97 protein-coding genes (2 of these 97 running past the window's edge) are annotated in these 112,455 nt (G+C 75.2%); 35 read left to right on the plus strand and 62 right to left on the minus strand.

The window, feature by feature from the left end; all coding sequences use genetic code 11:
- Both ABT014_RS14280 and ABT014_RS14285 read right to left on the minus strand, forming a co-directional pair.
- On the minus strand, nt 1–1,318 hold the 5' portion of the coding sequence (locus ABT014_RS14280; protein WP_350639014.1) for an AMP-binding protein. 299 nt of this gene lie to the left of the window's left edge; only the first 1,318 of its 1,617 coding nucleotides appear in the window; the start codon lies at nt 1,316–1,318; its stop codon lies beyond the left edge, outside the window.
- 75 nt (nt 1,319–1,393) lie between these two features.
- On the minus strand, nt 1,394–2,878 hold the full coding sequence (locus ABT014_RS14285; protein WP_350639015.1) for an MFS transporter: 1,485 nt from the start codon (nt 2,876–2,878) through the stop codon (nt 1,394–1,396).
- Nucleotides 2,879–2,979: 101 nt separating this feature from the next.
- On the opposite strand from ABT014_RS14285, the gene ABT014_RS14290 reads away from it, so the two are divergent.
- Nucleotides 2,980–3,663: a TetR/AcrR family transcriptional regulator gene (locus tag ABT014_RS14290; protein WP_350639016.1), complete on the plus strand. Its 684-nt coding sequence runs from the start codon at nt 2,980–2,982 to the stop codon at nt 3,661–3,663.
- A gap of 61 nt (nt 3,664–3,724) precedes the next feature.
- Here ABT014_RS14290 and ABT014_RS14295 read toward each other — a convergent pair whose 3' ends face one another.
- Nucleotides 3,725–4,273: a DinB family protein gene (locus tag ABT014_RS14295; protein ID WP_350639017.1), complete on the minus strand. Its 549-nt coding sequence runs from the start codon at nt 4,271–4,273 to the stop codon at nt 3,725–3,727.
- Nucleotides 4,274–4,356: 83 nt separating this feature from the next.
- Nucleotides 4,357–4,944, minus strand: a complete 588-nt coding sequence (locus tag ABT014_RS14300; protein ID WP_350639018.1) for a hypothetical protein — start codon at nt 4,942–4,944, stop codon at nt 4,357–4,359.
- Nucleotides 4,945–5,105: 161 nt separating this feature from the next.
- Between ABT014_RS14300 and ABT014_RS14305 the strand changes: the two genes are divergently transcribed.
- Nucleotides 5,106–6,515: a M1 family metallopeptidase gene (locus ABT014_RS14305; protein ID WP_350639019.1), complete on the plus strand. Its 1,410-nt coding sequence runs from the start codon at nt 5,106–5,108 to the stop codon at nt 6,513–6,515.
- 34 nt (nt 6,516–6,549) lie between these two features.
- On the opposite strand, the gene ABT014_RS14310 is transcribed toward ABT014_RS14305, so the two are convergent.
- The 3 genes from ABT014_RS14310 to imuA' all read right to left on the minus strand — a co-directional run bounded on the left by ABT014_RS14310 (nt 6,550) and on the right by imuA' (nt 12,175).
- Entirely contained in the window at nt 6,550–9,813 is a 3,264-nt protein-coding gene (locus ABT014_RS14310) for an error-prone DNA polymerase (RefSeq protein WP_350639020.1), read from the minus strand.
- A gap of 66 nt (nt 9,814–9,879) precedes the next feature.
- Nucleotides 9,880–11,442, minus strand: coding sequence for a DNA polymerase Y family protein (locus tag ABT014_RS14315; protein WP_350639021.1), 1,563 nt, complete (start codon nt 11,440–11,442; stop codon nt 9,880–9,882).
- 1 nt (nt 11,443) lies between these two features.
- Nucleotides 11,444–12,175 (minus strand): DnaE2-dependent mutagenesis accessory factor ImuA', encoded by a 732-nt coding sequence (imuA', locus tag ABT014_RS14320; protein ID WP_350639022.1) that lies wholly within the window; start codon nt 12,173–12,175, stop codon nt 11,444–11,446.
- A gap of 264 nt (nt 12,176–12,439) precedes the next feature.
- On the opposite strand from imuA', the gene ABT014_RS14325 reads away from it, so the two are divergent.
- Complete coding sequence (locus ABT014_RS14325; RefSeq protein ID WP_350639023.1) at nt 12,440–12,775, plus strand: hypothetical protein; 336 nt, start codon at nt 12,440–12,442, stop codon at nt 12,773–12,775.
- A 28-nt stretch (nt 12,776–12,803) separates the two neighbouring features.
- On the opposite strand, the gene ABT014_RS14330 is transcribed toward ABT014_RS14325, so the two are convergent.
- From ABT014_RS14330 to ABT014_RS14350, 5 genes are all read right to left on the minus strand, one after another.
- Nucleotides 12,804–12,998 (minus strand): hypothetical protein, encoded by a 195-nt coding sequence (locus ABT014_RS14330; protein WP_350639024.1) that lies wholly within the window; start codon nt 12,996–12,998, stop codon nt 12,804–12,806.
- 201 nt (nt 12,999–13,199) lie between these two features.
- Nucleotides 13,200–13,892, minus strand: coding sequence for an aspartate/glutamate racemase family protein (locus ABT014_RS14335; RefSeq protein WP_350639025.1), 693 nt, complete (start codon nt 13,890–13,892; stop codon nt 13,200–13,202).
- A 77-nt stretch (nt 13,893–13,969) separates the two neighbouring features.
- Nucleotides 13,970–14,728 carry a hypothetical protein gene (locus ABT014_RS14340; protein ID WP_350639026.1) on the minus strand — a complete coding sequence of 253 codons (759 nt, stop codon included), beginning with the start codon at nt 14,726–14,728 and terminating at the stop codon, nt 13,970–13,972.
- Nucleotides 14,664–15,980 (minus strand): hydroxymethylglutaryl-CoA lyase-like TIM-barrel protein, encoded by a 1,317-nt coding sequence (locus ABT014_RS14345; RefSeq protein WP_350639027.1) that lies wholly within the window; start codon nt 15,978–15,980, stop codon nt 14,664–14,666. The genes ABT014_RS14340 and ABT014_RS14345 overlap by 65 nt, the downstream gene beginning before the upstream one ends.
- 118 nt (nt 15,981–16,098) lie before the next feature.
- On the minus strand, nt 16,099–16,881 hold the full coding sequence (locus tag ABT014_RS14350) for a TIGR03084 family metal-binding protein (protein WP_350639028.1): 783 nt from the start codon (nt 16,879–16,881) through the stop codon (nt 16,099–16,101).
- A gap of 72 nt (nt 16,882–16,953) precedes the next feature.
- Between ABT014_RS14350 and ABT014_RS14355 the strand changes: the two genes are divergently transcribed.
- Complete coding sequence (locus tag ABT014_RS14355; RefSeq protein ID WP_350639029.1) at nt 16,954–17,739, plus strand: helix-turn-helix transcriptional regulator; 786 nt, start codon at nt 16,954–16,956, stop codon at nt 17,737–17,739.
- Between the two features lie 44 nt (nt 17,740–17,783).
- Here ABT014_RS14355 and ABT014_RS14360 read toward each other — a convergent pair whose 3' ends face one another.
- The 4 genes from ABT014_RS14360 to ABT014_RS14375 form a co-directional block, all read right to left on the minus strand.
- On the minus strand, nt 17,784–19,316 hold the full coding sequence (locus ABT014_RS14360; protein WP_350639030.1) for an AMP-binding protein: 1,533 nt from the start codon (nt 19,314–19,316) through the stop codon (nt 17,784–17,786).
- A gap of 148 nt (nt 19,317–19,464) precedes the next feature.
- The gene (locus ABT014_RS14365; protein WP_350639031.1) at nt 19,465–20,304 is read right to left on the minus strand and encodes an isocitrate lyase/PEP mutase family protein; all 840 of its coding nucleotides are present in this window, start codon (nt 20,302–20,304) and stop codon (nt 19,465–19,467) included.
- Between the two features lie 37 nt (nt 20,305–20,341).
- Nucleotides 20,342–20,908, minus strand: a complete 567-nt coding sequence (locus ABT014_RS14370) for a Uma2 family endonuclease (protein WP_350639032.1) — start codon at nt 20,906–20,908, stop codon at nt 20,342–20,344.
- A gap of 135 nt (nt 20,909–21,043) precedes the next feature.
- Entirely contained in the window at nt 21,044–21,673 is a 630-nt protein-coding gene (locus ABT014_RS14375; RefSeq protein WP_350639033.1) for a TetR/AcrR family transcriptional regulator, read from the minus strand.
- Between the two features lie 104 nt (nt 21,674–21,777).
- On the opposite strand from ABT014_RS14375, the gene ABT014_RS14380 reads away from it, so the two are divergent.
- Nucleotides 21,778–22,206, plus strand: a complete 429-nt coding sequence (locus ABT014_RS14380; protein ID WP_350639034.1) for a DUF4267 domain-containing protein — start codon at nt 21,778–21,780, stop codon at nt 22,204–22,206.
- Nucleotides 22,207–22,224: 18 nt separating this feature from the next.
- On the opposite strand, the gene ABT014_RS14385 is transcribed toward ABT014_RS14380, so the two are convergent.
- Nucleotides 22,225–23,007: a dioxygenase family protein gene (locus ABT014_RS14385; protein ID WP_350639035.1), complete on the minus strand. Its 783-nt coding sequence runs from the start codon at nt 23,005–23,007 to the stop codon at nt 22,225–22,227.
- Between the two features lie 126 nt (nt 23,008–23,133).
- On the opposite strand from ABT014_RS14385, the gene ABT014_RS14390 reads away from it, so the two are divergent.
- Both ABT014_RS14390 and ABT014_RS14395 read left to right on the plus strand, forming a co-directional pair.
- Entirely contained in the window at nt 23,134–23,598 is a 465-nt protein-coding gene (locus tag ABT014_RS14390) for a MarR family winged helix-turn-helix transcriptional regulator (RefSeq protein WP_350639036.1), read from the plus strand.
- A gap of 89 nt (nt 23,599–23,687) precedes the next feature.
- The gene (locus ABT014_RS14395; RefSeq protein ID WP_350639037.1) at nt 23,688–24,200 is read left to right on the plus strand and encodes a protein phosphatase; all 513 of its coding nucleotides are present in this window, start codon (nt 23,688–23,690) and stop codon (nt 24,198–24,200) included.
- 68 nt (nt 24,201–24,268) lie between these two features.
- On the opposite strand, the gene ABT014_RS14400 is transcribed toward ABT014_RS14395, so the two are convergent.
- A complete protein-coding gene (locus ABT014_RS14400; RefSeq protein ID WP_350639038.1) occupies nt 24,269–25,798 on the minus strand; it encodes a PucR family transcriptional regulator in 1,530 nt (509 codons plus the stop codon).
- 351 nt (nt 25,799–26,149) lie between these two features.
- Between ABT014_RS14400 and ABT014_RS14405 the strand changes: the two genes are divergently transcribed.
- The 4 genes from ABT014_RS14405 to ABT014_RS14420 all read left to right on the plus strand — a co-directional run bounded on the left by ABT014_RS14405 (nt 26,150) and on the right by ABT014_RS14420 (nt 28,128).
- Nucleotides 26,150–26,608 carry a molybdopterin-dependent oxidoreductase gene (locus ABT014_RS14405; protein ID WP_350639039.1) on the plus strand — a complete coding sequence of 153 codons (459 nt, stop codon included), beginning with the start codon at nt 26,150–26,152 and terminating at the stop codon, nt 26,606–26,608.
- Between the two features lie 94 nt (nt 26,609–26,702).
- Nucleotides 26,703–27,149, plus strand: coding sequence for an SRPBCC domain-containing protein (locus tag ABT014_RS14410; protein ID WP_350639040.1), 447 nt, complete (start codon nt 26,703–26,705; stop codon nt 27,147–27,149).
- Complete coding sequence (locus ABT014_RS14415) at nt 27,146–27,511, plus strand: ArsR/SmtB family transcription factor (protein WP_350639041.1); 366 nt, start codon at nt 27,146–27,148, stop codon at nt 27,509–27,511. Before ABT014_RS14410 ends, ABT014_RS14415 begins: the two co-directional genes overlap by 4 nt.
- Before the next feature lie 86 nt (nt 27,512–27,597).
- Complete coding sequence (locus ABT014_RS14420; protein WP_350639042.1) at nt 27,598–28,128, plus strand: GNAT family N-acetyltransferase; 531 nt, start codon at nt 27,598–27,600, stop codon at nt 28,126–28,128.
- 7 nt (nt 28,129–28,135) lie between these two features.
- On the opposite strand, the gene ABT014_RS14425 is transcribed toward ABT014_RS14420, so the two are convergent.
- Nucleotides 28,136–28,348 carry a DUF397 domain-containing protein gene (locus tag ABT014_RS14425; RefSeq protein WP_350639043.1) on the minus strand — a complete coding sequence of 71 codons (213 nt, stop codon included), beginning with the start codon at nt 28,346–28,348 and terminating at the stop codon, nt 28,136–28,138.
- Nucleotides 28,349–28,395: 47 nt separating this feature from the next.
- Nucleotides 28,396–29,433: a helix-turn-helix domain-containing protein gene (locus ABT014_RS14430; protein ID WP_350639044.1), complete on the minus strand. Its 1,038-nt coding sequence runs from the start codon at nt 29,431–29,433 to the stop codon at nt 28,396–28,398.
- A 106-nt stretch (nt 29,434–29,539) separates the two neighbouring features.
- Between ABT014_RS14430 and ABT014_RS14435 the strand changes: the two genes are divergently transcribed.
- The 3 genes from ABT014_RS14435 to ABT014_RS14445 all read left to right on the plus strand — a co-directional run bounded on the left by ABT014_RS14435 (nt 29,540) and on the right by ABT014_RS14445 (nt 30,903).
- Nucleotides 29,540–29,749 carry a hypothetical protein gene (locus ABT014_RS14435; RefSeq protein ID WP_350639045.1) on the plus strand — a complete coding sequence of 70 codons (210 nt, stop codon included), beginning with the start codon at nt 29,540–29,542 and terminating at the stop codon, nt 29,747–29,749.
- Nucleotides 29,746–30,066 (plus strand): hypothetical protein, encoded by a 321-nt coding sequence (locus ABT014_RS14440; RefSeq protein ID WP_350639046.1) that lies wholly within the window; start codon nt 29,746–29,748, stop codon nt 30,064–30,066. The genes ABT014_RS14435 and ABT014_RS14440 overlap by 4 nt, the downstream gene beginning before the upstream one ends.
- A 75-nt stretch (nt 30,067–30,141) precedes the next feature.
- A complete protein-coding gene (locus tag ABT014_RS14445; RefSeq protein ID WP_350639047.1) occupies nt 30,142–30,903 on the plus strand; it encodes a pirin family protein in 762 nt (253 codons plus the stop codon).
- Nucleotides 30,904–30,953: 50 nt separating this feature from the next.
- On the opposite strand, the gene ABT014_RS14450 is transcribed toward ABT014_RS14445, so the two are convergent.
- Together ABT014_RS14450 and ABT014_RS14455 are read right to left on the minus strand one after the other, a co-directional pair.
- Entirely contained in the window at nt 30,954–32,372 is a 1,419-nt protein-coding gene (locus ABT014_RS14450; RefSeq protein WP_350639048.1) for a dihydrolipoyl dehydrogenase family protein, read from the minus strand.
- Nucleotides 32,373–32,495: 123 nt separating this feature from the next.
- Nucleotides 32,496–34,016: an APC family permease gene (locus ABT014_RS14455; protein WP_350639049.1), complete on the minus strand. Its 1,521-nt coding sequence runs from the start codon at nt 34,014–34,016 to the stop codon at nt 32,496–32,498.
- Between the two features lie 148 nt (nt 34,017–34,164).
- Between ABT014_RS14455 and ABT014_RS14460 the strand changes: the two genes are divergently transcribed.
- Nucleotides 34,165–34,785 carry a TetR/AcrR family transcriptional regulator C-terminal domain-containing protein gene (locus ABT014_RS14460; protein WP_350639050.1) on the plus strand — a complete coding sequence of 207 codons (621 nt, stop codon included), beginning with the start codon at nt 34,165–34,167 and terminating at the stop codon, nt 34,783–34,785.
- Nucleotides 34,786–34,866: 81 nt separating this feature from the next.
- Here ABT014_RS14460 and trxA read toward each other — a convergent pair whose 3' ends face one another.
- Nucleotides 34,867–35,256, minus strand: coding sequence for a thioredoxin (gene trxA, locus ABT014_RS14465; RefSeq protein ID WP_350639051.1), 390 nt, complete (start codon nt 35,254–35,256; stop codon nt 34,867–34,869).
- A gap of 203 nt (nt 35,257–35,459) precedes the next feature.
- Between trxA and ABT014_RS14470 the strand changes: the two genes are divergently transcribed.
- From ABT014_RS14470 to ABT014_RS14480, 3 genes are all read left to right on the plus strand, one after another.
- A complete protein-coding gene (locus tag ABT014_RS14470; RefSeq protein WP_350639052.1) occupies nt 35,460–36,062 on the plus strand; it encodes a hypothetical protein in 603 nt (200 codons plus the stop codon).
- Nucleotides 36,063–36,203: 141 nt separating this feature from the next.
- Nucleotides 36,204–36,788 (plus strand): sigma-70 family RNA polymerase sigma factor, encoded by a 585-nt coding sequence (locus ABT014_RS14475; RefSeq protein WP_502894971.1) that lies wholly within the window; start codon nt 36,204–36,206, stop codon nt 36,786–36,788.
- Nucleotides 36,785–37,459, plus strand: a complete 675-nt coding sequence (locus ABT014_RS14480; RefSeq protein WP_350639054.1) for a zf-HC2 domain-containing protein — start codon at nt 36,785–36,787, stop codon at nt 37,457–37,459. The genes ABT014_RS14475 and ABT014_RS14480 overlap by 4 nt, the downstream gene beginning before the upstream one ends.
- Nucleotides 37,460–37,510: 51 nt before the next feature.
- Here the strand turns inward: ABT014_RS14480 and ABT014_RS14485 are convergent, their stop codons facing one another.
- Nucleotides 37,511–38,128 carry a class I SAM-dependent methyltransferase gene (locus ABT014_RS14485; protein WP_350639055.1) on the minus strand — a complete coding sequence of 206 codons (618 nt, stop codon included), beginning with the start codon at nt 38,126–38,128 and terminating at the stop codon, nt 37,511–37,513.
- A 158-nt stretch (nt 38,129–38,286) separates the two neighbouring features.
- On the opposite strand from ABT014_RS14485, the gene ABT014_RS14490 reads away from it, so the two are divergent.
- Together ABT014_RS14490 and ABT014_RS14495 are read left to right on the plus strand one after the other, a co-directional pair.
- Nucleotides 38,287–38,433 carry a hypothetical protein gene (locus ABT014_RS14490; RefSeq protein ID WP_350639056.1) on the plus strand — a complete coding sequence of 49 codons (147 nt, stop codon included), beginning with the start codon at nt 38,287–38,289 and terminating at the stop codon, nt 38,431–38,433.
- Between the two features lie 31 nt (nt 38,434–38,464).
- A complete protein-coding gene (locus ABT014_RS14495; protein WP_350639057.1) occupies nt 38,465–38,734 on the plus strand; it encodes a DUF1876 domain-containing protein in 270 nt (89 codons plus the stop codon).
- On the opposite strand, the gene ABT014_RS14500 is transcribed toward ABT014_RS14495, so the two are convergent.
- Both ABT014_RS14500 and ABT014_RS14505 read right to left on the minus strand, forming a co-directional pair.
- The gene (locus ABT014_RS14500) at nt 38,719–39,996 is read right to left on the minus strand and encodes an MFS transporter (protein ID WP_350639058.1); all 1,278 of its coding nucleotides are present in this window, start codon (nt 39,994–39,996) and stop codon (nt 38,719–38,721) included. The two genes, ABT014_RS14495 and ABT014_RS14500, sit on opposite strands and share 16 nt — an antisense overlap.
- 79 nt (nt 39,997–40,075) lie before the next feature.
- On the minus strand, nt 40,076–41,284 hold the full coding sequence (locus ABT014_RS14505; protein WP_350639059.1) for an NAD(P)/FAD-dependent oxidoreductase: 1,209 nt from the start codon (nt 41,282–41,284) through the stop codon (nt 40,076–40,078).
- 167 nt (nt 41,285–41,451) lie between these two features.
- Between ABT014_RS14505 and ABT014_RS14510 the strand changes: the two genes are divergently transcribed.
- Nucleotides 41,452–42,249: a VOC family protein gene (locus tag ABT014_RS14510; protein ID WP_350639060.1), complete on the plus strand. Its 798-nt coding sequence runs from the start codon at nt 41,452–41,454 to the stop codon at nt 42,247–42,249.
- Nucleotides 42,250–42,324: 75 nt separating this feature from the next.
- On the opposite strand, the gene ABT014_RS14515 is transcribed toward ABT014_RS14510, so the two are convergent.
- The 3 genes from ABT014_RS14515 to ABT014_RS14525 form a co-directional block, all read right to left on the minus strand.
- Nucleotides 42,325–43,146, minus strand: coding sequence for a hypothetical protein (locus ABT014_RS14515; protein ID WP_350639061.1), 822 nt, complete (start codon nt 43,144–43,146; stop codon nt 42,325–42,327).
- An 81-nt stretch (nt 43,147–43,227) separates the two neighbouring features.
- Complete coding sequence (locus ABT014_RS14520) at nt 43,228–43,785, minus strand: GNAT family N-acetyltransferase (protein ID WP_350639062.1); 558 nt, start codon at nt 43,783–43,785, stop codon at nt 43,228–43,230.
- A gap of 47 nt (nt 43,786–43,832) precedes the next feature.
- Complete coding sequence (locus ABT014_RS14525; RefSeq protein WP_350639063.1) at nt 43,833–44,450, minus strand: TetR/AcrR family transcriptional regulator; 618 nt, start codon at nt 44,448–44,450, stop codon at nt 43,833–43,835.
- Nucleotides 44,451–44,560: 110 nt separating this feature from the next.
- Between ABT014_RS14525 and ABT014_RS14530 the strand changes: the two genes are divergently transcribed.
- Genes ABT014_RS14530 through ABT014_RS14540 form a run of 3 tightly spaced genes read left to right on the plus strand, consistent with a single transcriptional unit; the run spans nt 44,561 to nt 47,051 of the window.
- Complete coding sequence (locus ABT014_RS14530; protein ID WP_350639064.1) at nt 44,561–45,316, plus strand: SDR family oxidoreductase; 756 nt, start codon at nt 44,561–44,563, stop codon at nt 45,314–45,316.
- Nucleotides 45,313–46,086 carry an SDR family oxidoreductase gene (locus tag ABT014_RS14535; protein ID WP_350639065.1) on the plus strand — a complete coding sequence of 258 codons (774 nt, stop codon included), beginning with the start codon at nt 45,313–45,315 and terminating at the stop codon, nt 46,084–46,086. Before ABT014_RS14530 ends, ABT014_RS14535 begins: the two co-directional genes overlap by 4 nt.
- On the plus strand, nt 46,083–47,051 hold the full coding sequence (locus ABT014_RS14540) for an NADPH:quinone oxidoreductase family protein (RefSeq protein ID WP_350639066.1): 969 nt from the start codon (nt 46,083–46,085) through the stop codon (nt 47,049–47,051). The genes ABT014_RS14535 and ABT014_RS14540 overlap by 4 nt, the downstream gene beginning before the upstream one ends.
- A 105-nt stretch (nt 47,052–47,156) precedes the next feature.
- Here the strand turns inward: ABT014_RS14540 and ABT014_RS14545 are convergent, their stop codons facing one another.
- From ABT014_RS14545 to ABT014_RS14600, 12 genes are all read right to left on the minus strand, one after another.
- Nucleotides 47,157–48,287 (minus strand): acyl-CoA dehydrogenase family protein, encoded by a 1,131-nt coding sequence (locus tag ABT014_RS14545; protein ID WP_350639067.1) that lies wholly within the window; start codon nt 48,285–48,287, stop codon nt 47,157–47,159.
- Nucleotides 48,284–49,471 (minus strand): acyl-CoA dehydrogenase family protein, encoded by a 1,188-nt coding sequence (locus tag ABT014_RS14550; protein WP_350639068.1) that lies wholly within the window; start codon nt 49,469–49,471, stop codon nt 48,284–48,286. Before ABT014_RS14550 ends, ABT014_RS14545 begins: the two co-directional genes overlap by 4 nt.
- 1 nt (nt 49,472) lies before the next feature.
- Nucleotides 49,473–50,696 (minus strand): acyl-CoA dehydrogenase family protein, encoded by a 1,224-nt coding sequence (locus ABT014_RS14555; protein ID WP_350639069.1) that lies wholly within the window; start codon nt 50,694–50,696, stop codon nt 49,473–49,475.
- 2 nt (nt 50,697–50,698) lie between these two features.
- A complete protein-coding gene (locus ABT014_RS14560; RefSeq protein ID WP_350639070.1) occupies nt 50,699–51,811 on the minus strand; it encodes a phosphotransferase family protein in 1,113 nt (370 codons plus the stop codon).
- A gap of 208 nt (nt 51,812–52,019) precedes the next feature.
- Complete coding sequence (locus ABT014_RS14565) at nt 52,020–53,477, minus strand: catalase (RefSeq protein ID WP_350639071.1); 1,458 nt, start codon at nt 53,475–53,477, stop codon at nt 52,020–52,022.
- 169 nt (nt 53,478–53,646) lie between these two features.
- Entirely contained in the window at nt 53,647–55,305 is a 1,659-nt protein-coding gene (locus ABT014_RS14570) for an APC family permease (protein WP_350639072.1), read from the minus strand.
- Nucleotides 55,306–55,799: 494 nt separating this feature from the next.
- On the minus strand, nt 55,800–56,555 hold the full coding sequence (locus ABT014_RS14575; RefSeq protein ID WP_350639073.1) for a COG4315 family predicted lipoprotein: 756 nt from the start codon (nt 56,553–56,555) through the stop codon (nt 55,800–55,802).
- 237 nt (nt 56,556–56,792) lie between these two features.
- The gene (locus tag ABT014_RS14580; RefSeq protein ID WP_350639074.1) at nt 56,793–57,152 is read right to left on the minus strand and encodes a hypothetical protein; all 360 of its coding nucleotides are present in this window, start codon (nt 57,150–57,152) and stop codon (nt 56,793–56,795) included.
- Nucleotides 57,153–57,305: 153 nt separating this feature from the next.
- On the minus strand, nt 57,306–57,944 hold the full coding sequence (locus ABT014_RS14585) for a DJ-1/PfpI family protein (protein ID WP_350639075.1): 639 nt from the start codon (nt 57,942–57,944) through the stop codon (nt 57,306–57,308).
- 302 nt (nt 57,945–58,246) lie between these two features.
- Complete coding sequence (locus ABT014_RS14590; RefSeq protein WP_350639076.1) at nt 58,247–59,227, minus strand: GlxA family transcriptional regulator; 981 nt, start codon at nt 59,225–59,227, stop codon at nt 58,247–58,249.
- A 208-nt stretch (nt 59,228–59,435) separates the two neighbouring features.
- Nucleotides 59,436–60,872, minus strand: a complete 1,437-nt coding sequence (locus ABT014_RS14595; protein ID WP_350639077.1) for a family 16 glycosylhydrolase — start codon at nt 60,870–60,872, stop codon at nt 59,436–59,438.
- 405 nt (nt 60,873–61,277) lie between these two features.
- Nucleotides 61,278–62,654 carry a cation:dicarboxylate symporter family transporter gene (locus tag ABT014_RS14600; RefSeq protein WP_350639078.1) on the minus strand — a complete coding sequence of 459 codons (1,377 nt, stop codon included), beginning with the start codon at nt 62,652–62,654 and terminating at the stop codon, nt 61,278–61,280.
- 222 nt (nt 62,655–62,876) lie between these two features.
- Between ABT014_RS14600 and ABT014_RS14605 the strand changes: the two genes are divergently transcribed.
- The 6 genes from ABT014_RS14605 to ABT014_RS14630 all read left to right on the plus strand — a co-directional run bounded on the left by ABT014_RS14605 (nt 62,877) and on the right by ABT014_RS14630 (nt 69,417).
- The gene (locus ABT014_RS14605; RefSeq protein ID WP_350639079.1) at nt 62,877–64,598 is read left to right on the plus strand and encodes a sensor histidine kinase; all 1,722 of its coding nucleotides are present in this window, start codon (nt 62,877–62,879) and stop codon (nt 64,596–64,598) included.
- A complete protein-coding gene (locus ABT014_RS14610; protein WP_350639080.1) occupies nt 64,595–65,290 on the plus strand; it encodes a response regulator in 696 nt (231 codons plus the stop codon). Before ABT014_RS14605 ends, ABT014_RS14610 begins: the two co-directional genes overlap by 4 nt.
- A 112-nt stretch (nt 65,291–65,402) precedes the next feature.
- On the plus strand, nt 65,403–67,247 hold the full coding sequence (locus tag ABT014_RS14615; protein ID WP_350639081.1) for an MFS transporter: 1,845 nt from the start codon (nt 65,403–65,405) through the stop codon (nt 67,245–67,247).
- A 16-nt stretch (nt 67,248–67,263) separates the two neighbouring features.
- The gene (locus tag ABT014_RS14620) at nt 67,264–67,731 is read left to right on the plus strand and encodes a MarR family winged helix-turn-helix transcriptional regulator (protein ID WP_350639082.1); all 468 of its coding nucleotides are present in this window, start codon (nt 67,264–67,266) and stop codon (nt 67,729–67,731) included.
- Between the two features lie 178 nt (nt 67,732–67,909).
- On the plus strand, nt 67,910–68,113 hold the full coding sequence (locus ABT014_RS14625) for a ferredoxin (protein ID WP_350639083.1): 204 nt from the start codon (nt 67,910–67,912) through the stop codon (nt 68,111–68,113).
- 47 nt (nt 68,114–68,160) lie between these two features.
- Nucleotides 68,161–69,417, plus strand: coding sequence for a cytochrome P450 (locus ABT014_RS14630; protein WP_350639084.1), 1,257 nt, complete (start codon nt 68,161–68,163; stop codon nt 69,415–69,417).
- 274 nt (nt 69,418–69,691) lie between these two features.
- Here the strand turns inward: ABT014_RS14630 and ABT014_RS14635 are convergent, their stop codons facing one another.
- Genes ABT014_RS14635 through ABT014_RS14645 form a run of 3 tightly spaced genes read right to left on the minus strand, consistent with a single transcriptional unit; the run spans nt 69,692 to nt 72,322 of the window.
- Nucleotides 69,692–70,720: an NAD(P)/FAD-dependent oxidoreductase gene (locus ABT014_RS14635; protein ID WP_350639085.1), complete on the minus strand. Its 1,029-nt coding sequence runs from the start codon at nt 70,718–70,720 to the stop codon at nt 69,692–69,694.
- Nucleotides 70,717–71,247, minus strand: a complete 531-nt coding sequence (locus ABT014_RS14640) for an isoprenylcysteine carboxyl methyltransferase family protein (protein ID WP_350639086.1) — start codon at nt 71,245–71,247, stop codon at nt 70,717–70,719. Before ABT014_RS14640 ends, ABT014_RS14635 begins: the two co-directional genes overlap by 4 nt.
- A gap of 7 nt (nt 71,248–71,254) precedes the next feature.
- The gene (locus ABT014_RS14645) at nt 71,255–72,322 is read right to left on the minus strand and encodes a type III polyketide synthase (RefSeq protein ID WP_350639087.1); all 1,068 of its coding nucleotides are present in this window, start codon (nt 72,320–72,322) and stop codon (nt 71,255–71,257) included.
- Nucleotides 72,323–72,422: 100 nt separating this feature from the next.
- Between ABT014_RS14645 and ABT014_RS14650 the strand changes: the two genes are divergently transcribed.
- Complete coding sequence (locus ABT014_RS14650; protein WP_350639088.1) at nt 72,423–73,352, plus strand: UbiA family prenyltransferase; 930 nt, start codon at nt 72,423–72,425, stop codon at nt 73,350–73,352.
- A gap of 64 nt (nt 73,353–73,416) precedes the next feature.
- On the opposite strand, the gene ABT014_RS14655 is transcribed toward ABT014_RS14650, so the two are convergent.
- The 4 genes from ABT014_RS14655 to ABT014_RS14670 all read right to left on the minus strand — a co-directional run bounded on the left by ABT014_RS14655 (nt 73,417) and on the right by ABT014_RS14670 (nt 77,943).
- Nucleotides 73,417–74,076 (minus strand): fasciclin domain-containing protein, encoded by a 660-nt coding sequence (locus tag ABT014_RS14655; RefSeq protein WP_350639089.1) that lies wholly within the window; start codon nt 74,074–74,076, stop codon nt 73,417–73,419.
- Nucleotides 74,077–74,194: 118 nt separating this feature from the next.
- Nucleotides 74,195–75,787: a molybdopterin-dependent oxidoreductase gene (locus ABT014_RS14660; protein WP_502894972.1), complete on the minus strand. Its 1,593-nt coding sequence runs from the start codon at nt 75,785–75,787 to the stop codon at nt 74,195–74,197.
- Between the two features lie 141 nt (nt 75,788–75,928).
- Nucleotides 75,929–77,422, minus strand: coding sequence for an SDR family oxidoreductase (locus tag ABT014_RS14665; protein ID WP_350639090.1), 1,494 nt, complete (start codon nt 77,420–77,422; stop codon nt 75,929–75,931).
- A gap of 194 nt (nt 77,423–77,616) precedes the next feature.
- Nucleotides 77,617–77,943 (minus strand): rhodanese-like domain-containing protein, encoded by a 327-nt coding sequence (locus ABT014_RS14670; protein WP_350639091.1) that lies wholly within the window; start codon nt 77,941–77,943, stop codon nt 77,617–77,619.
- A 76-nt stretch (nt 77,944–78,019) separates the two neighbouring features.
- Between ABT014_RS14670 and ABT014_RS14675 the strand changes: the two genes are divergently transcribed.
- Nucleotides 78,020–78,595, plus strand: coding sequence for a TetR/AcrR family transcriptional regulator (locus ABT014_RS14675; RefSeq protein WP_350639092.1), 576 nt, complete (start codon nt 78,020–78,022; stop codon nt 78,593–78,595).
- Between the two features lie 27 nt (nt 78,596–78,622).
- Here ABT014_RS14675 and ABT014_RS14680 read toward each other — a convergent pair whose 3' ends face one another.
- The 10 genes from ABT014_RS14680 to ABT014_RS14725 all read right to left on the minus strand — a co-directional run bounded on the left by ABT014_RS14680 (nt 78,623) and on the right by ABT014_RS14725 (nt 94,025).
- Nucleotides 78,623–80,614, minus strand: a complete 1,992-nt coding sequence (locus tag ABT014_RS14680) for a hypothetical protein (protein WP_350639093.1) — start codon at nt 80,612–80,614, stop codon at nt 78,623–78,625.
- A gap of 117 nt (nt 80,615–80,731) precedes the next feature.
- A complete protein-coding gene (locus ABT014_RS14685) occupies nt 80,732–82,306 on the minus strand; it encodes an alpha-amylase family glycosyl hydrolase (RefSeq protein WP_350639094.1) in 1,575 nt (524 codons plus the stop codon).
- Nucleotides 82,307–82,414: 108 nt separating this feature from the next.
- A complete protein-coding gene (meaB, locus tag ABT014_RS14690; protein ID WP_350639095.1) occupies nt 82,415–83,431 on the minus strand; it encodes a methylmalonyl Co-A mutase-associated GTPase MeaB in 1,017 nt (338 codons plus the stop codon).
- 12 nt (nt 83,432–83,443) lie between these two features.
- On the minus strand, nt 83,444–85,648 hold the full coding sequence (gene scpA / locus ABT014_RS14695) for a methylmalonyl-CoA mutase (protein WP_350639096.1): 2,205 nt from the start codon (nt 85,646–85,648) through the stop codon (nt 83,444–83,446).
- The gene (locus tag ABT014_RS14700; RefSeq protein ID WP_350639097.1) at nt 85,645–87,531 is read right to left on the minus strand and encodes a methylmalonyl-CoA mutase family protein; all 1,887 of its coding nucleotides are present in this window, start codon (nt 87,529–87,531) and stop codon (nt 85,645–85,647) included. The genes scpA and ABT014_RS14700 overlap by 4 nt, the downstream gene beginning before the upstream one ends.
- Before the next feature lie 100 nt (nt 87,532–87,631).
- Nucleotides 87,632–88,534, minus strand: coding sequence for an SGNH/GDSL hydrolase family protein (locus ABT014_RS14705; RefSeq protein WP_350639098.1), 903 nt, complete (start codon nt 88,532–88,534; stop codon nt 87,632–87,634).
- Nucleotides 88,531–89,697 (minus strand): glycosyltransferase, encoded by a 1,167-nt coding sequence (locus tag ABT014_RS14710; protein WP_350639099.1) that lies wholly within the window; start codon nt 89,695–89,697, stop codon nt 88,531–88,533. Before ABT014_RS14710 ends, ABT014_RS14705 begins: the two co-directional genes overlap by 4 nt.
- Entirely contained in the window at nt 89,694–91,052 is a 1,359-nt protein-coding gene (locus tag ABT014_RS14715; RefSeq protein ID WP_502894973.1) for a glycosyltransferase family 4 protein, read from the minus strand. Before ABT014_RS14715 ends, ABT014_RS14710 begins: the two co-directional genes overlap by 4 nt.
- A 134-nt stretch (nt 91,053–91,186) precedes the next feature.
- Entirely contained in the window at nt 91,187–92,428 is a 1,242-nt protein-coding gene (locus ABT014_RS14720) for a saccharopine dehydrogenase family protein (protein ID WP_350639100.1), read from the minus strand.
- Nucleotides 92,429–92,435: 7 nt separating this feature from the next.
- On the minus strand, nt 92,436–94,025 hold the full coding sequence (locus ABT014_RS14725) for an APC family permease (RefSeq protein ID WP_350639101.1): 1,590 nt from the start codon (nt 94,023–94,025) through the stop codon (nt 92,436–92,438).
- 462 nt (nt 94,026–94,487) lie between these two features.
- Between ABT014_RS14725 and ABT014_RS14730 the strand changes: the two genes are divergently transcribed.
- The 3 genes from ABT014_RS14730 to ABT014_RS14740 are packed head-to-tail and all read left to right on the plus strand — an operon-like array spanning nt 94,488 to nt 108,351.
- Nucleotides 94,488–99,407 carry a non-ribosomal peptide synthetase gene (locus ABT014_RS14730; protein ID WP_350639102.1) on the plus strand — a complete coding sequence of 1,640 codons (4,920 nt, stop codon included), beginning with the start codon at nt 94,488–94,490 and terminating at the stop codon, nt 99,405–99,407.
- A complete protein-coding gene (locus ABT014_RS14735) occupies nt 99,404–107,698 on the plus strand; it encodes a non-ribosomal peptide synthetase/MFS transporter (protein WP_350639103.1) in 8,295 nt (2,764 codons plus the stop codon). The genes ABT014_RS14730 and ABT014_RS14735 overlap by 4 nt, the downstream gene beginning before the upstream one ends.
- A complete protein-coding gene (locus ABT014_RS14740) occupies nt 107,698–108,351 on the plus strand; it encodes a DUF6875 domain-containing protein (protein WP_350639104.1) in 654 nt (217 codons plus the stop codon). The genes ABT014_RS14735 and ABT014_RS14740 overlap by 1 nt, the downstream gene beginning before the upstream one ends.
- A 28-nt stretch (nt 108,352–108,379) precedes the next feature.
- Here ABT014_RS14740 and ABT014_RS14745 read toward each other — a convergent pair whose 3' ends face one another.
- The 4 genes from ABT014_RS14745 to ABT014_RS14760 form a co-directional block, all read right to left on the minus strand.
- Nucleotides 108,380–109,732: a M14 family metallopeptidase gene (locus ABT014_RS14745; RefSeq protein WP_350639105.1), complete on the minus strand. Its 1,353-nt coding sequence runs from the start codon at nt 109,730–109,732 to the stop codon at nt 108,380–108,382.
- 166 nt (nt 109,733–109,898) lie between these two features.
- Complete coding sequence (locus tag ABT014_RS14750; RefSeq protein WP_350639133.1) at nt 109,899–110,477, minus strand: XRE family transcriptional regulator; 579 nt, start codon at nt 110,475–110,477, stop codon at nt 109,899–109,901.
- 138 nt (nt 110,478–110,615) lie between these two features.
- Complete coding sequence (locus tag ABT014_RS14755; RefSeq protein WP_350639106.1) at nt 110,616–111,554, minus strand: AEC family transporter; 939 nt, start codon at nt 111,552–111,554, stop codon at nt 110,616–110,618.
- A 112-nt stretch (nt 111,555–111,666) separates the two neighbouring features.
- Nucleotides 111,667–112,455 carry the 3' portion of a transglycosylase family protein gene (locus ABT014_RS14760; RefSeq protein WP_350639107.1) on the minus strand. The gene runs 246 nt beyond the window's last position, so 789 of the gene's 1,035 nt are visible here — the last part of the coding sequence; the start codon falls outside the window, past its right edge — the gene reads right to left on this strand; its stop codon occupies nt 111,667–111,669.

Consider the following 112,455-nt stretch of genomic DNA (forward strand, 5'->3'; position numbering starts at 1 on the left):
CCCCACCCCGGATGATCATGTCCTTGATCCGGCCGACCACCTCCAGGTAGCCGTCCGGGCGCATCAGGGCGAGGTCGCCGGTGTGCATCCAGCCGTCCCGGTCGACCGCCTCGGCGGTGCGCTCCGGCTCCTCCCAGTAGCCCAGCATCACCGCGTAGCCGCGCGTGCACAGCTCGCCGACCGCGCCGCGCGGCAGGGTGCGCCCGCTCGCCGGGTCGGCCACCTTGACCTCCAGGTGCGGCAGCACCCGGCCGACCGTCCCGGTGCGGTGGTCGAGGTCGTCGTCGCCGCGGGTCAGCGTGGACACCGGCGAGGTCTCGGTCATCCCGTACGCGATGGCGACCCCGGCCATCCCGAGGTCGCTGCGCACCCGCTTCATCAGCTCGACCGGGCAGGGCGTCGCGCCCGTCAGCCCGGTGCGCAGCGAGGAGAGGTCGTACGCGGCGAAGTCCGGCAGGCCGAGTTCGGCGATGAACATGGTCGGCACCCCGTAGAGCGAGGTGGCGCGCTCGGTGGCGACCGCGCGCAGGGTGGCCGCCGGGTCGAAGGTGCGGGCCGGGATCACCACGCAGGCGCCGTGGCTGAGCGCCGCCAGGTTGCCGAGGACCATGCCGAAGCAGTGGTAGAAGGGCACCGGGACGCAGATCCGGTCCTGCTCGGTGTAGCCGAGCAGCGCGCCGACGCAGTGCCCGTTGTTCAGGATGCTGCGGTGCGAGAGGGTGGCGCCCTTGGGGGAGCCGGTGGTGCCCGAGGTGTACTGGACGGTGATCGGCTCGTCCGGGTGCAGGGCCGGGAAGTCCTGCTCGGGGCCGTCCAGCCGGTGCCACGCGGGCCCGCCGATCCACAGCACCTCGCGCAGCGCCGGGCAGCCGGCGCCGGCCTCGGCGGCGGTCGTCCGCCGGTCGCCGCCCGCGGGGACGCTGCTCGCAGGGTCGTCGTCGGGCAGTGCGATCAGCAGCGAGACGCCGGCCCGCGCCAGCGCGTGGGCGAGTTCGTGGGTGCGGTAGGCCGGGTTGACGGTCACCAGCACCGCGCCGAGCCGGGCGGTGGCGTACTGGACCAGCACCCACTCGGGGCAGTTGGTCGCCCAGATGCCGACCCGGTCGCCCTTGCGCACGCCCCGGGCCCGCAGCCCGCGGGCCACCCGGTCGACGTCGGCGGCGAGTTCGGCGTACGTCCAGCGCCGGCCGGTGACCGCGTCGACCAGCGCCTCCCGTCCGGGGAAGGCGGCCACGCTGCGGTCGAACCGCTCACCGATGGTCTCGGTGAGCAGCTCGACCTCGGGCTCGCCGCGGGTGTGGGACGCCTGCTCGGTCACCGTCGACCTCCTGGTCCAGGGGGGCACCTGACCAGGCTTGGTCAACGCTGACGGTTCGTCAAGACACCGCGCAGGTCAGGACGGGGACCCCGGGGCGTCCGCGCGACGGGACGGCAGGGCCAGCGCGCCGAGCAGCGCGCAGCCGGTGAACAGCGCCCCGACCATCAGCGCGCGCCCGAAGCCGGCGGTGAGCGCCTCCGGGACGCTCGCGCCGCCCGCCGCGAGCCGGGTGGCGGTGGTGTGCGAGGCGACGGTGGCCAGCACGGCCAGCCCGACCGCGCCGCCCACCTGGCGGAAGGTGTTGGCCAGGCCGGAGGCGAGACCGGCCTCCTCGCGCGGCACGCCGCTGGTCGCGGTCACCGTCGCGGGCATCATCGACAGGCCCATGCCGAGCGTGCAGAGCACGAACGGGCCGAGCACGTCGGTGAGGTAGCCGCCGTGGGCGTCGAACCGCGACAGCCACAGGAACCCGACCGTGCTGGTCAGGGTGCCGGCCACCAGGAGTGGGCGGGGGCCGGTCCGGGTGATCGTCCGGGTGGCGATCTGCGAGCCGGCGATGATCGCCACCGAGCCGGCGACGAAGGCCAGCCCGGCCCGGACGGCGCTGTAGCCCAGCACCTGCTGGAAGTAGAGCGAGAGCACGAACCACATCGCGAACATCGCCGCACCGGCCAGCATGGTCACCACGTTGGCCGTCACCAGGGTGCGGCGGCGCAGGATCCGCAGCGGCACCAGCGGGTGCGCGACCTTGGACTCGATCAGGGTGAAGAGCGCCAGCAGCGCGGCGGCGGCCACCAGCGGGCCCCAGACGGTGGGGGAGCCCCAGCCGTGCGACTCGGTGGAGATGATCCCGTAGACCAGCGCGGTGAGCCCGGCGGTGACGGTGACCGCGCCCGGCAGGTCCATCCGGCGCAGCCCGCCCCGGCCGCCCGAGCCCGCCGGGACGTACCGCAGCGAGGCCACGAACAGCGCCAAGCCCACCGGCACGTTGACGAACAGCACCCAGCGCCAGCCGGCGTACTCGGTCAGCACCCCGCCGACCACGGCGCCCGCGGCGCCGCCGGCCGCCATCACGGCGCTCCAGGCGCCCATCGCCCTGGTACGGGCCCGGGGCTCGGTGAAGGTGGTCATGATCAGGGTGAGGGTGGCCGGGGCCAGCACCGCGCCGCCGACGCCCTGGGCGGCGCGGGCGGCGATCAGCGGGCCGGCGCCGTCGGCCAGGCCGCCGACCAGCGAGGCCAGGGTGAACACGCCGAGCCCGGTGAGGAACGCGCGCCGCGCGCCGACCAGGTCGGCGACCCGGCCGCCGAGCAGCAGCAGGCCGGCGAAGCCGAGCGTGTAGGCGTTGACGATCCACTGCTGGCCGGCCGGGGTGAGGTGCAGGTCGGCCCGCATCGCGGGCAGCGCCACGTTCACGATCGAGACGTCCAGCACCACCATGAACTGGGCGGCGCAGGCGATCACCAGGACGGCGGTGGTGGACAGCCGGCGGCCGGCGGTGGGGGAGGACGGGTGGCCGGGGCCGGCGCTGGGCCGGAGGGCGGAGGGACTGGTGCCCATGCGGGCTCCTTCGGGAAGCAGGCGGACTGCAAGATTTTCTGGAGAGACTACAAAAATGTAGCATCTCTATTTTTGTCGCGCGGTGGACTATCCTGAGCCCCATGACCACGACCTCCGCCGCCCCGGCGCCCGCCGCCGGGCTCCGCGGGCGCAAACGCGAGCGGACCCGCAGGTCGATCGCCGACGCGGCCTTCCGGCTGTTCGCCGAGCACGGGTTCGACGGCGTCACGCTGGCCCGGATCGCCGCCGAGGCGGACGTGGCCCCGGCCACCGTCTTCACCCACTACGGGTCCAAGGAGGAGATCTTCTTCAGCCGGCGGCAGGAGTTCGAGGAAGCCCTGCCCGGCGCCGTGGTGACCGCCCGCACCGGCGAGGAGCTGATCGAGGGGCTGCGCGCCTACTACGCGCACAACGCCACCCAGGTGCTCGCGCCCGCGGCGGAGGACTCCTCCCGGACCTTCGCCCGGATCCTGCTCGCCAGCCCCGCGCTGCACCGCTGCCACACGGCGGTGGTGGACGCCCGCCGGGCGATGCTGCTGGACCTGCTGCTGGAGCGGGCCGGCGCCCGCGCCGCCGAGCCGGTCGTCCGGGCCGAACTGGCCCTGTTCGCCGGGTTCGCCGGCTCGGTCGGGGCCGCCGCCTTCGAAGCGATGCGCGCGCACCTGGTGGCCGGCGTGTCACTGGGCGGCACCGAGACCGCCGTGCAGGACCTGCTGACCGCCGGTTTCACCCGGCTCGCCCGCAGCTACGCGGACTGCGGCCTGCTCGACGCCCCGGGCCACTGAACCGTCCCGGGGCGGCTGACCGGACCGGGGTGGCTGGCCCACCCCGGTCCGCCCCGGCGGGTCAGTAGCCGGTCGCGCCGTCGATCCGCTCGCGCAGCAGGTCGGCGTGGCCGTTGTGCCGGGCGTACTCGGCGATCATGTGGACCAGGATCCGGCGCAGCGCGATCGGCTCGCCGCTCGCCCGGTGCACCCCGGTCGCGTCCAGCGAGGGCGTGGCGGCGACGATCTCCCGGCTGCGCGCGCACTCCGCCCGCCAGAGCGCGACGGCCTCCTCGGTGCTGCCGTCCAGTCGCTCGAAGTCCTGGTCCGGGTCCTCGTCGGAGTAGTGCAGCATCGGCACGTCCTCACCCGCGAACTGCTGCCGGAACCACCACCGTTCCGCCCCCGCGAGGTGCCGCACCAGCCCGTGCAGGCTCAACGTCGAGGGCGGCAGCCCCTGCTCCGACAGCCGCTCGGGTGCCACCCCGGCGCACTTGAGCGCGAAGGTCTCGCGGTGGAACTCCAGGAACGAGGTCAGGATCTCGCGCTCGTCGCCCACCAGCGGTGGCGTCCGGCGGTCGTCGGCGGCGGCCCAGCCCTGGGCGTAGTGCTGCGGGGGGAGGTCGGTCATCCCGTCAGCCTGCCACCCGCCACCGACAACCCGGCGGATCCGGGCCGAAGGCGGGGTCGGGGGCGGGCGCCGCGGAGCGGGTGTCAGTGCCCGACGGCCGCGACGCAGCCGCCGTCGGCGATGAAGCCGGTGACCGTGGCCCGGCCCCCGGCGACGGTGCCCCGCACGTAGCCCCCGCCCGCCTCCACCACGACCTTGGCGCTGTTGCCACCGGGGGTCAGCTCGACGTGGACGGTCTCCGGCCGGGCACCGGTCGCCCCGGCGGTCGCGCGGCGCAGCGACTCCTCGTCCAGCGGTGCGCCGGCGAGCTGCTGCAACGCGGCCTCCAGCGCCTGGACCCGCGGCTGGGCGTCCGCCCGGGCGGATGCGGAGAGCGGCATCTCATGCTGGTAGGCGTGGTTCTCGGCGTACCGCTGCGCCTCGCTGTAGGTGATGCACGGGGTCGGCGCGGGGCCCGCCTCCAGCGGCGGGCAGAAGCCGACGGGCGAGCCGGCGGCGGTGGGCGAGGGGGTGCCCGTGGGTGCGGCCGTGCCGGTGGGCACCGGGCGCGGGCTGCTGCCGAGCCCGGTGCCGGCCCCCTGCTCCGTCGCGGTGCTGCCGCACCCCGTCACCACGACCAGCAGTGCCGACCCGGCCACTGCCACCCGCCATCCACCCCCGAAGATCTTCATGCGGCCATCCTGCGTGGGCGAACGGGCCCTGCGGCGGCAGTCCGGCGGATCGTGATCCGACCGTTGCGCGCCGCCGGACCGGTGGCCCGTCCGGTGGGTCCCGGCCGGGGGCCGGAGTGTTGCCCCGGGCGGCCCGGCGGCGGCACCCGATCATGCGCGGTATGACCGGACCACGAAAGTCCCTCGCGGTGGCCCTGAGCACCGCCTGCGCGCTCGCCCTGTTCGCCGCCGCCCCCGCGCCCGCCGTGACGGCCGATCCAGCTGAGGCTGCCACCGACCCTTACTTCCCGGCCTCGGGCAACCAGGGGTACGACGTCGGGCACTACGACCTCGCCCTCGACCTGACCCCGCGGACCCACGAGCTGGTGGCCGTGGCGACCGTCACCGCCGAGGCGCGGCGGCGCCTCGACCGTTTCGCCCTGGACTACTCCGGCCCGCCGGTCGAGCGGGTCACCGTCGACGGCCGGGAGGCGGCCTACCGCCGGGACGGCGCGAAACTGACCGTGGTCCCGGCGCAGGCCCTCGCCCCGGGGCGGGAGTTCACCGTCGAGGTGCGCTACCGGGGGCACCCGGAGGCGATCGACGATCCGGCGCTCGGCCGGTACGGCTGGATCGACACCGACGACGGCGCGGTCACCCTCGACGAGCCGGACGGCGCCCGGACCTGGTACCCCGTCAACGACGACCTGGGCGACAAGGCGACCTACACCTTCCACCTCACCACCCCGGCCGGGGTCACCGCCCTGGCCAACGGGGAGCGGCAGGGCCCGCCGCGGACGGTCGCCGGCCGGACCACCGTCACCTGGGAGATGGCGCGGCCGATGGCCTCCTACCTGGCCATGGTGGCGATCGGCGACTTCGAGGTGCACCGCTCCCTGGTCGGCGGGATCCCGAACGTCACGGCCTACGACCCGGCGATCGACGGGGATGACGGCTTCCTGCACCGCACCACGGGGCAGGTGGTCGAGTGGGGCGCGGGGAGGTTCGGCAGGTACCCGTTCGACTCGATGGGCGGCATCATCGACCCCACCACGGCCGGCTACTCGCTGGAGACGCAGAGCCGCCCGGTGTACGACACGCCGCCGGACGAGGCCACGGTCGTGCACGAGAACGCGCACCAGTGGTTCGGCGACAGCGTGACCCCGCGGTCGTGGCGCGACATCTGGCTGAACGAGGGCTTCGCCACCTACGTGGAGTGGCTCTGGCAGGAGGAGCACGGCGGCCCCGGTGCCCGGCAGACCTTCGACGACCACTACGCGACGCCCGCGGCGGACCCGTTCTGGCAGGGGCAGACCGGCGACCCGGGCCGCGACCGGATCTTCGACTACGACCTGGTGTACGTCCGGGGCGCGATGACGCTGCAGGCCCTCCGCACGACCATCGGCGACCAGGCCTTCTTCCGCCTGCTGCGCGCCTGGGCCGAACGGTACCGCTACGGCAACGCGGAGACCTGCGACCTGGTCCGGCTGGCCGAGGAGGTCTCGCACCGGGACCTCGGCCCGCTGTTCCGGGCCTGGCTGTACACGGCCGGGAAGCCGGCCGACCCGGCGGCCGACCCGGCGGACGGCTGACGGCTGACGGCCGCACCGGGCCGGGCTCCCGCCGTCAGCGGAAGTCGCGGCTGCGCAGGCCGGCGACGGAGAGGACGAGCGGGGTGAGCCGGGTGGCGACCAGGTTGATTGCGCCGTCGCGGCGCTCGGCGGTGCCGTGGACGAGCAGCCCGGCGCTGCCGAGGGCGGTCTTGCGCTGACGCTCCCACACGTGCGGCTGGACGACCACGTTGACCAGCCCGGTCTCGTCCTCGAGGGAGAGGAAGAGCACCCCGCCGGCGGTGGGCGGGCGCTGGCGGTGGGTGACCAGGCCGCCGACGCTCACCGGCGTGCCGTGGCCCGCCCCGCCCTTGAAGCCGGCGGCGGTCAGCGCACCGTACCGGTCCAGGTGGGGGCGGGCGTGCTGGACGGGGTGGGTGGTGGCGGAGGCGCCGGTGGCCCAGAGGTCGGCGATGGTCTCCTCGACGGCGGTCATCTCCGGCAGGCCGGGCGGTGCGGTGAGCGCGGGGGCGGTGCCGGGCAGCATGCCGTCCGTGGTCCGGGCCAGCAGTCCGGCCGACCACAGCGCCGCACGGCGGGACACCCCGAGGGCGGCGAAGGCGCCGGCGGTGGCGAGGGCCTCCAGGACGGGGGCCGGCAGCGCGGTGCGGCGGGCGAAGTCCTCCAGGTCGGTGTACGGCTGCCCGGCGGTGACGGTGGCGGCGTGGTCGTCACCGAGGCCCCGGACGTCGGCGAGGCCGAGCCGGATCGCCGGGCGGGTGGCACCGGGGACGGCTTCCAGCGTGGGGCCGGGGTGGGAGCGGTTGACGTCGGCGGGCAGCACGGTGACGCCGTGCCTGCGGGCGTCGGCGATCAGGCTCAGCGGGGAGTAGAACCCCATCGGCTGGTTGGCCAGCAGCGCGCAGGCGAACGCCTCCGGGTGGTGCAGCTTGAGCCAGGCGCTGGCGTAGACGAGCAGGGCGAAGGAGGCGGCGTGCGACTCGGGGAAGCCGTAGCCGGAGAAGGCGTCGATCTTGGTGTAGACGTCCTCGGCGACCTCGGACGGGATGCCGCGCTCGGCCATCCCGCTCAGCAGGCGGTCGCGCAGCGCGGCCACCCGCGCGTGGGAGCGTTTGGAGCCCATCGCCTGGCGCAGCCGGTCGGCCTCGGCGGGGGTGAAACCGGCGCAGTCGATGGCGAGTTGCATCATCTGCTCCTGGAAGAGCGGGACGCCGAGGGTCTTGGTGAGGGCCCTCTCCATCAGCGGGTGCGCGATGGTGGCGGGTTCGTGGCCGTTGCGGCGGCGGATGTAGGGGTGGACGGACCCGCCCTGGATCGGGCCGGGCCGGATCAGCGCGACCTGGACGACCAGGTCGTAGAACGTCCTCGGGCGCATCCGGGGCAGCGCGCCGGCCTGGGCGCGGGACTCGACCTGGAAGACGCCGACCGTGTCCGCCTTGGAGAGCATCGCGTAGACCTCCTCGTCGTCGGGTGGGATGCCGGCCAGGTCGTAGCGGATGCCGTGGTGGCGTTCGATCAGGTCGCAGGCGTCGTGCAGGGCGGAGAGCATGCCGAGGCCGAGCAGGTCGATCTTGACCAGGCCGGCCTCGGCGCAGCCGTCCTTGTCCCACTGGAGCACGGAGCGGCCGGGCATGGTGGCCCACTCGGTGGGGCAGGTCTCGGCGATCGGGCGGTGGGTGAGCACCATGCCGCCGGAGTGGATCCCCAGGTGGCGCGGCAGTCCGCGCAGTCCGGCGGCCAACTCCCGTACATCGTCCGGTACTTCCGCGTCGGCCGGAGGCATCTCGTGCCAGCCGGTGGCCTTGGCGAACCGGTCGAGGTCGCCGGTGGCGTAGCCGAGGGCGCGGGCGGCGTCGCGGACGGCGAGCCGCGGCTGGTAGCTGATCACGTTGGCGACCTGGGCGGCGTGGTCGCGGCCGTAGGTGTCGTAGACGTACTGGATGACCTCCTCGCGGCGGCGGTGCTCGATGTCCAGGTCGATGTCCGGGGGCCCGTCGCGCTCCGGGGAGAGGAAACGCTCGAACAGCAGGCCGTAGTGGATCGGGTCGACCGAGGTGATGCCCAGGGCGTAGCAGACGGCCGAGTTGGCGGCCGATCCGCGGCCCTGGCACCAGATGTCGGCCCGGTGGGCGAAGGCCACGATGTCGTGGACGATCAGGAAGTACCCGGCCATGTCCAAGTCCTGGATCACATCGAGCTCGTGGGCGACCTGCCGGTGCGCCTCGGTGTTGCCGGGGGCGAAGCGGCCGGCGGCGGCGTCGAGGGTGAGGCGGCGCAGCCAGCTGCTCTCGGTGTGGCCCTCCGGGACGGGGAAGCCGGGCATCTCGGGTTTGAGGGCCCGGAAGTCGAAGGCGAGTTCGCGGGCGAGGTCCACGGTGGTCCGCTGGACGCCGGGCCAGGGGGCCAGGCGCCGGGCCATCTCGTCCGGGGAGCGCAGGTGGGCGGTGCCGGCCGCCGACAGGTACGCCTCGGCGTCGGCCAGCGAGCGGCCCTGGCGCAGAGCCGCCAGGGCCTGGGCGAGCCGGCCCTGCGCGGGCGAGGCGTGGTGGGCGGCGGTGGTGGCCACCAGCGGGAGGCCGGCCCGGGCGGCGAGGTCCGCCAGGGCGTCGTTGCGGTCGTCGTCGCCGGGCAGGTGCTGGTCGGTCAGCTCCACGAACACGTTCCGAGGCCCGAACCGGTCGGCGAGCGAACGGAGTTCGCGCTCGGCGCCGCCTGCCCCCTCGGTGTCCAGGGCGCGGCGGACGGCGCCCTTGCGACAGCCGGTCAGCACCGCCCAGTGGCCGTCCGCCGCGTCCGGGAGCCGCTCCCGGTCGTACCGGGGACGCCGTTTGGCACCACCGGCCAGGTGGGCGTCGCCGATCACCTTGGCCAGGCGCCGGTAGCCCTCCGCACCCCGGGCCAGGACGAGCAGGTGCTCGCCGTCCTGGTCCGGGACGCCGGTCGGCGCCAGCAGGGCATCCAGGGTCAGCTCCGCCCCGAACACCGTGGCGATGCCGGCGCGACGGGCCTCGGCGGCGAAGGTCGGGGCCGCGTAGAGGCCGTCGTGGTCGGTGACCGCGAGCACGCCGATGCCCAACCGCACCGCCTCGTCGACGAGTTCGGCCGGATCGCTGGCGCCGTCGAGGAAGCTGTAGGTGGTGTGGACGTGCAGCTCGGCCCACTCCGCCGCGCCCCGGCCGGCCGGGCGGGGCGGCGGGGCCGGCTCGGGGCGGGTCTCGGTGCCGGGGAAGGGAATGACCGTACGGTCACCCGCCCGGGTGCCGGCCATGGCGCGCTCCAGGTCGCGCCAGGGGGTGCTGGGGTGGTTGGTGAATCCCATGCTGCTGCGTGTCCGGTCGTACGGGGAGGGGTGGTTCGGGAGCGTCGGGGTCGGGTGCGGTGCGGGTCAGGTGTCGTAGTCGCCCTCCAGGTGCCAGCGACCGCCGGTGACGGCGAGCAGTAAGGCCCGCCCGTCGGCGACGGTGACCTGGATCCGGGCGGTGCGCCGGGCCTCGTCCACGTCCCACCAGCGTTCCTGCTCCGGCCACGGCCCCGCCCAGCCGGTGACCTCGACGGCACCGGTGCGCAGCACCAGGCGGGCCGGCGCGCTGCGGGCCTCGGCCCGCGCGGTGATCTCGACCTCCAGGCCCTCGGCGTCCAGCAGCCGCACCGGCACCGGGCTGGCCGGCACCCGGGTCGGGGACGGCGCGGGCAGCCGGCCCGGCCACGGTCCGTCCGCGCGCCGCTCCTGGTGGGCGTCCCCCCAGGGGGTGCGGACGACCCGGTCGGCGGGAGCGCGGCCGCCGGCCAGCTCGACGGTGACCGGCGCGGTGTGGCCGAGGATCGCCTGCACCCGGGCCACCGCCCGTTCGATCCGCTCGGTGGCCTCCTGGTCGCCGTCGGCCAGCGACAGTTGCCGGCCCGGATCGTGGACCAGCCCGTCCGGGACCAGCCGCAGCGCCACCACCCCGCCGGACGCCTCCTCGAACAGCTGCCGCTGCTGCCACGCCTGCAACTGCCAGCGCACCCGCTCGGCCACCGCCCCGACGGACAGCAGGCCCTCGTGCCGCCAGGCCCGGGAGGCACCCGTCCCGTCGGCGCACTCCACCTCGATCTCGACCCGGCCGCAGGCCAGACCCGCCCCGGCGAGACCGGCGTGCAGCCGCTCGGCCAGCACCCGGGCCGCGAACACCAGCGGCTCCACGACCGTGAACGGCGGGTCGAAGCGCTGCTCCACCGTCAGCTCCACCCCGGGCGGACGGGCGACCACCGGGCGGCCCTCCGCGCCCCGGGCCAGCCGGTGCGCGACCACGCCGGCCTGGCCGAAGCGGTCCGCGACGCTGCCGGCCGGGAGGCCGGCGAACCGGCCGATCGTCACGATGCCGAGCCGCCCGAGCAGATCGGTCAGCTTCGTCCCCGCCAGCTCCGACACCGGGATCGGCGCCAGGAACCGGGCGCTCTCCCCGGGCGGCACGATCCGCCCGGCCCGGGCCGCCAGCTGGGCCGCGAACAGTCCGTCGGCGATCCCGATCCGGCACTCGTGGCCGACGGCCTCCACCGCGTCGACCACCTTCTCCGCCAGCACGTGCTCCCCGCCGTGGTACCGGGCCGCACCGGCGGCCGGGAGCGCCAGCAGCCCGGGGCGCACCACCTCCAGCCGCGCGGCCAGCAGGCTCACCGCGTCCGCCACCGGTTCGAACAACTTGGCCTCGGCGTCGATGTGGCGCTCGTGCACCGCCAGGCCGGCGACGAGCGACTGGGCCGAGCGCACCTTCTGCCCCTGCCGCACCCCGCCGCGCCGGGCGGCGCCGGAGGCGGCGAGCACCCGGCCGCGCTCGACCACGACGACCGGCAGGTCCGGCTCCGGCTCCGCACCGAGCACGGTGATCACGGGCCAGTCCGGCACCCAGGCGGCCAGCACCCGCAGCGGAACGGCCTCCCCGCCGGCGTCCTTCCCGGCCCCTCCCACCTCAGACCACCGCCAACGGACCGCGCGCCGGGTCAGCCTTGTGCCGGCGCACGGCACCAGCGGCGCCTGCCGTACCTGGTGCACCCGCCGTACCCGCCGTACCCGCTGCGCTCGGACCGACGGCCCGGACCGCGCCCTGCCCGTCCGGCAGCCACAGCTCGTACCGCCGCTCGCGTGCCGCGGCCCCGCGGCCGCCGGCCTCCACCACCAGGCGACGGGCCCGCAGCCGGCCGCGCCCCTGGCCCACCCCCTCCCAGGACCGGGCCGCCACCCGCAGCCGGACCCGCGCACCGGGCCACTCCCCGGACACCACCAGCGCGCAGCCGCCTCGCCTGGCCACCGTGGCCAGCTGCTCCGCGGTCCGCCCCGAGACCCGGCCGCCCGGCCGCAGCAGCAGCAGGCCGACGCCGTCCGCCAGGGCCGTCGCGACCCGGGCCCACTGGTCGCCGGCGTCCTCGACCACCACCAGGCGCGACAGGTCGACGCCGAGCTCGGCCGCCGCCAGCAGGCCGAGCCCCTCGACACCGACCACCGCGCACCAGGTGCCGGCGGTCGACGCGGCGGCCGCGAGCGCCAGCAGCAGCGCGGTGCCACCGCCGGTCACCGACACCACCGCACCCGGCCGCAGACCCCGCTCCGGCAGCAGGCCCTCGAGCGCGGGCAGCACCGGGACCAGCTGCCCCGGACGGGACAGCCGGAGCTGGGGTGCCAGAGCGGCCAGGGATGCCTCCATGCCCCCACTGTCGAACATGTGAGCGAAAAAGGGAAGCCGGGATTCGACTTCCGGTTAATCGGTCACTCGTTCGATGGCGCGACATCACTGCAGGTCACGGGAGTGGACTCGGGTGACCCGGACGGGTCGGCCACCCGACGCCGGGCTCGGACGGAGATCATCAACGGTGAGCCCCGGAAGGCCGCCCGGTAGGGTCGGCGGATCACCGGAGCGGCGTGCCGGGCGAGGGTCGCCGGGTGTGGTCGCCGGGGCGAGGGGGAAGTGGTGCGGGGACCGCGCAGGCTGGCGTTCGACGGGCACGAGTTCCACTGGACCGGGCGGATCGGCTACCTGGACGGCCCGACCGGTCTGCGCCGCTGCGTGCGCCTGCGGGTCCACAGCGACAGGCGGGGCCGCGCGCTGGCCGTCACCCTGGTCTCGGCGCCGTCGCGGCCGTTGCCCTGGGGAGCGGCCACCGACAACGCGTACCCGAAGCCGGGCGAGGTCCGGACGGTCGTCGAGCTCGCCCTCGCCGAGGGCTGGGACCCGCACGCCCGGGGCGGCACCTTCGCGTTGAGCGCGCTCCACCTCCCCGGCTGGGAGCTGCCGGAGCCCTGCTGAGCGCGCCCGCGCCCCGGTCGCGCCCCGGTCAGCGGGCGTTCCAGTGGGCCGCCTGGGCGAGGCTGACCAGCATGCCGTTGACGGTCGGAGCCACCCCGGTGGAGGCCAGCAGGAACCCGAACGCGGCGGCCACCAGGGCGGTGGAGACCGTGGAGCGCTGGGCGCGGAGAAGGAAGACGAGCAGGACACCGAAGAAGACGACGGCGGAGATCGAGACGATCATGGGCGGTCCTTCCTTGGTACGGGCGGTCCCCGGGTTTCTCACCACCGGGCGCCGCATCACACGCCGGTGGGCCGCCCACCACTCCGGTGGACCAGTGCCGAGTCCCTCGCGCCCGGCGTACGACCGGCCCGAGCCGGCGCGCGGACCCCACCCCGCGCCGGGGGACCTGCCCGAGCCGCCGTAGGCCCGCCCGACCCGCTGTCAGCCCGCCAGCGCCCGTTCCACGGCGGCCCGCGCGTGCAGGCGGGTGGTGGCGAACACCGGGACGGGGCTGTGCTCGGGGCCGATCAGCAGTTCGATCTCGGTGCAGCCCAGCACGATGCCCTGCGCGCCGGCCGCCACCAGGTCCGCGATCACCTGCCGGTACGCGGCCCGCGACTCCTCCCGGACGATGCCGAGGCAGAGTTCCTGGTAGATCACCCGGTGCACCTCGGCCCGGCCCGCCGCGTCCGGGACCAGCACCTCCAGCCCGTGGCCCGCCAGCCGGTCCCGGTAGAAGTCCTGCTCCATGGTGAACGCGGTGCCCAGCAGACCGACCTTCGCCGGCCCGGCCGCCAGCACCGCCTCGGCGGTGGTGTCCGCAAGGTGCAGCAGCGGGACGCCGACCGCGGCCGCGACCTGGTCGGCCACCTTGTGCATGGTGTTGGTGCAGATCAGCAGCAGCTCCGCGCCGGCCGCCTCCAGCGACCCGGCGGCCGCGGCGAGCACCTCGCCCGCCTCCTCCCACCGCCCGGCCACCTGCAGCCGTTCGATCTCCGCGAAGTCGACCGAGTACAGCACGCACTTCGCCGAGTGCAGCCCGCCGAGGCGCTCCCGGGTCAGCGTGTTCAGCAGGCGGTAGTACTCCGCCGTCGATTCCCAACTCATGCCGCCGAGCAGCCCGATCGTCTTCATCGGGCCACTCTGGCACACCCCTTCCCGGCCCCGACCGGCCCCACTCGGCCGCTCGGGCCGGGCCGCCGGCTCCGGCGTCAGCTCCGCCGATCGGTCTCCGGGTCGGCCAGCCGGCGCAGGTAGGCGGCCGGGTCGGGCCCGTGCGCCGCGTCCTGCGCCCCGCGGCGGACCAGCGCTAGCCGCCCGTCCGCGGCGATCCGCAGCATGGTGGTGGCGGCGTGCGGGCGGCCGGGTTCGCGCAGCGCGTCCCCGTCGAGCACCGGGGCGTGCTCCCCGAACATCGCCGCGGCCCCGGCGGCGGTGGAGGCCGGCGGGGAGCCGGTCCGGTTGGCGCTGCTGACGTACAGCCGGGGGTGGTCCGCGAGCAGCCCCGCCAGCGGCGCCCAGCGGGCACCGAACAGCAGGGCGTGGCCGTCGCGGACGGCCGGGGCGATCCAGTCCGGCGCCGCGGCGTCCGCGCGCAGCGGGACCAGCAGGGTCACCAGTTCGCGGCGCAGCAGCACGGTGGCCGAGCGGACGGCCGCCGGCGCCAGGTCCAGGGCCGGCACCAGCTCCTGCCAGGTGTCGTCGGCGTGCAGCCAGACCGCGACCTCCTGCCCCGCCGGGCGCCCCTTGGCGGTGTTCACGGCGTGCGGGGCGGCGGCCGCGACGACGTACGTCAGCGGGCTGGGGTTGGGCAGCACGGCGGCGCGTCCGGCTCCCAGGGCACGGCGGACGGCATCGGCACCGGGCAGGTCGGCGCCGGGCAGGTCGGCGCCGGGCAGGTCGGCGTCAGGCAGTTCGGACCCGGGCGTCGGCGGCGGGCCGGGCAGCGGGCCGGGTATCAGGCTGGGCATCGGGTTCGGCTCCGGTCGGTCGGTGGGCGGCGGTCAGGCCTTCCAGGTAGGCGGCGAAGTCGGCGTCCGGGACGACGGCCCGATTGTCCCGGTAGGCGCGGTCCTTCACCCAGGCCAGGGCGGTGGCCGTCGCCTCCCGGTCGAGCCGGTGGCCGAGGCGCTCGGCCACCGCCCGCACCACCCGCCCGCTGGCGAGCTGGGTGAGGATCACGGTCGGCCGCACACCCAGCAGGCGCTCCGGGTCGTACGGCTGGAAGGTCGCCGGGTGGGTGAACGGCGTGCCGGTGGAGATGGTGCCCACCCCGGTCCCCACGATCGGGGTGGTGACCGTCAGGGGCACGCCGGTCTCGGCCGAGACCATCCGGGCGATGCCCGGCAGCCGGGTCAGGTCGGGGGCGGTCCACCAGGGCCGGCAGCCGGCGCCCAGGACCTGTTCGGCCTTGGCGGGGTCGTGGGCGAGCAGGAAGAGCAGCTGCTCGGTCGCCACCATCCCGCTGCGCTCGGCCATCCCCAGCCAGGAGCAGGCCGCGACCCGCACCCCGCTCTCCAGCGCGGCCAGCGTGTTGGCGAGGCCCAGGCCGAGGTCGTTGTGCAGGTGCGAGACCAGCACCGGATCCGGACCGGCCCCGGCCGCGACCCGGGCGAACAGCGCGCGGGCCTGGCCCGGGAGCAGGTCCCCGACGGTGTCGGCCAGGACCACCGTCCCGGCGCCCGCGGCGGTCATCGCCCCCGCGTACGCGGCGACCAGACCGGGGTCCGCCCGCGGCGCGTCGACCAGGCAGACGTCCACGGCCACCCCGTCCGCCCGGTCGACCGCCGACTTGACCAGGTCGAGCCCGTCGGCCAGCGCCTCGCGCGCACCGCGGTGCACCAGCGCCCGGGCGGTCGCCTCCGAGGCGGCCACGATCACCATCACCCGGGCGTGCGCCGCGCCCCGCACCGCCGCCAGCGCCAGCCGGACGTCCTGCTCGGTGCCCCGGCAGATCGCCGCCGGGCTGACCGAGCCCTCGGCCTCCAGCGCGACCCGCCGGGTGGCCTCGTACTCCTGCGCGCACACCGACGGGAACCCGGCCGCGAACACCACGTGCCGGGGCCCGTCCGCACCGAACACCGCCCCCTGCGCGCGGGCCAGCCGCACCCGGAACCCGGCACTCATCAGCGTCTTGGCCTGCGCGCCGTCGCGCGGCGACTCCTCGAACAGCACCACCCGGCCGGCCCGTGCCGACTCCCGCACCACGTCGATCCCGGACATCCGCGCCACCCTCCGCCCGGGCGGGGCCGGTGGCCGCCGCCGAGTGATCAGTCGGAGACGGAGCGTAGAGCAGTCGGGGGCCGGTCGGCGAACCGGTCCCGCAGCGTTCGACATCCCGTCAGGCGAGCGGTGCCCGGCCCTCCCCGGGTGGGCCGGCGAAGGTCTGCGCGATCGGGAGCCAGGCCTGCGCGGTCGGGCCGGTGGCGGTCAGCGCCAGGTCGTCGCGGTGCCGGCGCTGGGTGACCAGCAGGCAGAAGTCGAGCGCCGGTCCGCTCACCCGGTCGTCCGCCGCCGGGTCGCCCCAGCTCCACGCCTCGCCGTCCGGGGCGGTCAGTTCGACCCGGAACGGGCGGTCCGCCGGCAGGCCGTGCAGGGTGAGCGCGAAGCCGATGGTGCGCACGCCCAGATGGGCCACGTGCCGCAGCCGCGCGCTCGGCGTCCGCACCACGCCGAGCGCGTCCGCGACGTCCTGGCCGTGCGCCCAGGTCTCCATCAGTCGGGCCGTCGCCATCGAGGCGGGCTTCATCGGCGGCCCGAACCAGGGCAGTTTGACGTCCGCCGGGACGGCCGCCAGCGCCACCGCGAGCTGCTCCCGGCCGTCCCGCCAGCGGCCCAGCAGCTCGGCCGGCGGTTCGCCGACCCCCTCGGCGGCGCCGCGCTCGACCGCGTCGAACCCGGCCTCGAACTCGCGGCGCACCGCCGCCGCGAACCCGTCCGGGTCGGTCGCCGCCAGCACCGACCAGCGGTCCGTCCAGGCCAGGTGGGCGAGTTGGTGGGCGATGGTCCAGCCGGCCGCGGGGGTGCCGGTGGCCAGCGCGGCCCGGTCCAGGCCGGCGACCAGCGCGTCCAGTTCGGCGCTCTCGGCGCGCAGGTCGTCCAGCAGCGGTTTCAGCTCTGCCATGGTGTGCACTCCTCGATGGACGGAAGGGCCGCAGGACTCCCCAACTCCTGCGGCCCGTGTGACAATCGCCCGATGATCGGGGCGACGGAGGACATTCCTACCCGAGCGGCCGGGCTCGACGCCCGGGCCGCCGAGCTGGTCCGCCAGGCCGTCCTCGGCGACCTGGCCGGGCGGGTGGTGGCCGAGTGCGGCGCGGACGTGGGCCTGGTCGGCGTACCGGACCGGGCCGACCGCCCGGGCCGGATGGTGCTGCGGCACTGGGCCGGCACCCGGGCCGACCTGCTGCACGACCTGGAGGTCCCGATCGGCACCGGCCTCGGCGGCCGGGCGCTGGCCGAGCGGGCCCCCACCTGGGTGCCCGACTACCGGGCCGCCACCACCATCTCGCACCAGTACGACGACGCCGTGCACGCCGAGGACCTGTACGCGATGCTCACCGTCCCGCTGGTGCAGGGCGGTGCGGTGCACGGGGTGGTGTACGCCTCGCTGCGGGCGGTGGTCTCGTTCGGCGACGTCCGGATCGACTCGGTGGCCCGGCTCGCCGCCGCCGCGAGCCGGGCGCTGGCCGGGGCCGCCGCCTGGTGCGAGGAGCCGGCCGATCCGGCGGCGCACCGTCCGCCGGGCCGTGCACCGGGCCGTGCGCCGCATCGGCCGCCCCGCTCGGCGGTGCTGACCCCGCGGGAACGGGAGGTCACCCGCTGGGCGGCGACCGGCCGGAGCAACCCGGAGATCGCCGACCGGCTCGGCCTCAGCTGCCACACCGTGACCGGCTACCTGAAGAGCGCCATGCACAAGCTCGGGGTCCGCAACCGGGTCGAACTCGCGCTGGTGGTACGCGACGTCGACCCGATCGGCTGATCCCTCGCCGACCCGGCCCGTGGCGTCCCGTGCGCCGGCCCCGGTCAGTTGACCTGGCGGGTGCGCCCCTGCCAGTACGGCTCGCGCAGCCGGAACTTCTGCAGCTTGCCGGTGGCGGTGCGCGGCAGCGTGTCCCGGAGCTCCACGGTGGTGGGCGACTTGTAGCCGGCCAGCCGCTGCTTGCAGTGCGCGATCAGCTCGGCCTCGTCCGCGTCGGCGCCCTCCCGTAGCACCACCAGCGCCTTCACGGTCTCGCCCCAGCGCTCGTCCGGCACCCCGATCACCGCCACCTCGGCCACCGCGGGGTGGTCGTAGAGGCAGTCCTCGACCTCGATCGAGGAGACGTTCTCGCCGCCGGAGATGATCACGTCCTTCTTCCGGTCGGAGATCGCGAGGTACCCGTCGGTCAGCGTGCCGCCGTCGCCGGTGTGGAACCAGCCGTCCCGGATCGCCTCGGCGCTCGCCTCCGGCTGCTGCCAGTAGCCCTCCAGCACCACGTTGGAGCGGACCAGCACCTCGCCCTGGTCGTCCACCCGCACCCGGGTGCCCAGCGACGGCGCGCCGGCCTGGACGAGGCGCTCGGCCCGCTCGGCCGCCGGCAGCGCGTCCCACTCGGCCCTGGTCCGGTTGGCCGTCACCAGCGGGGAGGTCTCGGTCAGCCCGTAGATCTGCATGAACTCCCAGCCCAGCTCGCTCTCGATGCGCTGCACCATCGAGGTCGGCGGGGGCGCCCCCGCGATGATCATCCGCACCTTGTCCCGGCCCGGCACCGGCCCGTCCCACTCGGCGGCCGCGTCCAGCACCATCGCCGCCACGGCCGGCGCCCCGGACAGGAAGGTCACCCCGTGCCGCTCCACCCGCCGCAGGATCTCCGCCCCGTCCACCTTGCGCAGCACCACGTGCTGCGCGCCGAGGCCGGTGAGCGCGAACGGCAGCCCCCAGCCGTTGGCGTGGAACATCGGCAGCGTGTGCAGGTAGACGTCGCGGTCGCTCGCGCCGAAGTGCAGGCCCATCAGCACCGCGTTCAGCCAGATGTTGCGGTGGGTGAGCTGAACACCCTTGGGGCGCGCGGTCGTTCCGCTGGTGTAGTTGATCGTGGCGGTCGCCGACTCGGGCACGTCGTACGGCACCGGCTCCCGGTCGAAGTCGTACAGCAGCGCGTCGCTCCCGGCGCCCAGCACGAACCGGTGCCGCACCGCGACCCCGGCCAGCGCCTCGTCCAGCTCCGGGTCGACCAGCAGCACCGAGGCACCGCTCTGCTCGACGATGTACGCGACCTCCTCGGCCCGCAGCCGGAAGTTGATCGGCACCAGCACCCGGCCGTGGCCGCTCACCCCGAACAGCGAGGTCATCAGGCGGGCCGAGTTGTGCGAGACGATCGCCACCCGCTCGCCCGGACCCACCCCCAGCCGGTCCAGCCCGGCGGCCTGCGCGCGGGCCAGCTCGGCCGTCCGGCGGTACGTCAGCTCGCCCCAGGAGGCGGCCGGCTGGGCCGGTTCGTCGATGATGCCGACCCGGTCGCCGTAGACCAGCTCGGCCCGGTGGAGGAAGTCCAGCACGGACAGTGGAGTCTGCATGGCCCCACTCTGCCCGCCGCGCCGAGCGGGCCGACACCCCCGATCGGGGGTGTTACCCGAAGGGAGTAGACGCTCCCGCCGAAGGGCTGCGCACGCGGTCGGCGGGGTGGCGCCGTGGCGGGCCGGCCGGTAGGCCGGGCGTCGTGGGTCAGCCGCCGAAGATCCGGTCGAGGTCGGCGAACGAGGCCGCGCCGTCCAGGCCGTCGAAGGTGCCGTCCTCGGCGATGCCGCGTGCCGCCCGGGCGAAGGCGCCCCAGGCCGCCCGGGCCAGGGCCGATCCGACCGAGACCCGGCGCACCCCCAGCTCGGCCAGGCGGGCGACCGGGAGCGCCGTACTGCTGGAGGCGATCACGTTGACCGGCCGGGGAGCGACGGCCCGCACGATCGCGGTGATGTCGGCCGGGTCCTGGACGCCGGGGGCGAACAGGCAGTCGGCGCCCGCCTCCGCGTAGGCGACCAGGCGGTCGGTCGCGAACCGCGCGGCATCGGGGTGACCGACCAGCGCGGCCTCGCACCGGGCGGTCAGGACCACCGGCACGCCGTACCCGTCGATCGCCGCCCGGGCCGCGCGGATCCGCTCCACCGCGAGGGCCTCCTCGTACAGCGGCGCGGCCGGATCGCCGGTGGCGTCCTCCACCGACAGGCCGGCGACGCCGGTGCCGACGCACAGCGCCACGTTGGCCGCCACCTCCTCGGGCTCGTCGGCGTACCCGGCCTGGAAGTCGGCGCTCACCGGCAGGTCGGTCGCCGTCACCAGCTCGCGGATGTGCCCGAGCATCATGTCCCGCGGCACCGCGTCGACCCGGTCGGGCAGCCCCCGGCCGAACGCGAACCCCGCCGAGGTGCTGGCCAGCGCCCGGAACCCGAGCTGCCGCAGGAACTTCGCCGACCCCGGGTCCCACGGATTGGGCAGCACGAAGCACCCCTCCCGGTGCAGCGCGCGGAACTCGGCGACGGCGACGGGCCAGGCGGCATCGGAGGCATCCATACCGGCCAACGTACCGGCCGGCGGCCGGCTCCTGCGCTCAGAGCACGCGCAGATCGGCCACCACGGGGAACGGTGCCACGGCCTCGACGGTGCCGGTGTACACCTCGCCGTCCCGGTAGCACCTGCGGGCCGGGTCGAGCAGATAGGTGTACACCAGCGGCACGCCCGTCGCGGCCTGTTCGACGCGCCAGTAGAAGGGGATGCCGGCTTTGGCGTACTGGTCGGTCTTGACGATCCGGTCGGTGGTCTCGGACCCGGGGGAGACCACCTCGACGACCATGAGCACGTGCTCCGGACGGGTGGGCGTGATGTCGATGGTGTCCGCGCGGTAGACCACGATGTCCGGCCGCCGGTTGGTGAGCGGGACGTCCTGCAGCCGGAGGTCGAAGTCGGTGTCGGCGTTCCAGTCCGGGCCCGCCGCGGCATCCAGGGCGTTCGCCAGCACCCTGGCGAGGCGGTTGTGCCGCTTGGAAGCACTGGGGCTCACGACAACCATCCCGTCCACGATCTCGATGCCGGCGCACTGCTCCTCGGACCAGGCGTCGTACTGCTCGGCGCTGACCTGCGCGTGCATCCAGGCGGGGGCGACCATCTCCGCGGTCACGACCTACCTCCCATGTGTGTGCTCGCTCGTCTGCGGCCAGCGTACTGTGCGCGGCCGCCGTGCCGGGGCGGTCCCGAGCGTCTGCGCGCCGGGGGACGGCCGGGCACGGGGCGCGGGTCCGCGGCCGGGTGCGGGCTAGCGGCGGGGGAGTGAGGGCAGGGCGAGGAGTTGACCGACCAGCAGGTCGACCCGTTCGGACTGCTGGTCGGGGTCGAGGCGGCCGCCGCGGGCGAGGGTGACCAGGCCGTGCAGGGCGGCCCAGCCGATCTCGATGAACAGCACCAGGTCGCGGCCGGCCGCCAGCGGGCCGAGCACGTTGCCGAGTTCCGCGAAGGCGGCCTGGAGCGGGGCGGGGGCGCTGTCCGGGCCGAACGGGAGGTCGGTGGCCAGGGTGAACATCGCCTCGTAGAGGGCGGGGCCGGCCGTGGCGAAGTCGACGTAGGCGTGTGCGACGGCGGCCAGCGCGGCGGCGGGGTCGGTGGTGCGGTGGCGGGCGGCGGCCAGCTCGGCGGTCAACTCGGCGAAGCCCTCCAGGGCGACGGCCGTGACGATGGCGGTCCGGCCGGCGAAGTGGCTGTAGAGCACGGGCTGGCTGTACTCGATCCGCTCGGCGAGGCGGCGGGTGGTGACGGCGTCCCACCCCTCGGCCTCGGCGAGTTCCCGGGCCACCCGGACGATCAACGACTCCCGGTCGGCGCGCTCGCGCTCACGGCGCTGCTGGGTCGACTGGGCGGACTGGGCGGACTGCGTGGGCTTGGTCGGCATAGCGCGATTCTAGCAGTGCTAGAAATTCGAGCACCGGCAGTGCTAGCGTTGCTATCGAACCTAGCGCCGCTAGATCGGCGGCGCCGGAGAGGGAGGGAACCACCATGCGCACCAACCGTTTCGCCACCGGCCTCGCCACCGGCATCACCCTGGTCGGCGGGCTGGGCATCATCGCCGTCGGCGTCCGCTTCCTGATCGCCCCCGAGGCCGGCGCCACCGGCTTCGGCATCCCCGCCCCGACCGGCGACGCGCTCGCCTACCTCGACGTCAAGGGCATCCGCGACATCGTCTCCGGCCTGGTCGTCCTGATCCCGCTCGCCCTCGGCCTGCGCCGCCCGCTCGGCTGGACCCTGCTCGCCGCCGCCCTCACCCCGGCGACCGACGCCGCCATCGTGCTCACCCACGGCGGCAGCCCCGCCGTCGCCTTCGGCATCCACGCCGCGACCGCCGCCGCCCTGCTGCTCGCCGCCGGCCTGCTGTTCCGCGAGACCCGCCCGTCCGCCGCTGCCGCCGCCCCGGCCCCCACCCGGTAGGGCCGCGGGGTGCGGAGCTCAGCCGAGCTGGATCGAGCGCTTGGCCAGGCCCATCCAGAACCCGTCGATCACGCTCCGCTGCCCGGCGAGGTCGGCCTCGCCGGCGCCCAGGGTGACGAACAGCGGGGCGAAGTGCTCGGTCCGCGGGTGGGCGAGCCGACCGGCGGGGGCCTTGCGCTCGAAGTCGAGCAGCGCGTCCAGGTCCTGGGCGGCGAGCGCCCGCCGTCCCCAGTCGTCGAACTCCGCCATCACCGAGGAGACCTCCCCGGTGGTGCTGAGCGCGCGCAGGTTGTGGGTGAAGAACCCGCTGCCGACGATCAGCACGCCCTCGTCGCGCAGCGGGGCCAGCCGGCGGCCGATCTCCAGCAGTCGCTGCGGGTCCAGGGTCGGCAGCGAGATCTGCAGCACCGGGACGTCGGCCTCCGGGAACATCTCGACCAGCGGCACGTACGCGCCGTGGTCCAGGCCCCGGTCCGGGATGTCCTGCACGGGGGTGCCGGCGGTGCGCAGCAGCTTGCGGACGCTGTCGGCCAGTTCGGGGGCGCCGGGGGAGGCGTACCCGACCTGGTAGTAGCGCTCGGGGAAGCCCCAGAAGTCGTACACCAGCGGGACGGTGGTGGTGGCGCCGATCGCGAGCGGCGCCTCCTCCCAGTGGGCGGAGACCATCAGGACGGCGCGCGGCCGGGGCAGCTCGGCCGACCAGGCGGCGAGCTGGCCGGGCCAGAGCGCGTCGTCGGCGAGCGGCGGGGCGCCGTGCGAGAGGTAGAGCGCGGGCATGCGCCCGGGGGTGGCGGTGCTCATGTCCGGGGCTCCTCGACTTCGGGTGGGGCCGGGCGGCCGCTCGGGCCAGTTGGTTCAAATTTGAACCGTCTTGCCACCGAAGGTACACCCGAGTTCGAATTTGAACAACCGGGGTACCATGCACCCATGGACCAACCCCGATGGCTGAACGAGCGCGAGATGGCCGCCTGGCGCGGGTTCGTCGCGGCCACCAACCTGGTCGCCCGCCATGTGGAGCGCCAGCTCAAGGACGACGCGGGGCTCTCCCACACCCAGTACGAGATCCTGGTCCAGCTCTCCGCGGCCCCCGACGGCGCGCTCCGGATGACCGACCTGGCCGACCGGCTGGTCACCTCCAAGAGCGGCCTCACCTACCAGGTGACCCAGCTGGAGAAGGCCGGGCTGGTGACCCGCCGCTCCTGCGCCAGCGATGTCCGCGGGGTGTTCGCCGAGATCACCGACCAGGGCTGGGAGACGCTGCGCACCGCCGCGCCGGGCCACGTCGCCGCCGTCCGCGAGGCGCTGATCGACATCCTCACCCCCGAGCAGCAGGCCGCCGTCGCCGACAGCCTCGGCGTGGTCAGCGACCACCTGCGGCGCGCCGAGGGCTGACCGACCGCGCCCTGCTGCTGCTGCCGCCGGAACCCCGTGCGGGCCACGGCCGTTGATCGAGCGGTCGAACAGATGGGCGGGAGTGACGGATGAGGACACGGCAGCGCGACCACGAGATCGAACCGCCCCGGGCCCCGTGGAGCGAGATCCGGCCCGGCCTGTGGATGGGCGGCCACTACTGGGTCGACCCGGCGGGGGAGATGCAACCCGTCGTGGTGGACGACGAGTTCGACCTGGTGCTCAGCCTGTTCGGCCGCCCGGGCCACGGCCCCGCCCCCGGCGTCGAGCACCACGTCGCCGAGGTGCCGGACGCACCGCTGAGCTCCGCCGAACTCGCCCGGGTCCGCGCGCTGGCCGCACTCGCCGAACGCGCCCTGCGGGACGGCCGGGCGGTGCTGGTGCGCTGCCACTCCGGCTACAACCGCTCCGGGCTGGTGGTCGCCGAGACCCTGCGCCTGCTCGGCCACGACCACCCGACCGCGCTCGGGCTGATCCGGCGTCACCGTTCGCCCTGGGCCCTCAACAACACGGTGTTCGAGCAGTACCTGGCCGTCGGCCTGGACATCGCGGGGCTGCTCACCGGCCTGGAGGAGCCGGCCTGACGGGCCCCCGGGCCCCCGGGCCGCGCGCCCGCGCCTCACCGCGTCACCGCCCTCACCGGCTCACTGCCTCACCGCGTCGCCGCCGGCTGCGGCGGGGCGCACAGCAGCGCCGCCCGCAGGTCCAGCCGGTCCTCCAGTCGGGCCAGGCTGCGCCCGGTGAGCTCCTCGATCCGGCGGATCCGGTAGTGCACGGTGTTGACGTGGATGTGCAGGGCCTCGGCGGTGCGCGACCACGAGCCGTCGTGGTCCAGGAAGGTGCCGAGGGTGCCGAGCAGCGAGACGCCGTTCTGCCGGTCGTGCTCGGCCAGCGGGGCCAGCAGTCGGGTGTGGAAGGCGGCCGTCACCTCGGCCGGGATGCCCCGCAACAGGGCTGCCAGCGAGCCGAGTTCGGCGCTGCTGCCGACCGCCCCGCCGACCCGGGAGTCCAGCGCGTACCCGGCCTGGACCAGTGCGCCGCGCAGCGCCCCCGCCTCCGGTCGGACGCTCGGCCCCACCCCGGCCCGCAGCAGCCGGCGGGCCGTCAGCCGGGACTGCATGCCCGGCCAGGCGGCCCGCAGTGCCGCGGTCACCTGCGCGGCGGGCGCGGCCACCAGGCCGACCGCCGCGGGTGCGCCGATCGCGCCGCCGGCCCCGCCCGCCGCGGCCGTGCCGCCCCCGGTGCAGGGCGCCGCCGCGAACGGGACGTCCAGCCGGTGCAGCGCGTCGGCCAGCGCGGCCGCCGCCCAGACCGTCGAGCCGCCCTCGATCCGGACGGTGACCGGGGTCAGCGGCTGCCGCTCCGGAAGGCCGCAGGCCAGCAGGGTGTCGGCCAGGCCGGGGCCTCCCTGGTCGAGCAGGTCGAGGATCCGGGCGGCGGTCTGCCGCTGCGCGGCGGCGGTGGCCCGGGCCCGGGTGGCGAGCGGTGCCAGCAGCTCGGCCAGTCCGTGCAGCACGGTGGCCGCCGCCGGGGTGGGCTCGGTGTGCGGCTGGAGCACCCACCCGTCGAACGGGGAGTCGCCGGGCGGCCCGACCGGGACCGCGCCCCGGGTGCCGCCGCCCTCGGCGGAGGCGGCCAGCACCCGGCCGCCGCCGGTCAGCACCGAGCAGTCGGGCAGACCGAGCCGGGCCACCGCGTGCGCCAGCAGTTCGGTCAGCGGCGCGTTGGAGTGCATCAGCCCGACCACCTCCCGCCGGACCGCCTCCGGCACCGCGGCCACCCCCTGCGACCTGGCCTGGAGGTCGCCCCACAGGCGCAGGTAGATCCGGTCGGTGACGGCCCGGAAACTCGTGCCGGAGGGCACCGACAGCAGCGGTATGCCGTGCGTGCGGCAGGCGGCGACCAGGGCCTCGGGCACCGTGCCGTGGGTGCCCTCGCCGGCGAGCAGGGCGGCCACCTCGGCGCTGCGCAGCGAGGTGGCGAAGCGGACCGCGGCGTCGGCGTCGCCGGGGCGCCACCAGACCAGGCCGGTCAGCACCAGCTCGCCGGGCTGGAGGTAGCGGGCGGGGTCCTGAAGGTCGGTCGAGGTCACTCCGGTGACCTGGCGGCCGAGGAGTTCCGGGGTGGCCCAGGTGACGCCGATGTGCAGGCTGTCCAGCTCCAGCAGGTCTCCGACGATCATGTCTCGCTCCTTGTGCTCCGCGCCGGACCCGTCCCACGGTCCCTTCGCGAAAGCGAGGGGCAGGTGCGCACAGGCATCGTAAATGCAAGGCCAGGGGCCGTGGTGACCTCTTGTTCGATCACCCAGGACGCCACCCCCGACCTGGTGTCCGACCCCAGTCGTCCGGCCAGTTGCGCTCCTGCTTGAATCGGGGCACCACCGGGGCCGAGGGGTCGCGGATGCAAGGCCGAACCGGTCTTCTTCATGGCATCCACCGGTGAAGATGTGCCTACATGTGGGGTATCTGCGGTTCGGCGCGGGTACCACCCCTCCCGGGCCGCCCGCGCGGTGCGGCCCGGGAGGGAAGGCCCCATGAGATCGCCCGCCGGAGCACTCCACCGACCGGCCACCGTGCACCTGCACGGCAGTCTGGACGAGCCGGTCCGGCTGACCGTCGCCGAGCTGCGCGAGCTGCCCCCGCACCGGGTCGAGGTGAGCTTCGACTGCCTGGGTAGCGGCGTCCAGCGGCACGGCTTCGAAGGTCCCAAGCTCTGGGACGTGCTGCGCGCCGCGCGCCCGCGGATCGACTTCACCGGCCGCAAGCAGCGCCTGCGCTTCCTGGTCACCGTCACCGGCGCGGACGGCCACCGGGCGGTGCTCTCCTGGGCCGAGATCGACCCGGACTTCGGCAACCAGCAGATCCTGCTGGCCACCAGCATCGACGGGGCCCCGCTCGACGAGGCCGGCCCCCAGCTGGTCGTCCCCGCGGACGCCTGCGGCGCCCGCTACATCAGCGCGATCTCCGAGATCTGGGTCGGCCCCCTGGCCTGACCGCCGCCACGTGCAACCGTTCGGTTGCTCCTCGCTGGGTGATGTGCAACTGTGGAGTTGCACTCGATGTCCGCCACGACGGAGGAGCAACCTCATGAGCACGGACCGGATCGAACGCGAGACCCTGATCGAAGCGTCCCCGGAGCGGGTCTGGGCGCTGGTGGCCGAGCCCGGGTTCTGGGTGGCCGACCCGGCGGCGGTGGCCGGCACGGTGGCCGAGGAGGGCGGTACGACGGTGGTGGAGCACCCCGAGTACGGCCGGTTCCCGGTGCGGGTGGAGAAGGTCGACCCGCCCACCTACCTGGCCTACCGCTGGGTCAGTGCCTTCCCCGGCCAGGAGCTGCGCGAGGACAACAGCACCCTGGTCGAGTTCACCCTCGCCCCGGAGGGCGGCGGGACCAGGCTGCGCGTGGTCGAGAGCGGGTTCGCCGCGCTGGCCGGGACCGAGGAGGTGCGCGACAAGGCCGTCGAGGACAACACCGGCGGCTGGCCCCAGGTGCTCGACGCCTTCAAGAAGCGCGTCGAGCAGCCGGCCGCGTGAGCGAGGCACACCCCGGCGCCGGTCCGGCGGTCGACGGCGTCCTCGCCGCCCTGGCCGACCCGACCCGGCGCCGGCTGCTCGACCTGCTCGCCGAACAGGGCGGGTCCACCGCGACGGCGCTCGCCGAACACCTGCCCGTCACCCGCCAGGCGGTGGTCAAGCACCTCGCCGTGCTGGACGCCGCCGGGCTGGTCACCGGCGGCCGGGTCGGCCGCGAGATGCGGTACGCGGTACGGCCCGCGGCCCTGGACGCCACGGCCCGGTGGATGGCCGGCCTGGCCGCGGACTGGGACCGCCGACTGGCGGCGATCAAGCGGATCGCGGAGGCGGCCGAACGGGATTCCCGCAGCTCCGACGGGTAGCGGGCGACCGAAACCGGTTGAGCGCGGGGTGCGGCGGCTGCTAGGAATCCGGGGTCCGCCGCAACCGGCCCGCAACCCCGCAGGAGATGACCGTGATACCCGGAGAGCTGATCCGACTGCGCCCGATGGAGCCTGCGGACGCCGAGGCGCTCTGGCGCTGGAACAGCGATCCGGAGGTGATGCGGTGGATGCAGGACGGCTACCGCCAGACCCTGGCGACCGTGGTCAAGGCCGTCGAGACCCGCGAGCCGAATGCCTACGGGGATGTCCTGTACGGCGTCGAGGCCCAGGCCGACGGGCGGCTGATCGGGCTGGTCCGGCTGCACGGCGCCGAGCCGGAGACCGGTGGCGCCGAGATCGACATCTACCTGGGCGAGAAGGAGTACTGGGGCGGCGGCTACGGCACCGACGCGATGCGCACCATGTGCCGGTACGGCTTCGAGCAGATGCGGCTGCACCGGATCCAGCTCACCGTGGTCGCCGAGAACGAGCCCGCCCGGCACCTCTACCGCAAGCTCGGCTTCGTCGAGGAGGGCCGCCTGCGGCAGGTGTTCCGCCGGGACGGCCGCTGGCACGACCACATCCTGATGGGCCTGCTGGAGGGCGAGTTGCGCTGACGGCAGCTCAGGCCGGGCCGAACTCGCCCTCGGCGGTCGCTGCGACGAATGCGGCCCAGGCCCGGGCGTCCACCTGGAGCACCGGCCCGTGCGGGTCCTTGGAATCCCGCACGGGCACGACGCCGGGGTGGCCGGGGGAGATCTCGATGCACTGGCCACCGCCGTTGCTGTAGCTCGACTTGAGCCAGATGCCGGGGTTGGATCCAAGGTTCTTGGTCATGTTGCACAGTTCCTTCCGTTGCGGATGCGGGTTGCGCTGACGGCGGCTCAGGCTGACCCGAACTCGCCCTCGGCGGTGGCCGTGACGAATGCGGCCCAGGCCCGGGTGTCCACCCGGAGCACCGGCCCGTGCGGGTCCTTGGAATCCCGCACGGGCACGACATCCGGGTGGCCGGGGGAGATCTCGATGCACTGCCCACCGCCGCTGCTGTAGCTCGACTTGAGCCAGCTGCCGGTCACTTCGACTGCCTCGGTCACGTTGCACAGTTCCTTCCGTGCGGCGCGGATCACGTCCAGGGAGTCCGCCCGGGAGAGCGCCTCGACCTGGAGCCGATCGTAGTCCGAAGCCCATGCGGACACGGTGTCGCGGTCCCGTTCCAGATAGCCTCGCCGCAGAGTCTCCGTGTAGCCGAGTGACGAGCCGTCGGCGAGTCCGAGCAGCGTGACGGCTCCGGTGAACGGGCGGCGCTCGCCCAGCGTGAAGGGTGCGACCTGGAGGACCACGTGGGGGCGGGCCGCCAACTCCTCCAGTCGCCTGAGCTGGCCGGCCATGACCGCTGGTCCGCCGATCATCCGTCGCAGGCAGCTCTCGTCGAGGACGACGTGCACCAGGGGTGCCGGTCGGCGCTCCAACAGTCGCTGCCGGCCCAGCCGGAAAGCGAGTCGTTCCTCGGCCTGTTCCACGCTGATCGCACCGCGGGCCACCGAGCCCGCGAGGTCCGCGCCGGCGTAGGCGGCGGTCTGGAACAGGCCTGGCATGATGCCCAGTTCGAACAGCCGGAGTTCCGCCGCCACCGCCTCCACCTCGGCGAACTCCGGGAAGCCGTCGATCAGCGACTCGTGCCCGAGGTGCCACCACATCAGTGCGAGCGTGCCGCCGGTCCCCAGCGCGGCGTCCGCGCGGGTCGCGAACCGGGCGGACGGGACGCGGTCCGCCCGTTCGATGCAGGACACGTACGCGCCGCTGTAGTTGACGCTGCGCCCGAGCTGGTCCTGGGTCAGCCGCCGGGCGGTGCGGAACCTGCGCAGCTGGACCCCGAAGGCGGCCAGCGGGGAGGTGGACGGGTCGACTTCCCGGATGTTCACGCCTTCCTCCGATTCAACAGTGCGGTCTGTCGAGTTGAAGTCGTTCCGATGCTAGCGCCCTGCCGTCATGCTCTGTAGCGGAACGACTACGCGGAGGAGTTGGATGATGGCGGCGGGCGACGACGAGCGGCCGGTGCGGCCCGGGCCGAAGCCGGGCGAGTTGGTCCGTGACCACCGGTCCGACCGGATCGGGGTGCTGATGGACGTCCAGGGCGGGCGGCTCTACCTGCGGCCGCCGGGTGGCGGCGTGGAGTGGACGGCGGATCCCGGGCAGGTCGGCCCGGCGGGCGGGCCCGACCCGAGCGGGCCGGTGTGAGGAGGCGGCTCGCCGCGGCCCGGCGGGCCCGCGGGCTGGCGCGGCGGCTCGCGGCGGCGTCCGGCGCGCGGGTGCGGCTGCGCGCCGGGCCGACCGGTTACCTGCTGTCGCTGCCGGTGCCCCGGGACTCGGAGCGGCTGGCGGCCGTGCTGCCGCTGCTCGCGCTCGCGGACCGGTTCGGGCACACCACCCGGGGCGGCGGAGTGGTGTGGTGCGCGGTCGACCGCACCCCGCCGGGCGGCGCGGGCGGCGAGCCCGCCGGGGCCCGCGGGTCGCGCCGCCCCGGGCGCCGCTCGCGCCGGGCGGGTGCGCGATGACCGGCGGGAATGGATCGGCACCCGAGGTTGGTTTAGGATTCAACAAGAGTGACCGAACCGGAGGAGGAGCCGACCATGGCTGCCACGATCGACCTGCGCCGCGCCGACGAGCGCTTCCACACCCGCACGGGGTGGCTGGACTCCCACCACTCCTTCTCGTTCTCCAACCACTGGGACCCGGCCAACACCCACTTCGGGCTGCTGCTGGTCTCCAACGACGACGTGGTGGCGCCCGGCACCGGCTTCGACACCCACCCGCACCGCGACATGGAGATCATCACCTGGGTGCTGGACGGCGCCCTGGTGCACCAGGACTCCGAGGGGCACAACGGCATCGTCTACCCGGGCCTGGCCCAGCGGATGAGCGCCGGCACCGGCATCCTGCACAGCGAGAAGAACGACTCCTGGACCATCGACGGCCGGCCCGAGCACCGGGACCCGGTGCGCTTCGTCCAGATGTGGACCGTCCCGGACGCCGCCGGCACCGTGCCGGGCTACGAGCAGCTGGACATCAACGACCAGCTGGGCCGGGGAGGTTGGACCACGCTGGCGTCCGGGATGGGCAAGCACTCCGCACAGCGGGCGATCGGCATCCGGCAGAAGCATGCCGCGCTGCACGTGGCCCGGGTCCGGCCGGGGGAGACCCTGGAGCTGGCGACCGCGCCGTTCGTCCACCTGTACGTGGCGCGCGGTGAGGTCTCCGTCGAGGGCGCGGGGCTGCTGCACGAGGGCGACGCGGCGCGGATCACCGGCGCCGAGGGCCAGCGGGTGACCGCCGGTCCCGAGGGCGCCGAGGTGCTCCAGTGGGAGATGGACGCGGCGATCGCGCTCGGCTGACGGGCCCGCCGCGGCAGCCACCCGGTGGGCCCGGCTGCCGCGGCGGCCGGCTACCGGTCGTCCCGGCAGCCCTCCAGCAGCCGCAGCCAGACCTCGCTGATGGTCGGGTAGGACGGCACGGCGTGCCACAGCCGGCCGATCGGCACCTCGCCGACCACGGCCACGGTCGCCGAGTGCAGCAGCTCGGCGACCCCGGGGCCGACGAAGGTGGCGCCGACCACCACGGACCGGTCCTGGTCGAACACCACCCGGGCCCGGCCGGTGTACCCGTCGGCGTACAGCGAGGCGCCGGCCACCTGGCCGAGGTCGTGGTCGACGGCGCGCACGTTCAGCCCGCGCTGCCGCGCCTCGGCGATGGTCAGGCCGACCGAGGCGGCCTCCGGCTCGGTGAACACCACCTGCGGCGGTCCGGCCGGATCGGCGGTGGCGGCGTGCGCGCCCCAGCGGCCGGTGTCGGTCCGCTCGCCGCGCGCCCGGGCGACGATCGCGTTCCCGCTGATCCGCGCCTGGTACTTGCCCTGGTGGGTCAGCAGGGCGCGGTGGTTGACGTCGCCGGCGGCGTACAGCCAGCCCCCCGGCACGTCGGTGACCCGGCAGCTCTCGTCCACGGCGAGCCAGCCGCCGGGCTCCAGGCCGACCGTCTCCAGACCGACGTCCTCGGTCCGCGGGGCGCGTCCGGTGGCGTACAGCACCTCGTCGGCGGTGATCGAACCCCCGCCGGCGAGCAGCAGTTCCACCGGCCCTTCGCCGTCCCGACGCACCTCGGCGACCTCGGTGTTCAGCCGGACGTCGACGCCGGCCGCACGCAGCCCGTCCGCCACCAGGGAGCCGGCGAACGGTTCCATCCGGTCCAGCAGCGTCCCCCCGCGGACCAGCAGCACCACCTCGGAGCCGAGCGAGCGCCAGGCGGTGGCCATCTCCACCGCCACCACGCCGCCGCCGACCACGGCGAGCCGGCCCGGTGCGTGCTCGGCGCTGGTGGCCTCGCGGCTGGTCCACGGCCGGGCCGCGGCCAGCCCCGGCACGTCGGGCAGGACGGCGCGGCTGCCGGTGCAGACCGCGACCGCGTGGCGCGCGGTCAGGACCCGGTCGCCGACCCGGACCGTGCGCTCGCCGGCCAGCCGGCCCTGGCCGCGCACCAGCTCGATGCCGGCGCCGCGCAGCCACGCGACCTGCCCGTCGTCCTTCCAGTGCGAGGTGAAGGAGTCCCGCCGGGCCAGCACCGCGGCCGGGTCCAGCGGGCCCTCGGCGGGCACCCCGGGCAGCGCTCGGGCGGCCGCGAGCGCGGCGCCGGGGCGCAGCAGCGCCTTGCTCGGCATGCAGGCCCAGTACGAGCACTCGCCCCCGACCAACTCGCTCTCCACCAGCACCGTGCGCAGCCCCGCGGCGGCCGTCCGGTCGGCGAGGTTCTCGCCGGTCGGCCCGCCGCCGAGCACCACCACGTCGTACTCATCGGCCTGTTCGGACATGCTTCTCCCTCGACGTCGGACACGGCACGGGCCCCATCCTCCGTCGCCCGGCGCCGCCCCGGCCAGTCCCGGTCCCCCGGTGTGTCGCCCAGGGGGCCGGGGTCCGTGCCGGGTGAGGGTGCCTCAGAGCACGGCCGGGGCGAGCTCGTCGCTGTCCGCGCGCTCCGGGACGGGGTCGCGCATCAGGCGCTGCGGTCGGCGCACCAGCAGGTAGCCGGTGCCGAGCAGGGTGACGACGCCGGTGCCGAGCAGGGCGGCCCAGACCTGGTACCAGGGGGCGCCGGGCGGGGCCAGGATGGTGCGCGGCCAGCAGATGTTGAGCACCTCCAGGCCGGTCCACAGTACGGCGAGCACGTTCAGCGGGGTGCCCCAGCGCCCGTACGAGACGGCGCCGGCCGGGCGCCAGGTGCCGCGCAGGCGGGCGACCAGGGCGGCCAGGCTGAGCAGGAAGAACGGCAGGAAGGTGGCGGCGGTGCCGAAGGTGATCAGGCTGCCGATCGCGGTGGACTCCAGGCCCAGCGGGAGCGCGGCGGCGCTGATCACGGTGGCGGCGACCAGGCCGCCGATCGGGGCCTTGTGCCGGTTGACCCGGCGGACCCGGGAGGCGAACGGGAAGACGCCGTCCCGGGCGAGCGAGTAGAGGCCGCGGGCGGCGCCGCCCTGCGAGGCCATCAGGCAGGCGGTGAAGCTGACCAGCACGACCACCACGAACGGCTTGGCGGACCAGTCGCCGAAGCCGGTGGTGACGGCGGTGGTCACCGGGTCGAGGTCGGTGCCCGCGACCACGGCGGCCGGGTCCGGGTGGGCCAGCACCACCGCGACGGCGTTCAGGATCACCACGGCGCCGACGCTGAGCAGCGCCCACCGCATGGCGCGCGGCACCTGGCGGGCGGCGTCCTTGGTCTCCTCGGCGGTGGAGACGCAGGCGTCGAAGCCGATGAAGGCCCAGCCGCCGACCGCGACCACGGCGAGGAAGGACATCAGGCCGCCGGTGCCGGTGGTGGCGGGCGCGTCCAGGGTGTCGGTCAGCACGCCGATCCCGTGCTGCCGGTAGAACAGCAGCAGGGCCAGCCCCACCAGCACCGAGGCGATCGCCTCGGCGGCGATGCCGAGCGAGACGAACCGGCGCAGCAGGGTGATGCCGTAGGCGTTGACCAGGGTGCAGGCCAGCAGGAACGCGGCGGCCGCCAGCACCAGCCGGGCCGGGGTCGCGGTGGCGCCGAACAGCGCGAAGAACCAGGGCGCGGCGAGGTACGCGACGGTGGTGTTGGCGAACATCACCGCGAACTGCCACATCCAGCCGGTCATCCAGGCGAAGGACGGCGGGGCCAGCCGCCGGCTCCACTGGTAGGCGCCGCCGGCGAGCGGCCACTGCGAGGCCAGCTCGGAGTAGACGCAGACCACCAGCAGCTGCCCGAGAAGGCAGATCGGCAGCGCCCACACCCAGGCCCCGCCGAACACGCCCAGGCCGACCTGCGCCACCGCGTACAGGCCCACCACCGGGGAGACCACGGCGAAGCCCATGGAGATGTTGCCGAGCACGCCCAGGCTGCGCCGCAGTTCCTGCCGGTAACCGAGGGCCGCCAGCTGGTCGCTGTCGGCCGCGGGGGAGGGGGCGGGCGCCCCCGGGGGGTTCTCGGTCATGTCCGGGCCACCTTGCCGTCGACGAAAACTAACTTTGTTAGTCGGGGACGGTAGCCGCTGCACGCCGGGGAGGGAAGGGGTCGACACCAGGATGTAACGTGACCGCGTCGCCGGCACCCGTCGGCGCCGGACCGGAAGGCGGGGGAGCGTGGGGCGACCGAGCAGGGCGCTGCTGAGCAGGGAGATCATCGCCAGGGCCGCGCTGGAACTGATCGACGCCGGCGGCGCCGAGGGCCTCACCATGCGGGCCCTGGCCGACCGCCTCGGGGTGAAGGCCGCCTCGCTCTACAACCACCTGGCGGGCCGCGACGAGCTGCTGGACGCCCTCGCGGAACTGGTCAACGAGGAGATCGACCTCACCCCGCTCGCCCGCGCCGACTGGCGGGAGGGCCTGGCCGCGTACGCCCGCGGCTACCGCGCCGTCTTCCTGCGCCACCCCAACACCATCGCGCTGCTCGCCCGCCGCCGGGTCGAGGCCGGCCGCCAGCTGCTCACCTACGACGCCCTGCTGGCCGCGCTCGGCCGGGCCGGGCTCGACCCCGCCGACGCGGCGGAGGCCGCCGCCGCCCTGGACTACCTGGTCCTCGGCTCGGCCCTGGAGACCTTCAGCGCGGGCTTCACCCGCGACAGCGCCGCCTACCGCCCGCACCACCCCGCGCTCGCCGGGGCGCTGGAGGCCTCCGACGAACGCGGCCCCGGGCTCGACGAGCGCGGCTTCGAGCTGGCCCTGCGGCTGCTGCTGGACGGCCTGGCGGCGCGCGCCCGCTGACCGCGCGGACGGCCGGCCGCCCGGGCCCGGACATGCCGGTGGGGGCCGGCTCGTCCCGGCCCCCACCGCTCAGGGGTGCGCTCAGCCCTGCGCCTGGGCCTGCGCCTTCTGCTCCGCCACGTTGGCGTGCACCTCGGCCATGTCGAGCTTGCGCGCCTGCGCGATCAGGTCCTCGAGGGCCGGCTCCGGGAGCGCGCCCGCCTGCGCGAACACCAGCACGCCCTCGCGGATGATGGCCAGGGTCGGGATCGACTGGATGTCGAAGGCAGCCGCCAGCTCCTGCTGCGCCTCGGTGTCCACCTTCGCGAAGGTCAGGTCCGCGTGGCGCTCCGCGGCGCGCTCGTACACCGGCGCGAACATCCGGCAGGGGCCGCACCAGCCCGCCCAGAAGTCGATGAGGACGAACTCCTTGCCCTCGGCCCCTTGGACCAGCTCGTCGAAGTTGTCCTTGGTCAGTTCGACCGTGCCCATCGGTTTCTCCCTGCCCTTCGGTAGTGACTCGGTGGCGTCAACCGACAGCCTCCCCGGGATATTCCGAAAAAATCTTTCCGACGCGTTGAACAGACCCACCCGAACGCTCGTATCCCTGGATGAGCGGGTGCCGGACGGCGCCCCCGGGGGCCACCGGAGCCACCCGAACAATCAACCGACACATGCCATGTGGGGGATTTGCCATGCCCAAGTTCAGCCGTGCCGCCGCTTTCGCCGCCGCCTCCGTCGCCGCGCTGGTGCTCGTCACCGCCTGTGACTCCGACACCGACCCGGCGGGTTCGGCCGCCCCGGCCGCCTCCTCCGGGGCGCAGGCCGGCGGCCAGGCCGGGACGCAGTCGGGAACGCAGTCGGGGGGCGCCGCGCAGTCGCCGGCCACCGGGGGCGACGGCAAGGCCGCACTGCAGACGGCCAGCTCCGCCACGCTCGGCACCATCGTCACGGACGGCAACGGCTACACCCTGTACCGCTTCGACAAGGACACCGCCAAGCCCCCGATGTCGAACTGCAACGGCGGCTGCGCGACCACCTGGCCGCCCGCCCCCGCCACCGACAACCCGCAGCTCAAGGGCGTGGACAGCAAGCTGGTCGGCACCGTCACCCGGGCCGACGGCAGCAAGCAGCTCACCCTGAACGGCTGGCCGCTCTACCGCTACGCGCCCGACACCAAGCCCGGCGACACCAAGGGCCAGGGCGTCGGCGGCACCTGGTTCGCGGCCGCCCCCACCGGCGCCAAGGCGGGCGCCTCGGCCGCCCCGAGCCCGAGCGACAGCGGCTACGGCTACTGACCGGCGGACGGGGTGCGGCGCGGGCGCCCGCGCCGCACCCCGCTGGGGATATCGACAGATGCGGCCGCCGACTTGAGGCGGCCGCCGTAGCGACCGACCGGGACCGGCTCGTTCGGACCCGTCTCGACCTGGAGGCAACGGGTGCGCAAGGATGGCACCGTGACCGACCTTCCCCGCGCCGCCGGACACCTCTCCGGCGGCGGCCCGCCGACGGGCCCGGGGCCGGACGAGGAGCTGATGCGGACGCTCTACCGCGACCACGCCGGCCCCCTGTTCGGCTTCGTGCTGCGGCTGGTCGCGGGCGATCGGCAGCGGGCGGAGGACGTCGTGCAGGAGACCCTGGTCCGGGCCTGGCGCAACATCCACCGCCTCGACGTGGACCACGGCTCCGTCCGGCCCTGGCTGGTGACGGTCGCCCGCCGGATCGTGATCGACGGTCACCGCAGCAGTCTGGCCCGCCCGCGCGAGGTGGACCCGTCACCGCTCGAACTGCTGCCCGCCGAGGACGAACTCGAAAAGGCGCTGCGCTTGATGACCATCTCCGACGCGCTCGACGACCTCAGCCACGCACACCGCGAGGTCATCGTCGCCACCTACCTGAAAGGCTGTACGGTCAATGAGGCGGCAGCCGAACTCGGCATCCCGGCAGGCACAGTCCGGTCCCGGATCTTCTACGCCCTGCGCGCGCTGAAGATCGCGCTGGAGGAGCGAGGAGTGACACCGTGACGTCGCATCAGGACGAGCACCTCGACGTCGGCGCGTACGTCCTCGGCGTGCTCGACCAGGCCGACCGGCTGCGGTTCGAGGCGCACCTGGCCGGCTGCCCGCGCTGCACCGCGGAGGTCGACGAACTCGGCGGCCTGGAGCCGCTGCTGGCCGAACTGGTGGAGGCCGGACCGGTGCTCGAGCAGCCCGGCGACCAGCTGCTCACCCGCCTGGTGGACGAGGTCTCGGCGACCCGGCGGCGCAGCCGGCGCCGGCGGCTGGTGCTGGTCGCGGCCGCGGCCGTGCTGGTGGTCGGCGGGCCCGCCGTGACGCTGGCGGCCACCGCCCAGGACAGCAAGCCCGCCGTCGTGGCCACGCAGCAGTTCAGCGCCACCGACCCGGCCACCGGCGTCTCCGCCACCGTCGGGGTGACCGGGAAGAAGTGGGGCAGCCAGGTCAGCCTGACGCTGTCCGACGTGGCCGGCCCCCAGCAGTGCGACCTGGTCGCGGTCTCCCGCGCCGGCGACCGCCAGACCGTCACCAGCTGGTCGGTGCCCGCGGCCGGTTACGGCAGCGGCGCCTCGCTGCAGACCTCCGGGGGCGCGGCCCTGCAGCCCTCCGAGATCGACCACTTCGAGGTCCGCACGTTGGACGGGAAGCAGCTGCTGGTGTCCGTCCCCACCCGGGTCTGACCCGCCGGGGCGCCCCGGCGGGACCACCCGCCGGGGCGCCCTTCCCGTTCCTCAGGGCGCCACGGCGATGCCCAGCGAGTCGGCGCCCATCGGCTTCGGGGCGCCCTTCTCGTAGAAGACGTCGAGTTCGGTGATGGTGAAGCCGGCCTCGGTGAGCAGGCCGGTGATCGGCCGGGTCAGGTGACAGCCGGCGAACACCCGCTGCTCCAGCGGGTCCAGCCGGTGCTGCCAGCGGCGCACGCCCTCGTCCGGGGCCAGGCCGTGCTCGAGGAAGTGCAGCGCCCCGCCGGGCTTGAGCACCCGCCGGACCTCGCGCAGGGCGGCGACCGCGTCCGGCACGGTGCACAGCGTCCAGGTGGAGAGCGCGGCGTCGTAGGTGGCGTCCGCGAACGGCAGGCACTGGCCGTCCAGCCCGGCGCGCTGCACCAGCACCGGGGTCGCCGCGAGCCGCTTGCCCGCCAGCCGCCACCCCACGTCGGACGGCTCGACCGCGTCCACCCGCGTCACGGCGGGCGGGTAGAAGGGCACGTTCAGCCCGGATCCGAAGCCGATCTCCAGCACCTCGCCCCGCAGGCCCGCACAGACCCGCCGCCGCAGTGGCGCCGACTCCTTCGTCCCGCAGGCGACGTTCACCAGCCGTGGCACGACCTGCTCGGTGTAGATCCCCATGGCGACCTCCGCTGCTCACCCCCAAGTCTGGCACCGGCGGGCCGGGCAGCGGGAGCCCTTCCGGCTCGCCCGCGGGGGGCCGCGCGCCGCACACTGGGAGGTGGAGGAGGCCCCGCGCGCCCGGCCGGTCTGCGGCCGCCGTCGTGTGGGCGGATGCCATGTCGAACACCCCGTTGCTCTGCCCCCGCTGCGGTCGTCCCCAGCGGATGGTGCCCGGCGGTCCCGAGCGGCCCGCCAAGGCGGTGCACGCCGACACCGGCCGGGAGGACTGCGACCCGGCCCCGGCCGGCCGGCCGCCGCAGTGAACGCAGGACGGCACACCCAGGAGGTGCTGCGATGAGAACCCTGGTCGGATGGCACATCGAGATGGAGTTCCAGGAGGAGGGCGACCGCACCAAGGCGGTGGCCATGGTCCGCCTCGCCGACGGGACCGAGGTGCGCTCGCACGGCTACAGCACCCGGCACCACGCGGACGCCCCGCAGCTGCGGGTCGGCGAGGAGGTGGCCGGGGCCCGCGCGCTGAACGACCTCGCCATGCAGCTGCTCACCAAGGCGCACGACGAGCTCAAGTCGACGGTGAAGGTGCCGGACTACCCGCTGATGTGAGGCTCCCCGAGCCGGCTCCCGGCCGCCGTGCCCGCGACGGGGTGGCCGGGGGCCAGGGCGGTACGGGAGCGCTCGGCCCACCGCACGGCGGGCCCCATCGCGGCCCCCGCCAGCGCGAACACCCCGCCCAGCACCAGCCAGCCCGGCGCACCCCAGCCGATGATCAGCCAGGTCAGCAGCAGCGGTCCGACCGTCCTGGCGACCGCCACCCCGCTGCCGAAGAAGCCCTGGTACTGGCCCTGCTGGTCGGCCGGTGCCAACCCGAAGCCGATCTCCCAGGAGCCGGCGGCCAGCAGCATCTCGCCGCCCACCTGGAGCGCGGCCGACACCAGCAGCACCCCGGCCGCCGCCCACGGCGCCGAACCGGAGGCGGACAGCGCGAACCCGGCGCAGGAGGCGGCCAGCACCAGGCCGGCGAACCGCACGGAGCGGGCGGCGGTGCGCAGCCCGTCCACCCGGCCGGCCACCCGGACCTGGAACAGCACCACGCTCACCGTGTTGAGCACCAGCAGCGCCGCCGCCGTCCACCCGGGGGCGGCGGTGCGCTGCACCGTCCACAGCGGCAGGATCAGCGACAGCAGCGGCATGTAGAGCAGCAGCACCGAGTTGACCGGGGCGACCAGCGCGTACGGCCGGTCGCGCAGCACCGCCAGCCGGGGCCCGGCGCCGGCGGCGGCCGGTGCGGGCGGCGCCGCGGGCAGCCGGCGCAGCAGGACGGCCGAGCCGAGGAAGCTCAGCGCGTCCACGGCCAGCACGGTGAGGTAGGCGGCGCGGGTGTCGAAGTGCAGGGCCACACCGCCGAGCGCGGCGCCGACGGCCAGCCCGGCGTTGACCGTCGACTGGAGGTGGGCGCGGGCGGTGGTCCGCTCCGCCGGTGGCACCAGCGCGGCCAGCAGTGCCTGCCGGGCCGCCGCCAGGCCGCACTGCGCGCAGCCGTACAGCACGGCGGCGGCCAGGAAGACCGGGTACGAGCGGGCGGTGAGGAACACCCCGACGGCGCCGGCGGTGGCCACCGCGAGCAGGGCGGCGACGCCGCGCGGGCCCCGGCGGTCGGCGAGGTGGCCGAGCGGCACCCCGGCCAGCGCACCCACGGCCCAGCCGAGGGTCAGCCCGAAGCCGATCCGCGGCGCGCTCAGCCCCACCACCCGGCTGAAGTAGAGCGCGGAGCAGACCAGGAACGCGCCGTCCCCCACCGCGTTGGTCAGCTGGGCGGCGGCCAGCCGCCGGGCCGGTCCGGCCGGCGGGATCAGTCTGCTGCCCATCCGGGCCCCCTCCCTGGATCAGTGCCTGCACCCTAGGGGATGCCGCCGACGGCCGGGAGGGGGCACCGGGGGAGCGGGGTCAGAGCAGGTCCGCCAGCGGCACGCCGCCGTCGGTCAGCTCGGCCGGGTCGACCGGGCGCCCGGAGCGGACCAGGTCGCGGATCGGGTCGGTGACGTCCCAGACGTTGACGTTCATCCCGGCGACCACCCGGTCGCCGGCGAGCCAGAACGCGATGAACTCCCGGGCGGCGACGTCCCCGCGGAAGACCACCCGGTCGTAGCCGCCCGGCTCGGCGTACCCGGTGTACTCCATCCCGAGGTCGTACTGGTCGGTGAAGAAGTACGGGACCCGGTCGTACACGGCGTCCCGGCCGAGCATCGAAACCGCCGCCACCTTGGGCTGGTTGAGCGCGTTGGCCCAGTGCTCGACCCGGATCGGCCTGCCGTAGAGCGGGTGGAAGGCGTTGGCGACGTCGCCGGCGGCGAACACGTCGGGGTGCGAGGTGCGCAGGTGCTGGTCGGTGCGCACGCCGTTGTCGACCTCCAGGCCGGCCGCCTCGGCGAGCGCGGTGTTCGGGCTGATGCCGATGCCGACCAGGACGGTGTCGGCCGGCACCAGATCGCCGCCGGCCAGCCGGACGCCCTGCTCGGTGATCTCCTCGACCTGGACGCCGAACCGCAGGTCCACGCCGTGCGCCCGGTGCAGGTCGGCGAAGACCTGGGCGACCTCGCGGCCGAGCACCCGCAGCAGCGGCAGCTCCGCGGACTCCAACACGGTCACCTGCGCGCCGGCGACGCTTGCGGCCGCCGCGGCCTCCAGGCCGATCCAGCCCGCGCCGATCACCACGATCCGCGCGCCGGGCCGGAAGTCCGCGCGCAGCCGGTCGCTGTCGCCGACCCGGCGCAGGTGGCGCACCGCCTCCCGGTCGCCGCCGGGCACCGGGATCCGGCGCGGCGAGGAGCCGGTGGCCAGCAGCAGTTTCGACCAGCCGAGGCTGCTGCCGTCGGCCAGGGTCACCGTGCGGGCCCCGAGGTCGACGGCCGTGGCGGCGGTGCCCAGCCGCAGGTCCACGCCGTTGTCGGCGTACCAGTCCGCCGGATGGACGAAGATCTTCTCCCGTTCGGTGCTGCCCTGCAGGTAGCCCTTGGAGAGCGGCGGGCGCTCGTAGGGCCGCTCGGTCTCGTCGCCGATCAGCACGAGGGGGCCGTCGTAGCCCTCCGCGCGCAGCGCTTCGGCGGCCTTCGCCCCGGCCAGGCTCGCGCCCAGGATGACGTATGAGGTGTCCATATCCGGCTCCCTACCCCGTTGTTCCGACCGCCCATCACACCCGAGCCGGGTCGGCCGCGCCGGGCAGGCTCGCCGGGGCGGATCGGCCGGGCCGCGGGCGCAATCCGGCACGAACCGTCGGGCACGCCCTAGGCTGAGGTCGGCACGACCGGAAGGAGTAGCTCCGAATGGGTGATCCGATGGGCGAGAAGACGGTCAGGGTGCGCTGCGTCCCGGGGGCGCCGTGCTTCGTCAGCCTGACGGCCAGGGACCTCGACCTCGCGCAGGCGTTCTACGGCCCGCTGCTCGGCTGGGCCTTCGAGGCCGGGCCCGACCGCTGGGGCCCGTACCTGCGGGCCGTGGTGGACGGCATCGAGGTGGCGGGCATCGGCGCGCTCGGCGGTGACTGGGACGTCCCGGTGGCCTGGACGACCATCATCGGCACCGAGAGCGCGGACCGGTCCGCCGACGGGGTCCGCGAGCGCGGCGGCACGGTGGCGGTGGGTCCGCTGGCCTTCGACGCCGGGCGGATCATCCTGGCCTCGGACACCGCGGGGGCGGCCTTCGGCATCTGGGAGGGCGAGCCGGCGGCCGAGAGCTGGATGGCGCAGCCCGGCACCCCGTCCTGGCTCGAACTGCGCACCCCCGACCCGTTCGCGGCGGCGCTGTTCTACGGCGAGGTGTTCCGCTGGGACGGCCGCGACCCGGCGCACTTCGAGGTGCGTTACGAGCACGAGCGGGTGGTGCTGCGGGTGGAGGGCCGGAGCGTGGCCGCGCTGCGCGGGTCGGAGCCGGGGCTCGGCCCGCACTGGGAGGTGTTCTTCGCGGTCGCCGACACGGAGTCGGCGGTGCGTCAGGCCGTCGAGCTGGGCGGCAAGGTGGTCGGCGACCCCTCGGACTCCCCGTACGGGCGGGTGGCCCGGCTGTGCGACCCCGAGGGGGCGCTGTTCTCGGTGATCGGCCCGCTCGGCGGCGGCCGGGACTGACCGGCGGCCGCCCGGCGGGGGCGGCGGGGAGCGTCGGGGATGGCCGAGCGGGATCGGCCGGCGGCCGGCCGGGCGTCAGGGGTGGCGCAGGCCCGCGAACAGCCGGTGCATCGCCTCGGGCAGCTCGTCCGGGCAGCTCACCGGGTGGTGGTACTCGAACCGGGCGTCCAGCAGCTGGGCGCCGGTGCCGATCAGCCGGACCCGCAGGCCGAAGCGGTCGAGGGCGACCGGCTGGACGCTGTCGAGCGCGCCGATCGGGCCGGGCCAGGCGTGCCGGCCGGAGGGGCGGTCGAGCGCCCGGGCGCCGAGCAGGGCCAGCTGTTCGGGGTGGGCGGCCGCCAGGTGCTGGAGCAGCGAGGCCTCGTCGGCGGCGACCGGGTCGGGCTCGGCGCGGGCGAAGGCGTCCAGGTCGATGCAGCAGTCCGAGCCCCAGAGGTCCTCCACCGCGAGGTGGTCGAGCTCCAGGCGCAGCAGCGCGTGGCCGGCGGCGGGGCGGCGGGGGAAGAGCTGGGCGATCCGCTCGGTGCCCTCGGACGGGAGCAGGGTCAGCCGCCCGTGCGCGTGGGCCCGGGCGCGGATCCGCTGCGGGACGGCGACCGGGGCCACGTCCACCGCCTCCAGCTCTGCGGGGACCTCCTCGGTGCGCGCCAGCGCGACCACCCGGTGGAGCGGGGAGGAGGCCTCCACCAGGACCGCGACCGCACCGTCGGGCAGTCCGGCGCAGTTGACCAGCGGCGGGATGCCGGGCCGGTTGACCAGGTCGATGCCCGGTACGTCGACCACCACGGAGGAGGCGAACTGCAGGATCGTCCGGGCGCGCTCGGCGGCCGTCGGCGCGGTGCGGCGGGGCTCGACGCGGTCGGCGACGCGGGTCGGCGGGTTCTCGGCGTGGGGCATCCGTCCTCCTCGTTTCTTAGGTGAGCCTAACCTAAGGATCGAGGTGGGGGGAAGATGCCGCGCGCCGGGGCGGCTCCGGGCTCAGCCGGGGTGGCGGTCGTTGAGGATCTTCTGGAACAGCACGTGGTCCCGCCACTCCCCGTCGACCAGCAGGAACTTCGGCGCGGTGCCGATCACCTGGAAGCCGCTCTTGAGCAGCACCCGCTGCGAGCCCGGATTGTCGGTCGCCGCCCCGGCCTCCAGCCGGTGCAGCCCGAGCTGCTGGTCGGCGGCCCGGCAGACCAGCGTCACGGCCGCGCTGGCCAGGCCGCGGCCGGTGTACCCGGCATCGATCCAGTAGCCGAGGTTGGCGCTGTGCAGCGGCCCGCGCACCACGTTCGACAGCGTCACGGTGCCGACCACCTCGCCGCCGCCGACCAGCACGTACGGCGCCTGCCGGCCGGCCTCGCGCTGCTCCAACTGCTCGAACAGCCGGGCCGCCTGGCCGGCGGGGGTGAAGAACTCCTCGTCCCGCCGCGGGTCCCAGCGGCGCAGGTGGTCGCGGTTGCGCAGGTAGGCCCGGAGCAGCGCGGGGGAGTCGTCCTCGGCGACCGGGCGGAGCTGGACGTCCGGGGCGACGGCGACGGCGTGGAACATCATCGGATCACCGTACTCCGGCGGCACTGCTCGGGAGGGCCCGGCCCGGGTCAGGCCGGCGTGCCGGCGCCGAGCATCCGCAGCACCAGCACCCCGTAGCGGCGGCCCAGTTCCTCCGGTGGCTCGCTGCTGCGCTCGGTGTACCAGCGGGAGACGTCGATGCCCAGCGAGGTGACGGCGCGGGCGGCGGTGCGCGGGTCGGGCACCTCGAAGACGCCCGCGGCCACCCCGCGCTCGATGATCCGGCGAACCGTTTCCTCGATCCGGATCCGCAGCTCCGCCACCGCCGCGAAGGTCTCCTCCGGCAGCGCGTGCAGCTCGTGGTTGACGATCCGCCCGACCGTGTGGCCGCGCGCGTGCCAGCTGGTGAACTCCTCCACCAGGACGCGCATCTGCCGGACCGGATCGGTGCTCGACGCCTCGGCCCGCTCGACCAGGTCCAGGGTGGCCTGGTGCCCGGTGCGGCTGATCTCGGCGAGCAGCGCGGCCTTGGAGGGGTAGTGGATGTACAGCGCGGCCGGGCTCATCCCCGCCGCGGTCGCGATGTCCCGGGTGGTGGTGGCGTGGTAGCCGCGCCGGGCGAAGGAGTCCACGGCCGCCAGCAGCAGCCGCCGGGGGGCCTCAGTGCCTTCGCCGGGCCACAGGTCGGCGGTTGCTCGGTCAGTCATGGGCCAATCCTCGCAGAGGGTTCACGGCCGGGCGGCTCGGCCTGTTGACAGTGTGGCCCCACGCCAAGATGCTGAGCAAGCGCTTAGTCACCCTCTCGAAAGGTACGGCGATGACCTCCTCCCTCAAGGGCCAGGTGGCCGTGGTCACCGGAGCCAGCCGGGGCATCGGCCTCGGCATCGCCCGCGAACTCGTCCAGCGCGGTGCCCGGGTCTGCATCACGGCCCGCAACGCCGAACCGCTGGACGACGCCGTCCGCGACCTGGGCGGCGCCGACCACGCGATCGCGGTGGCCGGCAAGTCCGACGACCCGGTCCACCAGGAGGAGGCCGTGGCCCGCACCATGGAGGCCTTCGGCCGGCTCGACCTGCTGGTCAACAACACCGGCATCAACCCGATCTACGGATCGGTGCTGGACGCCGACCCGGCCGCCGCGGCCAAGATCCTGGCGGTCAACGTGCTGGCCCCGCTCGCCTGGACCAGGCTCGCGCACGCCGCCTGGATGGGCGAGCACGGCGGCGCGGTGGTCAACGTCTCCTCCATCGCCGGGCTGCGCGCCTCGCGCGGCATCGGCATGTACGGCGTCAGCAAGGCCGCCCTGATCCGCCTCACCGTCGAGCTGGCCGCCGAACTCGGCCCCGACATCCGGGTCAACGCGGTCGCCCCCGCCATCGTCAAGACGCAGTTCGCCGAGGCGCTGTACGAGGGCCGGGAGGAGAAGGTGATCCGGGCCTACCCGCTCGGCCGGCTCGGCGTGCCCGAGGACGTGGCCGGGGCGGTCGCCTTCCTGCTCTCCGCCGACGCTGCCTGGATCACCGGCCAGACCCTGGTCGTCGACGGCGGCGTGACCCTGGGCGGTGGCCTGTGAGCGCCCGCCGGGTGGTGGTCACCGGCGCCGGCCGGGGCATCGGCGAAGCACTCGCCACCGCCTTCGCCGCCCGCGGCGACCGGGTGGTGGTCAACGACCTCGACGCCGCCGCGGCCGAGGCGGTCGCCGCCCGGATCGGTGCCGTCGCCGCACCAGGCGACGCCGCCTCCGGCGAGGGGATCGCCGCGCTGCTCGCCACCGCCCGCCGCGAACTCGGCGGGGTCGACCTGTACTGCGCCAACGCCGGCGTCGCCCCCAAGGGCGGGGCGGACGCCGCCCCCGAGGCCTGGTCCCAGGCCTGGGAGGTCAACGTGATGGCGCACGTCCGGGCGGCCGAACAGCTGCTCCCGGAGTGGCTGGAGCGCGGCGAGGGCCGCTTCCTCGCCACCGTCTCCGCCGCCGGCCTGCTCACCATGCTCGGCTCGGCGCCCTACGCGGTCACCAAGCACGGCGCGCTGGCCTTCGCCGAATGGCTGTCCGCGACCTACCGCCACCGCGGCGTGCGGGTGCACGCGCTCTGCCCGCAGGGCGTGCGCACCGACATGCTGGCCTCGACCGGCGAGATCGGGCAGGCCCTGCTCGCGCCCACCGCGATCGAGCCCGCCGAGGTCGCCGAGGCGGTGCTGCGGGCGATCGCGGCCGAGGAGTTCCTGATCCTCCCGCACACCGAGGTCGCCGACTACTACACCGCCCGCGCCACCACCCCCGACCGCTGGCTGGCGGGGATGAACCGGCTGCAGCAGGGCCTCGAGGAAGGGGCGGCGCGATGAGGGCCTGGCAGGTCGGCGCACTCGGCGAGCCCGCCGAGGTGATGCGCCTGGCGCAGGACGTGCCCACACCGGTACCGGCCGAGGGGCAGCTGCTGGTCCGGGTCCGGGCCGCGGCCGTCAACTTCCCGGACGCGCTGATGTGCCGGGGCCACTACCAGGTGCGCCCGCCGCTGCCGTTCACCCCCGGCGTGGAACTCTGCGGCGAGCCGGTCGACGGCGACCTGGCCGGCACCCGGGTGATCGGCACCCCGCTGCTGCCCGCCGGAGCCTTCGCCGAGTACGCCCTGATGGACGCCGCGGCCGTCTTCCCGGCCCCCGAGGCGCTGGACGACGCCGAGGCCGCCGCGCTGCACATCGGCTACCAGACCGCCTGGTTCGGCCTGCACCGCCGGGCCGCGCTGGCCGCCGGCGAGACGCTGCTGGTGCACGCCGCCGCCGGCGGGGTCGGCAGCGCCGCCGTCCAGCTCGGCAAGGCCGCCGGGGCGCGCGTGATCGCCGTCGTCGGTGGCCCCGGAAAGGCGGCGGTGGCCGCGGAGCTGGGCGCCGACCTGGTGATCGACCGGCACGCCGAGGACTTCGTCGGCGCCGTCCGGGCGGCCACCGGCGGCCGCGGGGCCGACGTGGTGTTCGACCCGGTCGGCGGGGAGGCCTACACCGGCTCCACCAGGTGCGTCGCCTTCGAGGGCCGGATCCTGGTGGTCGGCTTCGCCAGCGGCACCATCCCCGCGCCCGGGCTCAACCACGCGCTGGTGAAGAACTACTCGGTGCTCGGGCTGCACTGGGGCCTGTACAACGAGCGCGACCCGCAGGCCGTCCGGCAGGCCCACCGGGAGCTGACCGAGCTGGCCGTCAAGGGCGTGGTGCGCCCGCTGGTCAGCGAGCGGCTGCCGTTCGAGCGCGCCGCCGAGGGCGTCCAGCGGGTCGCCGACGGCACCAGCACCGGGCGGATCACCGTCCTGCCCTGAGCGCGCGATCGAGAGCCTGAGGCCCTGAGCGCGCGCACGAGGCGCTGAGTACGAACGCGAGGGAGGGGGCCACCGCCGGCGGTGACCCCCTCCCTCGTGCCGTCGTTACGCGGTCCGGCCCACCGGCCCCGGCAGGTCGACCAGTTCGGCCAGCGCCGCGCGGTGGGACCCGGGCGTGCCCAGCGCGATCTGGTCCGCCTTGGCCCGCTTCAGGTACAGGTGCGCCGGGTGCTCCCAGGTCATCCCGATCCCGCCGTGCAGCTGGACGCACTCCTCCGCCGCGCGCACCGCCAGCGCCCCGCAGTGCGCCTGGGCGAGCGCGACCGCCACCGCCGCGTCCGGATGGTCGGTCGCCAGCGTGTCAGCCGCGTACCGCGCCGCCGCCCGCGCCCCGACCGTCTCCAGCCAGAGGTCGGCCAGCCGGTGCTTGAGCGCCTGGAACGAGCCCAGCCGCCGGGCGAACTGCCGGCGCTCCTTCAGGTACTCGACTGTGGTGGCCAGGCACCACTCCGCCAGCCCCAGCTGCTCCGAGGCGAGCAGCCCGGCCCCGGTCAGCAGGGCCCGGTGCAGCGTCGCCACGGCCGTGGCGCCGGTGGCGAGCAGTCGGCCGGCCACCCCGTCCAGCGTCAGGTCCGCCAGCGGCCTGGTCAGGTCCAGCGAGGTGCGCCGCGCCAGCCGCAGACCCGTCGCGCCCGCCGGTACCGCGTACAGCGCGGGGCCGTCCGGGCCCTCGGCCGGGACCAGCAGCACGCCGGCCGTCAGCGCGTCGGCCACCGAGGTGACCCGGCCGCTCAGCGCGCCGCCCGGGTCCGCCCGCACGCCCGTCGGGAAGGCGCTCCCCGGCGCGGTCGACAGCGGCACCGCCACCGCGGCGGTCACCGTGCCCGCCGCCACCTCGGCCAGCAGCCCGTCCTGCGGGCAGGCGGCCAGCAGCAGCGTCCCGGCCAGCACCGCGCTGCCCAGGAACGGCACCGGGGCGACCCGGCGGCCCAGCTCCTCCAGCACCACGGCGGTCTCCCGCAGGCCCGCGCCCGCGCCGCCGTACTCCTCCGGCACGTGCAGCCCCGCCACCCCGAGCTCCACCGCCAGGGTGCGCCACAGCGCCGGATCGTACGGCTCCGGGCCTTCGCAGCGCGCCAGCACGGCCGACGGCGGGCAGCGGTCGCCGAGCAACGCCCGTACGCTGGCGCGGAGTTCCTCCTCGATCTCGGAGTAGAGCAGATCGGGTGCGGTCATCGCGGAAGCTCCTTCCAGGGGGTGTCGGTGTCGGTCCGGGGTTCGGCGGGCAGGCCGAGCACCCGCTCGGCGATGATGGTGCGCAGGATCTCCGAGGTGCCGCCCTCGATCGAGTTGCCCTTGGCCCGCAGGTAGCGGTACCCCGCCTCGCGGCCGGTGAAGTCGACCAGCTCCGGGCGGCGCAGCGACCAGTCGTCGTAGCCGAGGCCCTCCTCGCCGAGCAGCTCCACCTCCAGACCGCTCAACTCCTGGGCCAGCCGGGCGAAGGCCAGCTTCATCGCGGCGCCCTCCGGCCCCGGCTGCCCGACCGCGAGCTGCTGGCGCAGCCGCTCCCCGGCCAGCCGGGCCACCTCGGCGTCCGCCCAGGCCTTCAGCAGCCGCTGGTGCAGGTCGTGGGTGCGCAGTTCGGGCCGCTCCCGCCAGGTGGCGGCCACCACGCCGACCATGCCGCCCTCGCGCGGCATCGCCTGGCCGCCGATCGCCACCCGCTCGTTGTTGAGGGTGGTCCGGGCGATCTGCCAGCCCTCGCCGACCGCACCCAGCCGGTGCGCGTCGGGGATCCGCACGCCGGTCAGGAAGACCTCGTTGAACTCCGCCTCGCCGGTGATCTGCCGCAGCGGGCGGACCTCCACCCCGGGGTCGGTCATGTCGCAGACGAAGTAGCTGATCCCGCGGTGCTTGGGCAGGTCGGGGTCGGTCCGGGCGATCAGGATGGCCCAGCGGGCGGTGTGCGCGCCGGAGGTCCACACCTTCTGGCCGTCGACCAGCCAGCCGTCGCCGTCACCGTCGCCCTCGCGCACCGCCCGGGTGGCCAGTGCGGCCAGGTCGGAGCCGGCGCCCGGCTCGGAGAACAGCTGGCACCACACCTCCTCGCCCGTCCACAGCGGCCGCAGGAAGCGCTGCTTCTGCTCCTCGGTGCCGTGCCGCAGGATGGTGGGCGCGGCCATCCCGAGGCCGATGCCGTTGCGCCTCGGGTCGTTGTCCGGCGCGCCGGCGGCCGCCAACTCGGCGTCCACCAGCGCCTGCAGGGCGCGCGGCGCACCGAGGCCGCCGAGCCCGACCGGGTAGTGCACCCAGGCCAGACCGGCGTCGAAGCGGGCCCGCAGGAACGCGGCCGGATCGGTGCCGGCCGGATCGTGCTCCGCCAGCAACCGCCGTACCCGGTCGCGGAGTTCGGCCTCCATCTCAGCTCCTCCCGCTCTGCCGGCGCTTCAGCTCGCGACGCGCCAGCGACCGCTTGTGCACCTCGTCCGGCCCGTCGGCCAGCCGCAGCGTCCGATTGGCCGCCCACAGCCGGGCCAGCGGGGTGTCCTGGCCGACCCCGGCCGCGCCGTGCGCCTGGACGGCCTTGTCGAGGATCCACTCCACCGTGGCCGGCACGGCGATCTTGATGGCCTGGATCTCGGTGTGCGCGCCCCGGTTGCCGACCGTGTCCATCAGCCAGGCGGTCTTCAGCACCAGCAGCCTGGCCTGCTCGATCCGCACCCGGGACTCCGCGATCCAGTCCTGCACCACGCCCTGCTCGGCCAGCGGCCGGCCGAACGCCACCCGGTCGGTGACCCGGTCGCACATCAGCTCCAGGGCCCGCTCGGCCACCCCGAGTGCCCGCATGCAGTGGTGGATCCGGCCCGGGCCGAGCCGCGCCTGCGCGATCGCGAAGCCGGAACCCTCGGCGCCGATCAGGTTCCCGGCCGGCACCCGGACGTCCTCGAACACCACCTCGGCGTGCCCGCCGTGGTCCTCGTCCCGGTACCCGAACACCGTCATACCGCGCCGGACGGTGACCCCCGGGGTGTCCCGCGGCACCAGGATCATGCTCTGCTGGCGGCGCGGGTCGGCCTCCGGATCGGTCTTGCCCATCACGATGAAGATCCGGCAATTCGGGTTCATCGCACCGGAGATGTAGAACTTGCGGCCGTTCACCAGGTAGTCGTCGCCGTCCCGGGCGATGCTGGTGGTGATGTTGGTGGCGTCCGAGGAGGCCACGTCCGGCTCGGTCATCGCGAACGCCGAGCGGATCTCGCCGGCCAGCAGCGGCTCCAACCACTGCTTGCGCTGCGCCTCGTCGCCGAACTCGGCCAGCAGCTCCATGTTCCCGGTGTCGGGGGCGGCGCAGTTGAGGGCGGCGGGGGCCAGCAGCAGCGAGCGGCCGGTGATCTCGGCCAGCGGCGCGTACTGCAGGTTGGTCAGGCCGGCGCCGTGGCTGCCCGGGAGGAAGAGGTTCCACAGCCCGCGCGCCTTGGCGGCCGCCTGGAGTTCCGCCACCACCGGCGGTACGGTCCACGGTTCCCGGGCGGGATCGGTGAGTTGGGCCTCCAGCACCGGCTCGGCCGGGTACACGTGCTCGGCCATGAAGGCGAGCAGCTGCCCGCGCAGCTCCTCGGTGCGGGCGTCGTAGGAGAAGTCCACGGTCAGTGCTCCTTCAACTTGAGCGAGGCGAGGCCGAACCGGACGAAGGCGGGCACCAGTTCACCGACCCGGTCGAAGCCGGGGCCGACGGTGGCGCCGGTGGTCCAGCGGTAGTGGATGCCCTCCAGCACGACGGCGAGCTTGAACGAGGCGAAGCCGACGTACCAGCCGAGCGTGCCCACGTCCCGGCCGGAGCCCTCGGCGTACCGGGCGACCAGCTCGTCGGTGGCGGGGAAGCCCGGGGCGAGCACGGCGCCGGGCAGCACGCCGTCGAAGCGGCGGGCCAGTTCGACGTACATCACCAGCAGGCCGAGGTCGGTCAGCGGGTCACCGACCGTGGACATCTCCCAGTCCAGCACGGCGGTGATCCGGTCCTCGGCGTCCACCAGCACGTTGTCCAGCCGGTAGTCACCGTGCACCAGCGCGGGCGCGGGCGACAGCGGGAGGGCGGCGGCCAGGTGCGCCTGGAGCTCGTCGATGCCGGCCACCTCGCGGCTGCGGGAGGCGGCCAGCTGCTTGCCCCAGCGGCCCAACTGCCGCTCCAGGAAGCCCTCCGGGCGGCCGAAGTCGGCCAGGCCGATGCGCTGCGGGTCCAGCGCGTGCAGCTCCACCAGGGTGTCCACCAGGTGCAGGCCGAGGCGGTGCACCCGCTCCTCGCCGAGCCCGGCGAACTGCTCGGTGTCGCGGTAGACGGTGCCCGGTGCGCACTCCATCAGGTAGCACGGGGCGCCGGTCACCGCCTCGTCCTCGATCAGCAGCAGCGGCTCGGGCACCGGGACGCCGGTCGGGTGCAGGGCGCCCAGCACCCGGAACTCGCGGGCCATGTCGTGCGCGGTGGCCAGTACGTGGCCGAGCGGGGGGCGCCGCAGCACCCAGCGGCCGGAGCCGTCCTCCAGCAGATAGGTCAGGTTCGACCGGCCGCCCTCGAACAGCCGGGCGCGCAGCTCGCCGGTCAGCAGGCCGGGCAGCTCGCGGTCGATCCGTTCGCGCAGCCGCGCGAGGTCGAGGCCGGGCAGATCCGGACCGGGCAGGTCGGGGCCAGGCAGGTCGGGGCCAGGCAGGTCGGGACCGGGCAGGTCGTCCGGGACGCCGGGGGCGTCCGATGCGTCGCTCATGGGCTGCTGGGGCTCCTCGCCTGGGTCGGACGGTATGACTAAGCGCTTGCTTAGAATCCCTGCGAGGCGTCCCCGTTGTCAACGGCCCGGGCCGGCCGCGGCGGGCCTCGCGGGCCCGCGCACGGCGGCGGGGGCGCGGTGGTCCGCGCCCCCGCCGGGGTGGTCCGGCCTTGTACTACGGCCGGGGTGGTGCGGCCCGTGCGGGCGGTTACCCGACGCCGACCCGGGTGGCGACCCGGTCGCCGAGGTCCTTGTCCACGTTGCGCCAGTACTGCACGGCCCGTGCCAGGACGGGCGCCGAGACCCCGTTCTGCAGGTGGCCGGTGATGTTGGTGACCAGCCGCTCGCGGGCGGCGTCGTCCAGCACCTCGCGGACCATGGTCCCGGCCTGGCCCCAGTCGTCGTCCTCCTGGTGCAGCGGGTACCCCTCGCGGATCATCCGCCCCGCCACGTCCCAGCCGAGCGGGGCGCCCCACAGCTCGGGTTGCGCCGCCGGCCCGCCGTAGGAGTTGGGCGCGTACGGCACCTCGGCCCGGGAGGCCTCGAAGCGCATCGGGCCGTCCTTGGCGTACGAGTGCACCGGCACGTGCGCGCGGTTGGGCGGCAGCTGGGCGTAGTTGGGCCCGATCCGGTACCGGTGGGTGTCCGGGTACGAGAAGATCCGGCCGAGCAGCATCTTGTCGGGCGAGACGCCGATGCCGGGCACCAGGTTGGACGGCTCGAAGGCGGCCTGCTCGATGTGCACGTGGTAGTTGTCGGGGTTGCGGTTGAGCGTCATCCGGCCGACCTCGATCAGCGGGAAGTCGCCGTGCGGCCACACCTTGGTCAGGTCGAACGGGTTGAAGCGGTAGCTCCACGCCTCCTCGTACGGCATCACCTGCACGTACAGCGTCCAGGACGGGTGCTCGCCGGCGCCGATCGCGTCGTACAGGTCGCGCAGGTGCGCGTCGGTGTCCTCGCCGGCGATCCGGTCGGCGTCCGCCTGGGTGAGGAACTCGATGCCCTGGTCGGTCTTGAAGTGGTACTTCACCCAGAACCGCTCGCCGTCGGCGTTGACCCACTGGTAGGTGTGCGAGCCGTACCCGTTCATGTGGCGCCAGGACTTCGGGATGCCGCGGTCGCCCATCAACCAGGTGACCATGTGTGCCGATTCGGGCGACAGCGTCCAGAAGTCCCACTGCATGTCGTTGTCGCGCAGGTGGTTGTCGGGGCGGCGCTTCTGCGAGCGGATGAAGTCCTGGAACTTGATCGGGTCCCGGACGAAGAACACCGGGGTGTTGTTGCCGACCAGGTCGTAATTGCCCTGCTCGGTGTAGAACTTCAGGGCGAACCCGCGCGGGTCGCGCCAGGTGTCCGGGGTGCCCAGCTCGCCGGCGACGGTGGAGAACCGCGCCAGCATCTCGGTCCGCTTGCCCGGTTGGAACAGGTCGGCCACCGTGTACCGGCTGATGTCCTGGGTGACCTCGAAGATCCCGTAGGCGCCGCCGCCCTTGGCGTGCACCACCCGCTCAGGGACCCGCTCGCGGTTGAACTGGGCCATCTTCTCGATCAGGTAGTGGTCGTGCAGCAGGATCGGGCCGACCGGGCCCGCGGTCAGCGAATCCGCGTCGCTCTCGACCGGGACGCCGGCGTTGTTGGTGGTGTACGGGACGTGTGCGTCGGACATGGCGGCAAGGCCTCCTGGGCGGTCGCGCGGCACCGGGGCGTACCTGCGGGGCCGGGCAGCGGGCGCTCCGCTGCGGCCGTCTCCCACTGGACCACCGCCCGCCGGGCCCCACAACCGCAGAGCCCGGCCGGTGGGCACCGGCCGGGCTCTGCGGGGGGACGCGGGACGGTCAGTGACCGCCCTCGTCGACCACCTCGACGTCCTCGATCATCTGCTCGATCAGGTCGGCGGGGAGCGCGACCCGGGTCGCCCAGGCGTAGATGCCGGTGGCGAAGATCGCGACCACGGCCATGTCCCACCACATCGGCAGGTGGCCCTGTCCGTCGCCGAAGCTGCCCTGCCAGGAGATCACGCCGAGACCGATCAGGTAGGCCGGCAGCCACTGGGCGGCACGCCAGTCCAGCTTGGGCGCGTTCGGCAGACCCTTGCGGGTGGCGTACGCGGCGTACGAGCCGAGCAGCACGTAGCCGAGCACGATCGCGATGCCGAGGCGGGCCAGGGTGTGCCAGCCGGTCCAGTAGATGATCAGGCTGGCGACCACGAAGGACAGCGGGGCGATCACGGCACCGCCGGGCAGGCGGTACGAGCGCTCACGCTGCGGCAGGCGGCGGCGCAGCGCGCCGAAGGCGAGCGGGGCACCGGCGTACATCAGCACCGAGGCGGAGGTGATGAAGCCGACCAGCTCCTGCCAGCTCGGGAACGGGAGGAAGCAGATCACGCCGGTCAGGAAGGAGATGGTCAGACCGAACCACGGCACGCCGCGGCGGTCGACCCGCTCGAACAGCTGCGGGGCGTAGCCGTTCTTGCTGAGGCCGTAGGAGATCCGGGAGGTGGAGGTGGTGTAGATCAGGCCGGTGCCGCCGGGGGAGATGATGGCGTCCACGTACAGCACCCAGGCCAGCCAGCCCAGGCCCACGGTGGTGGCGAGGCCGGCGAACGGGCCGCTGATGCCGGGGAAGTCGAGGTTCTCCCAGCCGTTGGCGAACGCGGTCGTGGGGAGCGCGGCGATGAACACGACCTGGAGCAGGACGTAGATCATCGTGCCGATGGCGACCGAGCCGAGCACGGCGCGCGGGATGTCGCGCTTGGGGTTCTTGCTCTCACCGGCCAGCTGGATCGCCTGCTCGAAGCCGAGCAGCGCGAAGATGATGCCGCTGGTGCTGATCGCGGCCAGGATGCCCTTGGTGCCGAACGGGGCGAAGCCGTGCGAGGTGAAGTTGCCGCCGTGGAAGTTGCTCACGGCCAGCACGAAGATGGCGAACAGCGGGACGAAGATCTTCAGCCAGGTGGCCGCGCTGTTGGTGTGCGAGAGCACCCGGACACCGAGGAAGTTCACCGCGACGAAGATGCCCATCAGGAACACCGCGACGATGAAGCCGCTGGTGGTGAGGGTGCCGTTGGCGGCGAGGAAGCCCTTGGCCCACGAGAAGTGGTTGGCGTAGCCGATCATGGCTTCGACCTCGATCGGCGCGACCGTCGCGGCCTGCAGCCAGGAGAACCAGCCGAAGGACATGCCGGCCAGGCCGCCGAAGGCGTAGTGCGGGTAGCGGGCGGTACCGCCGGCCACCGGGAACATGCCACCGAGCTCGGCGTGCACGAACGCCAGCAGGATGATCGCGACCGCGCCGATGCCCCAGGAGACGAGCGCCGCCGGGCCGGCGACCATGACGGCGTTCTTCGCGCCGTACAGCCAGCCGGAGCCGATGATCGAGCCCACGGAGGCCCAGAGCAGACCGATCAGCCCGACCTCGCGGCGCAGCGAACGGCTGCGACCTGGCGAACCGGTCGGTGGGGCGGCGGACGGGGCGAGCTGGTCGACAGAAGCCATGGGGAAGGGAACCTCTCGGTGAATGGCAGGTGGAGGTTGAGAGTTGCCCAAGGCTAGGGCGGCGACGCCGCCGCACAACAGACGCGAAGCCGAATAGTTACATTCACGGGGGCGATTTCACCGGTGCTGCACAATTCGTCGCTGCACGTGTATCTCCGCAGGTCAGACCGGTCACCGCAGAGATTTGAGGAATATTTGAGAATTCGGGTGAGGTGGTATCGGTTCCCGGGTGCCTGTATAGCCATGAGGCTGGAGGGGTCGGTTCCGGCCGGGGTGCGGGGGTGCCACGGCACGGATTTATACAGGAACCGGTCGATGGTTGAGGCGGTGCAGGATCGGGCGCGTGGGCGCCGAACTGCTGTGCGGGTGGGGCGGTGGAGCTGCTGGTTCGGTGGGGATCGGGAGGTGACTCACCGGTGTTACCGGGCAGTTGGGGCCGGTGGTGGGTGCTCTTTCGTGGGGGTGGGGGTGGGGGTGGGGGCCGGCCGGCGGGGTCAGTTGGTGCTGTCCTCGGCCGGGGCGGCGGTCGTGACGGGGTGGCCGGAGGCGTCCGCGGCGTACCAGAGGCCGCCGAACCGGGTGAGGCTGTGGCCGAGCACGTCCCCGGCCGCCGTGTCCTCGGCGCAGAGGTAGAGCGGACGCCCGTTGTAGAGGACCTGGACCGCGCCGTCGGCGCGGACGCTCGTACCGAGCAGCCCCTCGTCGGCGCCCGAGCCGGCCACCGGCACGCCCGCGGTGGTGAGCGGGGGCAGGGCGGCGGCGCAGGCCTCGTAGCAGGTCGACATGGTGGAGGTGTCGCCCTCGAACACGTAGAGGGTGCGGCCCTGGGCGTCGACCAGTACCGGACCGAGGGAGCCGGCGCCCGCCACCGAGACGGCGGCCCCCGGCTGGCTGCCCGGGGCCGGGGCGGCCGGGGCTGCCGAGGTGCCGGGGGCGGGGGCGCTTGCGGCGGGGCTGGGGGCGGACGGGTCGGCGGGACCCGCGGGGCTCGCGGAGGCGCCCGGGGCCGGGCTTCCGGTGGCGGGGGCCGACGGGGCGACCGGTCCGGTGGGGGCCACGGGGGCGGCCGGGTTGACCGGTGCGGCCGGGGCGATCGCCGGCTCGGGCGGCGGGGTGGCGGTCGCCGTGACGGTCACCGTCGGCGCCGGGGCGGTGGCGGGCAGCGGACGCCACTCGTTCGCGCAGCTGACCACGGCGGCAGTCAGCAGGACGGCCATCGAGACGGTCGCTGCCAGGTGGGTCAGGCGCATGCGCTGCTCCTCGGGCCGGTGGTGGCGCTTTCCTCCACTACCTCCCGGCGGGCCGCGCTCGGCCACTCCAGGCGCGGGATCGTCATCGCCTGGGGGGAACGGATTGCCCTGGATGGTTGATCGCGCCGTCGCGGCGGGCGCGGGATCGGGGCGGGGTGTGCTGGGGCCGGGCGGCGTGCGGGCCCGAGGTCCGGGTGCTCGGGTGCTCGGGTGCGTCGGTCCGCGCGGGTGCCGGGGTCAGCTCGCGGCGGCGCTGTCGTCCTCGGTGTCGTCCGCGTCGTCCGCGTCGTCCGCGTCGTCCGCCGTGTCGTCGGACCCGGTGGTGGGCGGGGTCGGCCCCGCGTCCGGGGCGTGCTCGGCCGACCAGACGGTCAGGTCGCCGCCGCGCCACCCGACCAGCTCGGGGTCGGAGAGATCCGGTTCCTCGACGCCGGCCCGCCGGACGAACTCCGCCACGTCCGCCACCGCGAACGCCTTGCCGACCGTCCGCCCGTAGATCTCCACCCGCCGGTACGGTCGGGCGCCCCGGGTGGGCGGGCGCACCACGACCGGCGGGTGGAAGATGTCCCCGCTGCTCCTGCCTTGTGTCTCGCCCATGCATCCAGTGTCGCTCTCCCCCGGCGGGACCGGCGGGGGAGAGCGATCCGCGGCGCTTGCCGGGGAGCGGGGACCGGGGGCGCTCCCCGGTGCGACCGTCGCCGGCCGGAGGTCGGGCGGAGGTCGGCCGGGGGTCGGGCGGAGGCCAGGCGGTCAGGCGGTCAGGTATGCCGAGGCGCGCTCGCGCAGGTCCGCGACCAGGTCGGCGGGTGCCGTGGCCGGGGTGCCCGCCTGGTACGGCGGTTCGGGGGCGTACTCGGTGAGCAGCTGGATCGCCTGGGCGGTGCGGTCGCCCGCGATCCGGCCGGCGAGCAGCAGGGCGAGGTCGATCCCGGCGGACACGCCGGCGGAGGTCGCGTACTTGCCGTCGACGACCGTGCGATCGGTGGAGGGGGTTGCGCCGAACGTGGGAAGTTGGTCGAGCGCCAGCCAGTGCGAGGCGGCGGTCCGGCCCGCCAGCAGGCCGGCGGCGGCGAGCAGCAGCGAGCCGGTGCAGACCGAGGTGGTCCAGGTGGTCGTCGCGTCGACCGTGCGGATCCAGTCGAGCAGCGGCTCGTCGGACATCAGCGCGGTCTGACCCGGGCCGCCCGGCAGCAGCAGGATGTCGGCCGAGCGGACCTCGGTGAGCGAGTGGTCGGCCACCAGGGCGAGGGCGCCGGTGTCGGCCCGGACCGGCCCGCTGCGGGCGGCGGTGAACCGCACCTCCGCGCCGGGCAGGCGGGACAGCACCTCGTACGGGCCGACGGCGTCGAGGGCGGTGAAGCCGTCGTAGAGCAGGATCGCGATCTGCATGGGTGTGACCGTTCTCGTTGGGGCCGACATTTGCTTGATCGTGAATGCTTGCGGTTCGGTGAATGCTTCCGGCTTGGTGAATGCTCGCGGTGTGGTAACTGTTTGCGATTTGGTGAATGCTTGCGATGGCGTGAATGGTTGCACTAGTCCAAACATTTGCATTTCGGTGAATGGTTGCGCATGAGTGAACAGTCGCGGACGGGTGAACAAGCGCCCGGCAGCAACCATTCACGCGCACGTGAACATCCACGCGGCCGTGAGCAGGGTTGGGCAACCTGAACGGGTAGGCCCGCTCGGCCCGTTCAGCCCGCCTGGCGCAGCGGCGCCGGCGAGCGGAAGCGCCGCCGGTACTCCGACGGCGGGACGCCGATCCCGCGGACGAAGGCGCGCCGCATCGCCTCGGTGGAGCCGTACCCGGCGGCCCGCCCGATCCCCTCGACCCCCTGCCCGGTCTCCTCCAGCAGGCGGCGGGCGGTCTCCAGCCGCACCCCGTCGACGTACCGGCCGGGCGGCACCCCGACCTCTGCCGCGAACGCCCGCGCGAACTGCCGTGGTGACAGTGCCGCCCGCGCGGCCAGCGCGCCGACCGAGAGGTCGGCGGCCGGGTTCTCCCCGATCCACCGCTGGACCTCGCGCAGCGGCTGCCGTTCGGCGAGCTGTCCGGCGAGCTGGTTGCTGAACTGGGCCTGGCCGCCCGGCCGGCGCAGGTACATCACCAGGTGACGGGCGATGGCGAGGGCCGGTGCCCGGCCGAGGTCCTCCTCCACCAGCGCGAGCGCCAGGTCGATCCCGGCGGTGACGCCCGCCGACGTCGAGACCCGGCCGTCCCGGACGAAGATGGGTTCCGGGTCGAGCCGGACGGCCGGGAACCGGCGGCCGAAGGTGGTGCAGTACGCCCAGTGGGTGGTGGCCCGGTGCTCGTCCAGCAGTCCGGCCTCCGCCAGCAGGAAGGCGCCGGTGCAGACCGAGACGACCCGCTCCGCCTCGGCGCCGAGCCGGGCGACCCGCTCGACCAGATCAGGTGCGGCCGGGCCGCGGGTGCCGCGCCCGCCGGGCACCAGCAGGGTGTGCGGCGTCCGGGCCAGGTCCAGGTCCTCGTCCGGCACCAGGGTCAGGCCGCTGGACGTGCGGATCGGCCGCCCGCCCGGGCTCGCGGTGCGCACCCGGTAGCCGTCCGGGGCACCGCCGCGCGTCCGGGCCGCGCTGAACACCTCGAGCGGGCCGGTGACATCGAGGCTCTGGACCTCGTCGAACAGGACGATGAGCACGTCGCGGTCGGGCATGACCTCAGCCTGACAGCGCCGGTCCGGCGGCAGCAAGGTCGTGCTTCCCACGTTTCCTGCCATCGCCTGCGGGCGAGGGCGTCCGGGGCGCCGGCACCGCCCCCGGGAACGCCGGAGGCCGACCCGCCGGCCCCGGCTGTGGGGGCGGGGCGACGGGTCGGCCCGGGGGCAACGCCGTTCGGGGTGAACGGCGTTGCGGGGGGTGTGGTCAGTGCTGCCAGACGCGCACGTAGTCGACCTGCATGTCGGCCGGGGCGACGGTGTTGCCGCTGGTGCTCTCGACCGCGTTGTTGAGGATCAGGTACTGCGGCGAGTTGCTGATGCCGGTGGTGATCTGGCCGACCTTCACGCCGTCGTAGTAGTAGGTCACCGAACCGGGCGCCCACTCCGCGCCGTAGGTGTGCCACCCGGTGAAGGTGCCGGGGGCGCAGGAGCCGGGGCCGCCGGACGGCGAGTGGTAGTGGTAGCAGGCCTTGCCGCCGAGGCCCTCCATGATGTCGTTCTCACCGTCGGCGGGCCAGTTCTGACCGTCGGTCCAGAACGCCGGCCAGTTGGCGACGTTCGAGCCGGCGGCGGGCAGGTAGATCCGGGCCTCGAAGGCGCCGTAGGTGAACTGCGCCTTGCCGTTGCTCTGCACCATGCCGGAACGGTACGGGTAGGTCTTGCCGTTGGCGGTGGTGCTCTGCTGGACGGCGGTGAGGTGCAGGCTGCCGCCGCTCACGGTGGACTGCGAGGGCGCGTACGCGGCCTGCTCGGAGGTGTTCACCGGCGGGGTGGTGCAGGTGGCGCAGCCCAGCCAGTTGGGGGTCCACTTGGCGGGGTCGACGGTCGAGCCGTTGAACTCGTCGGCGAACACCGAGTGCCAGCTGCCGGCGATGCCGGCCGGGCCGCCGCCGGGGGCGGTGGTGGCGCTGGGGCTGGGGCTGGGGGTGCCGGTGGGGCTGGGGGTGAGCGTCGGCTTGGCCGAGGCGGACGGCGTCGCGGTCGGGCCGAGCGTCGGCTTGGCGGTCGGCGAGGCCGTCGGGCTGGGCGCCAGCGTCGGCCTGCTGCTCGGCGACGAGGTCGACGGGCTCGACGGGCTCGACGGGCTGGCCGTCGGGGTCGAGGAGGGCGTGGCCGACGGCTTCGGGGTCGCCGTCGCGGTGGGCGCCTTGGTGGGCGTGCCGCTCGGGGAGGGCGTCGGGCTCGGCGTCGGGGTGACGGTGGAACCGTCGGACGTGAAGGTGGCGGTCGGCGTGAGGTTGTGCCAGGTGTTGTTCGCCTTGTACGCCACGAAGTACTTGTAGGTGCCGGCGGGGAAGGTCCGCGCCTCCGGCCGGAAGGTCTGCTGGGACGTCGTGAGGGTGCCGGACACCGCGCCGCGGAAGTCGTAGTTGGCGCCCTTGGCGTCGCGGACCGCGATGGTCAGCGACTGGACCGGCAGGGTGCGGGCGGAGTGCAGCGCGGCCGTGGCGGTCACCTGCGTGGTGCTGCCCGGTGCGGCGGGGGTGATGGTGAGGGAGTCCACGACCACCGGCTCGGCGTTGCGGGCCGGGGCCGCCCACGCGGCGCCTCCGGCGCCGACGGCGGCGACCGCGAGGCCGATGGCGAGCACCCGACGGCGGACGACCCGCGCCGGGCGGCGGTGCTTCGAGTGTCTGGGCATGCTGTGGGGGGAGCCTTTCGTTTCCCCCCTCGGACACGACCGGACCACGCCCCGGCAGGGGAGGCGGTGGTCCGTTCAGTCGAGGAGCCTGCGGGACGCGACCGCCGCCGCGCAAGCTCGATCGGGCGGTCCTTCGACGGCGATCAGGTCGTACACCCGCCTAAAACCGCTGGTGGGCGCGGTGCCGGCGGACCTGCGCGGGCCGCCTGTGACATCGACCACAGGTGGCGTTGGTCTCAAGGGAGTTGGCGGGCAGATCGGCCAGGGGGAGCGGCCTGGCGGCCCGGGAAAGAGGTCCGGCGGCCCGGGGGGAGCGGGCCGCCGGACCGGATCCGGGGTGGCAGGACAGGCGGAAAGGGGTAGGGCCCCAGCGGTGCGGTCGGGCGGTGCGGTCGGGCGGCGCCGTCAGGCCGGGGCCTTCTCCAGACCGGGCGCGTCCTGCTGGGCGGGTAGCTCGGCGGCGTGGTCGGTGTCCACCAGGGTCGTCTCGTCGAACGGGAGCCGGCCGGCCAGCACCTCGCGCAGCCGGTCGTGGTCCAGCTCCCCGGTCCAGTGGCCGATCAGTACGGTGGCCACCGCGTTGCCGGCGAAGTTGGTGAGCGCGCGGGCCTCCGACATGAAGCGGTCGATGCCGACGATCAGCCCGACGCCGTCCACGAGTTCGGGCCGGTGCGACTGCAGACCGCCGGCCAGGGTGGCCAGTCCGGCGCCGGTGACGCCGGCCGCGCCCTTGCTGGCGATCACCATGAAGACCAGCAGGGAGAGCTGCTGGCCGAGCGACATCGGCTTGTCCAGCGCCTCGGAGATGAAGATCGACGCCATCGTGAGGTAGATCGCGGTGCCGTCGAGGTTGAAGCTGTAGCCGGTCGGGACGGTGATGCCGACCACCGGGCGGCTCACGCCGACGTGCTCCATCTTGGCGATCAGCCTGGGCAGCGCGCTCTCCGAGGAGGAGGTGGAGAGGATCAGCAGGAACTCCCGGCCCAGGTAGCGCAGCAGGGCGAACACGTTCACCCCGGCGACCAGGCGCAGCAGCAGTCCGAGCACCACCACGACGAAGATCGCGCAGGTGGTGTAGAAGCCGATCATGATCATCGCGAGGCTCTTCAGGGCGGCCGTGCCGGTCGCCCCGACCACCGCGGCCATCGCGCCGAACGCGCCGACCGGGGCCAGCCACATGATCATCGACATGATCCGGAACACCAGTCGCTGGAGGTGCTCGATCCCGCGCAGCACCGGTGCGCCGACGCTCCCCATCGCCTGCAGGGCGAAGCCGGCGAGCAGGGCGACCAGCAGGGTCTGCAGCACCTTGCCCTCGGTGAGCGCCGAGAAGACGGTGGTCGGGATGATCCCGAGCAGGAAGTCCGCCGTCCCGGTGGCGCCGGCCGTGGCGGCCTGGGCGTGGCCGGACTTGGCGAGCGCAGCGGTGAGGTGCAGTCCGGAGCCGGGGTCGATCAGGTTGCCGACCAGCAGGCCGATGCCGAGCGCCGCCGTCGACATCACCAAGAAGTAGCCGAGGGCGAGCCCGCCGACCCGGCCGACCTTGGCGGCCTTGGTCACCGAGCCGACGCCGAGCACGATGGTGCAGAAGATCACCGGGCTGATCATCATCTTGATCAGATTGACGAAGCCCGTGCCGACCGGCTTCAGCTCGACCGCGAAACCGGGGGCGAGCAGCCCGACCGCGATGCCGCCGAGGACGGCCGCGATCACCGCCAGGTAGAGGAAGTGGGTGCGGTCGGACCGTCTGGTCCGGGCCTCTGCGGTGGTCGTCGTCGTCATCCTGCGGCTCCTTTGCCCTGATGTCCTGGAGGTCGTGCGGGGGCACGGGCGGGGGCGGTGCCCCGGGGTGGGGGTGGCGGCACCGGGCCCGGGCGGGTGGTGCACCGGGCCGACCGGCCGATCCGACTATGGGGGCCGGCGTGACGGCGGTCACGTTTGCGTTCATAGAGTTCACGCCGCCGCCCCCCTTGCCCCGCCCGCCGGTCAGGGCAGACTGTCCGCATGACCCCGCACCCGAGCCGCCCCGCGCGCCGCAGGCTGCGCAGCCTGGCCGGTCAGCTGTTCGCGGTGCAGATCGTGATCGTGACGGCCGTGGTGGCCGGCGGCGCGGTGCTGGCCTACCTCTTCACGGCCGACCGGGCGGAGAGCGCCGCGCTGCGCCAGGTCCGCGCGGCTGCCGTCGCCGTCGCCGATTCGCCGACCGTACGGGCGGCGGCCGTCGGGCCGGACCCCACCGCGGTACTCCAGCCGTACGCCGAACAGGTCCGGCAGGACACCGGCGTGGATTTCGTCACCGTGATGGACACCCACGGCATCCGCTGGGCGCACCGCGACCCGGCCCAGATCGGCAAGCCCTTCCTCGGCCACATCGACCAGGCGCTCGCCGGGCACGTCTTCCCGGAGACCTACACCGGCACGCTGGGGCCCTCGGTCCGGGTGGTCGCGCCGGTCCTCGACGACCAGCGGCGGGTGGTGGCGCTGGTCAGTGCGGGCATCACGGTCGAGGCGATCAGCGACCAGCTGCGCGGGCCGATCCTCGCGCTGACCGCGGTCGCCGTCGGCGCCCTGGCCTTCGGCGGACTCGGCACCTACCTGGTCGGCGCCCGACTGCGCCGACACACCCACGGCATGGGCGCCGCCGAACTCAGCCACCTCTACGACTACCACCAGGCCACCCTGCACTCGGTGCGCGAGGGGCTGGTACTGCTGGACGGCGCGCACCGGGTGCTGCTCTGCAACGACGCCGCCCGTGAACTGCTCGGCCTGCCGGGCGGGTCGGAGGGCGCCGCGGTGGACGCCCTGGGGCTGCCGGACTCGCTGGTCGGGGCCCTGCTGGCCCCCACGCCGGTGCGGGACGAGGTCCACCTCACCGCCGACCGGGTGGTCCTGCTCAACACCTCGGCGATCGGCCCCGGCCTGGGGACCGTGGTGACCCTCCGCGACCACACCGAACTCCAGGGGCTCACCGGCGAGTTGGACTCGGTGCGGGGCTTCGCCGAGGCGCTCGGCGCGCAGGCCCACGAGGCCGCCAACCGGCTGCACGCGGTGGTCTCGCTGATCGAACTCGGCCGCCACCGCGAGGCGGTGGAGTTCGCCACCGCGGAACTCGCGCTGGCCCAGCAGCTCACCGACCGGGTGGTGGCGGCGGTCGGCGAACCGGTGCTGGCCGCGTTGCTCCTCGGCAAGGCGGCCCAGGCCGCCGAGCGCGGGGTCGAGTTGGTGCTCACCGAGGACAGTCGGATCGACGACGGCGTGCTGCCCGTCGAGCTCGCACCGCGCGACCTGGTCACCCTGCTCGGCAACCTGATCGACAACGCCGTGGACGCCGCGATCGAGAACGCGGCCCGCCACCCGGGCCCGCCCGAGGTCACCGTCACCGCGCGCGCCGACGGCACGGAACTGCTGCTGCGGGTCGCGGACACCGGCGCGGGCATCGACCCGCAGGCCGCCGAGGAGGTCTTCCGGCGCGGCTGGACCACCAAGCAGCACGGCCGCGGCCTCGGTCTCGCCCTGGTCGCCCAGGCCGCCCGTCGCAACGGCGGCACCGTCGAACTCGGCCGCGAGCGCGGCGCGGTGCTCACCGTGCGGCTGCCGCTGCGCCGCCCGCCGGCGCCCGCGCGGGCGGTACCGGCGCAGCCCGTACCCGGGCGGGCCGTGGCCGCACAGGCCGTACCCGGGCGGGCCGGGTTCGGGGGTTCCCGGGGCGTGGAGGTGGCCGGGTGATCTCGGTGCTGGTGGTCGAGGACGACCCGGTGGCGGCCGCCGCCCACTCGCTGTACGTGGAGCGCACGCCCGGCTTCCGGGTCGCGGGCACCGCGTACACCTGCGCCGAGGCGCTGCGCCGGCTGGAGCGGGCGCGGGCCGGGGGCAGCCCGGTCGACCTGATCCTGCTCGACCTCTACCTCCCGGACGGCCACGGCCTGCGGCTGTGCCGCACCCTGCGGGCGGCCGGCCACGGCAGCGACATCATCGCGGTCACCTCGGCCCGCGATCTGACGATGGTCCGCCAGGCGGTGTCCGCCGGGGTGGTGCAGTACCTGCTCAAGCCGTTCGGCGCCGCGGCCCTGACCGACCGGCTGGACGGCTACGCCCGCTACCGGCGGACCCTCGGCCGCACCGGCGAGGCCACCGGCCAGGACGAGGTCGACCAGGCGCTGGCGCTGCTGCGCACCCCCGAGCCGGCCGCGCTGCCCAAGGGCCTGAGCGCGCCCACCCTGGAGACGGTGGCGGGGGTGCTCCGGGAGGCGTCGGCCGGGCTGTCCGCCGCAGCGGCCGGCGCGGCGGCGGGCGTCTCCCGGATCACCGCGCGCCGCTACCTGGAGCACCTGGTGGACGCCGGGCTGGCCGTTCGCGAACCGCAGTACGGCCAGGTGGGCCGCCCGGAGCTCTGCTACCGCTGGCGGGCCGAGGGCTGAGCCCATCCGGTCAGGGCGCGGTCCCGTGCTCCGCGATGCGAGACGGCCCTTGCGGGGCCGGACCTTCCCGGCAGATAGTTAGCTAAGAACAACTAACTACTTGGAGGTCGGCATGGGCGCGGTGGCGCAGGAGCATCCGCGGTACAAGTGGGTGGCGCTGTCGAACACCACGCTCGGGACGCTGGTGGCGACGATCAACAGCTCGATCGTGCTGATCTCGCTCCCGGCGATCTTCAACGGCATCGGTCTCGACCCGCTGGAGCCCGGCAACGTCAGCTACCTGCTCTGGATGCTGATGGGCTACATGCTGGTCACCGCCGTGCTGGTGGTCACGCTCGGCCGGCTCGGCGACATCTACGGCCGGGTGCGGATCTACAACGCCGGATTCCTGATCTTCACCCTGACCTCGGTGGCGCTCTCGCTCGACCCGCTCTCCGGCGGGGGCGGCGCGCTCTGGCTGATCGCCTGGCGGGTGGCCCAGGCGGTCGGCGGATCGATGCTGATGGCCAACTCCGCGGCGATCATCACGGACGCCTTCCCGGCCCGTCAGCGCGGGATGGCGCTCGGGGTCAACATCGTGGCCGCGATCGCCGGTTCGTTCATCGGTCTGGTGCTCGGCGGCGTGCTCGCCGAGTGGAACTGGCGCTCGATCTTCTGGGTCAACGTCCCGATCGGCCTGCTCGGCACCCTGTGGGCGTACCGCTCGCTGCGCGACACCGGCCTGCGCCGGCCGGCCAGGATCGACTGGTGGGGCAACCTCACCTTCGCCGTCGGGCTGACCGCCCTGCTGGCCGGCATCACCTACGGCATCCAGCCGTACGGCGGGCACACCATGGGCTGGACCAACCCCTGGGTGCTGGCCGGCCTGATCGGCGGCACGGCCGTGCTGGCGCTGTTCTGCCTGATCGAGCGGCGGGTGGCGGAACCGATGTTCCCGCTGCGGCTGTTCCGCGACCCGACCTTCACCAGCGGCAACGCCGCGACCCTGCTGGGCTCGATCGCCCGCGGCGGGCTGCAGTTCATGCTGATCATCTGGCTCCAGGGCATCTGGCTGCCGCTGCACGGCTACCAGTACGAGTCCACCCCGCTCTGGGCCGGCATCTACATGATCCCGCTGACCATCGGCTTCCTGGTCGCCGGCCCGGTGGCCGGGCACCTCTCCGACAAGTACGGCGCCCGGCTGTTCGCGGCCGGCGGGCTGGCGGTGATGGCGGTCTCGTTCGGCGGGCTGCTGCTCCTGCCGACCGACTTCGACTACGGCTGGTTCGCGTTCCTGATCTTCCTCAACGGTCTGGGCGGCGGCCTGTTCGCGGCGCCCAACACCTCGCTGATCATGTCCAGCGTGCCGGCCGACGCCCGGGGCGCCGCCTCCGGCATGCGGGCCACCTTCCAGAACGCCGGCATGGTGCTCTCCATCGGCGTGTTCTTCTCGCTGATGGTCGCGGGCCTGGCCGGATCGCTCCCGCAGGGCCTGAACAGCGGGCTGACCGCCCAGGGGGTGCCGGCCCCGGCCGCCCATTCGATCGCCTCGCTGCCGCCGGTCGGCACGCTGTTCGCCGCCTTCCTCGGCTACAACCCGGTCCGCGAACTGCTCGGACCCGACCTGCTCGCCCAGCTGCCGCCCGGCAACGCCCAGACCCTGACCGGCCGGGAGTTCTTCCCGCAGCTGATCGCCGGACCGTTCCACGACGGGCTGGTCGTGGTGTTCTGGTTCGCCATCGCGCTCTCGCTGCTGGGCGCGCTCGCCTCGCTGGTGCGGGACCGTAGGGCGGCAGCGCCGGTGGCCGCCGTCGGGCCGGCCGCCCCGGGCACCACCGGTACGCCTGCCGCAGGTACGTCTGCCACCGGTACGTCGGCCGCCGGTACCGCTGCGGCCGAGGCTCCCGGTGCGCCCGGTACGGTGAAGGCTCCCAGCGACCCGGCGCAGGCGGCGCCGGAGAGCAGCACGCGACCCTGAGGAGTACGTCCGGCCCATGGCGAACGACCCGACCGTGCCCGCGGCCGACCTGGCGCGGCTGCGCCTGGCGGTGTCGCGCCTGCACCGCCAGATGGTGCAGGCCTCCAGCCGGCTCGACCTCACCTTCGCCCAACTGTCGGCGCTGGCCCGGATCGAGGCGCACGCCCCGATCCGGCTGGTGGACCTGGCGGCCCGGGAGCGGGTCGCCCCGCCGTCCATGATCCGCACCCTGGCGCCGCTGCACGCCGATGGCCTGATCGCCAAGGAGCCCGACCCGCAGGACCGGCGCTCGGCCCTGATCACGGTGACCGCGCACGGCCGCGAGACCATCGCCCGGATCCGGCTGGAACGCTCCCAGCTGCTCGCCGAACGGATCGGTCAGCTGACCGCCGAGCAGCAGGACGCGCTGCTCGCGGCCCTGCCGGTCCTGGAACTGCTCGCCGAGGAACCCCCGGGCGGCAGCGCTCCCGGTCCCGTGAACTGACGCCGCCCCGACCCGCCCGTCGGCGCTTTCGCGAGCGCCCCGACCCGTCGTCAGGGTCGGCGCTTTCCGGCCAACTCGTGTCGCTGCGCGCACGGACCTTCGTATGCGGACCTGGCTGAGTTACGGTGAATTAGTTGCCTTGCGAAACCGATTCACCCCACCGGACCGAGGTGCCCCCATGCAGGTGACCATCGATCAGGACCGCTGCTGCGGATCCGGCCAGTGCGTACTGACCGTCCCCGCCGTGTTCGACCAGGGCGAGGACGACGGGCTCGTCCAGCTGCTCCAGGAGCGCCCCGGGCCGGAACTCGCCGCCGACGTCAAACTGGCGGCCGCGCTCTGCCCCGGCGGTGCCATCACCGCGCACGGCGAACCCGGCTGATCCCGGCCCGGCCGGACTCCACCCACGTCTGGAAGGAGCACAGCCGCATGACCACCGACACCCCCATCGCCCGACCGGGCGCCGACCCCGATCCCGCCGGCGCCGCCGCGACCTGCCCGGTCTCGCACGTCACCGTGCCCGCCGCGCACGGGAGTTGCCCGTTCGACCCGCCGCCCGCCTACCGGGAGGCGCACGAGGCGAGCCCGATCACCAGGATCGCGCTCTGGGACGGCGCCCCGTGCTGGCTGCTCACCGGCTACCGGCACTCCCGGGCCGTCCTCGCCGACAACCGGTTCAGCGCCGATGCCCGGCTGCCCGGCTTCCCGTTCCTCACGCCCGGCCGCCGCGAACTGGTGAGCCGCACCACCCCGACCTTCCTCCGGCTGGACGATCCCGAGCACTCCCGGCAACGCCGCATGCTCACCGGGGACTTCATCATCAAGCGGGTGGAGGCGCTGCGCCCGCAGATCCAGCAGATCGTCGACGAGGCGCTGGATCGCATGATCGCCAAGGGTGGTCCGGCCGACCTGGTGCAGGAGTTCGCCCTCCCGGTGCCGTCGCTGGTGATCTGCCTGCTGCTCGGAGTGCCCTACGAGGACCACGCCTTCTTCCAGGAGCACAGCCGCACCCTGCTGGACATCACGGCCGAGACCGACCGGGTCGAAGCCTCCCAGCGGGCGCTGACCGACTACCTGGGCGACCTCGCCGACCGCAAGCTGCGCGAACCCGACGACGGCGTGATCAGCCGCCTGGTCGCCCGCGGCGAGCTCAGCCGGGCGGAGGCCGCGTCGATGGGGCTGCTGCTGCTCATCGCCGGCCACGAGACCACCGCCAACATGACGGCGCTCGGCACGCTCGCCCTGCTGGAGAACCCGGCCCAGGCCGAACGCCTGCGGGAGCAGCCGGAGTTGATGCGGGGCGCGGTCGAGGAGCTGCTGCGGTACCTGACCATCGTCCACCTCGGGGTCCCGCGGGTGGCGCTGGAGGACGTCGAGCTGGACGGCACGCTGATCCGGGCGGGCGAGGGCGTGCTGTGCATGCTGTCGACGGCGAACCGGGACTCCGAGCAGTTCGAGGACGGCGATGCCCTGGACGTCACCCGGGACGCCCGGCGGCACCTCGCCTTCGGCTTCGGGATCCACCAGTGCCTGGGGCAGCCGCTGGCCCGCGCCGAGTTGCAGATCGCGTTGGCCACCCTGCTGCGGCGGCTGCCCGGCCTGCGGTTGGCCGTGCCGTTCGAGCAGGTGGAGCGGCGGACCGAGTCGGTGGTCCACGGCCTGCGGGCGCTGCCGGTGGAGTGGTGACGTCGGCGGAGCGGTAAGGCTTGGGGGAGGAGTGAACGTTCGCGCCGACGTGAATGGTTGCGGCGGTGCGAACGTTTGCATGAGGGCGAACGCCCACGCTGGCGTGAACGCTCGCACGGGCGCCGACATTCACGGCAACGTGAACGCTCGCGCCGCCGCAAACGGTCGCACGGCGGTCAGCGATCGCGCCCCCGTGAACGTTCACGCATCCGTGAATGCTCGCCCAACCATGAACGCCCGCCCCGCGCCCCCCGCCCAGCCCCGCCCCGCCCCCTCAAGCCAGCAGATTGACCCCCGCCCGGAACACCCCCGGCAGCCCCACCGCAACCGGGACGATCCGCGGCGCCAGCAGCGGCTGCCGGCGTGCCCACAACAGGGTGCCCGTCAGTAGCCGGTAGCTGCGCGAGGCCCGCCGCCAGGCCCGTTCGTACTGCTCCGGCCGCCCCGCGACCACGCACCGCACCAGCGCCTCCGCCGACGCCAGTGCCACCGAGACGCCCTCCCCGGTGAGCGCGTCCAGGTAGCCCGCCGCGTCGCCCACCAGCAGCACCCGCCCCCGTACCCGCGCCCGCGCCCCCTGCCGCAGCGGTCCGGCGCCCCGGACGGCGGTGCAGGCCACGGCGCCCGCCAGCCGCGCCGCCAGTGCCGGGAACCGCGCCAGCTGCTCCTCGAACGGCGCCCGGTCGCAGGTCAGCACCGCGATCCCGACCAGACCGTCCCCGAGCGGGGTCACGTACGCCTCCGCCCGCGCCGACCAGTACACCTCGACCAGGTCGCTCCACGGTTCGACCGCGTAGTGCCGGCGCAGCCCGTACCGGGCCAGGGTGGCCGGATCGGGTGGGCGGTGCAGGCCGAGTGCGTGGCGGGTCGGCGAGTGCAGGCCGTCCGCCGCGACCAGGTGGCGGCAGGTCAGCCCGGCGGCCGTCACGGTGAAGCGGTCCTGCCGGAACTCCCGGATCCGGACCGGGAGCACCCGCACCCCGAGTTCCTCGGCCCGCCGGGCGAGTGCCGCGTGCAGGACGGTCCGCCGCACCCCGAGCCCGGGGCCGGTGCGGAACTCGGCGGTGGCGGCGGCCCCACCGCGGGCGTCCAGGTAGCGGATCCCGCGGAACGGCCGACCCGGCACGCTCACCCCGAGTTCGTCGAGCGCCCGGACGGCCGAGGGCATCAGTCCCTCCCCGCAGGCCTTGTCCACCGGCGCCGGCCGGGGCTCCGCCACCACCGCCTCCAGCCCCGCCCGGGTGGCCCGGATCGCGGTCGCCAGCCCGGCCGGCCCGCCGCCGGCCACCAGCAGGTCGATCACGCCGCCACCACCCGGCCGCCGGCGCCGCCGGTCAGCGCGAGTTCCTCGCAGCGGATCCGCACCCGCAGCAGCACCAGGTTCAGCAGGGTGAAGCTCAGCGCGGTGGTCCAGGCGCTGTGCACCAGCGGCAGCGCGAACCCCTCCACCACCACGGCCAGGTAGTTGGGATGGTTCAGCCACCGGTAGGGCCCGGTGGTGACCAGCGGCAGCCCGGGGACCACGATCACCCGGGTGTTCCACCGGGTACCGAGCGTGCCGATGCACCACCAGCGCAGTCCCTGGGCGGCGAGCGCCAGCGCCAGCATCGGCCACCCGAGGGCGGGCAGGAACGGCCGGTCGGCGAGCGCCGGTTCGAGCAGGCAGCCGAACAGCAGCGCGGTGTGCAGCAGCACCATCGGCGGGTAGTGGCCGCGCCCGTACTCGGTGCCGCCGAGCGTGCGGCTGAGGGCGGCGTTGCGGCGGGCGACCAGCAGTTCGGCCAGCCGCTCGAGCGCGACCAGCAGGATCAGGACGGTGTATCCGGTCATGGGGCGACTACCAGCGCAGGAGGACGAGTTCGGAGGCGAAGCCGGGACCGAGCGCGAGCACCAGCCCGTACGAGCCGGGCGGCGGCGGGCGCAGCGCGAGGGTGTCGCGCAGGATGTGCAGCACCGAGGCGGAGGACAGGTTGCCGACCGCGGCCAGCGAGCGCCGGCTCAACTCCAGGGCGGACGGCGGGAGATCGAGCGTTCCGGCGATCGCGTCCAGCACCTTCGGGCCGCCGGGGTGGCAGATCCAGGCCGCGATGTCGGCGGGCTTGAGGTCGTGCGCGGCGAGGAAGCCCTCGACCTCCTCGCCCACGTGCAGGCCGACCAGCGACGGCAGTTCGCCGCCGAGGACGATCCGGAAGCCGCTGTCGCCGATGTCCCAGCCCAGCTGGTGCTCGGTGCCGGGGTAGAGCCGGCTGCGGGCGGCCACCACCTGCGGGCCGGTGGCCGTGCGGTGGGCGGGGTGCTCGGGCCCGACCGCGATCAGCGCCCCGGCGCCGTCGCCGAACAGCGCACCGGCCACCAGGTTGGCGGGGGAGCCGTCCGAGCGCTGGAGGGTGAGCGAGCACAGTTCGGTGGAGAGCAGTAGCGCCGCCCCGGCGGGGCGACCGGTCAGGAAGTCGTCCAGCCGGGCGAGTCCGGCGGCGCCCGCCGCGCAGCCCAGGCCGAACACGGGCAGCCGCCGCACGTCCGGCCGCAGTCCCAACCGCCCGGCCAGCCGGGCCTCCAGGGAGGGGGCGGCGATCCCGGTGACCGAGGTGGAGATCACCAGGTCGATGGCGTCGGCGGCCAGTCCGGAGCCGGCCAGTGCGGCGGTCACCGCCTGCTCGCCGAGGTCCAGCGCGGCGGCGATGAAGATGTCGTTGGCCTGCCCGAATCCGCTCAACTCGGCGTACTCGGACAGCGGGAGGACCAGGTGGCGGGTCTCCACCCCGGCGGAGGCGTGCACCCGGTCGAGGACCGCCCGGCTGCCGTCGGGGGGTAACCGCAGCGCGGTGGCGAGCGCGTCCGCCACCTCCGACTGCCGGTACCGGTGCGGGGGCACCACGCCCGTCACTGCCACGATTCGGTTCACCGGCCCAGCATAGGGAGGTTGTCGGACATACCCTCACCAATCGGTTGAACCGGGCGCGTCCCGCCGGCCGGTTCGGGCACGGGCTCCCTAGCATCGGACGATGTCCGACGACACCGCCCGACCCGCAACCGCCCGACCCGCAACCGCCCCACCCGCCGCCGCCCCACCCGCCGCCGCTCGACCCACAGTCACGGGGCCGACCGTCACCGGGCCGACCCGCACCGCCCTGACCCTGCTGCTCGCCTGCCACCCAGCCCCCGCCGCCGCGGTGACCGGGTTCGCGACGGCGCTGGCCGCGGCCTGCGGGCGCGGCCCGGCCGGCAGCCTGCTGGTGGGCGCCGCGGTGGCGGCCGGGCAGCTGTCGGTCGGCTGGAGCAACGACCTGATCGACCAGCGCCGTGACCGGGCCGCCGGCCGCCGGGACAAGCCGCTCGCGGCCGGGCAGTTGACCACCGGACAGGTCCGCCGCGCCGCCGGCTGGGCGCTGTCCGTGTGCGTACCGCTTTCGCTGGCGAGCGGCCCGGCCGCCGGGGCGGCGCACCTGGCAGGCGTGGCGGCCGCCTGGGCCTACAACCTGGGGCTGAAGCGGACGGTGCTGTCCTGGGCGCCGTACGCGCTGGCGTTCGGGCTGCTGCCGGCCTTCGTCACGCTCGGCCTGCCCGACGCCCGCTGGCCGCAGTCGTGGGTGACGGTGGCCGCGGCGCTGCTCGGCACCGGCGCGCACTTCGCCAACGTCCTGCCCGACCTGGACGACGATCTGGCCGCCGGGGTTCGCGGCCTGCCGCAGCGGCTCGGACGGGCCCGGGCGGGCGCCGCGGCCGCGGTGCTGCTCGGCGCCGCCTCTGCCGTCCTGGTCACCGCACCGCCCGGCCCGCCCGGTGCCGCCGGCCGGGCCGCGCTGGCGGCGACGGCGCTGCTGGTGCTGCCGGCGCTGCTGCTGCCGCGCACCCGCTGGCCGTTCCTGGCGGCGCTGGGCGTGGCGGGGATCGATCTGGTGCTGCTGCTGGCCCGCGGCGCCGCCCTGGCCTGAGGACCGGGGTCCTCCGGGGTCCAGGGTCCGGGGCGCCGCCGCGGGCCGGCAGCACGGCCGCCGGTCAGGAGGCCGGCATCAGCACGGTGTCCACGATGTAGACGGTGGCGTTGGCGGTCTGCACGTTCCCGCACAGCACCTTGGAGTTGGAGTTGACGGTGTAGGCCGAGCCGGAGCCGGCCGCCGTCAGGTCGGCGCCCTCCAGGGTCTTGTGCGTGCCGGCCAGCGAGGACGGCGCGATCCGGTCGGGGGTGACGTGGTAGGTGAGCACCTTGGTCAGCTTGTCCTTGTCGGCCAGCAGCGCCTTCAGCTGGTCGGCGGGGATCTTGGCGAAGGCGTCGTTGGTCGGCGCGAAGACGGTGACGTTCTGCGCCGAGTTGAGGGTGTCGGCGAGGCCGGCCGCGGTGACGGCGGAGACCAGGGTGGACAGCAGCGGGTTGTGCGAGGCGGCGGTGGCGACCGGGTCCTGGGCCATGCCCGCGAAGCTGCCCGAACCGTCCTTCGGCACGGCCGCGCAGGCGGAGCCGAACGGCGCGTCCATCGCGGCACCGGAGGCGGCACCGGAGGCGGAGGCGGGCGCCGCCGACGTGGCCGCTGCCGAGGAGGCCGCGCCCGAGGCGCTGTTCGAAGAGGTCCCGCTGTCGCTGCTGCACGCGGTGAGGCCGAACGCGAGCGCGCCGGCGGCCAGGAGAGCGGCGAGGGACTGGGTGCGGGTGACGGACATCTGAGGTGCTCCTTGATCGGAAGGTGTCGAAAGGTGTCGGAAGGTGTCGGAAGGTGGTGGAGACGGACGGTCCGGGCAAGGCGGTGCCGTGGCACGGACCGGGGGTTCGGAGGAAGGGTCAGGTGACGGTGACCACCGTCGAGTGCCAGCCGGTGGCTCCGGAGGGGAAGGGGGCGGCTCTGGCCTGCGGCTGGACGGCGCCGGTCGCGTCGGTGGCGCGGACCTCGATCCGGTGGGTGCCGGGCCGGGCCCCCGTCCAGTCGTAGCTCCACTGCCGCCACAGGTCGGGTCCGGCGTCGGCGGCCAGCCGGGCCTCGGCCCACGGCCCGCCGTCCACCCGGACCTCCACCGCCGCGATCCCGCGGTGGGTGGCCCAGGCCGTCCCGGCCAGCGTCACGTCCCCGGCCGGCACCTTGGCGAAGGCCGCCGGCACCTCGATCCGGGAGGCGGTGCGCACGGTGCCGGTACGGTCCCAGCCGCGCCGCACCCAGTACGGGTCGTACCGGGCGAAGGTGGTCACCTCCAGGTCGACCAGCCACTTGGTGGCCGAGGTGTAGCCGTACAGGCCGGGCACCACCGAGCGGCACGGGAAGCCGTGCTCGACCGGCAGCACCTCACCGTTCATCGCGATCGCGAGCAGGGCGCTGCGCCCGTCCAGCAGGGCCTCCAGCGGGGTGCCGATGGTCATGCCGTCCTGGGAGCGCCCGACCAGCTGGTCGGCGCCGGCCCGGACGCCGGCCTGCCGGAGCAGGTCGGGCAGCGAGACGCCGAGCCAGCGGGCGGTCGACACGTACGGGCCGCCGACCTCGCTGGAGACGCACGACAGGGTGTGGTCCAGCTCGTGCAGCGGGCGCCGCAGCAGCTCGTCGAAGCTGATCGTGACCGGGTGGTCGACCAGGCCGTGCAGCCGCAGGCTCCATCGCCGGGGGTCGATCCTCGGCACGGTCAGGGCGGTGTCGACCCGGTAGAAGTCCGGGTTGGGGGTGGTGAACGGCGCCAGGCCCGGCACGCCGGGGCGGACCGCCGCCGGGAGCGGGGCCAGCCGCTCGGTGGGCGGCGGCAGCCGGACGGCGTCCCGGGCGGCGCTCACGTCGTAGCGGCTGTCGGAGTACGTCCGACCGCCGAAGCCCGCCAGCGCCGCGAACGCGACCGTGCCGCCGGTGGCGACCAGCACCGCGCGCCGGCTCGGACCGGCCGGCTCCGGCGCGGGCACGGCGGCCGCCGCGCGCAGCAGCACGGCCAGGCGCACCATCGCGACCGCCCCCACCAGGCCCGCGACCACCGACGGCAGCGCGTCGGCCGTCGTCGAGGCGGGTCGGGACAGCGCCGCCCAGACGCCGACCGCGCCGAACGCGGCGAACACCGCCGCGCCCGCGGCCGGCCGGCGGGCCGCCAGCAGACCGGCCAGCGCGGCGAGTGCCGTCATGGTCAGGTAGATCCCGCCGAGCAGCACCGGCTTGTCGTCGGTGCCGAAGGTCCGGACGGCGTACTCCTTGAGCGGGGTCGGCGTCAGGTCGATCGCGGCGGAGCCGACGGCGATCACCGGGGCACTGTCCGGCCCGGTGAAGGCCGCCACCAGCTCGCCGGCCCCGACCGCCGCGGCGGCCGCCGCCAGCCCGGTCGCCGCGGCGCCGGCCGCGCGCAGGGCGCGTCGGCGCAGGCGGCCCGGGCGGCGGTCGGGCGCCGGCTCGGCGGTCGTCTGGTTGCTCACGCCCTGGATTCGGTGCGGCGGCCGGTCCGGATGGGTCCGGATTTTCATCTCACCCCTGCGGGTGAACGGCCTTGGCAACGTGCCTGGTTGGCGGGGTGGTGGGTCAACCGGCCGCCGCCCCGGCCGGGTTCGGTGCCCGGCTCAGGGCAGCGCGCGGGCCCGTTCGGTGATGTTCCGGGCCATCCCGCCGAAGACGAACCGGTGGAACGGGGCGACCGACCACCAGTACGCGTGCCCGGCCAGCCCGCGCGGATGGAAGAGCGCGCGCTGGCGGTAGAGGGTGCCGCCCCAGCCGTTGTCGTCGACCCGCAGTTCCAGCCAGGCCAGGCCGGGCAACCGCATCTCGGCGCGCAGCCGCAGCAGGCTGCCCGGTTCGATCTCCTCCACCCGCCAGAAGTCCAGCGAGTCGCCGACCCGCAGCCGGGACGGGTCGCGCCGCCCGCGGCGCAGCCCCACCCCGCCCACCAGCCGGTCGAGCAGCCCGCGCACCGCCCAGCCGAGCGCGAAGGAGTACCAGCCGTTCTCGCCGCCGATGCTCTCGATCACCTGCCAGACCGCCTGCGGGGCGGCGGACACCTCACGTTCCTTCAGGTCCTGGTAGAGGCTGCCGCCGGCCCAGTCCGGGTCGGTCGGCAGCGGGTCGCTGGGCGCGCCGGGCAGCGAGGCGGAGGACCAGCGGGTGGTCACGTCGGCGTCCTGGATCCGCTTGAGGGCGAGCCGGACGGCCTCGTCGAAGCCGATCAGGCCGCCGGGCGGGTCCGGTACGTAGCGCGCGATGTCGTGTTCCCGGCAGACCACCTCGTGGCGCAGCGACTCCACCAGCGGCCGGGCGATCGAGTTGGGCACGGGGGTGACCAGGCCGACCCAGAGGCTGGACAGCCGCGGGGTGAGCACCGGGACGGGGACGATCACCCGGCGCGGCAGCCCGGAGACCTCGGCGTAGCGCAGCATCATCTGCCGGTAGGTCAGCACGTCGGGGCCGCCGAGGTCGAAGGCCCGGTCGACCTCGGGCGGCAGACCGGCGGCGCCGACCAGGTAGCGCAGCACGTCCCGGACGGCGATCGGCTGGATCCTGGTGTGCACCCAGCTCGGGGTGACCATCGCGGGCAGCCGCTCGGTCAGGTGGCGCAGCATCTCGAACGAGGCGGAGCCGGACCCGATGATCACCGCGGCCCGCAGTTCGGCGGTGGGGACGCCGCTCTCCCGGAGCACCCGGCCGACCTCGGCGCGCGAGCGCAGGTGCGGGGAGAGCTCGTGCTCCGGCACGTGCGGCGGCACCAGGCCGCCCAGGTAGACGATCCGCCGGACCCCGGCCCGGGCGGCCGCCGCCCCGAAGGCCCGGGCGGCGTCGCGGTCGCGCTGCTCGAAGGTGGGGCCGGTGCCGAGCGAGTGCACCAGGTAGTAGGCCACCTCGACGCCGTCGAACACGCCGTCCAGGGTCTCCGGGCGGGTGACGTCGGCGGTGGCGGTCCCGACGGCGCCGCGCCAGGGCTGGTCGCGCAGCCGGCCGGGGTCGCGGACCAGGCAGCGCACCCGGTACCCCTCGGCCAGCAGGCCGGGCACCAGCCGGCCGCCGAGGTAGCCGGTGGCGCCGGTGACCAGGCAGAGCGGGCGCGTGGTGGGCTCGTCGGTCATCTGGCACTCCCGGTGCGGTGCAGTGCGGTGCGGGGCTCGGGCGGGAGCGCCGCGGCGGGCGCGGGTCCCTCCTCCAGCGTCCAGGAAGTGCGCCCGGGCGGCCAACGGGCGGGGGCGCCGGCCCGCCCGTCGGCGGTCCCGCGGCCCCCGCCCGTTCCGCAGCTCATGCCGCGAGGCTCAGGCCGTCGCGGGGCTCAGGCGGTCTCGACGGGCAGACCGGCCTCCACCCAGTCCTGGATTCCCTCGCGGTACTTGCGGACGTCGGTGTAGCCGAGCGCGGTGAGCCGGTCGGCGACCTGGCCGCTGTTGGGGCAGGCCGGGTTGGAGCAGTAGGTGACGATCGCGGCGTCCCGGTCCGGGAGCAGTGCGGGCGCCTGGGCGTCGACGTCGGCGCGGACCAGGGCGACGGCGCCGGGCAGGTGCTGCTGGGCGTAGTACTCGCCGCCGAGCGTGTCCAGCACGGTGACGACGCCGTCGGCGATCGCCGCGGCCAGTTCGTCCCGGGTGATGAGTGCGGTCATGGCAGTGCCTCCAAGGAATTCGGACTACAGTCCTCTTGTGACTCACGACAGTAACGGACCGCAGTCCGGTTCTGCAATGCCCTTGGAACTGCTGCGGACCCCACCGCCCAAGGAGCGTGCCGACGCGGCCCGCAACCGGATCGCCGTCCTGGAGGCGGCCGGCCGGCTCTTCGCCGAGCACGGGGTGGAGGCGGTCTCGATGGACCAGGTGGCCGCGGCCGCGGGCGTCGGCAAGGGCACGCTGTTCCGCCGGTTCGGCGACAAGGCGGGGCTGGCGGCCGCCCTGCTGGACGCCCGCGAGCGGGTGCTCCAGGAGGCCGTGCTGCACGGGCCGCCCCCGCTCGGGCCCGGCGCCCCGGCCGAGCGGCGCCTGGACGCCTTCGTCGACGCCTACGTCGACTACCTGCTGGAGCACTTGGCGCTGGTCCGGATGTCCGAGACCGCCAGCCCCGGCGCCCGCTACCGGATCGGCGCCTACCGCTTCTGGCACCGCCACCTGACGATCCTGCTGGCCGGCACCGCCGACCCCGAGTACGCCGCGCACGCCGTCCTCGCCACGCTGGCCGGCGAGCACGTCGGTGCGCTGCTGTCGGAACTCGGCCCGGAGCGGATCCGGGCCGGCGCGCGACGGCTGGCCCGCGCGGCGCTCTGACGGCCGGCGGGCCGGAGCGCCGCCGCGTTACGGCGTGGAGGCGCCGGTGGGCCGGTCCGCGAGTGGCGAGATCCGGGTGCCGTCGTCCAGTACGGCGGCCACGGTGACCGGGTCGGCGGGCGGGTTCTCCAGGGCCAGGGTGCGGTCCGGGGCGGGATGTTCCGCGTCGCCCCGCGGGCCGGTGACGGTGATCCGGGTGACCCGGCGGCTGCCGGCGGCGAGCAGGTAGTCGTGGCCGTCTGGGGAGCGCCACCTGGTCCAGCCGACGGTGTGCTGGTCGTACCGGCTGCAGCCGCGGCCCTCGGCGAGGGCGGTCCGGCGGGCCGGCTCGTCCGGCCGGGCGGCGGGGAGCAGCAGCTCGGTGGCGGCCGAGCCGGTGCCGTTCCACCGGTCGGTGCGCAGGCAGACCCAGGTGGCGGACCCGGCCTGCCGGGGCAGCGCCTGCTGGGCGAACGCCCAGGCGTTGAGGGACTTCACGCCGGGCGCCCGCTCCGGCACGGCGCAGGCGGTACGGGCCCAGGTGACCAGCGCGTCGGTGCCGGTGGCCTCGCGCGGCGAGCGGGCCTCGCCCTGCTGCGGCAGCGGGGTGTAGGTCAGATGGGCCGGCAGCAGGCCACCGAGGTCGGCGAGCAGGAAGGCGTGCTTCTCGGCGACCGTCCGGGACGAACGGAGTTGGAGCACCGCGCCGTCCAGGCAGCCTCCGCCCGCCCCTGCCGCCGCTGTCGTCCCCGCCGTTGCGACCGCCCCGCCCGCGCCGGTCGTCACCGGGACGGTCACGCCGTCGGTGCGGTCCACCGACCGTGCGGGGGAGTCGGGTTGGCGCAGCAGCCGGCTCTCCACGCTCTCCACCCACGGCGCCAGCAGGAAGCGCGTTCCGGCGCCCTCGCGGCGCAGCACCACCGCGGCGCCGGTGACCACGTCGGAGTCGTCCGCCCGGGCCAACAGCAGGCCGCCCGCCGGGCCGTCGGTGAACCGGCCGAGCCGGCCGCCGTCGTACAGCAGCACCACGGCCGCCCCGCCGACCCGCCCGGCGTACAGCAGTTGCGGCGATTCGCCGGGCGGTCCCGGCCGGGTGCCCGGCTCCAGCTGGAGGTGCCCGGTGCGCCAGGCGTCCAGGGCCCGGCCGATCAGGTCCTGGTCGCCGAGCAGGTCGCCGCGGGCGGGCCACGCCGAGAGGTCGAGCCGGGCGGTGCGCTGCCAGAGGTCGGGGGCGGCCCGCAGCGCCCGCGTCCGGTCGGGGGTGCCGGCCCGGTCGTTCGAGGCCCGGTCGTTCGAGGTGCGGGTGACCGGGGCCCGGTCGGACGAGTCCGGCAGCGGCAGCGCCCAGGTGGCGCCGGCCGCCAGGACCAGTACGCCGCAGACGGCCAGCCGGGCCGTCCGCCGGCGCCGCAGCAGATCGCCGGGGCGGACCCGGACGGTGCACGGGTCGAACCGGGCCGATCCGGTCAACTCGTCGGCGGGCAACGGTGATTCCGCGCTCAACCGGTCCGCCTGGCGGAGCGCCCCGCCGGCCTCCGGCACCCCGGCGGCGGTGAGCACCCGGGCGCACTCCTCGGGCGGCAGCTGCTCGGCCCGGCGCAGCGCGTACGCGGCCCGGCCGGCCGGGGACAGCTCGGTCAGCGCCCGGTCGACCGCCAGCTCGGCCGCGGTGCCGTCGGCGGTGAACAGCCGCAGGCCCCAGACCCGGGGCAGCAGCCGGGGGCCCGGCCGGCGGGCCGCGGCCAGCGCGCCGCGCACCACCCGCACCCGCAGTGCCGCGTAGACCGCCGCCGGGTCGCCGGTGACCGCGGCGCCGCGCGCCGGCAGTGCCCGCTGGACCACGCCGTGCGCGGTCAGCAGCCGCCGCCTGCGGTCCGGGCCGGCCGGCAGGATCAGGTACGCGATCCTGGCCAGCCGCCCGTAGTGGCGCACCAGCGCGGCCTCGGCGTCACCGAGGCCGCCCGTGGCCCGACCGCCGGCGCCCCGCCCCAGGACGCCGGTCGAGGCGGCGACGGCACGGCGGAGTATCTGACGGTCCATCGGATCGACTCCCGGTGGGGGCGGCTCGCAGGGGCAGCGCCCGGGGTGGGGCGCTGCAGATCATCCAACGAGTCGATCATGCGATGGTTGCGGCCACCGCCACTGCCACCACCGTGGTCAGAGTTCGAAGACGCCGTACGAGAATCCGTCGGCCCGCAGTCGGTCGCCGGTGAACTGCACGCCGCTGCCGAGGAGTTCGCGGGCGGGGGTCGGGACGGGCAGGGTGAGTTCGGCCGGCTCGCGGCGGGGGTTGACCACGACCAGGAAGCGGTCGGCGCGGGTGTAGGCGAGCGGGTAGCCGGTGTGCAGCACCTCCACCGCGCCCCCGGCGCCGAGTCCGGGGCGGGAGCGGCGCAGCGCGATCAGCCGGCGGACCAGGTGCAGCAGGGAGGTCTCGTCCGCGCGCTGGGTGGCGACGTCGGGGCGGTCGGCGGCGGGGTCGAGCGGGAGGTAGAGGTTGGTGGCGGTGGAGAAGCCGGCCCCGGGGCCGGCCTCCCACTGCATCGGGGTGCGCGAACCGGCCCGGTTGTAGCGCGGGCCGAGGGTGCTGCCCTCGGTGTCGGGGAGGCCCGGGACGTACCGCATGCCGATCTCGTCGCCGTAGTAGATGGCGGGCAGGGTCGGCCAGGTGAGCTGGAAGGTGAAGGCGGGCGCGAGCTGGTCGCGGGTGCGCGGGCCGCAGGCCAGCCGGGAGAAGTCGTGGTTGGAGGTGGGCAGGGAGATCCGGCCGGCGCTGCCGACGGCCCGGTCGGCGGCGCGCCAGGCGTCCAGGAAGACGGTGAAGTCGCCCTTGCCGTCGGCGTCGAAGTAGCAGGGCTCGGCCGGCCAGCCGTCCTGGTCGGTACCGGCGCCGTTCTGCCAGAGCGAGCGCAGCGGGCGGCCGTCGGTGTCGCCGCCGAACTGGAGCAGGAAGTCGGCGTGGAACCCGGCCGGCACCGACCGGGCCGGGTCGCCCCATTCGGCCAGCAGCGCCGCCTGCGGGTACCGCCGGTCCAGCCAGCCGCGCAGCTCGGTCCACAGCCGCCCCGTCTCCACCTTGCCGGGGTCGTCCTTGACCAGCGAGGAGGCCATGTCGACGCGGAAGCCGGCCACGCCCAGGCCCAGCCAGTGCGCCATGACCTCGCGCAGCGCGGCCCGGTTGGCCCGCGGGCCCTCGGCGTCCACCGGCTGGCGCCAGGGCTCGGCCGGATCGGTGCGCGCGTAGCCGAAGTTGAGCGCCGGCTGGAAGTCGAAGAAGTTCGGCAGGTACCAGCCGGGGCGGCTGCCGGGGGAGGCGACGAAGCGCTCGGCGGGGTGGTCGGCCCAGATGTACCGGTGGTCGGCCGGGTCCTCGGCGGCGGCCAGGAACCACGGGTGCTGGTCGGAGGTGTGTCCGGCGACCAGGTCGAGCAGCACCCGGATGCCGAACCGGCCTGCCTGCTCCGTGAGTTCGGCGAGCGCTTCGGCCCCGCCGTAGCGCGGCGCGACGGTCAGGTAGTCGCTCACGTCGTACCCGGCGTCGCGGAACGGCGAGGCGAAGCACGGGTTCAGCCAGATCGCGTCCACGCCCAGCCAGGCCAGGTGGTCCAGCCGGGCGGTGAGGCCGGCGAAGTCCCCGATCCCGTCACCGTCGGAGTCGGCGAAGCTCTGCGGGTAGACCTGGTACAGCACGGCGTCGGACAGCCAGGACGGGACGGTGCGGGGCGTGGTCATGGGCGCTCCTTCGGCCGGGCGGGCGGGGCACTCCCCCCAGAATGCCCCGCCCCGGGCCCGCCCGCCGGAAGTCCGCCCGAAGCGTGTCCGGCGCGCCCCGACAAGCGCCTACGAGCCCGGCGGGCCCGGCTCGGGTGGGGGCTGTCGGAAGGCTGCGAGGACGGCTTCCGCGGCCAGGGTGGCGGTCAGCGTGCCCTCGCGGACCTGTTGTTCCAGGGCGGGGGTCAGGCGGCGGACCTCGGGGTGCTCGTGCAGGGCGGAGAGCAGCTGGTCGTGGACCATCGACCAGGTCCAGTCCACCTGCTGGGCGCGCCGCTTGGCGGCCAGCAGCCCGGCGGCCTCCAGCAGTCGGCGGTGCTGCTGCAGGCGGTCCCAGAGCTCGTCGAGGCCGCTGCCGTCCCGGCCGCTGCAGGTCAGCACCGGGGTCGTCCAGACCGCGTCCGGGGCCTGCAACAGCCTTAGCGCTCCGGCGAGTTCGCGGGCCGCGGCCTTGGCGTCCCGTTCGTGCGGGCCGTCCGCCTTGTTGACCGCGACCAGGTCGGCCAGCTCCAGCACGCCCTTCTTGATGCCCTGCAGCTGGTCGCCGGTCCTGGCCAGGGTGAGCAGCAGGAAGGAGTCGACCATGTTGGCCACGGCGGTCTCCGACTGCCCGACCCCGACGGTCTCGATCAGCACCACGTCGTAGCCGGCGGCCTCCATCACCACCATCGACTCGCGGGTCGCCCGGGCCACCCCGCCCAGCGTCCCCGAGGTGGGGGAGGGCCGGACGAAGGCGTTCGGGTCGACCGCCAGGCGCTCCATCCGGGTCTTGTCGCCCAGGATGGAGCCGCCGGTGCGGCTGGAGGTGGGGTCGACGGCGAGCACCGCGACCCGGTGGCCGGCGGCGGTCAGCATGGTGCCGAAGGCCTCGATGAAGGTGGACTTGCCCACCCCCGGGACACCGGTGATGCCGATCCGCACGGCCTTGCCAGCGTGCGGCAGCAACTCGACCAGCAGCCGCTGGGCGAGCGCGCGGTGGTCCGGCCGGGTGGACTCCACCAGGGTGATGGCCCGCGCGATGTAGGCGCGCGAGCCGTCCAGCACGCCCTTGACGTAGGCGTCGAGGTCGATCGTCCGCGGCGGCATCGGCTCAGCGGCTCACAGCTCGTGGCCGAGGTCGGCGGCCAGCGCCTTCAGCAGGTCGTAGGCCGCGTCCGGGATGACCGTGCCGGGCGGGAACACCGCCGCGGCGCCCGCCTCGTACAGCGCGTCGAAGTCCTGCGGGGGGATCACGCCGCCGACCACGATGGTGATGTCCTCCCGTCCGGCGGCGGCGAGTTCGGCGCGCAGCGCGGGGACCAGGGTGAGGTGTCCGGCGGCCAGCGAGGAGACGCCGACGATGTGCACGTCCGCCTCCACGGCCTGCCGGGCGACCTCGGCCGGGGTCTGGAACAGCGGGCCCACGTCGACCGTGAAGCCCAGGTCGGCGAAGGCGGTGGCGATCACCTTCTGGCCGCGGTCGTGGCCGTCCTGGCCCATCTTGGCGACCAGGATGCGCGGGCGGCGGCCCTCGGCCTGCTCGAACCTCTCGACCAGCGCCCGGGTGCGCTCGACCCCGGTGGACGGTCCTGCCTCGTCGCGGTACACACCGGAGATGGTACGGATCTGGCCGGAGTGGCGCCCGTAGACCTTCTCCAGGGCGTCCGAGATCTCGCCGACGGTGGCCTTGGCCCGGGCGGCGTCCACCGCCAGCGCCAGCAGGTTGCCCTCCAGCGAACCGCCGCCCTTGGCCCCGGCCTCCGCCGAGCGGGTCAGCGCCCGCAGCGCGGCCTGGCAGACCTCCTCGTCGCGCTCGGCGCGCAGCCGGCGCAGCTTCTCGATCTGCTGCGCGCGCACCGAGGAGTTGTCGACCTTGAGCACGTCGATCTGCTCGTCGTTGGCGACCCGGTACTTGTTGACGCCGATCACCGGCTGGCGGCCGGAGTCGATCCGCGCCTGGGTACGGGCGGCGGCCTCCTCCACCCGGAGCTTGGGGATGCCGGCGTCGATCGCCTTGGCCATGCCGCCGGCCGCCTCGACCTCCTGGATGTGCTGCCAGGCGCGGGCCGCCAGGTCGTGGGTGAGCTTCTCCACGTAGGCGGAGCCGCCCCAGGGGTCGATCACCCGGCAGGTGCCCGACTCCTGCTGGAGCATCAGCTGGGTGTTGCGGGCGATCCGGGCCGAGAAGTCGGTCGGCAGCGCCAGCGCCTCGTCCAGCGCGTTGGTGTGCAGCGACTGGGTGTGGCCCTGGGTGGCGGCCATCGCCTCCACGCAGGTGCGGGTGACGTTGTTGAACACGTCCTGGGCGGTCAGCGACCAGCCGGAGGTCTGCGAATGGGTGCGCAGCGACAGCGACTTGGCGCTCTTCGGGTCGAACTGCTTGACCAGCTTGGCCCACAGCAGCCGGGCCGCGCGCAGCTTGGCGACCTCCATGAAGAAGTTCATGCCGATGGCCCAGAAGAACGACAGCCGGGGCGCGAAGGCGTCCACGTCCAGCCCGGCGCCGAGGCCGGCCCGCAGGTACTCCACGCCGTCGGCCAGGGTGTAGGCCAGCTCCAGGTCGGCCGTGGCCCCGGCCTCCTGGATGTGGTAGCCGGAGATGGAGATCGAGTTGTACCGGGGCATCTTCTGCGAGGTGTACGCGAAGATGTCGGAGATGATCCGCATCGAGGGCTGCGGCGGGTAGATGTAGGTGTTGCGGACCATGAACTCCTTGAGGATGTCGTTCTGGATGGTCCCGGCGAGCTTCTCCGGCGCCACCCCCTGCTCCTCGGCGGCCACGATGTAGAGCGCCAGGATCGGCAGCACCGCGCCGTTCATGGTCATCGACACCGACATCCGGTCCAGCGGGATCCCGTCGAACAGCTGGCGCATGTCGTAGATCGAGTCGATCGCCACGCCCGCCATGCCGACGTCGCCGGTCACCCGGGGGTGGTCGCTGTCGTAGCCGCGGTGGGTCGGCAGGTCGAAGGCGACCGACAGGCCCTTCTGGCCGGCCGCCAGGTTGCGCCGGTAGAAGGCGTTGGACTCCTCGGCGGTGGAGAAGCCCGCGTACTGGCGGACCGTCCACGGCTGGTTCACGTACATGGTCGGGTAGGGGCCGCGCAGGAACGGGGCGATGCCCGGGTAGGTGCCCAGGAAGTCCAGGCCGGCCAGGTCCTCGGCGGCGTACAGCGGCTTGACGCCGATGCCCTCCGGGGTCTCCCAGAGCAGTTCCTCGACGTCCTTGCCGGTGGCCTGCTGCCAGGCCGCCCGCCACTGCTCGCCGGTGGCCGCGGGGGCGGACTGCGGGTCGAGTCCGATCTCCGTGAAATCGGGGATCATCGGGCCACTCCGATCAGGTCGAGCAGGGAGGTGAGGAGCGCGACCACGTCGCCGCCCGCGGCGACGAACTCGTCCACGCCGGCCTGCCGCCAGGCCGGTTCGCGGTCGGCCGCCGGTCGGCCGGCCAGCAGCAGCCGGGTGGCGCCGGCGGCCTTGAGCGCCGCGGCGACCGGCTCGGCGTGCTCCTCGTACAGCGCGTCGGAGGAGCAGAGCGCGGCCGGTCCGGCGCCGGCGGCGGTGTACGCCTCGGCGAGCGCGGCCGGGTCGGTGCCGAGCCCCACCACGGTCTCGATGCCGCCGGCCTGCAGCAGGTTGGCGGTGAAGGTCAGCCGGGCGGTGTGCGCGGCGGCCGGCCCGAGCGCGGCCAGGAACACCCGTGGCCGGCTGCCGGTGGCCGCCAGGTGGCGGTCGGAGCGGGTCCGCAGCGCCTCGTACGCCTCGGCGCGGCGGACCCGGGGCAGGCCGCCGGTGAGCGGGGCCGGGGCGGGCTCGCGGACCAGCGGCCGCTCGCCGAGGTTCGGGAACTCGCTGACGCCGGTGATCGGTTCGCGGCGGCGGGCCAGCGCGGTGGAGCGCCGGGCCCAGGTGTCGCCGATCCGGTCGGCGATCAGCCCGGAGGCCAGGGCGGCGCGCTGGCCGCCGGCCCGCTCGATCTCCTGGAACCAGGACCAGGCGGCCCGGGCCAGCTCGTCGGTGAGCGTCTCGACGTACCAGGAGCCGCCGGCCGGGTCGATCACCCGGGCCAGGTGCGACTCCTCGAGCAGGATCGCCTGGGTGTTGCGGGCGATCCGGCGGGCGAAGGCGTCGGGCAGGCCGAGCGCGCTGTCGAACGGCAGCACGGTGACCGCGTCCGCGCCGCCGACGCCCGCGGCCAGGCAGGCGACGGTGGTGCGGAGCATGTTCACCCAGGGGTCGCGCTCGGTCATCATCACCGTGGAGGTGACCGCGTGCTGGCGCTGGGCGGCGGCCTCGGGGGAGACCCCGCAGGCCTCGGCGACCCGGGACCACAGCCGGCGGGCGGCCCGCAGCACCGCGATGCCGAGGAACTGGTCGGCGCCGACGGCGAAGCGGAACTCCAGCTGCGCGGCGGCGTCGTCCACCGCCAGCCCGGCCGCGGTCAGTTCCCGCAGGTAGGCGACGCCGGTGGCCAGCGCGCAGCCCAGCTCCTGCGCGGGGGAGGCGCCCGCCTCGTGGTACGGCAGGGCGTCGACGACGATCGTGCGCAGCCCCGGGTGGCCGTCCCGCAGCCGGGCCGCGAGCGCGGCGGCCGCGGCCAGCTGCTCGCCGGTGGCGCTGTCGTCGCCGGTCCTGGCCAGCAGGCCCAGCGGGTCGGCGCCCAGGTTGCCGGTGGCGGCCTCGGCGGGGACGCCGCGCTCCTGGAGGAGCGCGAGCAGCCGCTCGGCGGCGGCCGGGAACTCGGCCCCGGCGTCCAGCACCACGGCGGCCAGGTTCAGGTAGACGCCGTTCAGCAGCTCGGGCAGCGCCTCGACGGGCGCACCGCCGCGCCCGAGCTCCAGCCACAGCGAGCCGACCCCGTGCTCCAGGTCGGCGAGCACCGCCTCGTTGGCGACCCGCGGATCGGGGTGGGCGTGGCGCTGGCGCACGTCCCACCCGGCGACGGCCGAGCCCTGCGCGCGGCCGCCGCGGACGAACGGCGGGAAGCCGGGGTAGCCGGCCCCGTCCGGGGCGTCCTCGGCGGTGTACAGCGGACGGGCCGTGAGGCCGTCCGCCAGCTTGGTGGCGAGGGCGTCCTCGGCCTGCGCGCCGCTCACGTCCTGCTTGCCGGACTTGTGCAACACGCCTTCGACCAGGCGCTGCCACTGCTCACGGCTTGCATCCGGGAACTCGGCGGCCAGGGAGAGCCCTTCGGGCGAGACCGTCATGAGGGAAGGTTAGAGCCCGTTCACGTGGGGCTGTACCGCGAAACGGTGTGACCTTTCACTCCTTGCACTCCAGGGGCCGCGGAGTGCAACCCCGCGGCGTTCACGCGGAACGTTTCGGCTCCTCGGCGTGGCGCAACGGGGCGGCCGTGCGCACACCCGCCGACCGCTGCGGCGGGAGCGGTCGCGGCAGGTCCAGGGCGGCGGCCGTCCGCTCGGCCGCGCGGGCGTCCAGCCGGCCGGCGGTGCCGGCCAGCAGGTGGGCGGTCTCGGTGGCGGCCAGCGCGAGCAGGCCGGGCAGCAGATCGGTGCAGCGGGCGGCCATCCAGCGGGTGCCCTGGGTGGCCATCCAGCGCAGGTCCGCGACGAAGCCGGGCGCGGCGGCGGCCGTGGTCGGGGCGGGGGCTGGGCCGAGCCGGTGGCCGGAGGCGGTCAGCAGGGCGTGGAAGTCGCGGGCGATCAGGTGGTGCCCGGCGGCGCTCGGGTGCAGCCGGTCCACGCTCAGCAGCGCGCGCTCGGTCAGCCAGGGCAGCTCGGCGAGGTGCAGGTGGGCCGCGCCGTGGCGGGCGGACAGGGCGTGCACCACCGTGTTCACGGCGCGCATCCGGCGGGCCAGCGGGCGGGCCAGCGGCCGGGGCAGCCGCAGCAGCCGGCCCGGGTCGGGCAGGCAGGCGGTGAGCACGGTGGCGCCCTGCGCGGTCAGCGCGGCCAGCGCGGTGTCCAGGTGGCCGGCCGTACGGGCGATGTCGAACCCGGCCCGCAGGGTGTCGTTGCCGCCGATCAGCACGGCGGCGTAGTGCGGCCGCAGGGCGAGTGCGGCCGGCAGCTGAACGCCGATCAGGTCGTTGCTGAGCGCGCCGCTGTCGGCCAGGTTGCGGAACTCCACCGGGCCGTCGGCCAGGCTCGGGGCGAGCACCGCCGCCCAGCCGCGCCAGCCCGCCGGCACCGGGTCGCCCACGCCCTCGGTGATCGAGTCACCGAGGGCGGCGAAGCGGACCGTGCTCACGGCGCGGCCCGGTGGCCGGCGGCGGGCAGCGGCACCCGCTGGGCGGTCAGGAAGCCGGCGACGGCCGAGCCCCAGCCGAACTCCTCGGCCCGGGCCCGGGCCGCGGCCCGCCGCTCGGCGGCCGGCCGGTCCAGCAACTCCCGTACGGCGTCGGCGAATCCGGTCCCGGTGTCGACGGCCGCGGCCCCGGCCGCGCCGACGATCGGCGGCAGCGCGGAGGAGCGGCTGACCGCCACCGGGGTCCCGCAGGCGAGCGCCTCCAGGGCGGCCAGCCCGAAGGTCTCCACCGGCCCGGGGGCGATCGTGACGTCCGCGGAGGCGAGCAGCGCCGCCACCTCGGCGCGCCCGCCGAGGTGGCCGAGGAAGCGCACCGGCAGCCGCAGCTCGGCGGCGCGGGCCTCCAGCCGGCGGCGCAGCGGCCCGGCCCCGGCGACGGCCAGCACCACGGGGAGGCGGTCGCGGCGGCGCAGCACGGACAGCGCCTCCAGGGCCCGTTCGGGCTTCTTCTCCGGCGACAGCCGGGAGCAGAGCACCAGCAGCAGCTGGCCGGGCTCGGCGTAGCGGGCGCGCACGGCCGGGTCGTGGCGGTCCGGGTGCAGCTGCTCCAGGTCGACCCCGAGCGGGGCGAGTGCCACGTTGGCGGCGCCGATCCGCTCGAACTCGGCGGCGGCCCAGGCGGTGGTGCACAGCACGGTGTCGTACCCGGCGGCGGTCCGGGCGTTCAGCCGGTCGGCCAGGCCGCGGGCGGCGCCGGCCGGGACGCCCCAGGTGCCGAGCAGCCCGGTCGCGCTCTCGTGCGAGACCATCGCCGAACGCACGCCGTGGGCGCGGGCCCAGGCACCGGTCCAACGCAGGGTGGTGCGGTCGGAGACCTCCAGGCGGTCGGGCGCGAGGTCGGCCAGCGTCCGGGCGACGGCCCGCCGGTCGGTCAGCACCCGGTAGCCGCCGCTGCCGGGGACCGGAGGGCCGGGCAGGGTGATCACCCGGCCCTGGGAGGTCCACTCGTCGGCCGCGCGCGGGCCCGGCACCACCAGGACCGGCCGGTGGCCGGCCGCCAGGTAGCCCTCGCCGAGGTGGCGCAGGGCGGTGCGCAGGCCGCCGGAGACCGGGGTGACGAAGTTGGCCACCCGGACGATCCGCAGGCCTTCTGCGGCCTCGCTCATGCCGGCAGCTCCTCGGGCAGCTCGGCGGGCACCGGCTGGGCGGGGATCGCCGGGGCGCTCATCGCCGCACCGGTCTTCCCGGCACCGGTCTTCGCGGCACCGGTCTTCGCGGCGCCGGCCTTCGCGGCACCGGTCTTCGCAACGCCGGTCTTCGGGGCGCCGGCCGGCACCGGGGCCGGGTCGACCGCCGGGTGCAGCGCCTGCACGGGGGCGCCGTGGTGCTCGGCCAGCACCTCGGTGTAGTGCCGCAGCAGCAGGTCGCCGACCGCCTCCCAGGTGCGGGCGGTGACGTCCTCGCGCCCGGCCCGGCCGTAGCCGATCCGCAGTTCGGGGCCGGCCGCGGCCAGTTCGGCGACCGCCCGGGTGACGGCGCCGGTGTCGCGCGGCGGCACCAGCAGGCCGGTGCGGTGGTGCCCGACCAGGTCGAGCGGGCCGCCGACGGCGGGCGCCACCACCGGGACACCGCTGGCCATCGCCTCCTGGATGGTCTGGCAGAAGGTCTCCAGCGGGCCGGTGTGCACGAAGAGGTCCAGGGTGGCGAAGCAACGGGCCAGCTCGGCGCCGGTCCGCCGGCCCAGGAACAACGCCTTGGGCATGGCGGCCTTCAGTGCCGGCGCGCTCGGCCCGTCGCCGATCACCACCACCCGGACGCCGGGCAGCTCGCAGGCCCCGGCCAGCAGGTCGACCCGCTTCTCGGGGGCGAGCCGGCCCACGTAGCCGACCAGCAGCTCGCCGTTGGGGGCCAGCGTGCGGTGCAGCGCCTCGTCCCGGTGGCCCGGGTGGAAGCGGACCGAGTCGACCCCGCGGGGCCACAGCCGCACCCGCGGCACGCCGTGCGCGGTGAGGTCCTGGGCGGCGGGCGTGGACGGCGCCAGGGTGCGGTCGGCGGCGCCGTGCACCGCCCGGATCCGCGCCCAGGCGAGCGCCGAGCCGATGCCGCGCCCGACCCGGTACGCCTGCGCGTACCCGGCCAGGTCGGTCTGGTAGACGGCGACCGTGGGCAGGCCCAGCCGCGTGGCCACCCGCGCGCCGCGGGCGCCCAGCACGAACGGGCTGGCCAGGTGGACCAGGTCGGGCCGGTGGGCGGCGATCGCGGCGGCCAGCTGCCGGCTGGGCAGGGCCACCCGGACCTGCGGGTAGCCGGGCAGGGGGATGGAGGGCACCCGCACCACCGGCAGCGGAGTCGAGTCCGGGCCGAAGGAGTGCGGCGGGCAGTGGGCACCCCGGGCCGGCGCGGGCGTGATGACCAGCGGCTCGTGGCCGCGCCGGACCAGGTGCTCCGCGGTCCGCAGCACGCTGTGGGCGACGCCGTTGACCTCAGGGGGGAAGGACTCGGTGACGATGGCGACTCGCATGCCAACGTTGTGTCCGGCCGGAGCGTGCTGACGGCCAAGGGGATCTTTCGTACAGGCGAACGTCCGTGGCCAATTCGACGCGCCCCGGCGCGGCCGCCCCGGCGGGTGCCCGCCCGGGGGTGCGCCGGGGCGCCTCAGGCGGCCTCGGGGGTCTCCTCGCGCATCGCCCACGGGGAGCCGTAGGCGGTCAGCAGATCCAGGAACGGGCGGGCCGGGAAGGCCTCGGGCCCCAGCACCCCGGTGCCCGACCAGGCGCCGGTGGCCAGCAGTTCGAGCGCCACCACCGGGTTCACCGCGGTCTGCCAGACCACGGCCTGCGAACCGTACTCGCGCATCGACCAGGCGTTGTCGACCACGTGGTACAGGTACACCTGGCGCGGCCGCCCGTCCTTGGTACCGCGGACCCAGGTGCCGGCGCAGGTCTTGCCGTGCATCCGGTCGCCGAGGCCGGCCGGGTCCGGCAGGCAGGCGGCCACCACGTCGCGCGGGGAGACCTGGACGGGGCCGTCCGGCCCGCGGACGGTGACCGGGTCGGTGGAGTCGAGGCCGAGCAGGTGCAGGGTCTTGAGGACGTCGATGAACTCCCGCCCGAGCCCGTACTTGAAGGTGACCCGGTGGGCGTCGATCCACCGGGGCACCAGCAGGACCTCCTCGTGCTCCACGTTCACGCACTCGACCGGGCCGATGCCCTCCGGGAAGTCGAACACCTCGGGCTCGCTGAACGGCTCGGTGGTGTACCAGCCGCGGTCGCGTTCGAAGACGACCGGCGGGTTGAGGCACTCCTCGATGGTGGTCCAGATGCTGAACGAGGGCGCGAACTCGTAGCCCTCGACGGTCAGATCGGCGCCGTCGCGGATCCCGATCTCCTCGATCCGGTCGAACAGCTCGTCGGCGGCGTGGCGGGCGAACACGTCGGAGAGGCCCGGTTCGACGCCCATCCCGCACAGGGCCAGCAGCCCGGCCTCCTCCCAGGCCCCGGCCTGCTCGAACTGGCCGTCGCCGAGCTTGACCCCGGTCTCCTGGTACGGGCGCTCGGGGTGCGGGTGCGAGAGCGACATTGCCATGTCGAGGTAGTGCGCGCCGGCCGCCCTGGCGGCCTCGAACAGCGGCAGGACGAACCGCGGGTCGGTGGCGTTGAACAGCACGTCGCAGCGGTGCTCGGCGAGCAGCGCCTGCACCCCGGCCGGGTCGGAGGCGTCGACGGTGGCCGGGCGGAACCGCTCCGCACCGGCCTGGCCGGCCAGCGAGGCCACCACCGCGGCGGCCCGCGCCGGGTCGAAGTCGGCGACCACGAAGCACTCGAAGAACGACCGCCGCACCGCGATCCGGGCGGCCGCGCCGCCCACGCCGCCGGCGCCTACCAGCAGGATCCTCATCGCCGCCTCACCCCTGCCCGAGGACGGGGTCGGGATCGGCCGGGTCCGCGGTGCTCACCGGCACGTCCGGGTGCCGGAACCAGGACTTGTCGACGGCCCACTGGATCAGCATCAGGACGACGCCCAGCAGCAGTGCGCCGATGCCGATCACGGTCACCCCGCCGACGTCGCCGATGCCCGGCAGATGGATCGAGGTGGAGCCGTAGTCCGGGTCGGCGTAGACGTCGAAGGCCGCGTAGCAGAAGAAGTACAGCAGCATCAGGCCGCCGATCAGCGGCGCCAGGCCCTTGAAGACGAAGTCGCGCACGCTGCGGGTCAGCACCCGGCGGTAGTACCAGACGCAGGAGAAGCCGGTCAGGCCGTAGTAGAAGGCGATGGCCAGGCCGACCGAGGCGATCGAGTCGGCCAGCACGTTGCCGCTGATCGCGGTGAGCAGGACGTAGAACGCGATCGAGGCCAGGCCCATGCCGACGGTCGACCAGGTCGGGGTGAGGTGCCGGTGGTGGACCCGGGCGAACTGCCGCGGGATGGCCTTGTGCGCGGCCATCGAGAAGGTGGTCCGGGCGGTCGGCAGGATGGTGGTCTGGGTCGAGGCGGCGGAGGAGGTCAGCACCATGAAGATCAGCAGCTTGGTGAGGAACCAGCCGAAACCGGTACTGCCGAACACGGCTCCGCCGAGGCTGGACAGCACGTCCCCGGAGTTGTCCTCGTTGCCGAGTCCGATCCCGTCCGTGCCGATGCCGGCGAAGGCCTGCGCGGAGGTCGACACCAGGGCGTAGATCAGCAGCAGCAGGACGGTCGAGATGACGGCCGCCCGGCCGGGGGTGCGGGCCGCGTCGGCGGTCTCCTCGTTGACCGAGACGGCCGTGTCCCAGCCCCAGTAGATGAACACGGCGGCCAGCACGCCCGCCGTGAACGCGCTCGCCGAGGGCACCTCGAAGGGGTTGAACCAGGAGCCGCTGATCCGGATCGCGGTGTCCGGCGGACTGTCGCCGTAGACCTTCACCAGCGCGGTGACCGACAGCACCACCAGCATCACCACCTCGATGCACAGCAGCCAGCGCTGCAGTGCGGCCGAGATCTCGATGCCGATGTAGCAGATCCAGGTCATCACGATGATCCAGACCACCCCGGCGACGGTGGTCCACACGGTGCTCTCGGCCAGGCCGTCGAGGCCGAACAGCTGGAAGCCGTAGACGCCGGCGATCTGGGCCAGGTTGGCCATCACGATGACGTCGGCGACCACGATGCCCCAACCGCCCATCCACCCGGTGCGCGGACCGAAGGCCCGGGCCGCCCAGGTGAAGGTGGTGCCGCAGTCGGGGTCGGCGGCGTTCATCTCCTTGTAGGCGTACGCGATCAGCAACATCGGGATGAACGCCAGGATGGTGATGATCGGCGCCTGCAGGCCCACCCCGACCACGATGATGCCCAGCGTGGCGGCCAGGCTGTACGCGGGGGCGGTGGAGGCGAGGCCGATGGCCACCGAGGAGACCAGGCCGAGGGCGCCGGTCTTCAGGCCCTTCTCGCCGGCCCCGGAACCGACCACGCTGGGCGCGGCGGGCGGCGGCGTGTTGCGTCCGGGGGGACCAGACATCTTCCCAACCCCCTTGATCTCGAACGGAGGGACGATCTCGAACGGAGGGATCTCCGACGGAGCGACCGACGGGGTCGGACCACCTCAGGGTACGCCCGGGTGCGGGCCGTTTCCTGTCAGCTTGCGCCGTTGGTGAAGGGGCTCCCGGGGATGCCGGGACGGAAGATTTTCCGTGAACCTGGATGGACGGGTGTGTCGACGCCGTCAGCTGAAAACGGCGAGGTGGGAGCGGGCGGGCGGCCGCCGCGAAGCCCGCCGTCCGGCCGTCCGACCGGGTGTCAGCTGCGCTTTGTGTCAACGGAGTTCATTGACGCACCCCCGCCCGGCATGGATTATCGGTGCCTGTTCGACCGGGCCGGGGGGCCGACAACCGCCCCGTGGCGCCAGTGACGGCCACCGCCGTTGGGGTCGGTGGGGGAGGGCTGCGGGCCGTCGTGCCCGGAGCCGGGAGAAGGACGTGCCGTGCCGACAGTGCCCGAGCTCGTGGCCGCCCGCGCGGCCGCCGATCCGGACCGTACCGCCCTGGTGCAGGGCGACCGTGAACTGACCTACGGCGCCCTGCTGGCCTGGGCCGACGCCGTCGCCGGCGGGCTGCTGGCCCGGGGCGCGGCCGCCGGGGACCGGGTCGGGGTGCTGTGCGGGCGCTCGATCGAGTACGTGGTCGCCGCGCTCGGGGTGCTCCGGGCCGGAGCCTGCTACCTGCCGGTCGACCCGGCCTACCCCGCCGAGCGCCGGGAACTGATGCTCGCGGACGCCGGCGTACGGGAGGTGCTGGACCCGGCCGCGGTGACCGCCGCCCGCCCGGCCGGCGGCCCGCCACCGGGCGGCCCCGCTCCCGCTCCGGCACCCGACGACCTCGCGTACGTGGTGTACACCTCCGGCTCCACCGGGCGGCCCAAGGGCGTGGCGGTCGAGCACGCGAGCCTGCTCGACCTGGTCCACTGGGTGCACGACACCTTCCGGCCGGGCCCCGGCGACCGGACCCCGCTGCTGTCCGCGGTCGGCTTCGACGCCTCGGTGCTGGAGCTGTGGCCCTTCCTGACGGCGGGCGCCACCCTGCTCGTCCCGGCCGAGGAGGACCGGCGCACCCCCGCCCGGCTGCGCGACCACCTGGTCGGCGCCCGGGCCACCCTCGCCTTCGCCGCCACCCCGCTGGCCGAGGCGCTGACGGCGCTGACCTGGCCGGCCGGCACCGCGCTGCGCACCCTGCTCACCGGCGGGGACCGGCTGACCGCGCGGCCTCCGGCCGGGCTGCCGTTCGACCTGGTGGACAACTACGGCCCGGCCGAGTGCACCGTCGTCGCGCTCTCCGGCCCGGTCCGCCCGGGTGACGGTCCGGCCACCGTCGGGCGCCCGCTGCCCGGCACCACCGCGCTGGTCCGCGACCCGCAGGGCGCCGCGGTGCCGGACGGCGAGGTGGGCGAGCTGTACCTGGGCGGGCCCGGCCTGGCCCGCGGCTACCTGGGCCGCCCCGAGCTGACCGCCGAGCGCTTCACCGCCGACCCGGGGCACGGGCGGCTCTACCGCACCGGCGACCTGGTGCGCCGCCGGCCGGACGGTGAGTTCGAGTACGTCGGCCGGGCCGACGACCAGGTGCAGATCCGCGGCTTCCGGGTCGAACCCGGAGAGCTGGAGGGGGTGCTCGGCGCGCTGCCCGGGATCGCCGCGGCGGCCGTGCTGGCCGGCCCGGACGCCGCCGGCGAACCCTGCCTGACGGCCTTCTACGTGCCCGCGCCGGACGGCCCGGCCCCGGGCGCCGTCCGCCGCGCCCTGGCCGAGCGGCTGCCCGCGCACCTGGTCCCGGCCGCGGTGCTGGCCCTGGACGCGCTGCCGCTGACCGCCCACGGCAAGACCGACCGGGCCGCGCTGCGGGCCGGGTCGGCCACCGAGCGGCCCCCGGCCGCGCCGCCGCGCACCGCCACCGAAACGCTGCTGGTGGAGATCTGGTCGGAGGTGTTCGGCTTCCGGGTCGGTGTCGACGAGCCGTTCGAGGAGCTGGGCGGGCACTCGCTGCGGGCGATGCGGATCGTCGCCCGGATCGCCGAACGGCACGGCGCCGACCTCGCGCCGGCCCGGCTGTTCGGCGGCCGCACGGTGCAGGAGCTGGCCCGGCTGCTCGACGAGGCCGGCCCGGCCCGCCCGGCCGGCCCCGAGCAGCTCGCGGCGCCCGCACCCGGGAACGGCGACGCGCCGCTCACCTCCGCCCAGGCCCGGCACTGGTTCCTGGACCAGTTCGCCCCCGACCCGGCGATCTCCAACGTCTCGGTCTCCTTCACCGTGGACGCGGACGTGGACGTGGACCTCTCCGTGGGCGCCGACCACGGCGGCTTCGACCCCGAGGTGTTCGCCGCGAGCGTCACCGAGCTGGTCCGCCGCCACCCGGCGCTGCGGACCGCGGTGGTGGAGACCCCGGACGGGCCGCGCCAGCGGGTGCTGCCGGCCGCCGAGGCGGTGACCGGTCCGGTGGTCGAGGTGGTGGACCTGCGCCACGATCCGGCGGCCGCCGCCGCGCTGTTCGCCGCGCAGGGCGCCCGGCCCTTCGACCTGGCCCGGCCGCCGCTGCTGCGCGCCACCCTGGCCCGGACCGCCGAGCACCGCTGGCAGCTCGGCCTGACCGTCCACCACATCGCGATCGACGGCCGCTCGGTGGAACTGCTGCTCGCCGACCTCGCCGTGGTCCACGCCGCGCTGGCCGCCCGCCGCCCGCCGCCGCCCCTGCCGCCCGGCCCCGGCACCGCGGACCTGGCGCGCTGGGAGGAGAGCCGGGCGGCCGCCCGGCCCGGCCTGCTGGAGTACTGGACCAGGACGCTGGCGGACGCCCCGCCGCTGCTCGACCTGTCACCCGGCGACACCCGGCCCGCCCCGCCGAGCTTCCGCGGCGCCACCGTGGTCCGTACCCTTCCGGCCGGGCTGCGCGCCACCGTGGACCGGGCCGCCCGCCGGCTCGGCGCGACCCCGTACACCGTGCTGCTGGCCGGGCTGCTCACCGTGCTGCACCGCTGCACCGGGCAGGACGACCTGGTGGTCGGCACGCCGGTCGGCGACCGGCCCCGGGCGGCCTTCGAATCGACCGTCGGCTGCTTCGTCAACACCCTGCCGCTGCGGGTGGACCTCTCCGGCCGGCCGGACTTCGCCGAACTGGTCGCCCGGGCCGGCGCGGTGGCCGCGGACGCCTTCGCCCACCGCGAACTGCCCTTCGAGCGGCTGGTGGAGGCGCTCACCCCGGCCGGACGGCGGGCCCACCACCCGGTGTTCCAGGTGATGCTGGTGTTCCAGCAGCCGGAGCTGACCGAGGTCCGGCTGCCCGGCGCCACCGTCCGGTTCGACGGCGAACTCCCGGCCGAGCGCGGCAGGTTCGACCTCACCGTGGTGGTGGACCGGAACACCCTGGCGGTGGAGTACGCCACCGACCTGTTCGACGGGGCCTTCGCCGAGCGGCTCTCCGACCACCTGGTGCGGGTGCTCGCCCGGGCGGACGACGAACCGGCGGCGGTACCGGCCCTGATCGACCTGCTCTCCCCCGAGGACGAGCGAAAGGTGCTCGCGTTCGGCCGGGGTGCCCCGGCCCGCCGGCCCGGCCCGGTGCACGACCGGATCGCCGGCCCGCCGGGACGCCCCGCCGTGATCTGCGACGGCGAATCCCTCGACCACGCCGAACTCGACGCGGCCGTCAACGGCCTGGCGCACGCGCTGCTGGCCCGCGGCCTGACCTCGGGCAGCCCCGTCGCGGTCTGCCTGCCCCGGTCGGCGGCCTCGGTGGTCGCCATGATCGCCGTGCACCGGGCCGGCGGGGTGTACGTGCCGCTGGACCCGGCCCTCCCCGACGAGCGGCTGCGCGACATGCTCGCCGACACCGCACCGCGCCTGGCGGTCTGCACCGCCGAACTCGGCCGCCGGCTCGACGGGTTGAGCGCCACGCCGGTCGAGGCGGTCGACCCCGCCCAGCCCGGCCGGACCGACCGGCCGGCGGTGACGGTCGATGAGGACCAGGTCGCCGACATCATGTTCACCTCCGGCACCACCGGCCGCCCGAAGGGGGTGCTGCTCACCCACGGCGGCCTGGCCAACCTGGTCGCCGCCAAGGTCGAGCTGTTCGACGTCCGGCCCGACAGCACGGTGCTCCAGTTCGTCGCCTTCGGCTTCAGCGTCTCGATCTCGGACGTCTACATGACCCTCACCACCGGCGCCACCCTGGTGGTGCGCGGCGAGGCCGACCTGGCCGGGGCGGACCTGGCCGACCTGATCCGCCGGCACGCCGTCACCAACCTGGTGCTGCCCGCCTCGGTGCTGGCCGCACTGCCCGACACCGACCTGCCGTCGGTCCGTGCGATCACGGTCGGCGGCGAGGCGTGCAGTGCGGCCCTGGTCGACCGCTGGGCGCCCGGCCGGCACTTCGTCAACGCCTACGGTCCGACCGAGGCCACCACGGCCACCGCCGTCGGGGTGTGCGTGCCCGGCGGCGGCCGGCCCACCGTCGGCCGCCCGATCCCCGGCGCCCGGGTCTACCTGCTGGACGAGCGGCGGCGCCCGGTCCCGATCGGGGTGCCCGGCGAGCTGTACGTGGGCGGGGCCGGCGTCGGCCGCGGCTACCTCGGGCGGCCGGAGCTGACCGCCGAGCGGTTCCTGCCCGACCCGTTCGCCGCCGACCCGTTGACCGCCGGCGCGGGGGAGCCCGGCGCGGGGGAGCCTTCGGAGGGCGCGCGCATGTACCGGACCGGGGACCTGGCCCGCTGGCTGCCCGACGGGCGGATCGCCCTGCTCGGCCGCAACGACGACCAGGTCAACGTGCGCGGCGCCCGGGTCGAGATCGGCGACGTCGAGGCCGCGCTGCGGGCCCACCCGGCGGTGGCCGACGCGGCCGCAGCCGTCCAGCGCCACCCGGTGGCGGGGGAGCGGCTGGTCGGATACCTGGTGGCGGCCACCGGCCCGGACCCGCTGAGGTCGGCCGGCGCACCGCCCGGCGCCGAGTTGCCGGACACCGCCGCGCTGCGTGCCTTCCTCGCCGACCGGCTGCCCGGCCACGCCGTGCCCACCGCCTTCGTCACGCTGCCCGCCCTGCCGCGCACCGGCACCGGCAAGGTCGACCGGCGGGCGCTGCCCGCCCCGGCCGAGGGGACCGGGCCCGGCGGCGGTCGGCGGGCGCCGTCCGGACCGATCGAGGAGATCCTGGTCGAGATCTGGACCGAGGTGCTCGGCGCGGAACCCGGCGTGGACGACGACTTCTTCGCCGTCGGCGGCCAGTCCCTGCTGGCGGCCGCGGTCGCCGCCCGGATCCGCGACCGCTTCGAGATCCCGTTCCCGGTCCGGGTCCTGTTCGACGAACCGACCGTCGCCGCGCTGGCCGCGGCCGTCGAGAAGGCACTGGTGGAGGAGCTCGGATGAGCACCCTGGAACAGCGCCTGGCCGAACGGGTCGCCCGGGCCAAGGCCCGCCGCCCCGACACCGCCCCGGCCTTCCCGCCCCGGCCCGCCGGGACCACCCCGCTCTCCGACACCCAGCGGCGGCTGTGGTTCCTGCACCGCTGGGCGCCCGACAGCGCCGCCTACACGATCCCGGTGGCCTGGCGGCTGCGCGGTGCGATCGACCCGGCGCGGCTGGCCGCGGCGCTGACCGCGGTCACCGCCCGGCACGAGATCCTGCGCACCCGCTACCCGGCCGAGGGCGGCGAGCCCACCGCCGTGGTGGACGCCCCCGCACCGGTGCCGCTCCCGGTCCGGGAAGTGGCGCCCGACGGCCTGGCCGAGGCGGTGGACCGGGCGGTCGCCGAACCGTTCGACCTCGCCGCGCAGCCGCCGCTGCGGGCCGTCCTGCTGCGCAGCGCGGCCGACGACCACGTCCTGCTGGTCCGCCTGCACCACATCGCGGCCGACGGCTGGTCGGTGGGGCTGCTGGCGGGCGACCTGGCCGCCGCGTACCGGGCCGGCGCGGGCGCCGCGCTGCCGCCCGCGGTCGGCTACGCCGATGTCACCCACGCACGGCTCGGCCGCCGGTACGAGAACGAACTCGCCTACTGGAAGCAGCGCTTGGCCGGTGCCCCGACCGTCCTCGACCTGCCCGCCGACCGCCCCCGGCAGGCCGTCGCGGACGACGCCGGCGCCGCCGTCCGGTTCACCCTGGACCACGCGACCACCGCCGCCCTGCGCCGCCTGGCCGGCGAACTGCGCTGCACCAGCTTCATGGTGCTGCTGGCGGCCTTCCAGGCGCTGTGCGCCCGGTACGCGGGGGTGGACGACGTCCTGGTCGGCACCCCGGTCGCCGGCCGCGACGAGGTGCCCGAGGTGTTCGGCTGCTTCCTGGACACCACCGTGCTGCGCAGCACCCTCCGGCCCGGCCTGACCACCCGGCAACTGCTCGCGGAGGTACGGGAGTCGGTGCTCGCCGACACCGCGCACAGCGCGCTGCCGTTCGACCGGCTGGTCGGGCGGGCCGAGCGGCAGGCGGCCCACCACCCGGTGTACCAGGTGCAGTTGGTGGCCACCCACGTCCCGCGGGTGGCGCTGCGGCTGGACGGCGTCGAGGTGGAGTGGCTGGACGTGGAGCCGCGCACCGCCAAGGTCGACCTCAGTCTGTCCGCCGAGGACCTCGGCGGCCCGACCGTGGAGATCACCGCGGTCTACCGGACCGCGCTCTTCGACCGGGCCACCGTCCGCCGGTTCACCGGCCACTACGCCCGGCTGATCGCCGCGATGGCCGCCCGGCCGGACGGCCCGGTCGAGTTGCTGCCGGTCCTCGGCCGCGAGGAGCTGGAGCTGACCGCGCGGGCCGCCGCCGTCACCGCCCCCGCGCCCGGCACCCTGCTCGACCGCTTCGACCAGTGGGTGCGCACCGCCCCGGACCGCCCCGCGGTCCACGCCCCCGACGGCACCCTCAGCTACGCCGAACTCGACCGCGCCGCCCGGGCCCTGGCCGAGCGGCTGGACGGCGGCGCGGTGGTCGGCGTGCTCGCCGCGCCCGGCACCGGCTTCCTCACCGGGGTGCTGGCCTGCTGGCGGGCCGGCGCCGCGTACCTCCCGATCGACCCCGCGCTACCGCCCGCCCGGCAGCAGGAGCTGCTCGCCGCGGCCGGCGCCGCCGTACTGCTGAGCGGGCCGGCCGGGCGGCCCGAGCTGCGCCGCCTCGACGCCGCCGGCACCCCGGACGCCGGGCTCGCCTACGTGCTGTTCACCTCCGGCTCCACCGGCCGGCCCAAGGGCGTGGCGGTCGGCCACGACAGCCTGGCGGCCTACCTGGGCAGCATCCACCAGGTGCTCGGCCCGGCACCCGACGGGGCGCCGGAGCAGTACGCGGTCTGCTCGACCCTGGCCGCCGACCTCGGCCACACCATGCTGTTCGGGGCGCTCTGGGCGGGCGGCACCGTCCGGCTGCTCGCCGCCGACCTGGTCGCCGACGCCGACGCGCTCGCCGGGCACCTCGCCGAGCACCCGGTCGACCTGCTCAAGCTGGTGCCCTCCCAGCTCGCCGCGCTGCTCACCGCGGACCGGCCCGCCGACCTGCTGCCGCGCCGCTGCCTGGTGCTCGGCGGCGAGGCGGTCGGCTGGGAGCTGGTCGACCGGATCCGCGCACTGCGCCCGGGGCTGCGGATCCTCAACCACTACGGGCCGACCGAGACCACGGTCGGGGTGCTCACCGCCGAACTCGCCCCGGGGGAGCCCATCGAGGGCGACGGGCGCCCGCCCGTACCGCCGCTCGGCCGCCCGCTGCCGCACGTCTCGGCCCTGATCCTGGACCCGCACGGGCGGCCCGTCCCGGTCGGCGTGCCCGGCGAACTGTGGATCGGCGGCCCGGCCGTCGCCCGCGGCTACCTCGGCGACCCCGCACGCACCGCCGAGCGCTTCCGGCCCGACCCGGACACCGGCGGGCGCCGCTACCGCACCGGCGACCGGGCCCGCTGGCGGGCCGACGGCGCGGTGGAGTTCCTCGGCCGCGTCGACCGGCAGGTGAAGATCCGCGGCTACCGGGTCGAGCCCGGCGAGGTGGAGGCCGCGCTGCGGGCCCGCCCCGGCATCGCGGACGCCGCCGTCCTGGCCGACGGCGACCGGCTGCTCGCCTACCTGGTGGCCGAGCACCCCGACGCCCTCGACGGCCTGGCCGACCGGCTGGCCGCGCTGCTGCCCGCCCACCTGGTGCCCGCCGCGCTGATCCCGCTGGACGCCCTCCCGCTCACCGCCAACGGCAAGGTCGACCGGGCCGCCCTGCCCGCCGTCCCGCCCCCCGCCACCGCGGGCCGCGCACCGCGCACCCGGCTGGAGCGGGCCGTCGCCGCCGTCTTCGCCGAGCTGCTGGGCGTCCCGGTGGACGACGCCGACGCCGACTTCTTCGCCCTCGGCGGCCACTCCCTGCTCGCCACCCGGGCCGTCTCCCGGCTGCGCCGCGACCTCGGCGCCGCCCTGCCGCTGCCCACCCTGTTCGCCCACCCCACCGTGGCCGGACTCGCCCGGCAGCTGGCCGTCCTGCGCGAGGGCGCCAGCGGCTACCCGCCGCTGCGCCCCGGCACCCCCGTCACGGTCTCCTACGCCCAGCAGCGCCTGTGGTTCCTGGACCAGGTCACCCCCGGCAACCCCGCCTACAACCTGCCGTACGCGCTGCGCCTGGACGGCGAGTTGGACGTCCGGGCGCTGGCGGACGCGCTCACCGCGGTGACCGCCCGCCACGACAGCCTGCGCACGGTCTTCCCCGCCGTCGACGGCGCCCCGGTGCCCGAGGTCCGGCCCGCCGCACCCGTACCGCTGCCCGTCACCGACCTGCGCGGCGCCGCCCCCGAACAGGTGCGGGCCGAGGTCGACGCCGAGTTCCGGCACGGCTTCGACCTGGCCGCCGGACCGCTGCTGCGGGCCCGGCTGCTGCGCGTCGAGGACCACGCCCACCTGCTGCTGCTGACCTTCCACCACATCGTCTTCGACGGCTGGTCGCACGCCCTGTTCGCGGCCGAGGTGAGCGCCGCCCACGCCGGCACCGCCCTGCCCGCCGCCGACCTCCAGTACGCGGACCACGCCGCCTGGCAGCGCCGGGCCGACCACACCGAGGGCCTCGACCACTGGCGCGAGCTGCTGGCCGGCGCCCCGCCCTGGCTGGAGCTGCCCGCCGACCGGCCCCGGCCGGCCCGGCCGACCCACACCGGCGGCGCCGTCCCGGTCACCGTGCCCGCCGAGGTCACGGCGCCGCTGCTGGCGCTGGGCCGGGCCGAGGGCGCGACCCCGTTCATGACCCTGTTCGCCGCCTACCAGGTGCTGCTGGCCCGCTACGCCGGGGTGGCCGACCTGGTGGTCGGCGTCCCGGTCGCCGGGCGGGTCCACCCCGACGCCGACGACCTGGTCGGCTTCTTCGTCAACATGCTGCCGCTGCGCGGCCGGCCCGAGGGCGGGCTCGGCTTCCGCGCGCACCTGCGACAGGTCCGGGACACCTGCGTGGCGGCCTTCGGCCACGCCGACGTCCCGTTCGAGTGGCTGGTCGAGCAGCTCGCCCCGGTCCGCGACCCCGCCCGCACCCCGCTGTTCTCCACCATGTTCGCGCTGCAGAACGCCCCGGCGCCCGCCTGGCGGCTGCCCGGGGTGACCGCCACCCCGGTCGACGGGCCCACCGGCGTCGCCAAGTTCGACCTCTCGCTGATCCTCACCGAGCACCCGGACGGGCTGCGCGGCGCGCTGGAGTACAGCGCGGACGTCCTCGAGGCGAGCACCGCCCGGCGACTGGCCGGCTGGTTCACCACCCTGCTCGGGGCGATCGCCGCCTACCCGGACACCGCGCTCGCCGACCTCCCGCTCGCCGACGCGGCCGAACGGCGGCTGGTCCTGGAGCGGTGGAACGACACCGCCGCCGACCTGCCCACCGCCACCGTGCCCGAGCGGATCGCCGAGCACGCCGCCCGCACCCCCGGCGCACCCGCCGTCGGCGACGGCACCCGCACCCTCGACTACGCCGAACTCGACCGCCGCGCGGACGGGTTGGCCCGCGCGCTGCGCGCCTCCGGGGTCCGGCCCGGCACCGTGGTCGGCGTCGCCGCCGGCCGCGGCGTCCGCCTCCCGGTCGCCCTGCTCGGCGTGCTCCGGGCCGGCGGCTGCTACCTGCCGCTCGACCCCGACCACCCGGCCGAGCGGCTGGCGTACATGCTCGCCGACTCCGGCGCGGCAGTGCTGCTCACCGACGACGGCACCGCGCCGCCCGGACTCCCGTTCGCCGGGCCGGTGCTCCCGCTGGACGCCACCGCGGCCGACCGCCGTCCGCTGCCCGCCCCGGCGCCGGAGCTCACCGCCTACCTGATCTACACCTCGGGCTCCACCGGGCGCCCCAAGGGCGTCACCGTGTCGCACCGGGCGCTGGCCAACCTGCTCGGCGCGATCGGCGCCCGGCTCACCGGGTTCGGCCCGGGCGACGTCCTGCTGGCCGTCACCACGTTCTCCTTCGACATCGCCGGCCTGGAGCTGTGGCTGCCGCTGGTGAACGGCGCCCGGATCGACCTCGCCGACCGCGCCACCGTCCGCGACGGCGCCGCGCTCGCCCGCCGGATCGCCACCGGCGGCGCCACCTGCCTGCAGGCCACCCCCGCCACCTGGCGGCTGCTGCTGGAGGCCGGCTGGGCGGGCGACCCGGGCCTGACCGCGCTGTGCGGCGGCGAACCGCTGCCCGCCGACCTGGCCGCCGCCCTGCGGCCCAAGGTCCGCGCGCTGTGGAACCTCTACGGCCCGACCGAGGCCACCATCTGGACCAGCGCCCGCCGGATCACGGACGACGGGGAGATCACCGTCGGCCGCCCGCTCGCCAACACCACCGCCCACGTGCTCGACGAGCGGCTGCGGCCGGTGCCGCTCGGCGCCGTCGGCGAGCTGTACCTCGGCGGCGCCGGCCTCGCCGACGGCTACCACGGCCGCCCCGCGCTCACCGCCGCCGCCTTCGTCCCCGACCCGTACGGGCCCGGGCGGCTGTACCGCACCGGCGACCTCGCCCGGTACCGCGCCGACGGCCAACTCCTGCTGCTCGGCCGGGCGGACGGCCAGCTCAAGCTGCGCGGCTACCGGATCGAACCGGGCGAGATCGAGGCCGCCCTCGCCGAGGACCCGCAGGTGGCCCGCGCCGCAGTGGTGCTGCGCCCGGACCGGTCCGGCGAGCCGCAGCTGATCGGCTACCTGGTGGCCGCCGCGGGCGCGGGCCCCCGCGACGGGGCCGAGCTCGACGAGGCGGCGCTCGCCGCGGTCGCCGACCGGCTGCGCCGGCGCCTGCCCGCCCACCTCGTCCCGGCCCGGCTGGTCGCCATCGGCGCGCTGCCGCTCAGCCCCGCCGGCAAGCTCGACCGGGCGGCGCTGCCCGCCCCGCCCGCCGTCCGCGCCCCCGCCGGCAGGCCCGACCGGGCGCCCGCCACCCCGGCCGAAGCACTGGTCACGGAGGTGTTCGAGGACATCCTGGAACGCCCCGTCGGCCCGGACGAGGACTTCTTCGCGGCCGGCGGCGACTCGATGCGCGCGGTACGGGCCGTGCGCCGGATCGACCCGGCGCTCTCCGTCCTCGACCTGTTCACCCACCCCACCGTCCGCGGCCTCGCGGCCCTGCTCGGCGGGCCGGGCCGGGCGGCCGAACTGCTGCACCGGATGACCCGCCGCACCGCCGCCACTGCCGAGGTCACCGTGGTCGCCGTCCCGTTCGGCGGCGCCGGCGCCATCGTCTACCGCGACCTCGCCGACCGGCTGCCCGACACCTGGGCGCTCTACGCCGTCCAGCCACCGGGCCGTGACCCGGCCCGCCCCGAGGAGGCCGCCGAACCGCTCGACACGCTGGCCGCGCGGTGCGCCGAACGGATCCTCGCCGAGTGCCCCGGCCCGGTGGTGCTCTACGGCCACTGCGTGGGCGCCGCGCTCGCCACCGCCGTCGAGGCCCGGCTGCGGGCGGCCGGCCGCCCGGCGCTCGGCCTGGTGGTCGGTGCGGCCTTCCCGAACGCCGAACTGCCGGGCCTGCTCGGCCGGTTGGCCCGGTTCGCCCCTGGTCGCCGGCAGTCCGACCGGGCCCTGACCGACGGCCTGCGCGCGCTCGGCGGGCTGGCCGAGGAACTCCCCGAGGCCGAACGGCGGTTGCTGGCCACAGCCGTACGGCACGACGCCGCCGAGGCCGAACGCTTCTACGGCGCCCCCGCCGAACCCGGCGCCACCCCCGTCCTGGTGGTGGTCGGCGAGCGTGACAAGGTCACCGAGTTCCACCACGAGCGCGCCCACGAATGGTCCGGCTACGGCGGGCCGGTGGACACTGCCGTGGTCGCCGGCGCCGGCCACTTCTTCCAGCGCGAACCCGAACTCGCCGCCATCCTGCGCGAACGGGTGGCCCGCTGGCGGCGCGCCGAACCGCCGCTCGCCCCGCCCGCCGTGCCGCCGCCGTCCCGGCTGCCCGCCTTCCTGACCGTCACCCTCGGCCAACTGGTCTCGCTGGTCGGCACCGGACTGTCCACCTTCGCCCTCGGCCTGTGGGCCTACCGGGCCACCGGCACCGTCACCGCGTTCGCCGCCATCGCCGCGTTCGCGCTGCTCCCGGCCATCCTGGCGGCCCCGTTCGCCGGCGCGGTCGCCGACCGGTACGACCGCCGGCGGGTGATGATCGGCTGCGACCTGGCCGCGCTCGGCGCCGGCCTGGCCGCCGCCGGACTGCTCACCGCCGGCGCGCTGCGGCTCTGGGAGCTGTACGCGGTGGTGATCGTCGGCGCCGTCGCCACCGCCTTCCGGCAACCCGCCTACCTGGCCGCGATCACCCAGCTCACCCCCAAGCGCTACCTCGGCCAGGCCAACGGCGTGGTCGGCCTGGGCACCGCCACCGGCGCCCTGTTCGCCCAACTCCTCGGCGGCGCCCTGGCGGTGGCGTTCGGACTGGCCACCGTGGTGTGGCTGGACGTGCTCTCGTTCGCGGTCTCGCTGGGCACCCTGCTCGCGGTCCGCTTCCCCGAACTCGGCTTCGTCCGCCGGGACGGACCGCTGCTGCGCGAGATCGCCGACGGCTGGCGCTTCCTCGCCCGGCGCCGCGGACTGGTGGCGCTCGCGGTGTTCTTCGCCGTCGCCAACGCGCTCGGCGGCGTGGTGACGGTGCTGGTCACCCCACTGGTGCTGGCCTTCGCCTCGCCCGCCGCGCTCGGCGTGGTGCTGGCGGCGCAGGGCGCCGGACTGCTGGCCGGCAGCGCGCTGATGGCGGTCTGGGGCGGCACCCGCCGCCGGGCGGCCGGCATGATCGCGTTCGTCGGCCTGTTCGCCGGCTCCGCCGTGCTGATCGGGCTGCGCCCGAGCGCCGCCTTCCCGACCCTCGGGATGTTCGGCATCGGCGTCTGCGCGGCCCTGATCAACGCCCACTGGCTCGCCCTGGTCCAGGTCAAGGTCGGCCTGGACCTCCAGGGCCGGGTGCTCGCCACCTGCCTGATGCTCGCCCGGCTGGTGATGCCCCTCGGCTACCTGGTCACCGGCCCGCTCACCGACCGGGTCTTCGAACCGCTGCTCCGCGCCCCGGGCTCGCCGCCCGGCCGCCTGCTCGGCGCCCTGCTCGGCACCGGCCCCGGCCGGGGGATGGCCGCCGTGGTGGTGCTCACCGGGCTGGTCGCGCTGGCCTGGACCCTGGCGGGCTACTGCTACCGGCCGCTGCGCGAGGCCGACGACTCGATTCCGGACTCCGGGCCGCCGACCGCCGCCCGCCCGGCCGACCCGCGGGATTCCTGATGCTCACCCACCCCGGCAGACCCGAGCACGTCCTGTTCACCGCCGCCGACCTGGAGCCGCCCGCCGCCGCGCTGCCGCCGCACGCCCGCCGGCACGCGGACGCGCTGCGCGGCGTGCTCGGCTGGGCCCGGACGTACCTCACCGCGCCGCACCCGGAACTCGGCCGCACCGGCCCGGTCTGCCCGTTCGTCGGCGCCTCGCTGCGCGACGGGCGGTTCCACCTGGCCGTGCGGCCGGGGCTCCCCGCGGACCGTGGGGAGGTGGCGGAGGCGGTCGCGGTGTACCGGGACTGGTTCCTGCGGCTGGCGCCGCCCGGCGCGCCCCGGGCGCAGTTCACCACCGTCCTGATCGTCTTCCCGGACCTCCCGACCGCCGAGGCGCCGGCCCTGATCGACCGCACCCAGCTGGAGCTGAAGGGCGAGTTCGTCGAGTCGGGCCTGATGCTCGGCCAGTTCCACGACCTGCCGCCGGACCAACCCGGCCTGTGGAACCCGGACTTCCGGCCGCTGCGCAGCCCGCTCCCGATGCTGGTGATCCGCCACATGGTGGCCACCGACCTCCCCTTCCTGCTCGCCGACCCGCGCCACCACGCCGCCTACCGCCGCCTCTTCGGCGGCCGCGAACCGGACCCCCGCCACCGGGTGCCGTCCTGACCCGGCACCCGGTGGCGGGGGTGCCCGGTCAGGTGGCGATGCCGCAGTACTGCTGCTGCTTGCCGATCACCCGGTAGACGCAGTCGGCGGTCTCCACCAGGCGCAGCACCGCCTCGCGGTTGCGGCTGGTCTCGCGGCCGATCACCTCGTCGGGCGGGTAGAAGCCGCTGCTGCCGTTGGGGCCCGGGTACATCTCGAAGGTGTACGCGAAGACGTGGTGCGCGCCCCACAGCCAGTCGTCGATGGCGCCGTCGGTGATGTACAGGTCGCTGGACTGCTCGGGGGTGTAGCCGTTGGTGCCGGCCATGCTGCGGCCCAGGGTGGCGAAGGTGTTGTACTCGTCGGCCGTCATCCCGGTGGTGGTGTTGGCGGTGGTCCAGCCGAACGGCCACAGCACCAGCTGGCTGTAGGTGTGGAAGTCGATCGCGGCGGTGATCTGCTGCTTGCCGCCGACCACCCGGCTGCGCACGAAGTCGGCGACCACCTTGGTCTCCTTGGCCGACTCCGGGGCGCTGCCCCGGTAGGTCTCGCTGGAGGCGGAGCCGGAGGAGCCGCCGCAGCAGCCCCACTTGAAGTTCCAGTTCCGGTTCAGGTCGGTGCCGGCGCTGCTGGTGCCGGAGTTGGGCTGCCGGTCCTTGCGCCAGCTGCGGTAGCGGCCGGTGGCGATGTCGTACTCGCCGCCGTCCGGGTTGAGGTCCGGCACCACCCAGATCTCGCGGCTGTTGACGGCGCCCGCGATCCGGCTGTCGGTGGCGTACTTGTCGCCGAACTCGTGCAGCAGGTAGAGCGCCATCTCGACGGTGAGGTGCTCGCGGGCGTGCTGGTGGGCGGTGAACAGCACCTCCGGCTCGTTCTCGTCGGTGCCGACGTTGTCGCTGATCTTGACGGCGACGATCGCCCGGCCCTCGTACGAGGTGCCGATCACCCGCTTGCTCATGATGTCGGGGTGGGCGGCGACCACGGCGTCGATGTCGGCGGTCGCCTCGGCGTAGGTGTGGTAGCCGGAGTCGGCGGACGGGAAGTCGGTGACCGCGCCCGGGGCCTGCTGCGCGGAGTCCGGCGTGCCGTCCTGCGGTCCGGGCAGCGGGGTGGGCGCCCAGCCGAGCGCGCGCAGCCGGGCGGCCTCGGCCGGGTCGGCGGTGACCACCACCGAGTCGGTGCGGACCGCGTCCACCGAGGCGCCGGTGGCGGCGATCGCGGTGCGCTCGGCCACGGTGGCCGGGCCCTGGACGAGGTACTGCCGGGCGCCGTCGGCCGGGACGGCGGCGGAGCCGGGGCCGGCCGGACGGGCGGCGGCCTGGGGGCTGAGGGGGGATGCGAGGGCGAGAGCCAGCAGCACGGCGGTGGCCGCGGCGGGCATCCCTCGGCGGGGCAGTCGCATGACTGTCCTCCAGTGGGGGTCCGTAGGGGGACGGAACGGGGGAGGAACTGCGGCGCGCGCCAGCATGATGGTGCGTCAATGTCATGCTTACGTCAAGACTGCCCCAAGGGCGAGCCGGATGGGCCGTCGGGTGGACCTGCGCCCACGATCACGGTCGGGAGGTCGTTCAGAGCGCCGGGGTGCCACGCTCCCAGAGTTCCTCGGCGTGGTCGGTGAAGCGGGACCACATCCCGCCTTCGCCCGTGCCCCGCAGGTGCAGGAGGGGGGAATCGTGTCCGACCAGCCGCGCCAGGTGCGGAGTCACCAGGGCGTTGTCGTCGAACCGGAAGACGGACAGACCCACGTGGTTCATCGCGTCCTCGGGAGTGCTGAACCGGGCCTCCAGGCCCTCCACGGGAGCGAGCCGCCTCAGCTGCTCCAGGGTGATCCGGATGCGGGTGGAGACGGTGAGTGCCACGTCCTCGACGGCCTCGCGCTGATGGGTGACAGCGCCGTCCGGGTCACCCAGGAGGAACCGGACCCGGCAACCCGCTGCTGCCTTGCGGCGGAGTGTCTCGACCAGGTTCGGCTGTTCGAGCCACAGGAAGTAGTTCGTGTATCCGGCGAACAGCAGATCGCGCCTCGCGCCCGCGATCAGCTCGCCCCACACGGACGACGGACAGGCCGAGCGGTACGGGTAACTGCGGACGATCTCCCGGTCCGGACCGGTCTTCAGGACATCGCTGACTGCTTTCGGCCACAGCACAGGTGCTTCAACTCCCAACGCCTTGGCGGCATCCTCCCGGTTCCTCGCACGGGGGATCAGATCATCGTCCGACAACCGTCGTTCGACCGGCAACGACCCCGCGGTGTCGCGACCGGCTCCGGCACCTGCGCGGGGTCCTCAGTTGGTCGGGCCGAGGGTCCAGTAGACCAGGGAGAGGGTGGCCATCGAGACGAGGGTGGAGGTGAGTACCGAGTCGCGGGCCAGGGTGGTGCTGAGGCCGTACTCGCGGGCGTAGACGAAGGCGTTCTGGGCGGTGGGCAGGGCGGAGCAGAGCACCACCGCGAGCAGTTGCGGCCGGGGCAGGTGGAGCAGCAGGACGCCGACGGCGAGTGCGGCCAGGGGCTGGACCAGGGTCTTGAGCAGGACCGTGACGCCGACCTCCGCGCGGCGCCCGGCGGTGGTGGGGTCGCGGTGGCCGTGCAGCGACATGCCGAGCGTGACCAGGGCGGTCGGTACGGCGGCCGCGCCGAGCAGTTCGCCGGGGCGGGCGAGGGCGGTGGGCAGGGTCCAGCCGGCGGCGGAGAGCAGCGCGCCCAGGGCGGAGGCCAGGATGATCGGGTTGCGCAGCGGCAGCATCGCCAGCGCGAGCAGCCGGCCGCCGTGGGCGCCCCGCGCGGTGCCCACGTCCAGCAGCGCGAGGATCACCGGGGAGACCAGCAGCACCTGGAACAGCAGGATCTGCGCGACGAACGAGGCGTCACCGAGCACCTGGAGGGCCACCGGGATGCCCAGGTTGGCCGAGTTGACGTACCCGGCGGCCATGCCGCTGATCGCCTGGTCGGCCGGCCGGCGGTCGAACAGCCGGCGTGCGGCCAGCGCGCCCAGTCCGGTGGCGAGCACCGTGCCGGCGGCGAAGGCCAGCATCGCGCCGGTGGCGAAGGTGTCCAGCCGGGCCCCGGCGAGCATCGTGAACAGCGCGGCGGGCATGGCCACGTGGAAGACGAACCGGCCGAGCACCGCCTCCGCCTGCGGGCCGAGCAGCCCGGTGCGGGCGACCAGGTACCCGACCGCGGTGAGCACCCAGATCGGCGTGAAGCCGGTGAGCAGGTGCTGCATGGAACCTCGGGTGCTGATCGTCCGGTACGGGCCGCCGGCGGCAGTCTGCCAGGGCCGCCCGTCACGCTTCCGGGCGGGGCCGGTGCCGGCCCCGCCCGGAAGTCCGGACGGCTCAGGGGAGGGTGAGCACCTGGCCGGGGTGGATCAGGTCCGGGTTGCCGCCGACCGTCGGGGAGTTGTTGTCGTACAGGTGCTGCCAGCCGCCCAGGGTCAGGCTGTTGGAGATGGTGGAGAGGGTGTCGCCGGGGGCCACCGTGTAGGTGGTGGCGGGCGCCGGGGTGGTGGCGGCGACCGGGGTCGTGGCGGCCGGGTCGGGCGTGGCGGCCGTCGTCGGGGCGGGGGTGGTGGCGGGGTCGACCGGCAGGCCGGTGGTCGGCGCGGTGGTGCCGGTGGCGCCCGGCACGGGCAGGTCGCCGGTGGTCGGGGTGCCGGACGGCGAGGGGCTGACCGGCGTGCCGGGGACGGTCGCGGTCGGGTCCGGGGTGGTGACCGGCGTGGTGGCCGTCGGGTCGCCGGTGGGCTGGCCGGTCGGCGTGCCCGGCAGCGTGCTCGGCTGGCCGGACGGCTGGGTGCCGGGCCGGCCGGCGGGCTGGTCCTGGCCGGCCGGCGGGACCGGGGCGGTGGTGCCGTTGCCCTCGGTCGGGACGGAGGGCTGCGAGGTCAGGTACGGCAGCGGGAACTGCGGGACCACGCCGCCGTCGCCGCGGACCGGTGCCGAGGTGCTCGGGGCCGGCGTGGGCTCGGGCGTGCTGGTGGGCGCCGGGGTCTGCGCGGCCGGCAGGCCGGCGGCCGGGCCGCAGGTGGGCCACAGGCTCGGGCCGTGCCCGGCGAGCAGTCGCTCCGCGACGGTGATCTGCTCCTGCGGGGTGGCGTGGTCGGGCTGCGCCGCGAACTCGTCGCC

The sequence above is a fragment of the Kitasatospora sp. NPDC094015 genome, assembly GCF_040304075.1.
Lineage (GTDB): Bacteria > Actinomycetota > Actinomycetes > Streptomycetales > Streptomycetaceae > Kitasatospora.

Bases quoted from the DNA above. Each gene is read 5' to 3' on its own strand.
- ABT014_RS14285 (WP_350639015.1), bottom strand. From the start codon at position 2,878: ATGGGCACCAGTCCCTCCGCCCTCCGGCCCAGCGCCGGCCCCGGCCAC.
- ABT014_RS14290 (WP_350639016.1), top strand. From the start codon at position 2,980: ATGACCACGACCTCCGCCGCCCCGGCGCCCGCCGCCGGGCTCCGCGGG.
- ABT014_RS14295 (WP_350639017.1), bottom strand. From the start codon at position 4,273: ATGACCGACCTCCCCCCGCAGCACTACGCCCAGGGCTGGGCCGCCGCC.
- ABT014_RS14300 (WP_350639018.1), bottom strand. From the start codon at position 4,944: ATGAAGATCTTCGGGGGTGGATGGCGGGTGGCAGTGGCCGGGTCGGCA.
- ABT014_RS14305 (WP_350639019.1), top strand. From the start codon at position 5,106: ATGACCGGACCACGAAAGTCCCTCGCGGTGGCCCTGAGCACCGCCTGC.
- ABT014_RS14310 (WP_350639020.1), bottom strand. From the start codon at position 9,813: ATGGGATTCACCAACCACCCCAGCACCCCCTGGCGCGACCTGGAGCGC.
- imuA' (WP_350639022.1), bottom strand. From the start codon at position 12,175: ATGGAGGCATCCCTGGCCGCTCTGGCACCCCAGCTCCGGCTGTCCCGT.
- ABT014_RS14330 (WP_350639024.1), bottom strand. From the start codon at position 12,998: ATGATCGTCTCGATCTCCGCCGTCGTCTTCTTCGGTGTCCTGCTCGTC.
- ABT014_RS14335 (WP_350639025.1), bottom strand. From the start codon at position 13,892: ATGAAGACGATCGGGCTGCTCGGCGGCATGAGTTGGGAATCGACGGCG.
- ABT014_RS14340 (WP_350639026.1), bottom strand. From the start codon at position 14,728: ATGCCCAGCCTGATACCCGGCCCGCTGCCCGGCCCGCCGCCGACGCCC.
- ABT014_RS14345 (WP_350639027.1), bottom strand. From the start codon at position 15,980: ATGTCCGGGATCGACGTGGTGCGGGAGTCGGCACGGGCCGGCCGGGTG.
- ABT014_RS14350 (WP_350639028.1), bottom strand. From the start codon at position 16,881: ATGGCAGAGCTGAAACCGCTGCTGGACGACCTGCGCGCCGAGAGCGCC.
- ABT014_RS14355 (WP_350639029.1), top strand. From the start codon at position 16,954: ATGATCGGGGCGACGGAGGACATTCCTACCCGAGCGGCCGGGCTCGAC.
- ABT014_RS14360 (WP_350639030.1), bottom strand. From the start codon at position 19,316: ATGCAGACTCCACTGTCCGTGCTGGACTTCCTCCACCGGGCCGAGCTG.
- ABT014_RS14365 (WP_350639031.1), bottom strand. From the start codon at position 20,304: ATGGATGCCTCCGATGCCGCCTGGCCCGTCGCCGTCGCCGAGTTCCGC.
- ABT014_RS14375 (WP_350639033.1), bottom strand. From the start codon at position 21,673: ATGCCGACCAAGCCCACGCAGTCCGCCCAGTCCGCCCAGTCGACCCAG.
- ABT014_RS14380 (WP_350639034.1), top strand. From the start codon at position 21,778: ATGCGCACCAACCGTTTCGCCACCGGCCTCGCCACCGGCATCACCCTG.
- ABT014_RS14385 (WP_350639035.1), bottom strand. From the start codon at position 23,007: ATGAGCACCGCCACCCCCGGGCGCATGCCCGCGCTCTACCTCTCGCAC.
- ABT014_RS14390 (WP_350639036.1), top strand. From the start codon at position 23,134: ATGGACCAACCCCGATGGCTGAACGAGCGCGAGATGGCCGCCTGGCGC.
- ABT014_RS14395 (WP_350639037.1), top strand. From the start codon at position 23,688: ATGAGGACACGGCAGCGCGACCACGAGATCGAACCGCCCCGGGCCCCG.
- ABT014_RS14400 (WP_350639038.1), bottom strand. From the start codon at position 25,798: ATGATCGTCGGAGACCTGCTGGAGCTGGACAGCCTGCACATCGGCGTC.
- ABT014_RS14405 (WP_350639039.1), top strand. From the start codon at position 26,150: ATGAGATCGCCCGCCGGAGCACTCCACCGACCGGCCACCGTGCACCTG.
- ABT014_RS14410 (WP_350639040.1), top strand. From the start codon at position 26,703: ATGAGCACGGACCGGATCGAACGCGAGACCCTGATCGAAGCGTCCCCG.
- ABT014_RS14420 (WP_350639042.1), top strand. From the start codon at position 27,598: ATGACCGTGATACCCGGAGAGCTGATCCGACTGCGCCCGATGGAGCCT.
- ABT014_RS14425 (WP_350639043.1), bottom strand. From the start codon at position 28,348: ATGACCAAGAACCTTGGATCCAACCCCGGCATCTGGCTCAAGTCGAGC.
- ABT014_RS14435 (WP_350639045.1), top strand. From the start codon at position 29,540: ATGGCGGCGGGCGACGACGAGCGGCCGGTGCGGCCCGGGCCGAAGCCG.
- ABT014_RS14445 (WP_350639047.1), top strand. From the start codon at position 30,142: ATGGCTGCCACGATCGACCTGCGCCGCGCCGACGAGCGCTTCCACACC.
- ABT014_RS14450 (WP_350639048.1), bottom strand. From the start codon at position 32,372: ATGTCCGAACAGGCCGATGAGTACGACGTGGTGGTGCTCGGCGGCGGG.
- ABT014_RS14455 (WP_350639049.1), bottom strand. From the start codon at position 34,016: ATGACCGAGAACCCCCCGGGGGCGCCCGCCCCCTCCCCCGCGGCCGAC.
- trxA (WP_350639051.1), bottom strand. From the start codon at position 35,256: ATGGGCACGGTCGAACTGACCAAGGACAACTTCGACGAGCTGGTCCAA.
- ABT014_RS14470 (WP_350639052.1), top strand. From the start codon at position 35,460: ATGCCCAAGTTCAGCCGTGCCGCCGCTTTCGCCGCCGCCTCCGTCGCC.
- ABT014_RS14485 (WP_350639055.1), bottom strand. From the start codon at position 38,128: ATGGGGATCTACACCGAGCAGGTCGTGCCACGGCTGGTGAACGTCGCC.
- ABT014_RS14490 (WP_350639056.1), top strand. From the start codon at position 38,287: ATGTCGAACACCCCGTTGCTCTGCCCCCGCTGCGGTCGTCCCCAGCGG.
- ABT014_RS14495 (WP_350639057.1), top strand. From the start codon at position 38,465: ATGAGAACCCTGGTCGGATGGCACATCGAGATGGAGTTCCAGGAGGAG.
- ABT014_RS14500 (WP_350639058.1), bottom strand. From the start codon at position 39,996: ATGGGCAGCAGACTGATCCCGCCGGCCGGACCGGCCCGGCGGCTGGCC.
- ABT014_RS14505 (WP_350639059.1), bottom strand. From the start codon at position 41,284: ATGGACACCTCATACGTCATCCTGGGCGCGAGCCTGGCCGGGGCGAAG.
- ABT014_RS14510 (WP_350639060.1), top strand. From the start codon at position 41,452: ATGGGTGATCCGATGGGCGAGAAGACGGTCAGGGTGCGCTGCGTCCCG.
- ABT014_RS14515 (WP_350639061.1), bottom strand. From the start codon at position 43,146: ATGCCCCACGCCGAGAACCCGCCGACCCGCGTCGCCGACCGCGTCGAG.
- ABT014_RS14520 (WP_350639062.1), bottom strand. From the start codon at position 43,785: ATGATGTTCCACGCCGTCGCCGTCGCCCCGGACGTCCAGCTCCGCCCG.
- ABT014_RS14525 (WP_350639063.1), bottom strand. From the start codon at position 44,450: ATGACTGACCGAGCAACCGCCGACCTGTGGCCCGGCGAAGGCACTGAG.
- ABT014_RS14530 (WP_350639064.1), top strand. From the start codon at position 44,561: ATGACCTCCTCCCTCAAGGGCCAGGTGGCCGTGGTCACCGGAGCCAGC.
- ABT014_RS14540 (WP_350639066.1), top strand. From the start codon at position 46,083: ATGAGGGCCTGGCAGGTCGGCGCACTCGGCGAGCCCGCCGAGGTGATG.
- ABT014_RS14545 (WP_350639067.1), bottom strand. From the start codon at position 48,287: ATGACCGCACCCGATCTGCTCTACTCCGAGATCGAGGAGGAACTCCGC.
- ABT014_RS14550 (WP_350639068.1), bottom strand. From the start codon at position 49,471: ATGGAGGCCGAACTCCGCGACCGGGTACGGCGGTTGCTGGCGGAGCAC.
- ABT014_RS14560 (WP_350639070.1), bottom strand. From the start codon at position 51,811: ATGAGCGACGCATCGGACGCCCCCGGCGTCCCGGACGACCTGCCCGGT.
- ABT014_RS14565 (WP_350639071.1), bottom strand. From the start codon at position 53,477: ATGTCCGACGCACACGTCCCGTACACCACCAACAACGCCGGCGTCCCG.
- ABT014_RS14570 (WP_350639072.1), bottom strand. From the start codon at position 55,305: ATGGCTTCTGTCGACCAGCTCGCCCCGTCCGCCGCCCCACCGACCGGT.
- ABT014_RS14575 (WP_350639073.1), bottom strand. From the start codon at position 56,555: ATGCGCCTGACCCACCTGGCAGCGACCGTCTCGATGGCCGTCCTGCTG.
- ABT014_RS14580 (WP_350639074.1), bottom strand. From the start codon at position 57,152: ATGGGCGAGACACAAGGCAGGAGCAGCGGGGACATCTTCCACCCGCCG.
- ABT014_RS14585 (WP_350639075.1), bottom strand. From the start codon at position 57,944: ATGCAGATCGCGATCCTGCTCTACGACGGCTTCACCGCCCTCGACGCC.
- ABT014_RS14590 (WP_350639076.1), bottom strand. From the start codon at position 59,227: ATGCCCGACCGCGACGTGCTCATCGTCCTGTTCGACGAGGTCCAGAGC.
- ABT014_RS14595 (WP_350639077.1), bottom strand. From the start codon at position 60,872: ATGCCCAGACACTCGAAGCACCGCCGCCCGGCGCGGGTCGTCCGCCGT.
- ABT014_RS14600 (WP_350639078.1), bottom strand. From the start codon at position 62,654: ATGACGACGACGACCACCGCAGAGGCCCGGACCAGACGGTCCGACCGC.
- ABT014_RS14605 (WP_350639079.1), top strand. From the start codon at position 62,877: ATGACCCCGCACCCGAGCCGCCCCGCGCGCCGCAGGCTGCGCAGCCTG.
- ABT014_RS14615 (WP_350639081.1), top strand. From the start codon at position 65,403: ATGGGCGCGGTGGCGCAGGAGCATCCGCGGTACAAGTGGGTGGCGCTG.
- ABT014_RS14620 (WP_350639082.1), top strand. From the start codon at position 67,264: ATGGCGAACGACCCGACCGTGCCCGCGGCCGACCTGGCGCGGCTGCGC.
- ABT014_RS14625 (WP_350639083.1), top strand. From the start codon at position 67,910: ATGCAGGTGACCATCGATCAGGACCGCTGCTGCGGATCCGGCCAGTGC.
- ABT014_RS14630 (WP_350639084.1), top strand. From the start codon at position 68,161: ATGACCACCGACACCCCCATCGCCCGACCGGGCGCCGACCCCGATCCC.
- ABT014_RS14640 (WP_350639086.1), bottom strand. From the start codon at position 71,247: ATGACCGGATACACCGTCCTGATCCTGCTGGTCGCGCTCGAGCGGCTG.
- ABT014_RS14650 (WP_350639088.1), top strand. From the start codon at position 72,423: ATGTCCGACGACACCGCCCGACCCGCAACCGCCCGACCCGCAACCGCC.
- ABT014_RS14655 (WP_350639089.1), bottom strand. From the start codon at position 74,076: ATGTCCGTCACCCGCACCCAGTCCCTCGCCGCTCTCCTGGCCGCCGGC.
- ABT014_RS14665 (WP_350639090.1), bottom strand. From the start codon at position 77,422: ATGACCGACGAGCCCACCACGCGCCCGCTCTGCCTGGTCACCGGCGCC.
- ABT014_RS14670 (WP_350639091.1), bottom strand. From the start codon at position 77,943: ATGACCGCACTCATCACCCGGGACGAACTGGCCGCGGCGATCGCCGAC.
- ABT014_RS14675 (WP_350639092.1), top strand. From the start codon at position 78,020: ATGCCCTTGGAACTGCTGCGGACCCCACCGCCCAAGGAGCGTGCCGAC.
- ABT014_RS14680 (WP_350639093.1), bottom strand. From the start codon at position 80,614: ATGGACCGTCAGATACTCCGCCGTGCCGTCGCCGCCTCGACCGGCGTC.
- ABT014_RS14685 (WP_350639094.1), bottom strand. From the start codon at position 82,306: ATGACCACGCCCCGCACCGTCCCGTCCTGGCTGTCCGACGCCGTGCTG.
- meaB (WP_350639095.1), bottom strand. From the start codon at position 83,431: ATGCCGCCGCGGACGATCGACCTCGACGCCTACGTCAAGGGCGTGCTG.
- scpA (WP_350639096.1), bottom strand. From the start codon at position 85,648: ATGATCCCCGATTTCACGGAGATCGGACTCGACCCGCAGTCCGCCCCC.
- ABT014_RS14700 (WP_350639097.1), bottom strand. From the start codon at position 87,531: ATGACGGTCTCGCCCGAAGGGCTCTCCCTGGCCGCCGAGTTCCCGGAT.
- ABT014_RS14710 (WP_350639099.1), bottom strand. From the start codon at position 89,697: ATGAGCGAGGCCGCAGAAGGCCTGCGGATCGTCCGGGTGGCCAACTTC.
- ABT014_RS14715 (WP_502894973.1), bottom strand. From the start codon at position 91,052: ATGCGAGTCGCCATCGTCACCGAGTCCTTCCCCCCTGAGGTCAACGGC.
- ABT014_RS14720 (WP_350639100.1), bottom strand. From the start codon at position 92,428: ATGAGGATCCTGCTGGTAGGCGCCGGCGGCGTGGGCGGCGCGGCCGCC.
- ABT014_RS14725 (WP_350639101.1), bottom strand. From the start codon at position 94,025: ATGTCTGGTCCCCCCGGACGCAACACGCCGCCGCCCGCCGCGCCCAGC.
- ABT014_RS14735 (WP_350639103.1), top strand. From the start codon at position 99,404: ATGAGCACCCTGGAACAGCGCCTGGCCGAACGGGTCGCCCGGGCCAAG.
- ABT014_RS14740 (WP_350639104.1), top strand. From the start codon at position 107,698: ATGCTCACCCACCCCGGCAGACCCGAGCACGTCCTGTTCACCGCCGCC.
- ABT014_RS14745 (WP_350639105.1), bottom strand. From the start codon at position 109,732: ATGCGACTGCCCCGCCGAGGGATGCCCGCCGCGGCCACCGCCGTGCTG.
- ABT014_RS14755 (WP_350639106.1), bottom strand. From the start codon at position 111,554: ATGCAGCACCTGCTCACCGGCTTCACGCCGATCTGGGTGCTCACCGCG.